This window comes from Rugamonas rubra (assembly GCF_900114705.1).
Classification (GTDB): Bacteria; Pseudomonadota; Gammaproteobacteria; order Burkholderiales; family Burkholderiaceae_D; genus Rugamonas; species Rugamonas rubra.
Window position 1 is genome coordinate 1 of record NZ_FOTW01000013.1, and the last position, 111,995, is coordinate 111,995.

The 111,995-nt window shown below is 67.6% G+C and carries 108 protein-coding genes, 1 tRNA gene, 1 other RNA gene and 1 riboswitch (1 of these 111 running past the window's edge); of the genes, 71 read left to right on the plus strand and 39 right to left on the minus strand.

Going from position 1 to position 111,995, the window contains the following annotated elements:
* The 3 genes from BM252_RS30125 to BM252_RS14190 all read right to left on the minus strand — a co-directional run.
* On the minus strand, window positions 1-1,747 hold a 1,747-nt coding region (locus BM252_RS30125; RefSeq protein WP_174900529.1), incomplete at its 3' end, for a TolB family protein.
* An 8-nt stretch (window positions 1,748-1,755) separates the two neighbouring features.
* Entirely contained in the window at window positions 1,756-3,765 is a 2,010-nt protein-coding gene (locus BM252_RS14185) for a PD40 domain-containing protein (RefSeq protein WP_174900530.1), read from the minus strand.
* Window positions 3,766-4,044: 279 nt separating this feature from the next.
* The gene (locus tag BM252_RS14190) at window positions 4,045-4,683 is read right to left on the minus strand and encodes an NF038129 family PEP-CTERM protein (protein ID WP_093388329.1); all 639 of its coding nucleotides are present in this window, start codon (window positions 4,681-4,683) and stop codon (window positions 4,045-4,047) included.
* Window positions 4,684-5,204: 521 nt separating this feature from the next.
* A riboswitch (ZMP/ZTP riboswitch) is annotated at window positions 5,205-5,331 on the plus strand.
* A 100-nt stretch (window positions 5,332-5,431) separates the two neighbouring features.
* On the opposite strand from BM252_RS14190, the gene glyA reads away from it, so the two are divergent.
* The 14 genes from glyA to nusB all read left to right on the plus strand — a co-directional run bounded on the left by glyA (window position 5,432) and on the right by nusB (window position 17,937).
* Entirely contained in the window at window positions 5,432-6,679 is a 1,248-nt protein-coding gene (gene glyA / locus BM252_RS14195) for a serine hydroxymethyltransferase (RefSeq protein WP_093388330.1), read from the plus strand.
* Window positions 6,680-6,758: 79 nt separating this feature from the next.
* Window positions 6,759-7,229 (plus strand): transcriptional regulator NrdR, encoded by a 471-nt coding sequence (nrdR, locus tag BM252_RS14200; protein WP_093388331.1) that lies wholly within the window; start codon window positions 6,759-6,761, stop codon window positions 7,227-7,229.
* 140 nt (window positions 7,230-7,369) lie between these two features.
* Window positions 7,370-7,936: a type IV pilus modification protein PilV gene (pilV, locus tag BM252_RS14205; RefSeq protein ID WP_093388332.1), complete on the plus strand. Its 567-nt coding sequence runs from the start codon at window positions 7,370-7,372 to the stop codon at window positions 7,934-7,936.
* Window positions 7,933-8,904, plus strand: a complete 972-nt coding sequence (locus tag BM252_RS14210; protein WP_245774255.1) for a PilW family protein — start codon at window positions 7,933-7,935, stop codon at window positions 8,902-8,904. Before pilV ends, BM252_RS14210 begins: the two co-directional genes overlap by 4 nt.
* An 88-nt stretch (window positions 8,905-8,992) precedes the next feature.
* A complete protein-coding gene (locus BM252_RS14215; RefSeq protein ID WP_342742511.1) occupies window positions 8,993-9,556 on the plus strand; it encodes a pilus assembly PilX family protein in 564 nt (187 codons plus the stop codon).
* 9 nt (window positions 9,557-9,565) lie between these two features.
* Window positions 9,566-11,800: a pilus assembly protein gene (locus tag BM252_RS14220; RefSeq protein ID WP_093388334.1), complete on the plus strand. Its 2,235-nt coding sequence runs from the start codon at window positions 9,566-9,568 to the stop codon at window positions 11,798-11,800.
* A 267-nt stretch (window positions 11,801-12,067) separates the two neighbouring features.
* The gene (locus tag BM252_RS14230) at window positions 12,068-12,517 is read left to right on the plus strand and encodes a type IV pilin protein (protein WP_093388336.1); all 450 of its coding nucleotides are present in this window, start codon (window positions 12,068-12,070) and stop codon (window positions 12,515-12,517) included.
* Window positions 12,514-13,074, plus strand: a complete 561-nt coding sequence (locus BM252_RS14235) for a GspH/FimT family protein (protein WP_093388337.1) — start codon at window positions 12,514-12,516, stop codon at window positions 13,072-13,074. Before BM252_RS14230 ends, BM252_RS14235 begins: the two co-directional genes overlap by 4 nt.
* A gap of 144 nt (window positions 13,075-13,218) precedes the next feature.
* Window positions 13,219-14,289 (plus strand): bifunctional diaminohydroxyphosphoribosylaminopyrimidine deaminase/5-amino-6-(5-phosphoribosylamino)uracil reductase RibD, encoded by a 1,071-nt coding sequence (gene ribD, locus BM252_RS14240; RefSeq protein WP_174900541.1) that lies wholly within the window; start codon window positions 13,219-13,221, stop codon window positions 14,287-14,289.
* 12 nt (window positions 14,290-14,301) lie between these two features.
* Entirely contained in the window at window positions 14,302-14,937 is a 636-nt protein-coding gene (locus BM252_RS14245) for a riboflavin synthase (RefSeq protein ID WP_093388339.1), read from the plus strand.
* Between the two features lie 148 nt (window positions 14,938-15,085).
* A complete protein-coding gene (locus BM252_RS31030; RefSeq protein WP_174900531.1) occupies window positions 15,086-15,502 on the plus strand; it encodes a hypothetical protein in 417 nt (138 codons plus the stop codon).
* 255 nt (window positions 15,503-15,757) lie between these two features.
* Window positions 15,758-16,867: a bifunctional 3,4-dihydroxy-2-butanone-4-phosphate synthase/GTP cyclohydrolase II gene (gene ribBA / locus BM252_RS14255; RefSeq protein ID WP_093388341.1), complete on the plus strand. Its 1,110-nt coding sequence runs from the start codon at window positions 15,758-15,760 to the stop codon at window positions 16,865-16,867.
* 36 nt (window positions 16,868-16,903) lie between these two features.
* Window positions 16,904-17,392, plus strand: a complete 489-nt coding sequence (gene ribH / locus BM252_RS14260) for a 6,7-dimethyl-8-ribityllumazine synthase (RefSeq protein ID WP_093388342.1) — start codon at window positions 16,904-16,906, stop codon at window positions 17,390-17,392.
* Window positions 17,393-17,472: 80 nt separating this feature from the next.
* Complete coding sequence (nusB, locus tag BM252_RS14265; protein ID WP_093388343.1) at window positions 17,473-17,937, plus strand: transcription antitermination factor NusB; 465 nt, start codon at window positions 17,473-17,475, stop codon at window positions 17,935-17,937.
* A 216-nt stretch (window positions 17,938-18,153) separates the two neighbouring features.
* On the opposite strand, the gene BM252_RS14270 is transcribed toward nusB, so the two are convergent.
* Window positions 18,154-19,056: a LysR family transcriptional regulator gene (locus BM252_RS14270; RefSeq protein WP_245774256.1), complete on the minus strand. Its 903-nt coding sequence runs from the start codon at window positions 19,054-19,056 to the stop codon at window positions 18,154-18,156.
* A gap of 186 nt (window positions 19,057-19,242) precedes the next feature.
* On the opposite strand from BM252_RS14270, the gene BM252_RS14275 reads away from it, so the two are divergent.
* A complete protein-coding gene (locus BM252_RS14275) occupies window positions 19,243-19,749 on the plus strand; it encodes a nucleoside deaminase (RefSeq protein WP_093388345.1) in 507 nt (168 codons plus the stop codon).
* Window positions 19,750-19,818: 69 nt separating this feature from the next.
* Here BM252_RS14275 and BM252_RS14280 read toward each other — a convergent pair whose 3' ends face one another.
* Window positions 19,819-20,712, minus strand: a complete 894-nt coding sequence (locus BM252_RS14280; RefSeq protein ID WP_093388346.1) for a transglycosylase SLT domain-containing protein — start codon at window positions 20,710-20,712, stop codon at window positions 19,819-19,821.
* A gap of 473 nt (window positions 20,713-21,185) precedes the next feature.
* Between BM252_RS14280 and ubiD the strand changes: the two genes are divergently transcribed.
* Together ubiD and ffs are read left to right on the plus strand one after the other, a co-directional pair.
* Window positions 21,186-22,670, plus strand: a complete 1,485-nt coding sequence (gene ubiD, locus BM252_RS14285; protein WP_093388347.1) for a 4-hydroxy-3-polyprenylbenzoate decarboxylase — start codon at window positions 21,186-21,188, stop codon at window positions 22,668-22,670.
* A 182-nt stretch (window positions 22,671-22,852) separates the two neighbouring features.
* Window positions 22,853-22,951, plus strand: an RNA gene (gene ffs, locus BM252_RS14290) — signal recognition particle sRNA small type.
* A 62-nt stretch (window positions 22,952-23,013) separates the two neighbouring features.
* Here ffs and BM252_RS14295 read toward each other — a convergent pair.
* Complete coding sequence (locus BM252_RS14295; protein ID WP_093388348.1) at window positions 23,014-23,685, minus strand: hypothetical protein; 672 nt, start codon at window positions 23,683-23,685, stop codon at window positions 23,014-23,016.
* Window positions 23,686-23,950: 265 nt separating this feature from the next.
* On the opposite strand from BM252_RS14295, the gene dnaX reads away from it, so the two are divergent.
* The 4 genes from dnaX to BM252_RS14315 all read left to right on the plus strand — a co-directional run bounded on the left by dnaX (window position 23,951) and on the right by BM252_RS14315 (window position 29,030).
* The gene (dnaX, locus tag BM252_RS14300; RefSeq protein WP_093388349.1) at window positions 23,951-26,701 is read left to right on the plus strand and encodes a DNA polymerase III subunit gamma/tau; all 2,751 of its coding nucleotides are present in this window, start codon (window positions 23,951-23,953) and stop codon (window positions 26,699-26,701) included.
* Window positions 26,702-26,742: 41 nt separating this feature from the next.
* Complete coding sequence (locus BM252_RS14305; protein WP_093388350.1) at window positions 26,743-27,069, plus strand: YbaB/EbfC family nucleoid-associated protein; 327 nt, start codon at window positions 26,743-26,745, stop codon at window positions 27,067-27,069.
* Between the two features lie 38 nt (window positions 27,070-27,107).
* Window positions 27,108-27,698 (plus strand): recombination mediator RecR, encoded by a 591-nt coding sequence (gene recR / locus BM252_RS14310; RefSeq protein WP_093388351.1) that lies wholly within the window; start codon window positions 27,108-27,110, stop codon window positions 27,696-27,698.
* 114 nt (window positions 27,699-27,812) lie between these two features.
* Window positions 27,813-29,030 carry a CaiB/BaiF CoA transferase family protein gene (locus tag BM252_RS14315; protein WP_093388352.1) on the plus strand — a complete coding sequence of 406 codons (1,218 nt, stop codon included), beginning with the start codon at window positions 27,813-27,815 and terminating at the stop codon, window positions 29,028-29,030.
* 91 nt (window positions 29,031-29,121) lie between these two features.
* On the opposite strand, the gene BM252_RS14320 is transcribed toward BM252_RS14315, so the two are convergent.
* From BM252_RS14320 to BM252_RS14330, 3 genes are read right to left on the minus strand one after another with little or no spacing between them, the layout of a single operon-like run.
* Window positions 29,122-31,260, minus strand: coding sequence for a putative bifunctional diguanylate cyclase/phosphodiesterase (locus BM252_RS14320; protein WP_093388353.1), 2,139 nt, complete (start codon window positions 31,258-31,260; stop codon window positions 29,122-29,124).
* 1 nt (window position 31,261) lies between these two features.
* A complete protein-coding gene (locus BM252_RS14325) occupies window positions 31,262-34,198 on the minus strand; it encodes a response regulator (protein ID WP_093388354.1) in 2,937 nt (978 codons plus the stop codon).
* A gap of 3 nt (window positions 34,199-34,201) precedes the next feature.
* The gene (locus tag BM252_RS14330) at window positions 34,202-34,909 is read right to left on the minus strand and encodes a YfiR family protein (RefSeq protein ID WP_174900532.1); all 708 of its coding nucleotides are present in this window, start codon (window positions 34,907-34,909) and stop codon (window positions 34,202-34,204) included.
* 285 nt (window positions 34,910-35,194) lie between these two features.
* Between BM252_RS14330 and BM252_RS14335 the strand changes: the two genes are divergently transcribed.
* Entirely contained in the window at window positions 35,195-36,409 is a 1,215-nt protein-coding gene (locus BM252_RS14335; protein WP_245774257.1) for a glycosyltransferase, read from the plus strand.
* 49 nt (window positions 36,410-36,458) lie between these two features.
* On the opposite strand, the gene BM252_RS14340 is transcribed toward BM252_RS14335, so the two are convergent.
* The 4 genes from BM252_RS14340 to BM252_RS14355 all read right to left on the minus strand — a co-directional run bounded on the left by BM252_RS14340 (window position 36,459) and on the right by BM252_RS14355 (window position 41,251).
* Window positions 36,459-37,406, minus strand: a complete 948-nt coding sequence (locus BM252_RS14340) for a PEP-CTERM sorting domain-containing protein (RefSeq protein ID WP_093388356.1) — start codon at window positions 37,404-37,406, stop codon at window positions 36,459-36,461.
* 311 nt (window positions 37,407-37,717) lie between these two features.
* A complete protein-coding gene (locus BM252_RS14345) occupies window positions 37,718-38,824 on the minus strand; it encodes a nitroreductase family protein (RefSeq protein ID WP_093388357.1) in 1,107 nt (368 codons plus the stop codon).
* 166 nt (window positions 38,825-38,990) lie between these two features.
* The gene (locus BM252_RS14350; RefSeq protein ID WP_093388358.1) at window positions 38,991-39,191 is read right to left on the minus strand and encodes a YbdD/YjiX family protein; all 201 of its coding nucleotides are present in this window, start codon (window positions 39,189-39,191) and stop codon (window positions 38,991-38,993) included.
* Entirely contained in the window at window positions 39,191-41,251 is a 2,061-nt protein-coding gene (locus BM252_RS14355) for a carbon starvation CstA family protein (RefSeq protein ID WP_093388359.1), read from the minus strand. Before BM252_RS14355 ends, BM252_RS14350 begins: the two co-directional genes overlap by 1 nt.
* 249 nt (window positions 41,252-41,500) lie before the next feature.
* Between BM252_RS14355 and BM252_RS14360 the strand changes: the two genes are divergently transcribed.
* From BM252_RS14360 to BM252_RS14400, 10 genes are all read left to right on the plus strand, one after another.
* Entirely contained in the window at window positions 41,501-42,868 is a 1,368-nt protein-coding gene (locus BM252_RS14360) for a cache domain-containing protein (protein ID WP_093388360.1), read from the plus strand.
* Window positions 42,865-43,500 carry a response regulator gene (locus tag BM252_RS14365; RefSeq protein ID WP_093388361.1) on the plus strand — a complete coding sequence of 212 codons (636 nt, stop codon included), beginning with the start codon at window positions 42,865-42,867 and terminating at the stop codon, window positions 43,498-43,500. The genes BM252_RS14360 and BM252_RS14365 overlap by 4 nt, the downstream gene beginning before the upstream one ends.
* 351 nt (window positions 43,501-43,851) lie before the next feature.
* Window positions 43,852-44,943 (plus strand): EAL and HDOD domain-containing protein, encoded by a 1,092-nt coding sequence (locus BM252_RS14370; protein WP_342742512.1) that lies wholly within the window; start codon window positions 43,852-43,854, stop codon window positions 44,941-44,943.
* A gap of 2 nt (window positions 44,944-44,945) precedes the next feature.
* Window positions 44,946-47,009 carry a putative bifunctional diguanylate cyclase/phosphodiesterase gene (locus BM252_RS14375; RefSeq protein ID WP_093388363.1) on the plus strand — a complete coding sequence of 688 codons (2,064 nt, stop codon included), beginning with the start codon at window positions 44,946-44,948 and terminating at the stop codon, window positions 47,007-47,009.
* A 97-nt stretch (window positions 47,010-47,106) separates the two neighbouring features.
* Window positions 47,107-47,196: transfer RNA gene (locus tag BM252_RS14380), tRNA-Ser, on the plus strand.
* Between the two features lie 400 nt (window positions 47,197-47,596).
* Window positions 47,597-49,075: an HNH endonuclease gene (locus BM252_RS14385; RefSeq protein WP_093388364.1), complete on the plus strand. Its 1,479-nt coding sequence runs from the start codon at window positions 47,597-47,599 to the stop codon at window positions 49,073-49,075.
* A 75-nt stretch (window positions 49,076-49,150) separates the two neighbouring features.
* On the plus strand, window positions 49,151-50,536 hold the full coding sequence (locus BM252_RS30135; protein ID WP_139236495.1) for an AlbA family DNA-binding domain-containing protein: 1,386 nt from the start codon (window positions 49,151-49,153) through the stop codon (window positions 50,534-50,536).
* Between the two features lie 199 nt (window positions 50,537-50,735).
* Window positions 50,736-51,152, plus strand: coding sequence for a helix-turn-helix domain-containing protein (locus BM252_RS14390; protein WP_245774258.1), 417 nt, complete (start codon window positions 50,736-50,738; stop codon window positions 51,150-51,152).
* A 123-nt stretch (window positions 51,153-51,275) separates the two neighbouring features.
* A complete protein-coding gene (locus BM252_RS31665) occupies window positions 51,276-51,533 on the plus strand; it encodes an AbrB/MazE/SpoVT family DNA-binding domain-containing protein (RefSeq protein WP_093388501.1) in 258 nt (85 codons plus the stop codon).
* A gap of 203 nt (window positions 51,534-51,736) precedes the next feature.
* Window positions 51,737-51,988, plus strand: coding sequence for a helix-turn-helix domain-containing protein (locus BM252_RS14400; protein WP_093388502.1), 252 nt, complete (start codon window positions 51,737-51,739; stop codon window positions 51,986-51,988).
* 132 nt (window positions 51,989-52,120) lie between these two features.
* On the opposite strand, the gene BM252_RS14405 is transcribed toward BM252_RS14400, so the two are convergent.
* Window positions 52,121-52,717, minus strand: a complete 597-nt coding sequence (locus tag BM252_RS14405; protein ID WP_093388365.1) for a DUF6088 family protein — start codon at window positions 52,715-52,717, stop codon at window positions 52,121-52,123.
* 236 nt (window positions 52,718-52,953) lie between these two features.
* Between BM252_RS14405 and BM252_RS14410 the strand changes: the two genes are divergently transcribed.
* The 3 genes from BM252_RS14410 (at window position 52,954) to BM252_RS14420 (ending at window position 54,603) form a co-directional block, all read left to right on the plus strand.
* Window positions 52,954-53,781: an AraC family transcriptional regulator gene (locus tag BM252_RS14410; protein ID WP_093388366.1), complete on the plus strand. Its 828-nt coding sequence runs from the start codon at window positions 52,954-52,956 to the stop codon at window positions 53,779-53,781.
* Between the two features lie 78 nt (window positions 53,782-53,859).
* Window positions 53,860-54,285: a cupin domain-containing protein gene (locus BM252_RS14415; protein WP_093388367.1), complete on the plus strand. Its 426-nt coding sequence runs from the start codon at window positions 53,860-53,862 to the stop codon at window positions 54,283-54,285.
* Between the two features lie 138 nt (window positions 54,286-54,423).
* Window positions 54,424-54,603, plus strand: coding sequence for a hypothetical protein (locus BM252_RS14420; protein ID WP_139236497.1), 180 nt, complete (start codon window positions 54,424-54,426; stop codon window positions 54,601-54,603).
* Window positions 54,604-54,663: 60 nt separating this feature from the next.
* Here the strand turns inward: BM252_RS14420 and BM252_RS14425 are convergent, their stop codons facing one another.
* The 11 genes from BM252_RS14425 to BM252_RS14475 all read right to left on the minus strand — a co-directional run bounded on the left by BM252_RS14425 (window position 54,664) and on the right by BM252_RS14475 (window position 67,223).
* Complete coding sequence (locus tag BM252_RS14425; RefSeq protein ID WP_093388369.1) at window positions 54,664-54,927, minus strand: hypothetical protein; 264 nt, start codon at window positions 54,925-54,927, stop codon at window positions 54,664-54,666.
* 215 nt (window positions 54,928-55,142) lie between these two features.
* The gene (locus BM252_RS14430) at window positions 55,143-55,724 is read right to left on the minus strand and encodes a type 1 glutamine amidotransferase family protein (RefSeq protein WP_093388370.1); all 582 of its coding nucleotides are present in this window, start codon (window positions 55,722-55,724) and stop codon (window positions 55,143-55,145) included.
* A 118-nt stretch (window positions 55,725-55,842) separates the two neighbouring features.
* A complete protein-coding gene (locus BM252_RS14435) occupies window positions 55,843-56,064 on the minus strand; it encodes a hypothetical protein (protein ID WP_093388371.1) in 222 nt (73 codons plus the stop codon).
* A gap of 126 nt (window positions 56,065-56,190) precedes the next feature.
* A complete protein-coding gene (locus BM252_RS14440; RefSeq protein ID WP_093388372.1) occupies window positions 56,191-57,339 on the minus strand; it encodes a VWA domain-containing protein in 1,149 nt (382 codons plus the stop codon).
* Entirely contained in the window at window positions 57,336-59,555 is a 2,220-nt protein-coding gene (locus BM252_RS14445) for a DUF5682 family protein (protein ID WP_093388373.1), read from the minus strand. The genes BM252_RS14440 and BM252_RS14445 overlap by 4 nt, the downstream gene beginning before the upstream one ends.
* A gap of 34 nt (window positions 59,556-59,589) precedes the next feature.
* Window positions 59,590-60,684 carry an ATP-binding protein gene (locus tag BM252_RS14450; RefSeq protein WP_093388374.1) on the minus strand — a complete coding sequence of 365 codons (1,095 nt, stop codon included), beginning with the start codon at window positions 60,682-60,684 and terminating at the stop codon, window positions 59,590-59,592.
* The gene (locus BM252_RS14455; RefSeq protein ID WP_093388375.1) at window positions 60,681-62,351 is read right to left on the minus strand and encodes a DUF5691 domain-containing protein; all 1,671 of its coding nucleotides are present in this window, start codon (window positions 62,349-62,351) and stop codon (window positions 60,681-60,683) included. The genes BM252_RS14450 and BM252_RS14455 overlap by 4 nt, the downstream gene beginning before the upstream one ends.
* A complete protein-coding gene (locus BM252_RS14460) occupies window positions 62,348-63,721 on the minus strand; it encodes an SWIM zinc finger family protein (protein ID WP_174900533.1) in 1,374 nt (457 codons plus the stop codon). Before BM252_RS14460 ends, BM252_RS14455 begins: the two co-directional genes overlap by 4 nt.
* A 131-nt stretch (window positions 63,722-63,852) precedes the next feature.
* Window positions 63,853-64,299, minus strand: a complete 447-nt coding sequence (locus BM252_RS14465; protein ID WP_093388377.1) for an SRPBCC family protein — start codon at window positions 64,297-64,299, stop codon at window positions 63,853-63,855.
* A 117-nt stretch (window positions 64,300-64,416) separates the two neighbouring features.
* A complete protein-coding gene (locus tag BM252_RS14470; RefSeq protein WP_093388378.1) occupies window positions 64,417-66,183 on the minus strand; it encodes a DUF885 domain-containing protein in 1,767 nt (588 codons plus the stop codon).
* Between the two features lie 116 nt (window positions 66,184-66,299).
* On the minus strand, window positions 66,300-67,223 hold the full coding sequence (locus BM252_RS14475; RefSeq protein ID WP_093388503.1) for a Crp/Fnr family transcriptional regulator: 924 nt from the start codon (window positions 67,221-67,223) through the stop codon (window positions 66,300-66,302).
* A 261-nt stretch (window positions 67,224-67,484) separates the two neighbouring features.
* Between BM252_RS14475 and BM252_RS14480 the strand changes: the two genes are divergently transcribed.
* The 3 genes from BM252_RS14480 to BM252_RS14490 all read left to right on the plus strand — a co-directional run bounded on the left by BM252_RS14480 (window position 67,485) and on the right by BM252_RS14490 (window position 70,837).
* Window positions 67,485-68,864 carry a hybrid sensor histidine kinase/response regulator gene (locus BM252_RS14480; protein ID WP_245774259.1) on the plus strand — a complete coding sequence of 460 codons (1,380 nt, stop codon included), beginning with the start codon at window positions 67,485-67,487 and terminating at the stop codon, window positions 68,862-68,864.
* Between the two features lie 111 nt (window positions 68,865-68,975).
* A complete protein-coding gene (locus BM252_RS14485; RefSeq protein WP_139236499.1) occupies window positions 68,976-69,380 on the plus strand; it encodes a hypothetical protein in 405 nt (134 codons plus the stop codon).
* Window positions 69,377-70,837 (plus strand): ATPase domain-containing protein, encoded by a 1,461-nt coding sequence (locus BM252_RS14490; protein WP_093388381.1) that lies wholly within the window; start codon window positions 69,377-69,379, stop codon window positions 70,835-70,837. The genes BM252_RS14485 and BM252_RS14490 overlap by 4 nt, the downstream gene beginning before the upstream one ends.
* Before the next feature lie 15 nt (window positions 70,838-70,852).
* Here the strand turns inward: BM252_RS14490 and BM252_RS30140 are convergent, their stop codons facing one another.
* Window positions 70,853-71,044: a hypothetical protein gene (locus BM252_RS30140; protein ID WP_139236501.1), complete on the minus strand. Its 192-nt coding sequence runs from the start codon at window positions 71,042-71,044 to the stop codon at window positions 70,853-70,855.
* A gap of 306 nt (window positions 71,045-71,350) precedes the next feature.
* Between BM252_RS30140 and BM252_RS14495 the strand changes: the two genes are divergently transcribed.
* Together BM252_RS14495 and BM252_RS14500 are read left to right on the plus strand one after the other, a co-directional pair.
* Window positions 71,351-72,985: a putative bifunctional diguanylate cyclase/phosphodiesterase gene (locus BM252_RS14495; protein ID WP_217429913.1), complete on the plus strand. Its 1,635-nt coding sequence runs from the start codon at window positions 71,351-71,353 to the stop codon at window positions 72,983-72,985.
* Window positions 72,986-73,037: 52 nt separating this feature from the next.
* Window positions 73,038-73,238 (plus strand): hypothetical protein, encoded by a 201-nt coding sequence (locus tag BM252_RS14500; protein WP_093388382.1) that lies wholly within the window; start codon window positions 73,038-73,040, stop codon window positions 73,236-73,238.
* Window positions 73,239-73,253: 15 nt separating this feature from the next.
* Here the strand turns inward: BM252_RS14500 and BM252_RS14505 are convergent, their stop codons facing one another.
* Window positions 73,254-73,934: a LexA family transcriptional regulator gene (locus BM252_RS14505; protein ID WP_245774260.1), complete on the minus strand. Its 681-nt coding sequence runs from the start codon at window positions 73,932-73,934 to the stop codon at window positions 73,254-73,256.
* A 167-nt stretch (window positions 73,935-74,101) separates the two neighbouring features.
* Here BM252_RS14505 and BM252_RS14510 point away from each other — a divergent pair, with 167 nt between their 5' ends.
* The 23 genes from BM252_RS14510 to BM252_RS31045 all read left to right on the plus strand — a co-directional run bounded on the left by BM252_RS14510 (window position 74,102) and on the right by BM252_RS31045 (window position 93,388).
* The gene (locus BM252_RS14510) at window positions 74,102-74,803 is read left to right on the plus strand and encodes a hypothetical protein (protein ID WP_245774261.1); all 702 of its coding nucleotides are present in this window, start codon (window positions 74,102-74,104) and stop codon (window positions 74,801-74,803) included.
* A 249-nt stretch (window positions 74,804-75,052) separates the two neighbouring features.
* On the plus strand, window positions 75,053-75,586 hold the full coding sequence (locus tag BM252_RS14515; protein WP_093388383.1) for a hypothetical protein: 534 nt from the start codon (window positions 75,053-75,055) through the stop codon (window positions 75,584-75,586).
* Window positions 75,587-75,595: 9 nt separating this feature from the next.
* Window positions 75,596-76,192 (plus strand): phage baseplate assembly protein V, encoded by a 597-nt coding sequence (locus BM252_RS14520; RefSeq protein ID WP_093388384.1) that lies wholly within the window; start codon window positions 75,596-75,598, stop codon window positions 76,190-76,192.
* Between the two features lie 185 nt (window positions 76,193-76,377).
* The gene (locus BM252_RS30150) at window positions 76,378-76,572 is read left to right on the plus strand and encodes a hypothetical protein (protein WP_139236503.1); all 195 of its coding nucleotides are present in this window, start codon (window positions 76,378-76,380) and stop codon (window positions 76,570-76,572) included.
* Between the two features lie 17 nt (window positions 76,573-76,589).
* Window positions 76,590-76,907 (plus strand): GPW/gp25 family protein, encoded by a 318-nt coding sequence (locus BM252_RS14525; RefSeq protein WP_425442318.1) that lies wholly within the window; start codon window positions 76,590-76,592, stop codon window positions 76,905-76,907.
* Window positions 76,904-77,734 carry a baseplate J/gp47 family protein gene (locus BM252_RS14530; RefSeq protein WP_093388386.1) on the plus strand — a complete coding sequence of 277 codons (831 nt, stop codon included), beginning with the start codon at window positions 76,904-76,906 and terminating at the stop codon, window positions 77,732-77,734. The genes BM252_RS14525 and BM252_RS14530 overlap by 4 nt, the downstream gene beginning before the upstream one ends.
* A complete protein-coding gene (locus BM252_RS14535; protein ID WP_093388387.1) occupies window positions 77,728-78,861 on the plus strand; it encodes a phage tail protein in 1,134 nt (377 codons plus the stop codon). The genes BM252_RS14530 and BM252_RS14535 overlap by 7 nt, the downstream gene beginning before the upstream one ends.
* A gap of 1 nt (window position 78,862) precedes the next feature.
* Window positions 78,863-79,348, plus strand: coding sequence for a hypothetical protein (locus tag BM252_RS14540; protein ID WP_093388388.1), 486 nt, complete (start codon window positions 78,863-78,865; stop codon window positions 79,346-79,348).
* A 14-nt stretch (window positions 79,349-79,362) separates the two neighbouring features.
* Window positions 79,363-81,336 (plus strand): DUF4815 domain-containing protein, encoded by a 1,974-nt coding sequence (locus BM252_RS14545; RefSeq protein ID WP_093388389.1) that lies wholly within the window; start codon window positions 79,363-79,365, stop codon window positions 81,334-81,336.
* A gap of 13 nt (window positions 81,337-81,349) precedes the next feature.
* On the plus strand, window positions 81,350-82,552 hold the full coding sequence (locus tag BM252_RS14550) for a choice-of-anchor R domain-containing protein (protein WP_093388390.1): 1,203 nt from the start codon (window positions 81,350-81,352) through the stop codon (window positions 82,550-82,552).
* Between the two features lie 8 nt (window positions 82,553-82,560).
* Window positions 82,561-82,878, plus strand: coding sequence for a hypothetical protein (locus BM252_RS14555; protein ID WP_093388391.1), 318 nt, complete (start codon window positions 82,561-82,563; stop codon window positions 82,876-82,878).
* A 6-nt stretch (window positions 82,879-82,884) separates the two neighbouring features.
* Complete coding sequence (locus BM252_RS14560) at window positions 82,885-84,567, plus strand: hypothetical protein (protein WP_093388392.1); 1,683 nt, start codon at window positions 82,885-82,887, stop codon at window positions 84,565-84,567.
* 118 nt (window positions 84,568-84,685) lie between these two features.
* On the plus strand, window positions 84,686-85,852 hold the full coding sequence (locus BM252_RS14565) for a phage tail sheath subtilisin-like domain-containing protein (RefSeq protein ID WP_093388393.1): 1,167 nt from the start codon (window positions 84,686-84,688) through the stop codon (window positions 85,850-85,852).
* Between the two features lie 61 nt (window positions 85,853-85,913).
* A complete protein-coding gene (locus BM252_RS14570) occupies window positions 85,914-86,417 on the plus strand; it encodes a phage major tail tube protein (RefSeq protein WP_093388394.1) in 504 nt (167 codons plus the stop codon).
* Between the two features lie 168 nt (window positions 86,418-86,585).
* The gene (locus BM252_RS14575) at window positions 86,586-86,927 is read left to right on the plus strand and encodes a phage tail assembly protein (RefSeq protein ID WP_093388395.1); all 342 of its coding nucleotides are present in this window, start codon (window positions 86,586-86,588) and stop codon (window positions 86,925-86,927) included.
* Between the two features lie 145 nt (window positions 86,928-87,072).
* Window positions 87,073-89,583, plus strand: coding sequence for a phage tail tape measure protein (locus BM252_RS14580; protein ID WP_093388396.1), 2,511 nt, complete (start codon window positions 87,073-87,075; stop codon window positions 89,581-89,583).
* Between the two features lie 9 nt (window positions 89,584-89,592).
* On the plus strand, window positions 89,593-90,474 hold the full coding sequence (locus tag BM252_RS14585) for a phage tail protein (protein WP_093388397.1): 882 nt from the start codon (window positions 89,593-89,595) through the stop codon (window positions 90,472-90,474).
* Window positions 90,449-90,655 (plus strand): tail protein X, encoded by a 207-nt coding sequence (locus BM252_RS14590; protein WP_093388398.1) that lies wholly within the window; start codon window positions 90,449-90,451, stop codon window positions 90,653-90,655. The genes BM252_RS14585 and BM252_RS14590 overlap by 26 nt, the downstream gene beginning before the upstream one ends.
* A 9-nt stretch (window positions 90,656-90,664) precedes the next feature.
* Window positions 90,665-91,708 carry a phage late control D family protein gene (locus tag BM252_RS14595; protein WP_093388399.1) on the plus strand — a complete coding sequence of 348 codons (1,044 nt, stop codon included), beginning with the start codon at window positions 90,665-90,667 and terminating at the stop codon, window positions 91,706-91,708.
* 87 nt (window positions 91,709-91,795) lie between these two features.
* Entirely contained in the window at window positions 91,796-92,158 is a 363-nt protein-coding gene (locus tag BM252_RS14600; RefSeq protein ID WP_093388400.1) for a hypothetical protein, read from the plus strand.
* Window positions 92,158-92,430: a hypothetical protein gene (locus BM252_RS14605; protein ID WP_093388401.1), complete on the plus strand. Its 273-nt coding sequence runs from the start codon at window positions 92,158-92,160 to the stop codon at window positions 92,428-92,430. The genes BM252_RS14600 and BM252_RS14605 overlap by 1 nt, the downstream gene beginning before the upstream one ends.
* Window positions 92,427-92,900, plus strand: a complete 474-nt coding sequence (locus BM252_RS31040) for a hypothetical protein (RefSeq protein WP_174900534.1) — start codon at window positions 92,427-92,429, stop codon at window positions 92,898-92,900. Before BM252_RS14605 ends, BM252_RS31040 begins: the two co-directional genes overlap by 4 nt.
* Complete coding sequence (locus tag BM252_RS31045; RefSeq protein WP_174900535.1) at window positions 92,897-93,388, plus strand: lysozyme; 492 nt, start codon at window positions 92,897-92,899, stop codon at window positions 93,386-93,388. Before BM252_RS31040 ends, BM252_RS31045 begins: the two co-directional genes overlap by 4 nt.
* Window positions 93,389-93,489: 101 nt before the next feature.
* On the opposite strand, the gene trhP is transcribed toward BM252_RS31045, so the two are convergent.
* The gene (gene trhP, locus BM252_RS14615) at window positions 93,490-94,854 is read right to left on the minus strand and encodes a prephenate-dependent tRNA uridine(34) hydroxylase TrhP (RefSeq protein WP_093388402.1); all 1,365 of its coding nucleotides are present in this window, start codon (window positions 94,852-94,854) and stop codon (window positions 93,490-93,492) included.
* A gap of 211 nt (window positions 94,855-95,065) precedes the next feature.
* Here trhP and alaC point away from each other — a divergent pair, with 211 nt between their 5' ends.
* Both alaC and BM252_RS14625 read left to right on the plus strand, forming a co-directional pair.
* Entirely contained in the window at window positions 95,066-96,298 is a 1,233-nt protein-coding gene (gene alaC, locus BM252_RS14620; protein ID WP_093388403.1) for an alanine transaminase, read from the plus strand.
* A 161-nt stretch (window positions 96,299-96,459) separates the two neighbouring features.
* A complete protein-coding gene (locus BM252_RS14625) occupies window positions 96,460-96,975 on the plus strand; it encodes a hypothetical protein (protein ID WP_093388404.1) in 516 nt (171 codons plus the stop codon).
* Here the strand turns inward: BM252_RS14625 and BM252_RS14630 are convergent.
* Window positions 96,972-97,985 (minus strand): zinc-binding alcohol dehydrogenase family protein, encoded by a 1,014-nt coding sequence (locus BM252_RS14630; RefSeq protein WP_093388405.1) that lies wholly within the window; start codon window positions 97,983-97,985, stop codon window positions 96,972-96,974. The two genes, BM252_RS14625 and BM252_RS14630, sit on opposite strands and share 4 nt — an antisense overlap.
* A 97-nt stretch (window positions 97,986-98,082) precedes the next feature.
* On the opposite strand from BM252_RS14630, the gene BM252_RS14635 reads away from it, so the two are divergent.
* Window positions 98,083-99,003, plus strand: a complete 921-nt coding sequence (locus BM252_RS14635) for a LysR family transcriptional regulator (RefSeq protein ID WP_093388406.1) — start codon at window positions 98,083-98,085, stop codon at window positions 99,001-99,003.
* Between the two features lie 180 nt (window positions 99,004-99,183).
* Here the strand turns inward: BM252_RS14635 and BM252_RS14640 are convergent, their stop codons facing one another.
* Complete coding sequence (locus tag BM252_RS14640) at window positions 99,184-99,408, minus strand: hypothetical protein (RefSeq protein ID WP_093388407.1); 225 nt, start codon at window positions 99,406-99,408, stop codon at window positions 99,184-99,186.
* Window positions 99,409-99,576: 168 nt separating this feature from the next.
* On the opposite strand from BM252_RS14640, the gene BM252_RS14645 reads away from it, so the two are divergent.
* Genes BM252_RS14645 through BM252_RS14655 form a run of 3 tightly spaced genes read left to right on the plus strand, consistent with a single transcriptional unit; the run spans window position 99,577 to window position 102,154 of the window.
* The gene (locus BM252_RS14645) at window positions 99,577-100,275 is read left to right on the plus strand and encodes a phosphatase PAP2 family protein (protein WP_245774262.1); all 699 of its coding nucleotides are present in this window, start codon (window positions 99,577-99,579) and stop codon (window positions 100,273-100,275) included.
* Window positions 100,276-100,300: 25 nt separating this feature from the next.
* Window positions 100,301-101,326 (plus strand): diacylglycerol/lipid kinase family protein, encoded by a 1,026-nt coding sequence (locus tag BM252_RS14650; protein WP_093388409.1) that lies wholly within the window; start codon window positions 100,301-100,303, stop codon window positions 101,324-101,326.
* A 9-nt stretch (window positions 101,327-101,335) separates the two neighbouring features.
* Window positions 101,336-102,154, plus strand: a complete 819-nt coding sequence (locus tag BM252_RS14655; RefSeq protein ID WP_093388410.1) for a metallophosphoesterase family protein — start codon at window positions 101,336-101,338, stop codon at window positions 102,152-102,154.
* 91 nt (window positions 102,155-102,245) lie between these two features.
* On the opposite strand, the gene cls is transcribed toward BM252_RS14655, so the two are convergent.
* The 3 genes from cls to BM252_RS14670 all read right to left on the minus strand — a co-directional run bounded on the left by cls (window position 102,246) and on the right by BM252_RS14670 (window position 107,284).
* The gene (gene cls / locus BM252_RS14660) at window positions 102,246-103,634 is read right to left on the minus strand and encodes a cardiolipin synthase (RefSeq protein WP_093388411.1); all 1,389 of its coding nucleotides are present in this window, start codon (window positions 103,632-103,634) and stop codon (window positions 102,246-102,248) included.
* Window positions 103,631-105,784 (minus strand): site-specific recombinase, encoded by a 2,154-nt coding sequence (locus BM252_RS14665; protein ID WP_093388412.1) that lies wholly within the window; start codon window positions 105,782-105,784, stop codon window positions 103,631-103,633. Before BM252_RS14665 ends, cls begins: the two co-directional genes overlap by 4 nt.
* Window positions 105,785-105,979: 195 nt before the next feature.
* Window positions 105,980-107,284 (minus strand): acetyl-CoA hydrolase/transferase family protein, encoded by a 1,305-nt coding sequence (locus tag BM252_RS14670; RefSeq protein ID WP_093388413.1) that lies wholly within the window; start codon window positions 107,282-107,284, stop codon window positions 105,980-105,982.
* A gap of 208 nt (window positions 107,285-107,492) precedes the next feature.
* On the opposite strand from BM252_RS14670, the gene BM252_RS14675 reads away from it, so the two are divergent.
* Entirely contained in the window at window positions 107,493-108,281 is a 789-nt protein-coding gene (locus tag BM252_RS14675; protein ID WP_174900536.1) for a porin, read from the plus strand.
* Between the two features lie 45 nt (window positions 108,282-108,326).
* On the opposite strand, the gene BM252_RS14680 is transcribed toward BM252_RS14675, so the two are convergent.
* The 4 genes from BM252_RS14680 to BM252_RS14695 form a co-directional block, all read right to left on the minus strand.
* Window positions 108,327-108,869 (minus strand): DUF3617 domain-containing protein, encoded by a 543-nt coding sequence (locus tag BM252_RS14680; RefSeq protein WP_093388415.1) that lies wholly within the window; start codon window positions 108,867-108,869, stop codon window positions 108,327-108,329.
* A 163-nt stretch (window positions 108,870-109,032) separates the two neighbouring features.
* Entirely contained in the window at window positions 109,033-109,179 is a 147-nt protein-coding gene (locus BM252_RS30155) for a lmo0937 family membrane protein (RefSeq protein ID WP_139236505.1), read from the minus strand.
* Window positions 109,180-109,371: 192 nt separating this feature from the next.
* Window positions 109,372-109,590: a hypothetical protein gene (locus BM252_RS14690; protein WP_093388417.1), complete on the minus strand. Its 219-nt coding sequence runs from the start codon at window positions 109,588-109,590 to the stop codon at window positions 109,372-109,374.
* Window positions 109,591-109,788: 198 nt separating this feature from the next.
* Complete coding sequence (locus BM252_RS14695) at window positions 109,789-110,424, minus strand: glycine zipper 2TM domain-containing protein (protein ID WP_093388418.1); 636 nt, start codon at window positions 110,422-110,424, stop codon at window positions 109,789-109,791.
* A gap of 264 nt (window positions 110,425-110,688) precedes the next feature.
* Here BM252_RS14695 and BM252_RS14700 point away from each other — a divergent pair, with 264 nt between their 5' ends.
* A complete protein-coding gene (locus BM252_RS14700) occupies window positions 110,689-111,435 on the plus strand; it encodes a Crp/Fnr family transcriptional regulator (RefSeq protein WP_093388419.1) in 747 nt (248 codons plus the stop codon).
* A gap of 81 nt (window positions 111,436-111,516) precedes the next feature.
* Here BM252_RS14700 and BM252_RS14705 read toward each other — a convergent pair whose 3' ends face one another.
* Window positions 111,517-111,741, minus strand: coding sequence for an osmotically-inducible lipoprotein OsmB (locus BM252_RS14705; RefSeq protein WP_093388420.1), 225 nt, complete (start codon window positions 111,739-111,741; stop codon window positions 111,517-111,519).
* A 161-nt stretch (window positions 111,742-111,902) separates the two neighbouring features.
* Window positions 111,903-111,995, minus strand: the final stretch of a protein-coding gene (locus BM252_RS14710; protein WP_093388421.1) for an AAA family ATPase. 1,986 nt of this gene lie beyond the right edge of the window; only the last 93 of its 2,079 coding nucleotides appear in the window; the start codon falls outside the window, past its right edge; the stop codon is at window positions 111,903-111,905.

Genomic DNA, 111,995 nt, shown 5'->3' on the forward strand with positions numbered 1-111,995 from the left:
CCACCACGCTGACGGCGGTGACGCCGCCGCCGGCCAGGTTGACGGCCGACAGCAGCACGGTGGCGCCGGGCGCGGCGGTGCCGTGCACCGGCAGGTCCGGCTGCGCCCAGGTGGCCGGCGCGGCGATGGTCGGCACCACGGTGTCGGTGATGGCGACGGTGACGCGGGCGGCCGGCACCACGGTGTAGGCGGGGTCGGCGCTGTTGACGGTGTGCAGAACGGTGCCGCTGTGGCGGCCCTCGACGACGCCGTCGGCCACGGCCTGCACGCTGACGGTCTGCGGCGTGGCCCAGTTGGCCGGGGTGAAGGTGAGCTGCGGACGGGCCACGCTGAGCTGGGCGTCGGGCGCCACGCCGACCTGTACGTCGGCGCTCGGCTCCTGGTCGAGCACGGCGGTGTAGGTGGCGGCGGCGCCGCCCTCGGTCAGCGCCAGCGTCTTGCTCGACAGGGTCAGGCCGGAGACGGCGCCGAAGTCGGTGGTGCCGATCAGGTAGGTGTCGGGACGGTTCCCATAGAAAAAGTCGTAGACGACATAGCGGCCGCCGGCGCTGATAATCGGGTAGCGCAATATGGCGCTGTTGTTGTTTGGCAATATTGCGCGGCGGCCAATTTTTGTGGCGCGATCAAATTGGTACAAGCCCGGCGAGGTGCTGGCCTTTCCTTGACCGAAATAAGAGACAAAGCGGCCGTCGGCGCTCACGCTGGGGCCGAAGTTTCCAGAGTTGCCGTAGTTCACAGGGTTGGTGGACAGCCCGCTGATCCGCTCAGTCGTGCCGGCCTTGCGGTCACGCACAAAGACATCCATGTTGGCGGCTAGGTCATTCGGCGACAGGTTTTTGGAGAAGGAGCTGAAAGCGACAACACTGCCGTCACTGTTCATCGAGTGGAATAACGGGCCGTTGGGGATGTTTTCGCGCTCGCCAGCGGTGTTGATGTTTAGCAATTCCGTTGTGCCGGTGGCACGATCATGTAGTAGTAGGTCAAACCGGTTGTCATCTCTCTTCTCCTTGCCGCGGTAGCTGATGTAGCGGCCGTTGTCGCTAACGAACATGCGATCGGAGCTGTTGACGATGAATGTAGTGGTGGCGCTCGCGACCTGCGTGGTTTTGCTGACCATGTCGCGAACATACAATTTGCTGTTCAGGTTACCGTCGACGATCCGATACGCGACATAGTGCCCGTCCGAGCTGATGGCGGCGTAGGTTTGTCCGAATATTTGTGACCCAGTCCCCGTCACGACCGTTTCCGTGGTCTTATTTATCCGGTCATAGACGAAATAGGCGCCGCCGCCTTTGGGCACACCCATGTCTGGCGCGCGCGACGAGTACACGATAAAGCGGCCGTCGGCGCTGATCACAGGCGACTCGGTGCCCCCGGTCGAAGGAGCCCCCGTCGGTGTAAGGTTGATTTGTTGGGTGGTGCCCGCGATGCGGTCATACAAGTTGATATTGGTTTTACTGCCATCGTAGTGCCTATAAGCGATATAGCGACCATCGCCGCTGATTGTCGGCGATGACATTTGCTGGCCCCATGTCATTGGATTGAAGACATCGGTAATGATCTCTGCTGCGGCCTGCACTTGGCCGGCCGACAGGCCCAGCGCTAATAGCATGGCGGTGGCCGTTGCGCGGACATGGCGGCCGACGCGGGTGTCGTGGTGCGCGCGTGGCGCGATGTTCATATTGAGTAAATGCATGCGGAACTCCTGAAGTTGGTATGGCGAGTCGAAGGTCTGCGGCGATGTCATGCGCCTTCTTAGAACTTGCCGGAATAGATCTTGTTGGTGTACGGCAGGCCCAGCTTGGCCGGGTTGAGGTACAGCACGGGGAAGCTGAAGCTGGCGCCGGGCGCCAAGCCGGCGTCGTTGACGCTGACGTAGGGCGAGCCGTCGTGGCTGCCGCTGGCGTTGAGCAGGGTGATGCCGGCCGGCAGGGCGTCGAACTGCACCTGGAACGGCCCCTTCAGCGCGGCGCCGGTGGCGTTGGTGACTGTGAACGTGCCGCTGAACTGCTGGGTGGCGCGGTTGAAGCTCAGGCCGGAGCTGTAGGTGGTCACGCTGGCAGTGATGTCGAGCGCGGGCTTGGCGAAGACCAGCTCGACCGGGCGCACCTGGCTCTTGACGCCGTCGGCCTCGGCCTGCAGCTCGTACTTACCCTCGGCCAGGCCGGGCAGGGTCCAGCTCCAGGCGCCGCGCGCGTCGGCCACCACGCTGACGGCGGTGACGCCGCCGCCGGCCAGGTTGACGGCCGACAGCAGCACGGTGGCGCCGGGCGCGGCGGTGCCGTGCACCGGCAGGGCCGGCTGCCCCCAGGTGGCCGGCGCGTCGATGGTGGGCACGCGGGTGTCGGTGATGGTGACGGCAACATAGGCGGCCGGCACCACCGTGTAGGCTGGGTCGGCGCTGGTGACGGTGTGCAGCACCGATCCGCTATGCTGGCCCTCGACGATGCCGTCGGCGACGGCCTGCACGCTGACGATCTGCGGCGTGGCCCAGTTGGCCGGGCTGAAGGTGAGCTGCGGGCGGGCCACGCTGAGCTGGGAGTCCGGCGCTATGCTGACCTGCACGTCGGCGCTCGGCTCCTGGTCGAGCACGGCGGTGTAGGTGGCGGCGGCGCCGCCCTCGGTCAGCGCCAGCTTCTTGCTCGACAGGGTCAGGCCGGAGACGGCGCCGAAGTCGGTGGTGGCCAGGTAGGTGACGGAGGCCGTGTCTGGGTTCGAATAGTCGAAGACCACATAGCGGCCGTTGGCACTAATGAGGGGGTTGCGAATGAATCCCATCGCCAGGTTCTTCATGGGGGCGCGTTGCGCGCTTTTCGTCGCCCTGTCGTATCGATACAAACCCAAGGCGCCGCCGGGCGTGCCATAGCCGAAGAAGGCGACAAAACGCCCGTCGGCGCTGATGCTCGCCCCGGTCACGCCGGAGTCATTGGCGATGCCGGATCCATTGCTGGAGCCGTAGCTGATCCGCTCGGTGGTGCCCGCCTTGCGATCACGGATGAAGACGTCGGCGTTGACTCCTTTGTCGTTGGGCGCCAGGTTGCTGGATCGACTGGCGAACGCGAAGACACTGGCGTCCGCGTTCATCGAAAAATTGAGCGTACCCTCGGGCATGGCTTCCCGCTCGCCGGAGTTGTTGATGTTGACCTGTTCCGTGGTGCTGTTAAGTCGGTCGTGGACCATCAGATCCTTGGGGCCATTTTGGGTTGCCTTGCTGGTATAGGCGACGTAACGCCCGTCGTCGCTGATCAGGAGTTTGCTGTCCAATAGGCCGGGAAAAGGCGCCACGGCGCGGGTTGCCTGGGTAGTCTTGTTGAGCATGTCGCGCACATAGATGGTCGAGTCGGCGCTTCCGTAGCTGACCGTGGATCGGTAGGCGACAAAGCGTCCATCCGAACTGATGGCTGGGCGCCAACGGTCAAAGCGATGCGCCCCGCCATCGGTGATGATGGTTTCGGTGGATTTGTTTACACGGTCATACACGAACATGCCGTTGCCGCCACTAGGCGCGCCCATGTCGACCGAGGACGACATAAATAGGATGGAGTGGCCGTTGTTGCTGATGAGTGGCCCCCAGGAATTGGTGCCATATTTAGAGGGACTTCCCGTTGGCGTCAGATTGGCCAGTTGCTTGTCGCCCGTTAGCCGGTCATAGACATGCACGTCGACCCGTACGCTTTGTTGCACATCCTGATAGGCGATGTAGCGGCCGTCGCCACTGATCGTCGGGTTCGAAGTGTAGTGGCCGGTCGCGCCGAGAGCGACCATGTCGGTCGTGATCTCTGGCGCGGCTGACGCAATGCCGTGCAGTGACGCGAGTGCCAGCAAGACGACGGCGGCGGAAATGCGTTGAGGCGTTGTGGCGGGCGCGCGGCGGCGCGCCGGTTGGCTGGCCATATGGTTAAGACACGGCATAAGTGTTTTCCTTGAGTGGGACGTCGTGGGCGGCGCGGCCCGACGTGGCATGGAAATGGAGGTGCCATGACACCTCCTTTGCGGGTGAAATTTAAAAAGATGACACCTCAGTGGCGCCGGACCGGACGCGGATCAAGCCAACGGTTTGCTGGTTTTGCGCGCAATGCGGCGCAGGCCGATGAAGCCCGCGCCGGCCAGCAACATGAGCCAGCTGGACGGCTCCGGCACCGGCGAGATGGTCGCCAGATGCGGATCGAACACGCCGGTGTGGACGGTGGCCGGGCCGTGCGGCTGCAGCGGGTTGAGGTCGACCGTCACCAGGGGGCCGCGCGGGTTGCCCAGGTTGGCGTAGTCCAGGCCGAGCAGGCTGGTGCTGAATTGCGTGCCGCTGATGCCGCGCATGGTCAGGAAGTCGCCGCTGAACTGGACGTCGAAGCCGAACTTGCCACCCAGGGTGATGGCGCGCAGGTAGTCGTTGTAGGGGGCTGTGTTGCCGAAGTTGATGCCCTGGGCCAGGCTGCCGCTGACCATGCCGCTGGTTTCGGCGTCGTTGCCGAACAGGCCGCTGAAATGGCTGACGGTGGCGTTGGCGCCGGTCGCCGGCGAGTGGCCCGGGATGAAGCTGAAATCCAGCCAGCCCTGGCCGGCGAAGCCCGCCGTGTTGATTTCGACGTGGTAGGAGGTTTGCGGGGCGGTAGCCGCGCTGGCCACGCCGGCGCCTGAAAGCAAGGCCAGCGCCAGTACTGAGCGGGAGAATAAAGTTTGGATCATAGATCGTTCCTTTTTAAATGCCTGGTGAGGCGGGTTGATGAAACTAGTTGGCTGCGAATATTTACTCCCCTCTTAATTGGATGGTCTCGTGCGGAGTTCACGGTAGGAATATTTGCCATGTGTTTTTGTTAATTTTTCTATTCTTTTTGCATAACATGGCGCTATCCCGCCCGCTCGTCCGGCGCGCCGGCTGGGCGACGATGCAATATGTATATTTCACTAAAATTGGCAGCTTAGCATGAAACAAAATTTCCATGTGGAAATTTATTGATCTGATGCAATTTGTGTATTTTGAATGAATAAATAGTAATATTTCGCGCGGCGCCATTGCGCCGGGAAGAAACTTCGAAGAGGAAAGGCGGCGGGGCGATTTGAATAAGGATGCCCCGCCGGAACACGGCACGGCAGCGGCGGATATTCAAGACGCCGCGCCGGTGCACGGCGATGGGGTGGTGCCACAGGGAAACGGCCGGCAGTTTCCTTGCTCAAAACAAGCACTTACCTTACAATTTGGCTTCCATTACGTCTCACGTAACTGGCGAAAAGCTAGGTGGCTCCCCATTTTGGTGCGGGAGCCGGCACCTGGCGAAAGGTGGGCATCCACCGGGGAACGTGAGATTTCAATAGCCGTTCGCCTGGGCAGCCACCGATGGAATTGCACGAAGAGGCTGCCTTTCCGCTATCGGCTTCCCTCATTCGATCCAACCTGCCAGCAACAAGTTGTACTCATATCGATTGGAGTTTTTTCATGTTCGCAAAAGATCACACCCTCGCCAATGTCGACCCGGAATTGTTCGGCGCCATCCAGAAGGAAAACACCCGCCAGCACGACCACATCGAGCTGATCGCGTCGGAGAACTACACCTCGCCGGCCGTGATGGAAGCGCAGGGTTCGCAGCTGACCAACAAGTACGCCGAAGGCTACCCGGGCAAGCGCTACTACGGCGGCTGCGAGTACGTCGACGTCGTCGAGCAACTGGCGATCGACCGTGTCAAGCAACTGTTCGGCGCCGAGGCGGCCAACGTGCAGCCGAACTCGGGCTCGCAGGCCAACCAGGGCGTGTTCTTCGCCGTGCTCAAGCCGGGCGACACCATCATGGGCATGTCGCTGGCCGAAGGCGGCCACCTGACCCACGGCATGCCGCTGAACATGTCCGGCAAGTGGTTCAACGTCGTCTCCTACGGTCTGACCGAGGCGGAAGACATCGACTACGTCGCCATGGAAGCGCTGGCCAAGGAACACAAGCCCAAGCTGATCATCGCCGGCGCCTCGGCGTTCTCGAAAAAGATCGACTTCGAGCGCTTCGCCGCCGTGGCCAAGGCGGTCGGCGCCTACTTCATGGTCGACATGGCCCACTACGCCGGCCTGATCGCCGCCGGCCTGTACCCGAACCCGGTGCCGCACGCCGACTTCGTCACCTCGACCACGCACAAGTCGCTGCGCGGCCCGCGCGGCGGCATCATCCTGATGAAGGCCGAGCACGAGAAGATCATCAACTCGGCGATCTTCCCCGGCATCCAGGGCGGTCCGCTGATGCACGTGATCGCCGGCAAGGCGGTCGCCTTCAAGGAGGCGCTGCAGCCTGAATTCAAGGCCTACCAGCAACAAGTGGTGATCAACGCCGACGTGCTGGCCAAGACCCTGATCAAGCGCGGCCTGCGCATCGTTTCCGGCGGCACCGAGTCGCACGTGATGCTGGTCGATCTGCGCGCCAAGAACCTGACCGGCAAGGAAGCCGAGGCGATCCTCGGTTCGGCCCACATCACCACCAACAAGAACGGCATCCCGAACGACCCGCAGAAACCCTTCGTCACCTCGGGCATCCGCCTGGGCAGCCCGGCGATGACGACGCGCGGTTTCAAGGAAGCCGAAGCCGAAGAGGTGGGCAACCTGATCGCCGACGTGCTGGACAACCCGCACGACGCCGCCACCATCGAACGCGTCAAAGCGGCCGTCAAGGTGCTGGCCGACAAGTACCCGGTCTACGCCGCCTAAGCTGCGCCGTCCGGTAGTAGGGCGCCGGCCTCGGCCGGCGCCTGTTTCAGATGTTCAATGCACGTAGTAGCCCGCCAAGATGAAATGTCCGTTTTGTCAGCATGAGGAAACCCAGGTCCTCGATACCCGCGTATCGGAGGAGGGCGACGCCATCCGCCGGCGCCGGCGTTGCGGCAAATGCGATAAACGATTTACCACCTACGAGCGGATCGAACTTGTGATGCCGTTCGTGGTCAAAAAGAACGGCAGCCGTACCGAGTACGCTGCGGCTAAGTTGCGCGGCAGTCTGATGCTGGCCTTGCGCAAGCGTCCCGTTGCGGCCGCCTCCGTCGACACCGCGATCCAGTCGATCGAAGAGAAGTTGCTCACCAGCGGCAAGCGCGAGGTCGATTCCGGCTACATCGGCGAGCTGGTGATGCAGGAGCTCAAGCGTCTCGACAACGTCGCCTACATCCGCTTCGCCTCCGTCTACAAGAATTTCGAGGATCTGGCCGAGTTCCAGGACGCCATCGCCGAAGTGGGCCAGGAGCGCAAGCCGCGCAAGCCCTGAGGCGAGCTCGGCCGCAGCCGAGGCCTCACATTTCCCCGCCATCCCGTCGGCGCGCCGCGCGCGCTTGACGCACCGCATACCCCCACCGTCGCACACTGTTAAGGTCGTTCTCATTCCCTGCTGAGATGTGGAGGTGTGCGATGCGCTCCCGTGCCGCCGGTTTCGCCATGCTCGAAGTACTGCTCGCCATCATGTTGCTGGCGCTCGGCGTGCTCGGTGGCGCCGCCATGCAATTGACGGCGCTGCGCACGCGCCACCAGTCGGCCTTGTTGTCGCGGGCGATGCAACTGGCCAGCGGCCTGGCCGAGCAGATGCGCGCCAATCCCGCGCAGATGCGCCTGGCCGACGGCGCCAACCCCTACCTTTCCTTGCGTTACGACGCGCTGGCCGAGCCGAACCCGGCGCCGCCGGCGGCGCTGTGCTTCGGCGCCGGCGCGCGCTGCGACAGCGCCGAGCTGGCCTGGTTCGACCTTTACCAGTTGAAGTCGCTGGTGCGCCAGGGCTTGCCGGGCGGGCGCGCCGTGGTCTGCCGCGACCGCGCCGTCTGGCAGGGCGGCCGGCTGCGCTGGCAGTGCGACGGCGGCGCCGACGCGCCGCTGGTGATCAAGATCGGCTGGCAGCACAAGAACCCCGACGGCAGCGCGCTGCGCGACGAGGACGGCCAGTTCGCGCCTGGTGTGGCGTTGACCGTGGGGGCGGCGCCGTGAGCGCGCCATGGCCATCGCCGCTGCCGTGGCGCCAGCGCGGGCTGACGCTGGTGGAGATCATGGTGTCCTTGGCGATCGGCATGGTCGTGGTGTTGGTGGCCAGCGTCCTGCTGGTGGGCGCCAACGGCAACTACCTGAACCACGGCGAGAGCATGCGCCTGCAGGACGGCGGCCGCTACGCGCTCGACATCGTCGGCCAGGCGGTGCGTCAGGCCGGCTACGTGAACTGGGACGGCGCGACGGCGCCGGTGGCATTGGTCGCTGAGCTCGAGGCCGGCGTGGCCGGTCTGGACGCGCGCGCGCTGAGCCGGGGCGCCGAGGGCATCGAGGCGCCGCTGCCCGGCGCCGTCAACGGCAGCGACGTGCTGGCGCTGCGCTACAGCGGCTCCGGCGCGGGCGGCAACGGCGACGGCTCGGTGCTCAACTGCGCCGGCTTCGGCGTCGCCGCGCCGGCCTCGCCGGCAGGGCGCGGTTGGAGCATCTTCTATGTCGCCGTCGGCAGCGACGGCGAGGCCGAGCTGCGCTGCAAATACCGCGGCGCCAACGGCTGGGGCGCCGACGCCATCGTGCGCGGCGTCGACTCGTTCCAGGTGCTGTACGGCATCGACAGCGACACGCCGGCCGACGGCACGCCGAATGTCTACGTCAACGCGACGGCGCTCGAGGCGGCCGACGACGCGCTGGCGCTGGTCGGCGCCAACGCCGCCGAGCGGGCGCGCGAGCGGCTGCGCAAGACCTGGTGGAAGCGGGTGCGCAGCATCAAGATCGCTTTGCTGTTGCACGGCGAGGTGGGCTCGCGGCCGGAGGCGCCGCCGGCCAGCTACGACCTGTTCGGCCGCGACTACAGCGACGCCCACGGCGGCGACAGCGGCGTGCGCGTGAACGAGGCGGACCTAGCGCCGACGCTGCGCCAGCGGGCGCGCCAGCAGTTCGCCGCCACGCTGTTGCTGCGCAACGGGAGCGGCTAGCATGCGGCGGCGTTTGCCGGGTTTGCCGTGTAGGCCGGTGGCGGCGCGGCGGCGCGGCGCGCGGCCGGCGCCTTGGCGGCAACGCGGCGTGGCCTTGCTGGTCACGGTGCTGATGCTGATCGCGGTGGTGTTGGTGGGCGCGTCGGCGGCGCGGCTGGCCTTGCAGGGGGAGAAGGCGGCGCGCGGGGATCGCGATCGGCAGATCGCATTTGAGGCGGCGGAGGAGGGCTTGATGGATGCGGAGCGAGATATCGAAGGTGGCCTGTTCGCGGCGCGCAGCGTGTTGTTCCTGGCCGGCAGCGCGCTCGGCTTCGACGACGGCTGCGGCGACGGGCGGATCGACAACCTGGGCCTGTGCGGCCGGGCCGAAGACCCGGCGGCGCCGGCTTGGCAGCGTGTCGACCTGGCCGGCGAGGCGGCCGGCGCGCGCTCGGTCGAGTACGGAACCTTCACCGGCGCCAACATGCGCACCGGCGAGGGCGCGCTGCCGTTCAAGCGGCCGCGCTATGTGATCGAGCGCATGCCCTACCACCGGCCGGGCGAGGAGGTGGGGGCGGCGCCGGCCTATGTCTACCGCGTGACGGCGATCGGCTTCGGCGCGCGGCCGGGCACCGAGGTGGTGCTGCAAAGCGTGTATCGCAAACCGGACTGAGGAGCGGACATGGTGGCGTACATATCATTGGCGGCGTTGCTGTGGCTGGCGTTGGCGCCGACCCGTGGCTTGGCCGCGCCGCCATTGCTGGCGATTGCCGCCGAGCCGTTGACGGCCGGCTGCGTGCTCGCCGGCGCCGCCGCGCCAGCGCTGTTGCACGGCGCGGCGGTGGCGCCGCCGTCGGCCGGCGGCGACATCTTCCAGGCCGATTTCCAGCCGACCGACTGGAGCGGGCACGTGTTGCGCTACGGCTTGACGCTCGACGCCGGCGGCGCGGCGGCCGGGCCGCCGAAGTGGGATGCGGGCGAGATCCTCAGCGGCGCGCCGGGCCAGCCGGCACGGCCGGAACCGGCGCGGCGCAACATCCACAGCGCCGTTGCGCGAGCGGACGGCACCCTCGATTCCGTTCCCTTCGAGTGGGCGGACTTGTCTGCCGGCCAGCGCGCGGCGTTGAACCTGGCGCCGTCGCAGAGCCAAGGGACGCCGTGGAACCAAGGAACGTCGCAGAGCCAAACGACGTTGGCGAGCGCCGCCCTTGGCGCCGCGCCGGCCGTGGCGGCGGCCACCGCCGCCACGCGCCGCAGCGACGGCCTCGGCGAGCAACGCCTGGCCTTCCTGCGCGGCGACCGCACGCTGGAGGGCGGCCCCTTCCGGCGGCGCGACAGTGTGCTGGGCGATTCGGTGCACGCCACGCCGGTGTATGTCGGCGCGGCGTCGGCCGGCGGGCGCGGCGCCGGCTACGAGGCGTTCCACCGGCGCAGCCTGGCGCGCCGTGGCGTGCTCTACCTCGGCGCCAACGACGGCATGCTGCACGCCTTCGACGCGGCCGACGGCGTCGAGCTGTACGCCTACGTGCCGCAGGCCGTGTTCGCCGCGCTGGGCCAGCTGAGCAGTCCGCGCTATGTGCACCGCGCCTACGTCGACGGGCCGGCCGGCGCCGGCGAGGCGCTGCTGGACGGGCAGTGGAAGAGCGTGCTGGTGTCCGGCCTGGGCGGCGGCGGCCAAGGCGTGTTCGCGCTCGACGTCAGCGACCCCGAACGGCTGGGGCCGGACACGTTGTTGTGGGAGTTCGGCGACGCCGACGACCCGGCGATGGGCAACGTGGTCGGTGTGCCGCAGATCGCCAGGCTGCGCGTGCGCACGGTGTCGGGCGTGGCCGAGTTGCGCCACTTCGCCGTGGTCGCCAGCGGCCTGAACAACTATGTCGACGACGGCCACCGCACGGCGGCGGGCGAGGGCGCCTTGTTCCTGCTGGCGCTGGACAAGCCGCGCGGCACGCCGTGGCGGCGCAACGTCAACTACTACCGGCTCAGCACGCCGATCGCCGACCCCGCGCTGGCCAACGCGCTGGGGCCGCCGGCGCTGGCGGCCGACGCCGACGGCGTGCTGCGCTACGCCTACGCCGGAGACCTGCAGGGCAATCTGTGGCGCTTCGACTTCTCGGCCGGCGCGCCGTGGAGCGGCGCGGTCGGCCCCGGCGCCGGCCGCACGCCGTTGTTCGTCGCGCGCGCCGCCGGCGGCGAGCGCCAGCCGATCAGCCAGCAGCCCCGGCTGGCGTTCGCCAACGGCGGCGGCTACCTGGTGCTGTTCGGCACCGGCCGGCTGATCGAGCAGGCCGACCGGCTGCCGTCGCGTTACGCCCAGCAGTCCTGGTACGCCATCGTCGACAACCTGGCGCAGCCGGCCGAGCTGGTGGCCGGCCGCCGCGAATTGACCGAGCGCGTCGCCGTCGCGCTCGCCGGCGGCGGCGCATTGGGTGGCGGCAGCGGCGCCGGCGGCGACTATGCCTTCGCCGGCGCGCCGCTGGCGCCGGGCAGCAAGGGTTGGTACATCGACTTCCCCCGCTCGGCCGACACGGGCGAGCGCAGCCTGCAAGGCGCCGTGCTGGCCGGCGGCCAATTGTTCTTCGACACGCTGCTGCCGGCGCGCGACCCCTGCGCCGCCGCGCTGTCGCGCAGCTACGCGCTCGACGTGCTCGACGGCGTGGCCGCGGCCACCGGCCGGCTGCAAGCCGACTACGCGCCCAGCGCGCCGCTGCTGCGGCAGACCGCCGTGGTCAATGGCGCGCGCGCCGCCAGCGGCCAACTCGCGCAGCGCAAGACCGTCGCCATCGTCCGCTTTCGCGCCGAGCAGGCCGCGCCGCTGGCCCAGGCCGGCAGCGTCGGGCTGACCATGCCGGCCGGCCGCCTGAGCTGGCGCGAGGTGGCCAACTGGCGCGAGTTGCACGAGGCGGCGCGGCCGTGAGCGCGTCACCTGCGCAAGCCACAACACAACAACGCGACTACGCAGCGGAGCAACAATTTAGCTACCCAGCAGCGCAGCAGCGCGGCAGCGCAACAATTTAGCAATGCAGCAATGCAGCAATGCAGCAATGCAGCAATGCAGCAATGCAGCAATGCAGCAATGCAGCAATGCAGCAATACAGCAATGCAGCAATGCAGCAATGCAGCAATGCAGCAATGCAGCAATGCAGCAATACAGCAATGCAGCAACGCGGAGAAGGAGCCCGCCATGACCGAGCGTCGCGGTTTCACCCTGATCGAAATGTTGGTGGTGCTGGTCATCCTGTGTGCGCTGGCGGCACAGGCGGCGCCCAGCCTGCACCGCTTCGTCGTGCGGACCAAGCGCACCGAGGCACAGGCCGCGCTGCTGCAACTGATGCAGCAGCAGGAACGCTTCTATTCGCAGCACAACCGCTACATCGCGTTCTCGTCCGGCGCCAGCGACGCGCAGGCGAAACTGTTCAAATGGTGGAGCGGTGGCAGCGCCGCCCGCAGCGCCTACGAGATCGAGGGCAAGGCCTGCGACGGCGAGCTCATCGAACAGTGCGTGCAGTTGATCGCCATGCCCGGCACCGCCAAGGTCGACCAGGTGTTCAAGGACGAGGACTGCGGCCAACTGATCCTGACCAGCAACGGCCAGCGCCTTGCCACCGGCGCCGCGCCGCGCTGCTGGCCATGAGCCGCCGCCGCGCCGCGCCCTGCGGCACCACCCTGGTCGAGTTGTTGTTCGCGCTGGCGCTGCTCGCCATCCTGGCGGGCGCGGCGGCGCCGGCCTACCAGCAACTGATCGCCCGCCAGCAACTGCGCGCCGCCGTCAACGATCTGCACGGCGCCATCGACCTGGCCCGCTCGCAGGCGATCGCGCGCGGCGGCCGCGTGCTGCTGGCGCCGCTGGAGCCGGGCGGCGCCGACTGGCGCCTGGGCTGGGTGGTGTTCGTCGACCGCAACGGCGACCGCCGCCCCAACGCCGGCGACGAGCGGCTCTTCCAGCAGGGCCCGGTGGCCGACGGCATCCGCATCGCCGGCGCGTTCTCGGCCGGCGCCGCGCCGCCCTACCTGGCCTACAACGGCGCCGGCCGCAGCTGCGCGGCGGGCAACAGCCTGGCGGCGCGCTGGGGCACGCTGTCCTTGGTGCAGGGCAAGCAGGTGCGCAACCTGAAGATCAACATGCTGGGCCGGGTGCGGATGTGCGATCCGCAACTGCGCCCGGCCGGCTGTTCCAGCGCGCCGGAGTAGGCGGCGCCAGCCGCGCCGCCCCGGCGGCGTCGCTTTTGCCTATAATGTCGTGCCGGACAGCGCGCCAGCGCGCGCCGCCGGCCCGACCAACACCAGACAGGCACCCGACAGCACACCGTGGACATACGCACCGATCTCGAAGGCATGACGCTGGCCCTGCAATGGGCCGCCAAAGGGCTGTACACCACCTCGCCCAATCCGCACATCGGTTGCGTGATCGTCAAGGACGGCCACGTCGTCGGCGCCGGCGTGACCCAGGCCGCCGGCCACGACCACGCCGAGATCCAGGCGCTGAAGGACGCCGCCGCGCGCGGCCACGACGTGCGCGGCGCCACCGCCTACGTGACCCTGGAACCGTGCAACCATTTCGGCCGCACGCCGCCCTGCTCGGACGCGCTGGTGCGCGCCGGCCTGGGCCGAGTGGTGGCGGCGATGGAGGACCCCAATCCGCTGGTGGCCGGGCAGGGCATGGCCAAGCTGGCGGCGGCCGGCATCGCCGTGTCGAGCGGCCTGCTGGCCGACGCCGCCTACGAGCTCAACATCGGCTTCTTCTCGCGCATGCGCCGCGGCCTGCCGTGGGTGCGCATGAAGAGCGCCGCCAGCCTGGACGGCATGACCGCCCTGCACAACGGCCAGAGCCAATGGATCACCGGGCCCGAGGCGCGCGCCGACGGCCACGCCTGGCGCGCCCGCGCCTGCGCCATCCTGAGCGGCATCGGCACCGTCAAGGCCGACGATCCGCAACTGAACGTGCGCGCCGTCGACACGCCGCGCCAGCCGCGCCGCATCGTCGTCGACAGCCGGCTCGACATCGCCCCGGCGGCCCGTGTGCTGGCCGGCGGCGGCACCTGGATCGCCGCCGCCGTGCCCGACGCCGCCAAGGAGGCCGCCTTGCGCGCCGCCGGCGCCGAAATTATCATGCTGCCCAACGCCGCCGGCAAGGTCGACCTGGCCGAGCTGATGCGCGAGCTGGGCCGGCGCCAGATCAACGAGCTGCACGTCGAGGCCGGCGCCAAGCTGAACGGTTCGCTGATCCGCGAGGGCTGCGTCGACGAGCTGTTGCTGTATGTGGCGCCGACCCTGCTGGGCGAGGCGCAGGGCATGTTCGCGCTGCCGGCCTTGACGTCGCTGGCGCAGCAGCGCCGCCTGAAATTCCACGAGGTGCGGCAGATCGGCGACGATTTGCGTATCCTTGCCAGATTCAACCCACTTTAAGATTGGTATCGCATGTTTACTGGAATCGTCGCCGCCATCGGCAAAATTGAATCGGTCCAACCCCTGGCCGGCGGCCTGGAGGCGGGCGTGCGTCTGAGCATCCACGCCGGCGGCCTGCCGCTGGCCGACGTCGCGCTGGGCGACTCGATCGCCATCAACGGCGCCTGCATGACGGTGGTCGAGAAGTCGGCCAGCGGCTTCGTGGTCGACGTTTCGCGCGAGAGTTTGAACTGCACCGTCGGCCTGGACACCACCACCGAGGTCAACCTGGAAAAGGCGCTGACCCTGGCCGAGCGCCTGGGCGGCCACCTGGTGTCGGGCCATGTCGACGGCCTCGGCGTGGTGCGCAAGTTCGAGGCGGTCGGCGAGTCCTGGGAGCTGGTGGTCGAGGCGCCGCACGAGCTGGCCAAGTACCTGGCCTTCAAGGGATCGATCGTGGTCAACGGCGTGTCGCTGACGGTCAACCGGGTGAGCGACATCGGCAGCGGCAGCGCGCTGGTCTGCCAGTTCTCGATCAACCTGATCCCGCACACCATCGCCATGACCACCCTCAAGCACCTGCGCGTGGGCGGCAAAGTGAACCTGGAGATCGACCTGATCGCCCGCTACGTCGAGCGCATGTTGTCGGTCGCCAAGGCCGGCGCCTGAGTCCGGCTGAAAGCGGCCGCCGGCGATTCGTGCGCCGGCGCAATTTCGCTCTATCGCTCAGGAAAATCCGACCTATATTGTACTGAGGTGCTATTCACAAGCAATGGCGCCACAGGGTATACACGCAATGCAATCATGGAGGATTATCATGAGCAGAATATTGCTAGGAATGATCGTGGGCGCCATCTCTTTGGCCGCCGTGGCGCAGGAGTCGGCGCCGATGGCGCAGGGGCCGGTGATTTCGGTGCCGGCGGCGCTGCACCGTGGCTTGTCGGCGGATTTCGACACCTACATCGGCGCGTACAATCTGTCGAACGGCCAAACGCTGACCTTGACCATGCACTGGACCAGGATGTACGCGAGACTGGACTCGGGCAAGAAGATGGAAATCGTCAGCACCGGGAAGAATTCCTACGTGGCGCTGAACCGGCAACTGAAAATGAAGCTAGACCGGCGCGACGATGGCGAGGTCAAAGGCGAGCTGTGGCTGGTGGTGCCGGCCAACGTGGCCGACGTGAACGACGGCCGCACGGCCTTCATGCACGCCATGCTGGCGCAGCAATAGTTGTCATGGCGGGTGAGCGGGCGGTCCGCCGGGGCCGCCGCCGGCGCCGTGATCGCGGTGCCGGCACCCGCCGGCCATTCCCGCCGCATTCCCTTGCCGTCCCCGCTTGCCGCGATTGTTACGCGGCCCCTCTGAACAGTTGACCATGTTTGCCGGCCGAATGGCGCCAAAAACCCTTAATTGCGGTTGCCGCGCGCTAAATCCTTTAAAATAGCAGGTTAGGGTAAGTTTCTGCTTCGTTCAAAGGATTAAAAAATGTCTATTTCCAGCACCGAAGAAATCGTTGCCGAACTGCGCGCCGGGCGCATGGTCATCCTGGTCGACGAGGAAGACCGGGAAAACGAAGGTGATCTGGTACTCGCGGCCGACTTCGTCACCCCCGAGGCGATCAACTTCATGGTCAAGCACGCCCGCGGCCTGGTCTGCCTGACCTTGACCGAGGAGCGCTGCGACCAGCTGAACCTGTCGATGATGTCGGCCCGCAACGGCACCGCCTTCGGCACCAACTTCACCGTGTCGATCGAGGCGGCCGAGGGCGTGACCACCGGCATTTCCGCCGCCGACCGCGCCAAGACCATCCAGGTGGCGGTGGCCAAGGACACCACGCCGGCCGACATCGTCCAGCCCGGCCACATCTTCCCGCTGAAGGCGCAAAAGGGCGGCGTGCTGATGCGCGCCGGCCATACCGAGGCCGGTTGCGACCTGACCACCATGGCCGGCCTGACGCCGGCCTCGGTGATCTGCGAGATCCTCAAGGACGACGGCACCATGGCGCGCCTGCCCGACCTGCTCGAGTTCGCCAAGGAGCACGGCCTGAAGATCGGCACCATCGCCGACCTGATCCACTACCGCAGCCAGAACGAGTGCCTGGTCGAGCGCATCGCCGAGCGCCCGGTGCACACGGCGCAGGGCAGCTTCCGCCTGGTCGCCTTCCGCGACAAGCCGAGCGGCTCGGCCCACCTGGCCCTGGTGCACGGCGAGCTCGAGCGCGGCAAGGAGGCGCTGGTGCGCGTGCACCAGCCGGTCTCCATCCTCGACCTGCTCGAATCCGAGGCGACCACCCACTCGTGGAACATCTCCTCGTCGCTGGCGGCCATCAAGGCGGCCGAGTGCGGCGTGATGGTGCTGCTCAACTGCGAGGAGACGGCCGACCAGCTGTTCGCCCAGTTCGCCGCGCTGGACGCGCCGGAAAGCAAGCCGAAGGGCCGCGCCGCCAGCATGGACCTGCGCAGCTACGGCATCGGCGCGCAAATCCTGCGCGCCCTGGGCGTGAGCAAGATGCAGTTGCTGGCCAGCCCGCGCAAGATGCCGTCGATGACCGGCTTCGACCTGGAAGTGACCGGCTATCTGGCCAAACCCGAATAATTGATTGATTGACCCAACATTGAGAAGAGGTACCCCATGACTGTAGGCAGCTACGAAAGCAATTTCTCCGGCGAAGGTTTGCGCGTCGGCATCGTCCAAGCCCGTTTCAACGAAGTCGTCTGCGACGGCCTGCGCAACGCCTGCCTGGCCGAGCTGAAGAAGCTGGGCGTGGCCGACGAGGACGTGCTGCACGTGTCCGTGCCTGGCGCGCTGGAAATTCCGCTGATTCTGCAAAAGATGGCCGAATCGCAGCAGTTCGACGCGCTGATCGCGCTCGGCGCCGTCATTCGCGGCGAGACCTACCACTTCGAGCTGGTCTCGAACGAGTCGGGCGCCGGCATCACCCGCATCGGCCTGGACTTCGGCATTCCCATCGCCAACGCCGTGCTGACCACCGAGAACGACGAGCAGGCCGAAGTGCGCATGGCCGTCAAGGGCGCCGAGGCGGCCCGCGTGGCCGTCGAGATGGCCAACCTGGCCATCGCGCTGGAAGAGTTGAACCCGGACGCCGGCGACGAAGAGTAAGAACGGGGCGCGGCCCCGGCCAGCCCGGCGGCCGCGCGCCGGATTTTGTAGAACGAATTGAGAAGAACAGGTAAGAAACCATGATAGAGAAAACTTTGCACGCCAACCCTAGCAAGAACCGTACGCCGCGCCACCGCGCGCGGGAGTTTGCGTTGCAGGGTTTGTACCAGTGGCTGCTCAACAATGAGGACGCCACCAAGGTCGTCAACAACATCCGCGCCGCCCACGGTTTCGACAAGGCCGACAGCGACCACTTCACGGTGTTGCTGTACGGTACTATCAAGGATTCCGTGGCCCTGCGCGAGACCTTCGCGCCGCTGGTCGACCGTGGCATCCACGAGCTGTCGCCGATCGAACACGCGGTGCTGCTGATCGGCGCCTTCGAGTTGAAGAACAACATGGAAATCCCTTACCGCGTCGTCATCAACGAAGCGGTCGAGCTGACCAAGTCCTTCGGCGGTATCGACGGCCACAAATACGTCAACGGCGTGCTCGACAAGCTGGCCGCCAAGCTGCGTCCGGAAGAAGTCGCCAAGGGCCGCTAAGCCGACGCCAGGCGCACGCCGCCGCGCCCTGGCGCGGTAGGTATGGGCCGCAAACGAGCCGGGACGACAGCGTGACTGTCGTCCCGGCTTTTTTTATTGCCCCGCACCCCGATACGCCACGGTCGGGGTCAGACCCCGTACGGGGTCCGACCCCTGGTCTGTGGGGTTGGGGCCGGCGTCCCGCAGGCGCCTGAAAAGTCTTTTTCGTCCGGAGTTTTAGAGCGTGGTGGGGTTGCCGTTGCGGTCCAGCTCGAACACCTTGTGGCGGCGCAGGCGTTCGCGCAGCCACAGGCCGGCCTTGCCCAGCGCCCGCGTGTTGGCCCACAGCAGGTCGACGCCGACCAGCCAGTCGGTGTGCGGGTAGGCGGCCAGTTGCAGCTCGACCAGCTCGCCCTCGGCCAGTTGGCGGGCGACCAGCTGGCGCGGCAGCGTGGTCCAGCCCAGGCCGGCGCGGGTCAGTTCGAGCAGGGCCAGGTAGTCCTCGGCGCGCCAGCAGCGGCTGGCGCCCAGGTATTCGCTGCTGGCCAGCTTGTCGCCGTGGGCGCTGAACAGCAGGCGGCGGTGGCGGTGCAGCTCGCTGAAGCTGATCTGCCGCATGCCGGCCAGCGGATGCGTACGGCCGACCACGTGGCTGAGGATCAATTTACCCATCTGCATGAAGCCGAGGTCGCGTGGATAGTCGGGCTGGGCGAAGCAGACGCCCAGCTGGGCCTGGCCGGCCAGCAGCAGGCCGCCGATGTCGCCCTGGCGCGGCTGGCGCAGGTCCAGGTCGACATGGGGGAATTGCGCGGCGAACTCGTCCAGCGGCGCCATCAGCGCGGCGTAGGGCAGTTCGACCACCAGCGTCAGGCTGGCCTCGATCTGGCCGCCCAGGCTGTGCGCCTGCGCCTCCAGCTCGTAGCAGCGTTCCAGCACGGCCTGCGCCTCAATCAGCAGCTTGCGGCCGGCCTCGGTCGGCAGCGGCAGCTTGCCGCTGCGGTCGAACAGGGGCAGGCCCAGGTCGATCTCCAGGTTGGCGATGGCCATGCTGACGCTCGACTGGGTCTTGCCCAGCTGCCGCGCGGCGGCCGAGAAGGAGCCGGTCTTGGCCACCAGCACCAGCGTTTGTAGTTGTTCCAAGGAATAGCGCAAGGCGGTCTCTCCCGATCAATCAAAAATATTGATGGATACTGATTTGTTCTAATTGGTATGATGCATGGATGATGGCATATCGCGGCGCCGCTGGCCAGTTTTCGGCGGCGCCATCGCGCCAGCGGCCTCGTAAGGGGGCGCCACGGCGTTTTCTCATTCCACCAGGAGCATTCCATGCATCAGCAGAACACGCCGGCGAGCGCCGCCCTGAGCACCGTCGAACTGGCTTTGTTGCGCGAGGCCATAGAATTGTCGGCGCAGGCGCGGCGCGACGGCCGCCATCCCTTCGCCGCGCTGGTGGCCAACGAGCTTGGCGAGGTCGTCGCGCGGGCCGGCAACAACTCGATGCCGCCGCAGGGCGACCCGACCCAGCACGCCGAGCTGGTGGCGGCGGCGCGGGCCGCCAAGCTGTTGACGCCGGAGCAGCTGGCCAAATGCACGCTGTATACCAGTGCCGAGCCTTGCTGCATGTGTTCCGGCGCCATCTATTGGACCAATATCGGCCGCGTGGTGTACGCGCTGTCCGAGCACAGCCTGCTGGGCTTGACCGGCGCCCATCCCGAGAACCCGACTTTTTCGCTGCCTTGCCGCGAGGTGTTCGCGCGCGGCCAGCACCAGGTCGAGGTGCTGGGGCCGATGCTGGAGGCTGAGGCGGCCCAGCCGCATGCGGGCTTCTGGTAGTAGAAATGAAAAAACCACCTCGCGGTGGTTTTTTATTGTCGGCCGTGGCCGTGGCAATGCAAGGCGGGTTTACAGGCCTGCGATCTCGGTTTTCACCTTGTCGGCGCTGGCGACGGTGTTGTTTTCCTTCGGCGCGGCTGGCGCGGCGGCCATCATCGGCGTGATGGTCGGCACTTTTTTGCCGGCCGACACTTGCTTGAGGCGCTGGTACTCGGCCAGCACGCGCGAGCCGTAGCCGTCGTCGTGTTCGAAGGCGGCGGCGCCGACGTAGGTTTTCAGGCCGGCTTCGACCGAACCGCCACGGGTCACGTAATCCTTGAGGATCAGCGAGCCGACGCGGATGTTGGCGACCGGATTCAGGGCCGCTTGCACGCCGCCCATGTCCTGGAACTTGTCGTGGTGCACCTTGGACATGATTTGCATCAGGCCCTGGGCGCCGACCGGGCTTTCGGCGAACGGGTTCAGACCCGATTCGATCGCCATCACGGCCAGGATCAGCAGCGGGTCGAGTTTGATTTCACGCGCCGTCAGATAGGCGGTCGAGACCAGCATGTTGGCGGCGTCGCCGGCCACGCGGTAGCGCTTGGACAGCCAAGAAGTGACCCATTGCTGTTGCTTCTGCGTGCCCAGCAGGGCCTTCTCTTCGGCCGTCAGCGCTGCGGCGGCGGTGGCGGCGGCCGGCTTGGCCGGTGCCTCCATCAAGGCCGACAGCGGCGGGGCGGTGACGACGGCCACTTCGGCCGCCGGCTCCGGTGCCAGGACCTTGGACAATTGCTTGACCAGGTCCGGACGGAGAAACAATACCGCGATCACGACCAGAGCCGAAATACCGAAAATTGTCAGTGTGTGTTGTGCGGTCGTCAGCACACCACGTGCCGATACGCGCGACGTGGCGAACCACGCGGCTGGCTGGCGGGCCAGTTGTTGGGCAAGCTGAGTTGCACCATTAAAACGATTAGTCATGGAAGTCCCCTGAAATGTCCGTAACGAGCGAGTCCCTGCCGCGCTAAACGCAGCGAATGGAGTGCCAATGCCGTGCATCAGAAATATCATCGTCCGTCGCCGCTGGGAGCGCGCGTTGGACGCCGTCATTGCTTGCCTGAGCTGATCTTTCCCTGTGGTATTTGATCAGTCGCAATACAACTTTTTTCGGGGGTAAGGCAGACGCCTTTTGAAAACACTCCTTAAAATGCCATATGGAGCCCCGACTCCGTGAATGAATGAGTGACAGTAAATATGTGGTCGAAAAACCATGTCCTCTTCAAGTAGGGCAAATTGTAGAAGCCGTTTTATATCAAGTCAATACTAACGAAAGCGTTTGTTATTACTTTTAAATCTTACATTTTCGCTTGCATTGCGCGTAAAACCAATAAAATCAATCACTTGACCGGGATTTCTCAGTCACGCCGTTCACTGTCACAAAAATTAAAAAAAACATGAAATATACAGATTTGCGAGATTTTATTTCTCAACTGCAACGAATGGACGAACTTAAGCCCATTTTGTTGCCAATTTCCCCCCATTTAGAGATGACCGAGGTCTGCGACCGCACTTTGCGCGCCGGCGGACCGGCTCTATTGTTCCAAAATCCGACCGGCCACAGCATGCCGGTGCTGGCCAATCTGTTCGGCACGCCGCGCCGGGTGGCGCTGGGCATGGGCGCCGAGGACGTCAGCGAACTGCGCAAGATCGGCCACGTGCTGGCCCGCTTGAAGGAGCCGGAACCGCCCAAGGGCTTCAAGGATCTGCTGGGCCTGGGCTCGCTGGTCAAGGCGGTGTGGGACATGTCGCCGAAGGAATTGCGCGGCGCGCCCTGCCAGGAAATCGTCTGGGAGGGCCAGGACGTCGACCTGTCGCGCCTGCCGATCCAGCACTGCTGGCCGGGCGACGTGGCGCCGCTGATCACCTGGGGCCTGGTGATCACCAAGGGGCCGAATAAGAAGCGGCAAAACCTGGGCATCTACCGCCAGCAGGTGCTCGGTCCTAATAAGGTGATCATGCGCTGGCTGGCGCACCGGGGCGGCGCGCTGGACTTCCGCGAGCACGCCGTGCAGAGCAAGGGCCAGCCGTATCCGATCTGCGTGGCGCTGGGCGCCGACCCGGCCACCATCCTGGGCGCGGTGACGCCGGTGCCGGACAGCCTGTCCGAATACCAGTTCGCCGGCCTGCTGCGCGGCAGCCGCACCGAGCTGGTCAAGGCGATCGGCAGCGAGCTGCGGGTGCCGGCCTCGGCCGAGATCGTGCTGGAGGGCCACATCTATCCCGACGCCAACCATCCGTCCGGCTACGAGCACGCGCTGGAGGGGCCGTACGGCGACCACACCGGCTATTACAACGAGCAGGACTCCTTCCCGGTGTTCACCATCGACCGCATCACCATGCGGCGCGACCCGATCTACCACTCGACCTACACCGGTAAGCCGCCCGACGAGCCGGCCGTGCTGGGCCTGGCGCTGAACGAGGTGTTCATCCCGCTGCTGCAAAAGCAGTTCAGCGAGATCACCGACTTTTATCTGCCGCCCGAGGGCTGCAGCTACCGCATGGCGGTGGTGCAGATCAAGAAACAGTACGCCGGCCACGCCAAGCGGGTGATGTTCGGCGTGTGGAGCTTCCTGCGCCAGTTCATGTATACCAAGTTCATCGTGGTGGTCGACGAGGACGTCAACATCCGCGACTGGAAAGAGGTGATCTGGGCCATCACCACCCGGGTCGACCCGACCCGCGACACCACGCTGGTCGACAACACGCCGATCGACTACCTGGACTTCGCCTCGCCGGTCAGCGGCCTGGGCAGCAAGATGGGCATCGACGCGACCAACAAGTGGCCGGGCGAGACCAACCGCGAGTGGGGCACCACCATCGCCATGACGCCGGCCGTCAAGGCCAAGGTCGACGAGATCTGGCAGCAGCTGGGTTTGTAGGTGGGTGCAGTCAAGTTATGTAAAGACCAGCGGCGAAAATCTAGGGTCAGACCCTAGGGTCTGACCCTGGCTCTCTGCCCTTGGGTGGTATTGGAGCCGCTGGCGTCTTGGTGGCACGGCATTTGGGCTCCGACCGGCACGGCACTTCCCACGAAGTCGCCAGGTCGGGTATAATTGCCCTCGGCGGGCCCCTGCGCATTGTGGCACGGCTAACCTGGTCAGGTCGGGAACGAAGCAGCCACGGCTGTTACCCATAAGTGCCGCAGATCAGGCTCGCCTCCTTCGGGAATTCATACAAAAAAAGCTGCCTCGGCAGCTTTTATTGTTTCCGGACCCAATACGCCTACTTGGTGTCCGTTTCCAGCTCCACCTCGCGCGGCCGCTCCGACGCCACCATCAGCGGATTCTCCTTGAGCAGCGCGTCGTCCGGCTTGAGCCAGATTTCGTTGCGGGCGTCGCTGCTGTACTGCTTGACGCCGTCGTGCGCCTGGATCTTCAACTGGGCCGGCTTGGCGAACTTGAACACCACCGACTTGATCGAGGGCGCGAACAGGCTCAGCGCGCCGGCCACCTGCTTGATCGCCGCGTTGGCTTGCGGCACGCTGCCCATCGCGCTGGCGTAGCCCCACTGCTGGCCCTCGGGCAGCACGGCGTTCATGCCGAAGCCGATGGCCGCCTTCTCGCCCTTGGGCATCTGGGTCCAGATTTTGGCGTCCTCGCCGATCCACTTGGCCACCGGCACCATGCTCAGGCGGCCGTCGGCCGTCACCGGCAGCGCCGTGCGGCCGCCCGAGTGGACCACGGTCAGCGCCATGTCGGCCGGCTTGATCGTCTTGTTGTTGGGCGCGAAGGTGATGTAGACGGCCACCTTGTCGCGCTCGGCGGCGGGCAGGGCGTAGAACTTGTCGAACTTGGTGACCTCCAGCAGTTTCTTATAGGGGATCCATTCGCGCTCCTCGGTGGCCAGGGCGGAGAAGGAGAGGGGCAGCAGGGCCAGCAATGCAAGTTTTTTCATTTTTGTCATGTTGAAATAAAAATAAATTGTAGGCGATCGCGCCGCGCCGCGCTATGCCATATCCGCCACCGGCCTTGGGCAAATCCTCAGCTTGGCCGTGCTAGCTTGGCCGGACGGCGCCGCCCGGCAGAGGCCCAAGTTAGCCAAGCTCGTGCCAGCTTGTTACAATTGCCGTTTTTACGCATCCGGCGAACTTTGCCAAGGCACTTGCGCGCAGCCGCGCAGGATTGACCGCTCCACCCGCTATCTACGGTAAAATCTCAGCATGTCCTATCAAGTCCTCGCCCGTAAATACCGCCCCAAGAATTTCGAAACGCTCGTCGGCCAGGAGCACGTCGTGCGCGCGCTGACGCACGCCTTGCACAGCGGTCGCCTGCACCACGCCTATTTGTTCACCGGAACACGCGGGGTGGGCAAGACCACGCTGTCGCGCATCCTGGCCAAATCGCTCAACTGCATCGGCCCGGACGGCAACGGCGGCATCACCGCCACGCCCTGCGGCGTGTGCGAGGCCTGCACGGCGATCGACGCCGGCCGCTTCGTCGACTATATAGAGATGGACGCGGCGTCCAACCGCGGCGTCGACGAGATGGCGCAGTTGCTGGAACAGGCGGTGTACGCGCCGTCCAACGCCCGCTTCAAGGTCTATATGATCGATGAGGTGCACATGCTGACCAACCACGCCTTCAACTCGATGCTGAAGACGCTGGAGGAACCGCCCGAGCACGTCAAGTTCATCCTGGCGACGACCGACCCGCAAAAGATTCCCGTGACGGTGCTGTCGCGCTGCCTGCAGTTCAACCTGAAGCAGATGCCGCCCGGCCACATCATCAGCCACCTGGACAATATTCTCGGCCAGGAGGGCATCACCTTCGAACAGCCGGCCTTGCGCCTGCTGGCCCAGGGCGCCCACGGCTCGATGCGCGACGCGCTGTCGCTGACCGACCAGGCCATCGCCTACGCCGCCGGCGAGGTGACGCTGGACGCGGTGCAGGGCATGCTGGGCGCGCTCGACCAGTCCTACCTGGTGCGCCTGCTCGACGCCTTGGCGCAGCAGGACGGCGCCGACCTGCTGGCCGTGGCCGACGAGATGGCCGCCCGCAGCCTGTCCTACAACGGCGCGCTGCAGGACCTGGGCACCTTGCTGCACCGCATCGCGCTGGCGCAGACCGTGCCGGCCGCGCTGCCGGCCGACCTGCCGGAATACGCCGACATCGTCCGTCTGGCCGCCGCCTTCGACGCCGAGGAAGTGCAACTGTATTACCAGATCGCCGTGCACGGCCGCAACGAGCTGGGCCTGGCGCCCGACGAGTACGCCGGCTTCACCATGACGCTGCTGCGCATGCTGGCCTTTCGGCCCGGCGTAGGCGGCGCCGAGGGTGTGCCGGCCGCCGCGCCGATGGCGGCCCGTCCGGCCGCCGCCGCCGCGCGCGCCGCCGCCATGCCGGCGGCCCGCGCCGCCAGCCATGTGGCCGCCAGCCACGCCACCGTGGTGCCGCCGGCCGTGGTGGCCGGCGCTGCCGCCGCCATGGCGCGCGCCGACGCGCCGGCATCGCGGCCGGTCACAGCGCCAATTGCCCATACCGCCGCCGCGCCGGCAGCGGCCAGCGCGCCGCAGTACGCCGCGCCGGCCCAGTCGGTCCAGCCATCCCAGCCGGCCGGACCGGTCAGCACGGCCCGCGCCGCCATCAACGCCGCGCTGGAAGCGGCGCGGGCGGCGTCGAAGGTCGGCGGCAGCAGGCCGTCGCCGGCGGCTGGTGCGACTGGCGCGACGAGCGCGCCGCCGGCACCGTCCGCGGCGCAGTCCGTGCCGGCAGCATCGTCCGCAGCGCAGTCGGCGTCGCCGGGATCGCCCGCAGGGGCGGGCGGCACCGGCATGCCTGGCGCCGCGTCGGCTCCGGCCGCGTCCGCCGCCCCCGCCGCGCTGGCGCCGCGCCCGGCCATGCCGTCGGCCCCGGCCGCGCCGCGCGGTCCGGCACCGTGGGAGGACAGCCCGCCGCCGTCGACCGCGCTGGGCGAATCGAACACCGCCGTGCTGGAGGCGCCGGCGCGCCAGACCATGCAGCAGGCCGCGCCGATGGCGCAGCAGCCGCAACTGGCGCAACAGGCGCAGGCCGCCCAGCGGCCGCAGCAGCAGGGCGCGCAGCAGATGCCGCCGCCGGGCGCACACCAGATGCAACAGGGCGCGCAGCAGACCCAGCAAGCCCCGCAGCACGTTCCGCAGCACGTTCCGCAGCACGTTCCGCAGCAGGCGCAGCAGCAGATGCCGCCGCAGCAGGCCGCGCGCACGATGCCGCAGCAGTCGGGCTACCAGCCCGCGCAGCAAGCCCAGCCGGCCCGCCCGCCGGCGCCGGCCGCCGACGAGGATGAGCTACCACCCTGGGTCACCGAATTCTCCGACGACACGGCCATCGCCCAAGCGGCGCCGGCCTCGTCCTCGTTCGCGTCTGCATCGTCTGCAGCGTCGTCCGCGTCCGCGTCGGCAGCGCCGTCGGCCTACGCCGGCGACAACGCGCCGGCCTTCGCGCCGGTGCCGCGCGCCGCGCCCGCGCCGCTGCACGCGCCGCACGCCTACGTCATCACCCCGGTGCCCGAGCTGGACTGGGACGGCAACTGGCCGGCCGTGGCGGCCGCCCTGCCGCTGCGCGGCGTGGCGCAGCAACTGGCGATGCAGGCCGAGCTGCTCAGCTGCACTTTCGACGGCAACACCGTGGTGTTCGCCCTGCGCGTGCCGATCGAAACCTGGCGCACGCCGGGCAACGTCGACAAGCTCACCGCCGCCCTGTGCGAACGCTTCGGCCGCACGGTGCGGGTGGAGACCGAGCTGGGCGCAGTCTGGTACACGGCCAGCGCCGAGGCCCAGGCGCACCGCGCCGCCTGCCAGCGCGCCGCCGAGGACACCATCGCCGGCGACCCCTTTGTCAACAGTATGATCCGCGAGTTCGGCGCCTTCGTGGTGCCCGGCTCCATCGTGCCGCCGCCGGCCGCTTTGGCCGCCTCGGCCACGCTGCATTGAACTAAACTATTTTTACCAATCCACTTACGGAGCAACCCATCATGATGAAGAACCAACTGGCCGGCTTGATGAAACAAGCGCAAGCAATGCAGGACAACATGAAAAAGGCGCAGGACCAACTGGCGCTGATCGACGTCGAAGGCCAGTCCGGCGCCGGCCTGGTCAAGGTGGTGATGAGCTGCAAGAACGACGTCAAGCGTGTCTCGATCGACCCGTCGCTGCTGGCCGACGACAAGGACATGCTGGAAGACCTGGTGGCGGCCGCCTTCAACGACGCCGTGCGCAAGGCCGAGGCGACCTCCGCCGAGAAACTGGGCGGCTTGACCTCCGGCATGAACCTGCCGGCCGGCTTCAAGATGCCGTTCTGAGCGACGCCGTCCACCGCAGCGCGCACCCGGCCTGATCCGTGTCCAAATCGCTCGAGTTCCTCACCGAGGCGCTGCGCCGGCTGCCCGGCGTCGGCCCCAAGTCGGCCCAGCGCATGGCCTTCCACCTGCTGCAGCACGACCGCGAGGGCGCGGCGATGCTGTCGCGCGCGCTGGGCCAGGCGGTCGAGGCGGTGCAGCACTGCGTGCTGTGCAACACCTTCACCGAGGAGGAGGTGTGCGACACCTGCAACGACGAGCGGCGCGACCGCCGCCTGTTGTGCGTGGTGGAGACGCCGGCCGACCAGTTGATGATCGAGCAGACCCTGACCTACAAGGGCCTGTACTTCGTGCTGATGGGGCGGCTGTCGCCGCTCGACGGCATCGGCCCGAAGGACATCCACCTGGAGAAGCTGGTGGCGCGTGCCAACGACGGCGTGGTCGGCGAGGTCGTGCTGGCCACCAACTTCACCAACGAGGGCGAGGCCACCGCGCACTACATCAGCGAGATGCTCAAGGCGCGCGGCCTGCGCGTCAGCCGGCTGGCGCGCGGCGTGCCGGTCGGTGGCGAGCTCGAGTATGTCGACGCCGGCACCATCGCCCGCGCCATGCTCGACCGCCGCGCCACCTGAGGCGGCGCCTTGGATTGCGGCCTTAGGGTCAGACCCTAGGGTCTGACCCTCGATCGGCCCGCTGGTTTGTCGACGCCTCCACCATCCTCGACACCACCTTTTTAGGCTGCTGACATGACGCAATCCGCTTCCCCCGGCCCGCTGGCCGGCATCAAGGTCCTGGAGCTGGGCACACTGATCGCCGGGCCGTTCTGCGCCCGCATGCTGGCCGAGTTCGGCGCCGAGGTGATCAAGATCGAGACCCCCGGCAGCGGCGACCCGATCCGCCAGTGGCGCGTGCTGAAGGACGGCACCTCGCTGTGGTGGTCGGTGCAGGCGCGCAACAAGAAGAGCCTGACGCTGAACCTGAAGGACGCGCGCGGCCGCGCCATCGCCCGCCAGCTGGCGCTGGAGGCCGACATCATCATCGAGAACTACCGCCCCGGCGTGCTGGAGAAGTGGGAGCTGGGCTATGCGCAATTGCAGGCCGTCAAGCCGGCGACCATCATGGTGCGCCTGTCCGGCTTCGGCCAGACCGGGCCGATGAGGGACCTGCCCGGCTTCGGCGCCATCGGCGAGTCGATGGGCGGGCTGCGCTACGTGTCCGGCCACGCCGACCGGCCGCCGGTGCGGGTCGGCGTGTCGATCGGCGACTCGGTGGCGGCGCTGCACGGGGTGATCGGCGCGATGATGGCGCTGCGCCACCGCGACGCCACCGGCGGGCGCGAGCACGGCCAGGGGCAGATGGTCGACGTCGCCCTGTACGAGTCGGTGTTCAACCTGATGGAGTCGCTGGTGCCCGAGTTCGACCACGCCGGCGTGGTGCGCGAGCGCACCGGCGGCGCCTTGCCCGGCATCGTGCCGTCCAACACCTACACCACCGCCGACGGCGAGAACATCGTCATCGCCGGCAACGGCGACGCCATCTTCAAGCGCCTGATGCTGGCCATCGGCCGCATCGACCTGGCCGGCGACCCCGGCCTGGCGCGCAACGACGGCCGCGTGCCGCGCACCGAGGAGATCGACGCCGCCATCCAGGCCTGGTGCGACGGCCGGGACATAGCCGCCGCGCTGACCGTGCTGAAGGCGGCCGACGTGCCGGCCGGCAAAATCTACTCGGTGCGCGACATGATGACGGACCCGCAGTTCCTCGCCCGCGACATGTTCGAGCAGCACCATTTCCCGGACGGCACGCCGGTCAAGCTGCCGGCCATCTCGCCCAAGCTGTCGGCCACGCCGGGCCGTACGCAATGGATGGGGCCGACCCTGGGCCAGCACAACGACGAGGTGCTGGCCGCGCTGGGCTACAGCGCCGCGCAGATCGCCGAGCTGAGGGACGGCGGGGTGGTGTAGCGGGGTGTCGGCGGATTGCACCCCGCACCCCAGGGTCAGACCCTGAGGGTCTGACCCTTCGGCCGCTGCGGCGTCATGCCGGCGGCGTTGTTCAGGCCGAGCCGGCATGCGGCAGCAGCGCGTAGCCGTTCTGGCCGGGCGGGGCGTGCTGGTTGCCGAGCATCTGGGTGATCGCCTCGTGCGGCAGCGGGTGGCCCAGGTAGTAGCCCTGCGCCACGTCGCAGCCGAACTGTTCCAGCATGACCAGCTGCTCCTCCGTTTCCACGCCCTCGGCCACCACCACCATCTTCAGGCCGTGCGCCATGGCGATGATGGCGCGTGTGATGGCGGCGTTCTCCGAGTCCTGCGGCAGGCCGCTGATGAAGCTCTTGTCGATCTTCAGCGCGCGCACGTCGAAGCGCTTCAGGTAGTTCATCGACGAGTAGCCGGTGCCGAAGTCGTCGATCGACAGGTAGACGCCGATGGCGCGCAACTGCTCGAGCGTGACCATGGTGGCGCGGGCGTCGTCCATCAGCGTGCCCTCGGTCAGCTCGAGTTCGAGCAGGGCGGCGGCCAGGCCGGTGTCGTGCAGCGCCGAGACCACGATCTGGGTCAGGTTCTCGTCCTTGAACTGCTTGGCCGACAGGTTGACCGCCATGCGCACCGGGCGGCGGCCGTCGGCCTGCCAGGCGCGCGCCTGGGCGCAGGCGGTGCGCAGCACCCATTCGCCGATCGGCACGATCAGGCCGGTCTCCTCGGCCAGCGGGATGAATTCGGTGGGCGAGATGATGCCGCGCTCCGGGTGGCGCCAGCGCACCAGCGCCTCGACGCCGACGATCTGGCTGCTGGCGACGTCGATCTGCGGCTGGTACAGCAGGTACAGCTCGGCGTTCTGCAGGGCCTTGCGCAGGCCCACCTCGAGCTTGACGTGGCTCATGATCTGCATGGTCAGCGAGGAGCTGTACAGCTTGGCGTTGTTCTTGCCGCAGTTCTTGGCGTGGTACATCGCCGTGTCGGCGTACTTGAGCAGCGAGTTGCAGTCCTCGCCGTCCTCCGGGTACAGCGAGATGCCGATGCTGGCGGTGACGAAGATCTCGTGGGCGTCGATCAGGAAGGGCCGCCGCATCGCCTCCTTGACGCGGTGCGCCACGTTGAGCGCGTGCTCGACCCGCTCCAGGTCGGGGATCAGGATGGTGAACTCGTCGCCGCCCAGGCGCGCCAGGTTGTTGTTGTGGTAGTGCTCGGCGCGGGTCACCAGGTCGCTGGGGCGGATGGTCTCGCGCAGCCGGTCCGAGACCACCTTGAGCAGGTGGTCGCCGACGTTGTGGCCGAGCGTGTCGTTGATGCGCTTGAACGAGTCGAGGTCCATGAACAGCACGGCGAACTTCTTGTTGCCGTTGCGCGAGCGCAGCAGCTCGCCCTCCAGCGTCTCGAGGAAGGCCTGGCGGTTGGGGATGCCGGTCAGGCTGTCGCAGTAGGCCAGGCGGCGGATCTGCTCCTCGGTGCGCTTGCGCTCGCTGATGTCGCGCACCAGGCCGAGCACCTCGTCGCTGCCGGTGGTGACCAGGCGCGCCTCGAAGTGCTGCACGCTGCCGTGGCGCACCAGCTCGTAGTCGACCGAGCGGATGTGCTGGGTGGCCAGCACCGTCTGGGCCTGCTCGAGCAGGCGCTCGGCGATGTCCTTGGGCAGCACCTCGCTGACGTGGCGGCCGACGCAGTGCTCGACCGAGAACACGGCGCCGTGGTCGTGGCCCTGCTCGTAGTCGAGGTAGTAGCCGTCCTGGTTGAGGCGGAAGAAGGTGTCGGGGATGGCCGCCAGCACGGCGCGGTTGTGGGCGTCGGCGATGCGCAGGCGGGCGATGGCGTCGGAGGCGCGCAGCACGTACAGCACGCGGTGGCCGAGGATGGGCCAGTTGATCGGCTTGGAGACGAAGTCGGTGGCGCCGACCTCGTAGGCGTGGGTGACCGACTCGAGCTCGTCGCCGCCGGTGACCATGACGATGGGCACGGTGGCGTTGCTCTCCTGGCGGCGGATCTCGGCGCAGACCTGGAAGCCGTCCAGGCCGGGCATTTCGACGTCGAGCAGCACCAGGTCGGGCGCCATGCTGTGGTAGTAGGCCAGCGCCTGTTTGCCGTCCTCGGCCTCGATGACGTCGAGGCCGACCTGGCCTAGCATTTCCAGCATCAGCATGCGCATCACCGGGTCGTCGTCGGCGACCAGGACCAGGCCGCGTTTGGGGGAGGGTGCCATCTCAAGTTTCCTTTTCTAAAATCGCGCTGAGCGCCTGGCGCACGGCCTGGAATTCCCGTTCCATCTGCTCGAGCAGGGCGGCGCCGCCGTCGGTGCGGTCGTCGCGGCCGAGCTGTTCGAGCTCCTTGCACAGCTGGGCCAGGTGTTCGGCGCCGACGTTGGCGCTGCTCGACTTGAGGCTGTGCGCGGCCTTGCGCAGCGGGCCGGGCTGGCCGCCGTCGACGGCCAGGCGCAGCGCCTGGAAGTGGCTGGGCGTGTCGTCGACGAAGGCGTGCAGGACGCGCTCGAGCAGGGCGTCGCCGTGCGCGGCGCTGAGGGCGCGGATGTTCTTCAGCGCCTGTTGGTTGATGATGTCGCGCGCGGCCGGCTGGACCGGCGGCGGTGGCGCGGGGGGCGGCGCGGCGGCCGCGCCGCCGGCCGATGGCGGGGCCGCATGCCTGGCCGCCGCCGTGGCCGAGGCCGCCGCCGTGGTCTGCGCCGCCGCCACCACGGCGGCCGCCGTCGGCGCCGGCGCCGGCGGCTCCTCGTCGAGCTGCAGCGTGGCGGCGCGCGGCAGGGCGATCCAGCGCGCGATGGTCTGGCCCAGCGCCTGCTGGGTGAAGGGCTTGCTCAAATAGTCGTCCATGCCGGCGGCCAGGCAGGACTCGCGGTCGCCCTGCAGCGCGTTGGCGGTGATGGCGATGATCGGCAGCACGCGGGCGCGGCCGCTCTGCTGCTCGTAGCGGCGGATCTCGGCGGTGGCGGCGAAGCCGTCCATGACCGGCATCTGGCAGTCCATCAGCACCAGGTCGAAGTCGTCGGCGCACACCGAGTGCAGCGCCTCCTCGCCGTTGCAGGCGCGGCTGACCTCCAGCCCCAGGCCCTCGAGCATGGCGCTGGCCACCTCGACGTTGACCGGGTTGTCCTCGGCCAGCAGCACCTTGCGCCGCTTGCGCGCGCGCACCGGCCGGGCCAGGTGCGGCGGCGCGTTGCGCGCGCCCTCGCTGGCGCGCAGCGGGGTGACGATGCAGTCGTACAGGTCGCACTCGCGCGGCGGCTTGATCAGCTGGAAGGCGACGCCGGCCTCGCGCCGCTGCACCGTGTCGGCGGCGTCGCGCTCGCTGCTGAGCAGCAGCAGGCGCACCGCCGCGATGGCGGCGTCGGCCTTGATCGAGGCGGCCAGCGCCAGGCCGCTGGTGCGCGCCAGGTCCATGTCGAGCAGGGCCACGTCGTAGGGGCGGCCGGCGGCGGCGGCGGCCTGCAGCTGGGCCACGGCGTCGTTGCCGCCGGCGCTGTTGGCGCTGATCTGCCAGCGCGCCAGTTGCCGCTCCAGCAGGACGCGGCTGTCCGCATGTTCATCGACGATCAAAGCGCGTAGCCCCTGGGTAGTCTTGCAATTGAACAAAGGATCGTCGGCATCGACGCGACGCTTATCGAAATTTACGACAAACCAAAAGACCGACCCTTGCGGTAGAGCATTGTCGACGCCGATTTTCCCGCCCATCAACTCGACCAGTTGTTTCGAGATCGCCAGGCCCAGGCCGGTGCCGCCGTGCTTGCGGGTGGTCGAGCCGTCGGCCTGCGAGAACGAGTCGAAGATGCGCGCCCGCGCCTCGGCCGAGACGCCGATGCCGGTGTCGTGCACCTCGAAGCGCAGGCCGACGGCCTGGGCGTCCTCGTCGACCACGCCGACCTTGACGACGATGCGGCCGCGGTCGGTGAACTTGATGGCGTTGCCGAGCAGGTTGACGATGATCTGGCGCAGCCGGTTGGGGTCGCCGCAGATGGCCACCGGGATGTCGTTGGCGATGGCGAACTCGAGCTCGATGCCCTTGGCCTGGGCCTGCGGCAGGAAGACGCTGTCGACGTCGTCGAGCAGCTCGCGGAAGTTGAAGTGGATGTACTCGACGGTGAGCTTGCCGGCCTCGATCTTGGAGAAGTCGAGGATGTCGTTGATGATCACCAGCAGGTGCTCGCCGGAGCGCTTGACCATGCCGGTGTAGCGGCGCTGTTGCTCGCTCAGCGGCGTGGCCAGCAGCAGCTCGGTCATGCCCAGCACGCCGTTCATCGGCGTGCGGATCTCGTGGCTCATGGTGGCCAGGAAGGCGCTCTTGGCCTGGCTGGCCGCCTCGGCGGCGTTCTTGGCCTTCTCCAGCTGCTCGGTGCGCACGCCGACCTGGCGCTCGAGCTGGTCGCGGTACTGCGCCAGCTTGAGGTCGCGCCCCTCGATCTGCGCCAGCATGTCGTTGAAGCTGTCGATCAGCGAGCCGAGCTCGTCGCTGCGCTGGTGCGCCACGCGCAGGGTGTAGCTCTGGCTGCTCGAGACCTGCTGGGCGGCGCCGATCAACTTGCTGATCGGCTCGGCGATGCTGCCCTTGAAGCGGGCCGCCATCAGCAGCGCGATGACGAAGGAGACCGCCGTGGCGGCGCCGGCCGCGGCCAGGTTGCGCAGCACGGCCAGCCACATCTGGGTCTGCTCGCCCTCGATCATCACCGCGCCGATCAGTTCGCCGTTGTTGCGGATGGCGCGGTACAGGCGCATGCCGGGCGTCCACAGCGCGCCGCTGCGCTCGGCCAGCTCGGCGCCGCCCAGGTCGGCCAGGCGCAGCGCGCTGAGGTCGCCCACGGCGGCGGCGTCGGCCTCGCGGCCGGGCGCGCTGTAGCGGGCGAACAAGCTGCCGTCGCGGTCGAACAGCGCGGCCTGGACGATGTCGTCCTTGACGCTGAGCGCGGCCAGGGTCTGCTCGGCCTGCTTGCGGTCGGCGAACAGCAGGGCCGTCACGCTGTTGATGCCGATCACCCCGGCCAGCGAGGAGAGCTGCTTGCGCTCGTCGCTGGTGTGGCTGAGCACGGTGGTGGCGGCGAAGGCGAGGAACACCAGCAGCAGCGCGCTGCCGGTCGACAACACCGAGATGATGGTCAGCTTCTTGCTCAGGCCGGAACGGGCGAAGTCGAACACGGCCTACCTCCCCACCACGTTGCGGGCCAGCTTGAGCACCTGCGAGCTGAGCCGCAGGCCGGCCTGGCGCGCCACGCCGGCGTTGATCTCGAACTCCATCTTGCCGTCCGGCGCGGCGGCCGGCAGCAGGCCGACGATGCCGCCGACGTCGGCGAAATCGGCGATGTCGCTGACGGTGAGCGCGGCGCCGGCGTGCGCCGCCGGCAGGATCTCGGCCAGGTGCTTCTCCTCCGAGCGCGAGACGAACAGGATCTGGCAGCCGAGCGGCTCGCCCAGATAGGACATGTGGCGCACGCGCAACTCGCGGCCCTGCATCGGCCGGTTCTCGATGGCGGCCAGGGCCAGCGTCAGGTAGTCGGTGTCGCCCATCATGCACAGGGTGATCGGCCGGCCGGGCGGGCCGAGCGCGGCCGGCGGCCATTCGGTGAACTTGCCCAGGTTGTAGATGTAGGCCATGGTCTGGGCCGGATCGGCGGCCGGCTGGACGGGCTGGGCCGGCGCCGGCGCCGGCAGGAGCAGCGCCAGCAGCGCCGCCAGGCCGAGCCTGAGGGCGGCCGGGGCCCGCCGACCAGCAACAAAGCCGGGCGTGGTCGGCAGCGGCGGCCGGCACCGGCCGCGCGGGAGCGGCGCCGCCGGCCCGGTTCGGCGCGCGCGCGCAGCGGCAGCGCCGGCATGGGGCGCTAGCGACGCGACGGGGCGATGGCGTTGCACACTATTCATTGTTGAGGCCGGCGGTTGATGTCGCGCGCCTTGTGCGCGGCAACGGAGGTAGGACTGCGGAGGACGGTGTCACGAAGAAAAATATAAGCTGCGGGGTGGTGGCGGCATTGATCTGCATCTAATCGCTGCCCGCTAGCGGGAACATTCCGCCCGCGCGAGCAACATCCACGCGCGCCGGCGGGGCGGACACTTTTGCGCGGTATCAAAGGACGCCGCCGCGCCGGCCGCAAGCTGTGCGAATGCGGCCGGCGCGGCCGCGCCATATCCAGCCGGAATATGATGGAACGCAAGAAGATCCTGTTCGTCGCCGAGGCGGTCACCCTGGCCCACCTGGCCAGGCCGCTGGCGCTGGCCGCCGCGCTGGAGCCGGCGCGCTTCATGGCGCAACTGGCCTGCGCCGACGGCTACGAGCAATTCCTGGGGGCCGGCGCGCCGCCGCGCTGGCGCATCCACAGCGTTGCCCCGGCGCAGTTCCTCGCCGCCCTGGCGGCCGGCCGGCCGGTCTACGAGGTCGCCACGCTGCGCCGCTACGTCGAGGACGATCTGCATCTGTTCCAGCAGGCCAAGCCGGACCTGGTGGTCGGCGACTTCCGCCTGTCGCTGTCGATCAGCGCGCGCCGCGCCGGCCTGCCGTATGTGGCGCTGAGCAACGCCTACTGGAGCCCCTACGTGCCCCAGCACTATCCGCTGCCGGACATTCCGCTGGCGCGCCTGCGGCCGCTGGCGCTGGCCAGCGCCCTGTTCCAACTGGCCCGTCCGCTGGCCTTCGCCCTGCACACGCGCCCGCTGAACCGGGTGCGCCGGCAGTACGGCATGGCCTCGCTGGGTTGGGACCTGCGCCGCGTCTACACCGACGCCGACCGCACCCTGTACGCCGACGTGGCCGAACTGTTCCCGCCGCGCGACATGCCGGCCAGCCACTCCTATCTGGGGCCGGTGGCCTGGTCGCCGCCGCTCGCGCCGCCGCCGTGGTGGGCGGAGCTGCCGGCCGACGTGCCGCTGGTCTATGTCACGCTGGGCAGTTCCGGCCAGCAGCGCCTGTTGCCGCTGGTGTTGCAGGCGCTGGCGCCGTTGCCGGTGCTGGTGGCCGCCGCGACGGCGGGCCGCGCCGCGCCGCCACGGCCGCCGGCCAACGCCCGGATCGCCGATTATTTGCCGGGCGGGCTGGCGGCGCGGCGCGCGCGCCTGGTGGTGTGCAACGGCGGCAGCCTGAGCAGCCAACAGGCGCTGGCCGCCGGCGTGCCGGTGCTGGGCATCGCCGGCAACCTGGACCAGTTCTTGAACATGCGGGGGATCGTGGCGGCCGGCGCCGGCGCCGTGCTGCGCGCCGACCGGGCCGGGGTGGCCGAGCTGCGGCGCACCTGCGAGATCTTGTTGCGGGAGGGGACGGCGCGGGCGGCGGCCGGCGTCGTCGCGCAGCTGTTCCGGCGCTACGACGCCGGCGCCAGCTTCAACGCCGTGTTGCGGCAGATGTTGGGCATGCCGGCCTGACGGTGGCGCCAGTGGCGCCGGCGGCCCGGGTCGCCGCCCCGGCCAGGAGCTAGCACTTGGCCTCGACCGTGCCCTTGATTTTGCGCCGCTCGCCCAGCGCCAAGCCGGCCAGGCCCAGGCCGAACAGCGCCAGCGTGGCCGGCTCCGGCACGGCGGCGACGGCGAAGCTTTGCGATGAGTCGACCTTGAAGAAGGGGAATGATCCGTCCGGCGTTGTGCCGTCCCAGGTCCTGACCGGGTTGTAGAAGGACGGCAGGTTGGTGGAACCGGTGAAGTTGTCGCTGATAATGGAGCCGGTGACCACGTCGAGGAAGTCGGAGTTGACGAAGTCGATCATGAAGCTGGTCGAGAACGAGCCGGTGCCGATGTTGGGATTGACGCTGCTACGGGTGAACGTGGCCTCATTGAAGACCAGGTGGCCCGACATGATCAGCATGCCGTCGCCGTTGTCGAGGTCGCCGACGCCGCAGCCGGCCGAGGTGGCGCCGGAGCCGTAGCAGCGCACCGTGTTGGCGCCGTTGCCCGGCATGGCCTTACTGTCGCCAGCGGGCCCGAGGCGGTCGAAGTAGATCGCCACGTTTTGCACGCCGGTATGGAACAGGTCGACATCCATCGCCGCGTCCTGCGTGGAGGGCATCGTGAAGTGGATGGTGTTGCCGTTTTGCGCGCTGACTAGTTGTTGGTAGCGGGCGATCTTGCTGACCTCGAAGCTGCTGTTCAAGCCGGCCGGGGTGACGATGGTGCCGTTATTGCTGTTCGACATGGTGCCGACCACGGTCTGTGTGCGCAGCTGGGTCAGGTAGCCCGGCGCGCCGCCGGGGATGATGCCGGTGGCCAGGCCGCTGTCGGTGACATTGGTCCACAGGTCGGCGTAGACATCGTAAACATGGTTGCCGTTGAGCGACATGCCGATCAAGGGGCCCGCCAGCGTCGTCGTTGGCGCCGCCAGGACCGCCGCCGCCAGCATGGCGCCCAGTGTGGATGTGAAGTGCTTCATGTTTGCCCCCAATTTAGGAAAGACATTTGCTGGAAGAATCCCTTGCGACGGGACCTGCTCTGTTCTGAGCAATAAGCTTGCCAAGTAAATTTTCTTTTGGAAAAACAAGCACTTGCGGCGGGGCGGTCGAGCCGGGGGCGGGGCGCGGCGGCCGACTGTAAAAATTGCCGTCAGCGAACTTGCTGTGGTGCGGGGAAATACCGCGCCACGCGCCGTCGCCGGGTGTAAAAAATTCCGTCATGGCGGACGCGCGCGCACGCGAGGCTAGGGAACGGTATGGAACGGCACCGGGTCGACGGCCCGGTGCGCCGTCACGCCGGGCCGGCGGCCTCCGGCGCCGTCTCGTCCAGCAACAACTGGCGCAGCGGGCGGCGCAGCGAGCGCGCCTTGGCCGGGGGGCCGGCGCCGATGCGGCCCATGAAGACGGCGTGCTCCCAGTCGTGCCGGCCGAACAGGCGCTCGGCGCGCAGCGCCAGCTCGGCCGCGCGGGCCCGCAAGGCCGTGCTGGCGGTGAACGGGCGCCGCTCGCGCAGGTAGCGGGCGAAGATCAGCGGCGTCATCTGCGGTTGCAGTTGCAGGCCGAGCGCCGTGGCGGTCAGCCAGAAGCGCTGCATGGCGCGGCCGGCGGCGACGTAGTCGTCGGTCGAGGTCGGCCGTTGCGGCGCCAGCAGCAGGAAGTGCGCGGCGCAGGCCAGCGCCGGCACCAGGTCCATCTGCACGCGCGGCGCCACCGTGCCGGCCAGCCAGGTGTTGCAGAACTCGACGCGGCGCCAGCTTTGCAGGACCCAGCGCATCATGTGGCGGGTCAGCGGATCGACGCCCAGGGCCTGGTCCGGAATGCGGTCCTCGCTGGTGCGGGCGTTCCATTCGATGACGGCGCGGTGGGTCGGATAGGCTTCCGGCATGCGCAGGCGCAGGCCGGCGTTGTGGTACAGCAGCAGGGCAAGCGCCAGCCGCTGGCCCGGGCGCTCGTGCCAGACCAGGCGGTAGCCGGCCGGCAGCGTCTGCGCCAGCGTGGTCTTCTCGGTCGCCGTCAGCGGCCGCGTGCGCAGCGGGCGGCGCTGCACGCAGCGTTGCACGATGGACTCGGCCAGCGGGTCGGCCGAGGACGCGGGTGCGGGGATGAAGGCGAGGTCGAAGGTGGGGCGGTCGTCGGCGGTGTCGGGGCGGCGCCGCGCGCTCAGCGCCAACTGGTAGGTGCCGGCGGCCAGCGCGATGGTCTCCAGCAGGGCGCCCAGCGACATCTGGCTGGGGTGGCCGTCGAGGTCGTAGACGCAGTGCTCACGCGTGTCGAAGCCATGCACCACCAAGCGGCGCGCGCCGACGATCTCGAAACGCCATGGCTGGCTGTTGTCGCCGCTGGGCGCCCAGCGGGCCAAATCGAGGATGTGGCGCAAGGTGTCGTCGAGCGGCGTCATGGCCGGCCTCGCGGCGGCGGATTCGCACCGACCGCGAGTCGGCAAGGGGGATCGTCGGCCATGCCGTCCTCGCGCCGCGTTGGATTGGCGGCTTGTGCAAGGTTGGAGTTGGACGGGATGAAAAAGTTCCGTGGCTAAAGCTTGAGCTTGCTTGGGCTGGCGGCCGCTAACAGCAGCCGCCGCGCTTGCCGGCGCCGCCGTAGCGGGCCTCCTGGCGTTCGCGGAAGAACTCCTCGTAGCTCATCGACGGCTCGCCCGGATGGGTGGTGTCGCGATGCGCCAGGTAGGTGTCGTACTCGGGCAGGCCGACCATCAGGCGCATGCTCTGCCCGAGGTAGCGGCCGGCCTTGACGATCTCGTCGAACATCAGTGCACCGTCGGCATCGGCACCAGCGGGCTCTCCTGCGTGCTCGGCTTGGCGTTGGCGCGCGCCACCAGCACGGTGCGCACACCGAACACCAGCACGCTGAGCACGACGACCATGAAGAAGGCGGCCAGCGAGGCGTCCAGGTAGTCGTTGAAGATCACCTGCCGCATCTGTGCCACCGACTTGGCCGGCGCCAGCAGCTTGCCGTCGGCGTAGGCGGCCTGGTACTTGGCGGCGTGGGCCAGGAAGCCGACGCGCGGGTTGGCGTCGAACACCTTCTGCCAGCCGGCCGTCAGCGTGCACAGCAGCAGCCAGGCGGTGGGCACCAGGGTGACCCAGGCGTATTGGCCGCGCTTCATCTTGAACAGCACGCAGGTGCCGAGGATCAGCGCGATGGCGGCCAGCATTTGGTTGGCGATGCCGAACAGCGGCCACAGCGTGTTGATGCCGCCCAGCGGGTCGACCACGCCCTGGTAGAGGAAATAGCCCCAGGCGGCCACGCACAGGCCGGTGGCCAGCAGGTTGGCGAAGACGTTCTCGGTCTTCTTGAGCTGGGGCACGAAGCTGCCCAGCAGATCCTGCAGCATGAAGCGGCCGGCGCGGGTGCCGGCGTCGACCGCCGTCAGGATGAACAGGGCCTCGAACAGGATGGCGAAGTGGTACCAGAAGGCCATCATGGTCTTGCCGCCGATCACGCCGGAGAGGATGTTGGCCATGCCCACGGCCAGGGTCGGCGCGCCGCCGGCGCGCGAGATGATGCTGGCCTCGCCGACGTCCTTGGCGGTCTGCGTCAGCATGTCCGGGGTCAGGTGGAAGCCCCAGTTGGAGACCACCTGGGCGACCGCCTCGGGCGTGGTGCCGATCAACGCGGCCGGGCTGTTCATGGCGAAGTAGATGCCCGGCTCGATGGTCGAGGCGGCCACCAGCGCCATGATGGCGACGAAGGACTCCATCAACATCGCGCCGTAGCCGATGAAGCGGGCGTGCTGTTCGTTCTCGATCATCTTCGGCGTGGTGCCGGAGGCGATCAGGGCGTGGAAGCCGGACACGGCGCCGCAGGCGATGGTGATGAACAGGAAGGGGAACATGCTGCCCGACCAGACCGGGCCGGAACCGTCGATGAACCTGGTCATGGCCGGCATCTTCAGGTAGGGCGCGACCAGCACGATGCCCAGCGCCAGGCCGACGATGGTGCCGATCTTGAGGAAGGTCGACAGGTAGTCGCGCGGCGCCAGCAGCAGCCACACCGGCAGCACCGAGGCGACGAAGCCGTAGCCGATCAGCATCCAGGTCAGCTCGGTGCCGGTGTAGGTGAACATGGGCGCCAGGGCCGGGTTCTCCTGCACCAGTTGGCCGCCGAAGATGGCGCCCATCAACAAGAGGAAGCCGATGACGGAGATCTCACCGACCCGGCCGACGCGGATGTAGCGCGAATACACGCCCATGAACAGGGCGATGGGGATGGTGGCCATGACGGTGAAGCTGCCCCACGGCGAGCCGGTCAGCGCCTTGACGACGATCAGCGCCAGCACCGCCAGGATGATGACCATGATCATGAAGGTGCCGAGCAGGGCGATCATGCCGGGGATCTGGCCCAGCTCGGCCTTGATCAGGTCGCCCAGCGAGCGGCCGTCGCGGCGCATCGAGATGAACAGCACGATGAAGTCCTGCACGGCGCCGGCGAAGACCACGCCGGCCAAAATCCACAGCATGCCGGGCAGATAGCCCATCTGCGCGGCCAGCACCGGGCCGACCAGCGGGCCGGCGCCGGCGATGGCGGCGAAGTGGTGGCCGAACAGGACGAACTTGTTGGTCGGCACGTGGTCGAGGCCGTCGTTGTACTTGTAGGCCGGGGTCATGCGCTTGGGGTCGAGGCCGAGCACCTTGTCGGCGATGAACTTGCTGTAGAAGCGGTAGGCGATCAGGTAGACGCAGACGGCGGCGATGACGATCCAGATCGCGCTGACCGATTCGCCGCGCCGCAGGGCGATGACGCCGAGGGCGCCGGCGCCGGCCAGGGCCATGGCGGCCCAGCCGAGCTGGCTTGTTAGTCGTTTCATGTATTTCCTCCAATGGTGAACGGACGCTGCACTGTGTCGAGCGCGGAACAGCGTGCGCTTCCCTTCGTCGGGGAAATCGGACTGTTGCGGGGTGCTTGATGGAATGTCGGCAGCTTATGGCCAGTATTCATGATGGCTATATCTGCCACAAGCGCAGCACTACGCAGTTTCAATGCGTAGAACTACGTAGTCCGGCGCGCCGATAGGGGCGTAAAATCGCGGCCACACACTTATTGCACCGGGCCCCACATGAAGTTGCGGCAAAAAGTCATCTTTCTCGCCATCACACCGCTGATCCTGGCCCTGTTCGCCATCGCGCTGGCGGTGCGCCACCAGGCCGCCACCCTGGCCCAGCTGCAGCGCGACACCATCCAGCAGGCCTACCTGGCCAGCAAGGAGGCCGAGCTGCGGCACTATGTGGCGCTGGCCTCGCACTCGGTGGCGCAACTGGTCGACTCCGGCCGCAAGGACCCGGCCACCCTGGACGAGGCCAAGCGCATCCTGGGCGCGCTGAGCTACGGCGACGACGGCTACTTCTTCGTCTACGACATGCAGGGCAACAACCTGATGCACCCGCGCCAACCCGAGCTGGTCGGCCAGAACCTGTGGGACCTGAAGGACCAGGACGGCAACCCGACCATCCAGCGCCTGCTGCAGCGGGCCAGGACCGGCGGCGGGCTGGAGCGCTACTTCTGGGTCAAGCCATCGACCCACAAGGCGGCGCCCAAGCTGGGCTACGTGGTCGCCATGCCGGAGTGGGGCTGGATGCTGGGCACCGGCATCTACCTCGACGACGTCGACCAGGCGCTGGCCAAGATCGACGCCCAGCAGTCCGGCAACATCGACAACACCATGCTGTGGATCGCCGCCATCGCCATCGCCAGCGCGCTGGCCGTCGGCAGCTCCGGCCTGGCGCTCAACGTCAGCGAGCTGCGCGTGGCCGACGCCAAACTCAAGGCGCTGGCGCAGCGGGTGGTCGAGTCGCAGGAGGAGGAGCGGGCGCGGCTGTCGCGCGACCTGCACGACGGCATCAGCCAGTGGCTGGTCTCGATCAAGCTGCAGATCGAGGCCGGCATCATCCGCCTGGGCGGCGACGCCGGCCAGCGCCAGGCCGCCCAGACCGTCTTCGAGCACACCGCCGAGCAGCTCAACGACGTGCTCGGCGAGGTGCGCCGCATCTCGCACAACCTGCGCCCGGCCATCCTCGACGACCTCGGCCTGGCCGCCGCGCTGGCCCACCTGGCCGAGGAGGCCACCCTGAGCAGCGCCATCCCGGTGCATTTCGCCGCCGAGGGCGCCACCGACCACCTGCCCGACATGGCCAACACCGTGCTGTTCCGCATCGCCCAGGAGGCGCTCACCAACATCGGCCGCCACGCCGGCGCCAGCCGCATCGACATCGCCCTGGCCGGCGACGCCGCCGGCGTCACCCTGACGGTGCGCGACGACGGCGCCGGCTTCGACGCCGCCGGCATCGCCCTGCACCCGCAGCGCGGCATCGGCCTGCGCAACATGATGGAGCGGATCGAGGCGATCGGCGGCCAATTCGACATCAGCTCGTCCGCCGCCGGCACCACCGTGCTGGCGCGCGCCCCCAACCACGGCACACCGACATGACACCCATCATCAACATCCTCCTGGTCGACGACCACCCTCTGGTGCGCGACGGCCTGCGCGCCCGCCTCGAAGCGGTGGCGAGCTTCCGCGTCGTGGCCGAGGCCGGCGGCGCCGCCGAGGCGCTGGAACAGGCCGCCCTGCACGACATCGACCTGGTGCTGATGGACATCAACATGCGCGGCGGCAACGGCATCGAGGCCACCGCCCGCTTCAAGCAGGCCTTCCCGCGCATCGCCGTGCTGATCCTGTCGATGCACGACAAGCTCGAATACGTCTCGCAGGCGATCCAGGCCGGCGCCCGCGGCTACGTGCTGAAGGACGCGCCGGGCAAGGACATCGTGGTGGCGATCGAGACGGTGATGTCGGGCGGCATCTACTACAGCGCCGCGCTGGCGCGCCAGCTGGCCAAGCCGCTCAGCCAGGAAAGCCAGCTGACCTCGCGCGAGCACGAGGTGCTGCGCCACATCGCCAACGGCGAATCGAACAAGCAGATCGCCCGCGCCCTCGACCTGAGCGTGCGCACGGTGGAAACGCACAGGCTCAACATCAAGCGTAAACTGGGCATCGAAGGCCAGGCCGAGTTGATCCGCTTCGCCGTGCAGCACGCCCAGTTCGCCCGCGACGGCGGCTGAGCCGGCGCGGCGCGACTGTGTCAGTTTCGCGTCAGATTCGAGCCGCAGCTCTAATACCAATATGCAAGCCACTGGCTTTCCTTGCCACAGCGACAATTTCTGCTATATTGCTGCTCCCGCTAGCGGGGATTGTGAATTGTTTAAAACAGAATGTTTCACGCGCGGAAAATTGGTCTTGTATTGGTCGCAACATTAAAAGTCGCGCACAGTTGGCGTAATAGGTTGCCATCGGTCAATACATGATCTAAGATTGCGCGCACTACCCACACTGAGATACTGATGTCCGCGTCTGATCCGAGCCCGTTTCCGTTAGTGGGATTGCAAGCAGTGTCGAACGCCCGCAAGGAGTGGGTGGCACTGGCTTTCGAGTTCCCTTCCGACACCGTCGATGCCTTGCAGGCGTCGTTGGTCTTGCTCAACTATCCGGAAGTGTTCGCGGCCCTGGCGCCGCTCGACTGCATCGTCGCCGTGGCCGAGCCGCTACGGCTGGAGGCCGGCCACCTCGAGGGCCTGCCGGCGCACCGCCTGATCCTGCGCGTGCCGGCCGGCGCCGTCGACGAGCCCGCAGCGCAAAAGAAATGCGCCGCGCTGGCCGAGCAGGGCTACCGCATCATGTTCGACGGCGTCGCCGCCAAGGCCACCCAGTCCGGCGCCCGCGCCCTGATGTACGACTGCGCCACGACCCTGCCGCCGGTGCTGGCGCTGGTGGCCCAGCCCGGCCCCCACCTGGCGCGCGGTGTGGACACGGAACAACGTTTCGACGAATGCGCCGACGCCGGCTTCGCCTGGTTCATGGGCGACTTCGCCCGTTGCCCGGCGCAGGCCGCCAGCACCGGCGACGGCACCTCGCGCAAGCGCCTGCTGGCGCTGCTCGGCATGCTGGCGCGCGACGCCGACTCGCGCGAGCTGGAAACCCTGCTCAAGCAAGACCCGGCGCTGTCCTACCAGCTGCTCAAGGTGGTCAACTCGGCCGCCTTCGCGCTCAGCACGCCCATCCACAGCTTCGGCCAGGCCATCAACGTGCTCGGCCGGCGCCAGCTGCAACGCTGGCTGCAACTGCTGCTGTACGCCCGCCAGCAGGACGACGCCAACGCCAACCCGCTGCTGCCGCTGGCCGCCGTGCGCGCCGCGCAGATGGAGGCGCTGTGCAAGGAGCAGGGCGGCGACCGCGACGCCCAGGACCTGGCCTTCGTCACCGGCGTGTTCTCGCTGCTCGACGTGCTGCTGGGCATGCCGATGAGCGAAATCGTCGCCGCCCTCAACCTCGACCTGGACGTGATGGCCGCCCTGCTCGAACGCGGCGGTCCGCTGGGCCAGATGCTGCTGCTGGTCGAACAACCGAGCGGCGCCACCCTGGCCGCCGCCGGCATCGCGCCGGAAAGCTACTGGCAGGGCCAGTTGCAGGCCTACCACTGGGCCATCCAAGTGAGCCGGAACCTCTAGCCATGCTCGCCCATCCCGTCTCCGACTTCCTCAGCAACAGCGCCGCCCTCTGCGACGCGGTCTTGCGTTTGCGTGGTGCGGCGCTGGCGGAGGAACTGGGACGCATCGCCCGCAGCGTGCTCAACAGCCCGGACGGCCGCTACCTGCCGGCCGACCACGCCGCCGGCCCGGCCGACCGCGCCGCCGACCCCGAGCACAGCCTGAGCCAGGACGTCCAGTTCGACGAACAGTGTTTCGGCCGCTTCGTCGTCAGCGGCCGGGCCGGCTACAGCGAGACCGACCGCCAGCACCTGGCCAGCCTGGCCAGCGTCGCCGCCAGCGTGCTGCAGGTGCACTCGCTGGCGCAGCGCTCGACCCACGCCTACGTCCAGGTCGAAGCGCAGCTGCAACACCAGTCGCAGATCCTCGACCAGATCCACGAGTCCGTGCTGACGATGGACCTGAGCGGCTTCATCACCAGCTGGAACAAGGGCGCCGAGCGGCTGTTCGGCTACAGCTCGGTCGAAGCCGTCGGCCGCAACATCCTCTTCCTATACGAGGACGAGGACATGAGCTTCCACGACGCCTTCGTCGAACAGGGCGGCCGGCTGATGGAGGTGCGGCGCAAAAAGAAGTCCGGCGAGATCTTCTGGGCCAGCCTGTCGCTGTCGCCCCTGTGCGACATGCACGACCGCTCGATCGGCCTGATCGCCTACCTGACCGACATCACCGAACGCAAGCTGGCCGAGGAGCGCATCCACCACCTGGCCTACTACGACGCGCTGACCAACCTGCCCAACCGCACCCTGCTGACCAAGCTGGTCGACCAGGCGCTCACCGTGGCCCAGCGCAGCAAGCTGCACGGCTGTGTGCTGTTCATCGACCTGAACCGCTTCAAGATGATCAACGACACGCTGGGCCGGCAGATCGGCGACGAGCTGCTGCGCGACGTCGCCCAGCGCTTCCGCTCCGTGCTGCGCGACCAGGACCTGGTGGCCCGGCTGGGCGGCGACGAGTTCGCCGTCGGCTTGTTCGACATCAGCCAGCACTACGAAGCCAGCATGGTGGCGCACAAGTTGCTGGCCGCGCTCAGCGCCCCCTTCCTGATCGGCGGACATGATTTGCGGGTCGGCGGCAGCATCGGCATCAGCGTCTATCCGCAAGACGGCGCGGACGCCGAAACCCTGCTGCGGCTGGCCGACATCGCCATGTACCGCGCCAAGCAAGGCGGCGGCGACGCCGACGGCGACCACGTCGCCTTCTACAGCCAGGACATGAACCAGGGCATGCAAGAGCGCATGCGCATCGAATCGGGCCTGCGCCACGCCCTCGGCAACGGCCAGCTGCTGCTGCACTACCAGCCCAAATTTTCCATCGCCAGCGGCAAGATCATCGGCGCCGAAGCGCTGGTGCGCTGGCTGCACCCCGAGCGTGGCCTGGTGCCGCCGGCCGAGTTCATCCCCTTGGCCGAAGCCACCGGGCTGGTGGTGCAGGTCGGCGAATGGGTGCTCGAAGCAGCCTGCGCCCAGGCGCAGCAATGGAAGCAAGCCGGCCTGCCGCCGATCCGGCTCGCCGTCAACGTCTCCGCGCGCGAATTCACCTCCGCGCTGCCCGGGCGGGTGCAGGAAACGCTGGTGCGCTACGAGCTCGAGCCGACCTGGCTCGAGCTCGAGATCACCGAAAGCACGCTGATGCACAACATCGACCGCGTGATCGGCATCATGGACCGCATCACCGCGCTCGGCGTCACGCTATCGCTGGACGACTTCGGCACCGGCTACTCCAGCCTGTCGTACTTGAAGCGCTTCCCCATCGACACGCTAAAGATCGACCGCTCCTTCACCACCGGCATCCCCAGCGACGCCAACGACTGCGCCATCGCCAGCACCATCATCAGCATCGCCCAGCAGCTCAAGCACAAAGTCATCGCCGAAGGGGTCGAGACCGTCGAGCAGCTCGCTTTCCTCAAAAGTTCCGGCTGCGACGAAGTGCAAGGCTATTTGTTCGCCCGGCCGCTGACCGCCGAAGCCTTCGAGCAAGCGCTGCGGGAGAATTGGCAGCAGGGGCAGGGCGGCCAGGTTGCCTGAGCCGAGGACGGGCGCCGGGGTGGTGGCGGAGTAAGCGGTGGATGCAGGCTTTTGCTGCAATCGCACAATGAATTCTGTATAATGCGCGCACAACTAAGGAAGCGTGGCCGAGTGGTTGAAGGCAGCAGTCTTGAAAACTGCCGACGGTGTGAGCCGTTCGTGAGTTCGAATCTCACCGCTTCCGCCAAGCAATAAAAGAAACCGCCCCCTGGGCGGTTTTTTTATTGCTTGGCGGAAGCGAGGGGAGCGCCTGCGCGCTCCCCGCGTGAGATTCGAAGCCCCCGCGCCTGCAGGCGCGTGGCGCTCCGAATCGGCCGACTGCTGCCCGCGCAGCGGGCAGCGCCGCGCGCCTATGGCGCGCGTTGTACCTCTGATCTAGCAGCGCATCCGCCGCCCGCAAACTAACAACCCGGCCCGCAGCCGTCCCAATCCACGTTCCGATTTTCAACTTGTCCATAGCCGCCGCCCACCTCAATTGGTTTGAACTAGAGTAGTCAAGATCGTTGCTCTGTGTAAGACTGTTACTCCGCCCCAACGGGCGCGCGGAACATACATCAAATACATAACAATGAAAAGGCGACCTCTCCATGGAAGAGCTAGATCACGCAGGCCGCCAGTTGCTCACCGTGCTTGTACAACACATCTCGAGCGGCAACGTTAGGCCGAGCCGTCCTGAAACCTTCATCACATATCAAGACACCCATCGTCGTCTCGGCCTAACATGCGATGCCAGCGGCAGCCACGACTATGGTCGATGTTTGAAACAGCATGGGCTGGATTCACTAGGTCGCTGGCTAAAGGACACCGGTAAGCCAGCCATCGTTGGCTTAATAGTCAAAAAGCATGGTGCACGAGAACCTGGTGACGGTTTCTTCGATTTGTTTGAGCCCCAAGGTAACCCATACGAATGGTGGGAAAATGAGATCAGTCGATCAATAGAGCCATTTGAACAATGGAGTCCGTATGTTGCCTCGACTGCGTCGCCAAGACTGCCGGCGAGCGTTGAAAAGGTAGTGCCGGCGATGCCCCGCACTGTCAATACCATATATGAGTTGCTAGTTGATGTCGGCATTAACGTCGACGAATGGGATGTAAGCGTTGATGGTGAACCAATTGCCAATCCTCGCAACAATCCGTCCCGCAACACCGCATGGTCGTACGGCGGTGAGAGCGGCGAACCGACGGCGCTCTGTATCTGGCACGATCTCATTTCATGGGATTGCACGCCACCGGAGTTCGCCTACAACGAAATCGAATATCAGATTGAGGTCGCCAACGAACGCACGTTTACGAAGGACTCAAAAAAGAAAGCCAGACTTACAAAGTGGCTCAAGCACTCCAGTGAATTCTTCATGGGTGTGCGACAGGCTTACCTAAATCGATCCCCAATCCGAATTATCCTGCTTGCAGGTACGCGGGTGGGGATTAGGGATTCCAGTGATGAGCAGGGCGGAGTAACCGCACGCGAGCTAGATCCTGTTGCGTGGTATGCGCACGAATGGAATCCGATCACCGGCGCTTACAGACTTGTTCGCGGACTGGCATTGCCTGAACAAGCGACTTCAGATGACTCAGACGACAATGCTGATCCGTTGAATAGTCCAGCGTTATTCGCGCTGGTGGGGACGTTAGATGAGACCGAAGTGTTGGCTATCGTGAAGGCGCGAACTCGTCAAAGTCAGTTCAGAAAAAGTTTGTTGGAACGATGGAGGAAATGCTCAGTTTCCGGCTGTGGTCTAACCGAGGTGCTTATTGCAAGCCATATTAAGCCATGGTCCGTCTGCGAGACTTACGAGGAGCGTGTCGGGGTGGCAAACGGACTACTGCTCACGCCTAACTTGGATAGTTTGTTTGACGAGGGGTTGATTACTTTTCAAGACGATTTTCAAATAAAAATTAGCCCGTTACTGCGCTCAGGATTTCAGCTAGACTTAAAAATAGATCACCACATGCGCCTGTTGCAGAGACACGAAGACATTCGGCCGTTCCTGAAATGGCACCGCGAGAATCGCTACTACGAAACTGAACAGCAGCGGGTGTCGAGGTGCGGAAAATTGGTTGATTAAATCTAACGGGTAATTCGATCTCGTAGCAATTCGGGAAGTTGAATTTTCATTCTTTGAAGAATTTTGAGGAAATCTATGTCACTTGATATTGCTTCTGTTAAAGCCTCGCTAGAGGCTTATAGATTTGATGACTTAGTCGGAGAATTCGAAAATGAATGGTTAGAGTGCAAGGGGCAACCTTATGATCTTTCAAGGGAGGACCAAAAGCTTGAGTTAGTCAAAGATATCACAGGACTGGCGAACGGTGCGGGCGGTCTCCTCATTATTGGATATTCGACAAAGCGCAGCGATACACATGGAGACGATCAAATTCATGAAATGCGTGCTTTTCCAGAGGATCGCTTTCATCAACCAACGTACGAAAATGTGATTGGTAGCTGGATATACCCACCGCTAGATGGTCTGAGTATTCGAAAAATACGAGTGTCTTCTGAGACTGCTTCCATCATTGTTTGTATAGAGGTTCCTAAAGTTGCGGGCACCAATAGGCCTGCATTGGTTACAAAATCGATCCTTGATGAGGGACGCAAGGTTGAAACATTGGTGGGGTATTTTATTCGAAAACAATCGCATGTGGCGCATTATGATGCAAGGCGAATTCAGGCGATATTTCGTGATGGTCTTCGATATGACGATGATATTCGAGATAATTTCTTCGCACTGCACAGTGCTCTAGATTCGTTACGTAGTCAAACAATGACTCCTGAGCCTGCTATTTCGGATGAAGATGTTCGCCTTAACGTAGATGATGCCTTACTGGCGGTGCAACTAAAGGATCGTCCGGCAATCGTGCTAACAGCGACGCCAAGAGGCTTCTTAAACCTTAAAGGCCTCTTTGAGTCAACATCCGCAGACCTCGTAAAGCTTATTGAATATCCACCAGAAGTGCGTCCCAACGGGTTTAATCTCGGAACGGGGGAGCGGTCGAAAATAATCGATGGAAAGCTTCGGCGAGCTGTAGAAGCTGGCTATAGGATGCTTGAAGTACATCGAAATGGGAGCGTAATATTTGTCGCCGATGGGGGGGGTAATGGGTTGTGTTGGGGGCGAGTACATCACCAACAGAATGCTTACTTAATAAATCAAATAGCGTTAATCGAGTTTGTGTATCTTTTTTGTGTTTTTTGCCACCGGATTTATATTTCGCAATCGGACTCAAATCAATCGATACTAATCGAGATGAAACTTTTAAATCTTTCAATGGGTGGTAGGCCACCTAAATTGGAGCCCGGACTTCCCGGTGACTATGTGAAATCCCATTATATTAAGACTGCTTCAGAAGAATCTATGAGCTTCAAGTGCGAAGTGGGCGTATCTACGACGCCGGAACGCGCCGCTTTCCTTATGTTGTCAGAAGTGTATATTTGGTTCGGTTTCGAGACCGATAAAATTCCGTTAATTATGATTGACTTGAATCAAGAGAAAATAGTTGACCGCGAAGAGCTTCGCCTTTTAGGGTAATTTGTAAAATAAAAACATAAAAATAAACATGCTATTGGCGAATGCTGGCAAGCAGGAAGCTAGATCGGAATCCTACTGCCGCCGCTACAGAAACAAGACTGCTACCAACCGCTGCTCGACAAGAGGCCTGCGCAAACTATGGCAGCATGCTAATTAAATTGCTCCGTAAATTAATTGTGCTCGATCAATTTGGCATGGTTTGGCGTTCAACGTGCTCTCCGGTGTGATGTTCGTTAAATCGAGCTTTAACGCCGTAACGGGTGATTTAACGAACATGAAAGTACATCAATCGGCAGTTCTCAGCACGCACCTTGCGCAGGAGGTTGTCCACCTCGGACAACTTCTTGCTCATTTGCGGCATGCGCGCAAGGTCAAGCAGGCCGATGCGGCCCTGCGCGCGGGACTATCTCGCAATACGGCCTACCGCATCGAGAAGGGCGACGCCGGCTTGGCGATTGGACAGGTACTTCGGTACTTGGAGGCCATCGCGCCAGGAACTACACTGGCAGGACTGCTAAATGAGTCCGACCCATCGCTGAGCGCCCTGCAGGCTCGGGAATCGACGAAGCGTGTACGAGACCTGAGCGCTGCGGAACTCGACGATTTGAACTTCTAGCTGCTACTACTGAATGACCGCGTCGGCGTAGCTCCGCGTGGTCGGCCGCGCTTGGCGACGCCGGCTCTGTGACAGCCGAAATCACGGTTTCTGCAATGTATAAACATGATGTGGAGGTTGCAAATGGAACTCTCAATTCAGAAATGGGGCAACAGAGCGGCAGTTCGTCTGCCTACCGAGTTGCTGGGCATACTCAAGGTCACATTGGGTGACAAGCTGAGCGTCAACGTACAGCCTGGGGGCATCTTGCTGAAGGCGGCACGGCCCGCCTACTCTTTGGTCGACTTGGTGGCCCAGTGCGACCCTAACGCCCCGGAGCCGGCCGATATGGCCGCCTGGGCTAGCGTGGCGCCTGTGGGACGTGAAATCGGTTGTCGATGATGCGCTTGCACGTCTTCGCGCAATCACCGACTAGAAGACGCCACACCGATCAGCGGGCCGCCCGTTGTGAGCCTGCTTACGGAACAATTCACTTTTTGCCCGCGACAGGCGTAATTTTCATTTACCTGTATGGCAGGTAATCTGCGGGCATTCATTACACGGCCGATCCGATGGCCAGTACCACGTTTTCCAGTGAGTTCCTCATGAAGCAGATATTGTCCATTTCCCAGCAAATGGGACCGATGTTGCAGGCCGCGCGAAAGTCTGCGGGCCTTTCCCAGGCCGAACTCGCGCGGCGGCTGGGCATCAGCCAGAGTCGTTTGTCGGCCATGGAACTGTGCCCTGGAAGCATCAGCTTAGATCAATTGCTGAAGTTGCTCTCTGCCCTGAATTTTGAGCTCTTAGTGCAGACAAAAGAGGGCAGCAAGGTCGATTCATCTGCCTCGGAGTGGTAAGAACACCAGCAATCGGCCGGCTCGAACGTATGCCGGGCACCGGAGCTATAGATTCTCGTTATAAACAGTCCGGTTTCTCTTGTGGAGTAGTTCAGGGCGTCCTGACGCTCATCGGTGGAAAGTTCGAAAAAATCAGGCATGTGCCATCAAGCCACTAATTTCTTGGGCCATCCAGGTTGGGAGACGCGAGCGCGCCGATGCAGCTTCCTTCAGCTTCGCCAACGGCAACTTGGCGCGAAGTTGGCGGACCGCCTCTGCCGCTTTTTCCTGGCCCAGCCAAGCAAGCGCCCGCACCACCTCGCCGGCAGCCCGACCAGGGAAAATCAGTTGCCAATTGGGAGCGTGTCGGAACTCGACCGTTTGCGCGCCCAATTTCAAGCGGCGGTTGGGGCCGGACGTGAGGTAGATGGCACGCATCGGCACCTGTGTCGTTAGCCCCAGTGCGTTGGTGGCAGCAGCGCCATGCGACACAATCGTTTCCCCACGTTGATTCGCCAAGCCCTCGACCATCTTGACGGCCGATGGCGCGCGGGTGCCAAAGATGCTTTCCACCGGCAGCACATAGATGCCACGGCTGACACGCAGCAGAGTGCCGCGCCGAACAAGACGTGATAGCACTTGATCAACAGCTGCGCGATTACCCAAGTGCAACAATTCTTTTGCAACCAAAGGTGTGCCCTCAGGCAGCTCGGTAGCACGCTGTAAGACTTGTTTGGCAAGGGATTGCATGGTGGTTTCTCCAGAATGGTAGAGGTATGCGCTAGTTTCTGATACTTTTCAAGCAACTGAACGAGAGGCTGAGGCCTCTTCATACGACCGTTGGACGGACATATTGCAGGTCAACGCGGCGACCGAAGCCCATCGTCGCGCGTGGGTTGTTCCATGCGACAATTCGGACAACAGTTGCGCACCGAACCACGCCCGTGCCACCACGCATCGCCCCCGACCATCCAAGGCCCCCCATCATGAACCCACCCGCACCGCACTCGCGCCCCGACTGGCTACGGCGCGCCGACCCGATAGACGGCGTCGAGCGCATCGAGGCGTGGTTCCACGGCAAAGCCTATGGCATGCACCGCCATGACACCTACGCCATCGGCCGCACGCTGACCGGCGTGCAGAGTTTCAGCTACCGGCGCGGCCAGCGCAACAGCCTGCCCGGCAACACGATGGTGCTGCATCCCGACGAGGCCCACGACGGCCAGGCCGGCACCGCCGAGGGCTTCCAGTACCGCATGAGCTATGTCGAGCCCGCGCTCTTGCAGGAGGTGCTCGGTGGACGCGCGCTGCCCTTCATCGAAGGTGGCGTGACCACCGATCCGCGCCTGGCGGCGGCCACCGCGACCCTGTTGCAGCACGTCGTCCACACGCTCGAGCCGCTGGAGCAGAGCGACGCCCTGGCCGAATTGGCGCACGCGCTTGCCGCCGTCGCCGGCCTGCCGGCGCGGCGCCCGACCGGCGACTTCCTCGCCGCGCGGCGCGCGCGCGAGTACTTGCACGCGCACTGCGTCCGCGTCGTCACGCTCGACGAGCTCGAAGTGGCCACCGGCCGCGACCGCTGGAGCTTGTCGCACGACTTCCGCACCTTCTACGGCACCAGCCCCTACCGCTATTTGACGATGCGGCGCCTCGACGCGGTGCGCCGCATGCTGCTCGCCGGCAGCTCGCTGGCCGACGCTGCCGCCTTCGCAGGTTTTGCCGACCAGAGCCACATGACGCGGCACTTCACGAAGACGTTCGGGCTGGCGCCGGGCCGCTGGCTGCAGGTCGCCGGCGCCGTCCGGCGCGGCTGACAACACCCACGATCGTTCAAGACGGCCGCGCGGCGCCTGGGTATCCTCGACGCATTGCCCACTTGAACGGAGAGAACCATGTCACCATCCATCCAGCATACCGCCGCGCCGACCGAGCGCGGCCAGTGCCAGAGCATCGACCTGGCCGGCAAGATCGCCCTGATCGACGACCACTGGCAGCCGCGCGTGGTCGCCGAAATGAATGACTATCAATTCAAGGTCGTGAAGGTCGAAGGCGAGTTCCTGTGGCACAGCCATGCCGACACCGATGAAACCTTCATCGTGCTGGACGGCGAGTTGCGCATCGATGTGCGCGGCGGACCTGCAGGCGACACGGCCATCGTGCTGCGCGCCGGCCAGATGGCGGTGGTGCCGAAGGGCGTCGAGCACAAGCCCTGCGCCAGCGCGGAAGTGAAGCTGCTGCTGATCGAGCCGCGCGGCGTGGCGAACACGGGCGAGGGCCCGGCGGGCGAGCGTACCGTCGAGAACGACCAGTGGATTTAGAGCGGCCGCCGGCATGCCCGCCAAGGGCGCTCGGCCAGTTGGATTTTTAGGCGTTGTATATATCGTGGAGGCAAGTCTTTACACAATTTTTAGACGCCCCGGACTAAGCTTGTTTGTATCGGAACCACGGAGTTGAACATGAACGAGCACCATCTGGAGTGGTCTGCGGCGACCTTGTCCCACCATTGTTCGGACGCGCATCCGCATCCGCCTGCGCTGCGCGGCCGGCAAAAAATCCAGCGCGCCTTTTGCTTGGTCGGCGCGCTGGCGCTGTGCAGCGTGCTGGTGCAGTTGCTGCTGTGGCTGGGCACGCGATAGGCGAAGTTAAGCTGGCGGCGCCGCCGGCCAAGGGCGGCGTCGCGCCAGCGCCCCCGCCGCTTATCTGCGGCGCAGGTAGCTGGGCCAGAACAGCGCCCACCACAGCACCTTGAGGCCGCCGCGCACGTCGATGCGGTGCCGATCCGGCGTCGGGAAGGGGATCCGTTTGACTTGCATGACGCCCAGGCCGATGTTGAGCCAGACGACGGTCATCACTTCGGTGTTGGTGTCGAACGCATAGTCGACGAAGAGGGGCAGCAGCAGCACGGCGCCGTAGGCCAGGGCCATGGCCAGCGCGTATTGCAGATAGTGGCGAACATTCATGAGTCGATTCCAAACCGGCCTGGACAAATCCATTGGCGAAAGAGTCCCCAGCTTAGTGGAATGGATCTAAAAGCGGCGTAAAAACACGGCGTCCAGGTATAAACGCGGTGTAAAACCTGGGGCTGGCAGCGCGGCCCCTTTGCGTGCGGCAAACGGCGCGGAGCTCGGTCCGGCGCATGGCGAGCGGCAGCGCGTGTGCCTTCCGGCCGCCGTGTCTAGGCAGGCTTGCCGTGCTCGGCGGCGTGCATCGCCAGATAGGCTTTCAGGTTGTCGTCGTCTATCCCCATGACGCGCAAAATTTCCGCCATGAAGCTGACCGGCGCGCTGCCGGGCGCCGTGACGACGCGCTGGTCGGCCACCGCGTAGGGCACGTCCTGGTAATGGGCGGCGCCGGCATAGTTGAGTTGCGCCAGGTTCTCGGCTGAGTTGGAGGTGTGGCGAACGTGGTCGAGCACGCCCGCCTGCGCCAACACGCGGGTGCCGTCGCAAATGCCGGCGACGACGATGTTTCTTTCGTGCGCGGCGGCGACCAGGGCGGTGATGTCGGGCGCGCGGTCGCTCTGCCAGGTACTGCCGCCACAGACGATCAGCAGGTCGAGTTCATCGAGCCGAATGGCCTCGATCGCCAAGTGCGGCGTGACGAGCATGCCGCCCATCGAGGTGACCGGGGCGCCGCCGGGGCTGGCGAAGCGCGTCTCGAAGCCGTAATAGGCGCGCGCGGTCGAGTTGATCAGCGCGGTTTCCCAATCGGCGAAATTTTCCGTGAGAATAGTGATGGAACGTGTCGAATGTGTCATTTGGTGCTCCCTCCGAGGTCGACAAATGCAGGAGGAATTATCTCCTGCGCAAGCCCAAAGTGTAATCGACGCGCCTGTCAATTTCCGTCAGTAGTGAGCACCGACTTGCGACGCTGGGCTAGCGGTTCTTGCCGCCCACGCCCAGCAGCACCACGCCGCCGACGATGGCGGCGATGCCGGCCCACAGGGGAATGTTGACGGTTTCCTTTTCCTGCACCGACAACTCGAGCGGGCCGAGCTTCAGCGCGGTGGTGTCTTTGGTGTAGCTGAAGCCGCCGTACACCAGGCCCAGCGTGCCGGCCGCGATGAGCAGGGCGCCAATAATTTTGATCGGGTTCATTTGTCTGTTCCTAGAGGTGGGGGACTTGGTTGCCGCTTGACGGGGCAAAAGTAATTTCCCATTGGAACATAAAATGCCGTTTTGGGGCCGCGCGATTGGCGTGGCGCGCCGGGCGGGTGCGTCTGGTCATGCGGCGACGGCGATGTCGTTCTGCGCCGCCCACGCCGCCATGTCCTGCTTCTTGATCGCCGCCGCCATCAAATCCGGAAACTTGTCCGGCGTGCAGGCGAAGCAGGGGATGCCCATGGCGGCGAACTGGGCGGCGTGGCGGTGGTCGTAGCTGGGTGCACCGTGGTCGTCGAGCGCCAGCAGGGCGATCATCTGCACGCCGCTGTCGACCATGGCGCGGGCGCGCGCCAGCATCTGCTTGGCGTTGCCGCCCTCGTAGAGGTCGCTGATGAGCACGAAGATGGTCTCCTGCGGCCGCTTGACCAGGCCCTGGCAGTAGGCCAGCGCCTGGTCTATGTCGGTGCCGCCGCCCAACTGGGTGCCGAACAAGACCTCGACCGGATCGGCCAGCAGCGGCGTGAGGTCGACCACGGCGGTGTCGAACACCACCACTTGCGTGCTGACCGACTTGATCGACGCCAGCACGGCGGCGAACACGCTGGCGTACACCACCGACGGCGCCATCGAGCCGCTCTGGTCGACGCACAGCACGATGTCGCGCAGGCTTTGGCTCTTGCGCGCGAAGCCGACGCGCCGCTCGGCGATGATGGTCTGGTAGTCGGCCTGGTAGTGGCGCAGGTTGGCGCGGATGGTGCGCAGCCAGTCGATTTCGTTGTGGCGCGGCCGGTGGTTCCTGGCGGCGCGGTTCAGGCTGCCGCTGACGGCCTGGCGCAGCGGGCTGCCCAGCTTGCGTTCGAGTTGTTCGACGACGCCGCGCACCACCTGGCGCGCGGTGTCCTTGGTCTTGCTCGGCATCAGGCGGTTGAGCGAGAGCAGGGTGGCGACCAGGTGCACGTCGGCCTGCACGCTGCGCAGCATCTCCGGTTCGAGCAGCATCTGTTGCAAGCCCAGCCGTTCCATCGCGTCCTGCTGCATCACCTGCACCACGCTGGCGGGGAAGTACTCGCGGATGTCGCCCAGCCAGCGCGCCACGTTGGGCGCCGAGCCGTGCAGGCTGCCGCGGCCGTCCTGCCGGTCGTACAGCGCGCCCAGCGTGCGTTCGAGCGGGACGTCGGCCGGCGCCAGCGGCAGGTTGTCCGCCTCGCTGCCCAGCATCAGGCGCCAGCGCCGTCGCAGCGCGGCCTGGTCGGTTTCTTGCGTGCTCATGCCAGTTCCTCTTTCGGTTGCATATCGCCCAGCAGGCGGCTCAGGATGGGCAGCAGCAGGACGGCGCGCGCCTCGTCGGTGTGCTGGGCGGGGGCCGGCGCCGCCAGCGCCAGCGCCGCGCCGCCGTGCTCGACGCGCTGGCCGAGCTGGCGCCGCTCGGCCGGCTCGAAGGTGGCGAAGGTGCGCCGCAGCAGCGGCAGCAATTCGGTGAAGGTCTCCTCGCGCAGGCCGGCGACCCACTCGTCGAGGATGTGCCACAGCGCGTCGTTGACCAGCAGCAGCGTGCCGCTGCCGTGCAGGAAGCCCTCCAGCCACTCTGCGCTGGCGAGCGGATTGACCGGGTTGGTGCAGGCCAGCGACAGCGCCCGCGCGCTTTGCTCGACGCTCCAGTGCTCCTGTTCGAACAGGATGCGCACGGCGCGTCCGGCGATCAGGGCGTGCGCCTGCAGCTGCACGCATTGCTCAAGGGCGGCCAGCCAGGCCTCCCGGTGGGCGGCCCGCTGCAACAGGGCGATGGCCTGGTCGGCCTGGATCATATGGCCCAGCAGGAGGCGGGCGGCCTCCTCGTTGATGCCGCGCGCCGCCGTCGGCAGGGCGATGCAGGCGCGCTGCACCAGCCCGTCCAGGACGGCGCCGACGCTGGCGGTGTCGGTGCCGCGCACGTTGCCGTAGCGCAGGACGTTGGCCAGCGGCGCCAGCGCCTCGAGCAGCACGCCGGCGTCCTGGGTGCCGGCGGCCAGCGCCTGCATGCGCGCCATCAGCACCGGCACGGCGTCGCGCGCGTCGGCTAGCAGCATCCTGTCGACCAGCCGGGTCAGCTCCGGCAGCTGCCCGGTCTGCTGGGACTGGTGGCACAGATGGGCGTTGCAGGCGATCTCCAGCGTGGCGCCCCAGACGTTCGCTTCGATGAGCCTGAGTTCGAACTCGGGTTCCCAGGCCAGTTGCCACGACTCGTGGAAGGTGCCGCTCTTGCCGCGCACGGTGAGCGTCTTGCCCCAGCCGATGCCGAGCAGGGCGAGGCGGTGCAGGAAGGTGCTCTTCTCAAGTTGCTTGGGCTGGCGCAGGTCCAGATTCAGTTCGACCTGGTCGGCGAGCGGCACCATCCGGTGGCGCTTTTGCAGCTCCTTCACGTTCTGCGACAGGGGCAGGGTGGGTGTGTCGGCCGGCACGCCGCCGAGGCGGTCGTTGACCAGCAGCTCGCGCTCGATCAGGCGCAGCGGCGCGTCGCTGTCGCCGAACAACACGCTTTGCAGCGCGTCGAGCAGCTCGCCCAGGCCGGCGCGCGAACGCTCGCGCAGGCTCGCCAGGGTGTCGGCCAGGCGCAGCGCCTCGATCACCTGGGCCGACGAGGCGTCCAGGCCGTGCTTGCGCAACAGGCGCACCGCGTCGGTCAGCCAGTGCGCCGCCGCCTTGTGCGGCGTGTGCCACAAATGGTGGTACCAGCCGGGCGCCTGCACGCCGGCGCCGTAGCCGCTGCCGGCGCTGAGGCGGCCGTAGGTCCACGGCGTCCAGGTGGCGGCGACCTTGGCCTTGGGCAGCTCGCTGAGCAGGTCCTTGTCGTGCTTGGCGGTCGGCATGGCGCGCAGCGCCGGCACGTGCCAGGCGCCGCACACCACGGCGATCCTCTGGTGGCCCTGCTTGACGCCTAGGCGAATCATTTGGCGCATGTGGGCCTCGCGCAGGGCCTCCTCCGGCGCCAGCGGCTGGGCCAGTTCCTCGCGCGCCACCGTCATCATTTCCTCGATGGCGGTGAACAGTTCGAGGCCGTCCTGGCGTTGCTCGACCAGGTGGTCCCACCAGGTTTCCGTGTCGGCGAAGCCGGCCGCCTGCGCCAGGCCGGCCAGCATGTCGCCGGCTTGCGCCACCTGCGCCTGCGCCTGCTCCGCGTAGGTCATCTCGCGCGCCAGCACGTGGGCTTGCGGCAGGTCGATGAAGCGGGTCGGCACGCCGTGCTGCTGGCCGTGCATGATGGCCAGCCACTCCGGCGAATAATCGGCGAACGGGTAGTAGACGGCGTGCTGCGGCATGGCCGGCGCGTAGACCAGCAGCGCCACGGGCGGCCGCATGTCGCCGTGCGCGGCGAGCGGCAGCAGCTCGTTGGCCTCGGGCGGGCCTTCGATCAGGATCAGGTCCGGTTGCAGCTGCGACAGGGCCTGCGCCAGGCTGCGGGCGGAACCGGGGCCGTGGTGGCGAATGCCGAAGAGGTGGACGGTCATGGCAGCGCAGCGGGGAGGGGACGGCAGCGCCGCATCACAGCACGGCGTGGCAGGCGCGGTACAAGTCCTTCCAGCCGTCGCGTTCCTTGACCACCGTTTCCAGGTACTCGAGCATGACCAGGCGGTCCTGCACCGGGTCCTTGAGGATGGCGCCGATCATCGACGAGGCCATGTCGGCGCCGCGCAAGGTGCCGTCGCCGAAGTGGGCGGCCAGCGACATGCCGTTGGTGACGACGGAGATCGCCTCCGCCGTGCTCATGCTGGCCGACGGCGACTTGAGCTTGATCTTGCCGTCGGCCGTCTGGCCGGCGCGCAGCTCGCGGAAGATCGTCACGATGCGGCGGATCTCCTGCAGGGCCGGCTTTTCGATCGGCAGCTCGAGCGCGCGGCCCAGGCTGGCGACGCGGGTCTCGACGATGCTCACCTCCTCGTCGGCGCTGTCGGGCAGCGGCAGCACCACGGTGTTGAAGCGGCGCTTGAGCGCGCTCGACAGCTCGTTGACGCCACGGTCGCGGTCGTTGGCCGTGGCGATGATGTTGAAGCCCTTGGCCGCCTGCACGTAGTCGTCCAACTCGGGAATCGGCAGCATCTTCTCTGACAGCAGGCTGATGAAGCTGTCCTGCACCTCGGCCGGAATGCGCGTCAACTCCTCGATGCGCGCCAGTTTGCCGCTGCGCATGGCGCGCATCACCGGGCTGGGCACCACCGCCTCCATGCTCGGCCCCTTGGCCAGCAACTGGGCGTAGTTCCAGCCGTAGCGGATGGTTTCCTCGGCGGTGCCGGCGGTGCCCTGCACCACCAGCGTGGAGTTGCCGCTGATGGCGGCGGCCAGGTGCTCCGACACCCAGGACTTGGCGGTGCCGGGCACGCCCAGCAGCAGCAGGGCGCGGTCGGTGGCCAGGGTGGCCACGGCGATCTCGACGAGGCGCCGCTTGCCGATGTACTTGGGGCTGATCTCGACGCCGTTGTCGAGCGTGCCGCCGAGCAGGTAGGTGGCCACCGCCCACGGCGACAGCTCCCAGTTCGGCGGCCGCTGGCGCTGGTCCACCTCCTTGAGCGCGTTCAGTTCGTGGGCGTACTGTTGCTCGGCGTGCTGCCGCATTACCTTGCTGCTGTTTGCATTGCTCATGCGTCGTTCTCCAAAAAACTGGCGTGCATTGTGTGGCGGAAGTGCAGCGTATCCATCAGATGGTCGACCAGGGGGCGCCATTGCGGCCAGTGCGGCCAGTCGTCGCCCGGCCAGTTGCTGCGCGCGTAGGCCAGATCGGCGCAGTCGAGCACCTTGGCCAGGATGGCGAAATCGCCGCGCGAGCTGTAGTCGGGCTGCTCGTCGGCCGCCATCTGGCGCTGGCCGTGGCGCAGCAGCGCGCGCGAGATCTCGGGCGACAGCACCTTGGCGCACTGGTCGGCGCCTTGCTCGGCCCAGGCCAGGGCGTGGACATAGGCCAGCGGCTGGCTGGCCGCCTGCTCCAGCCAGCGCCGCACCACGCGCTCCTGCGCCGCCGCGGGCAGGCAGGGCAGCTCCGGCAGCAGCAGCGCGGGGATTTGCAGCTTGCTCCAGGCCAGGCCGTTGCCGCTGACGAGGGTGACGAACCAGTCGATGGCGGTCGCGTCCGGCGTGGTCTGGACGGCGCGGCCGGCCGCGTGCACCAGGCCGGTGAGCAGGGCCATGTTGAACTCCTGCGCCACCAGCACGTCGACGACCTGGTCGGGCGTCAGCTGCCAAGTGTCGCTCCAATGCGCGGGCGGCACGCAAGCCATCAGGTCGAGCAGCCAGCCGGCTTTTTCGCCCATGCCGGCGCGGCCCAGGACACCGATGCCGTCGCGCTGCATGTCCTTGTCGCAGGCGGCGGGCAGTTGCACCAGCAGTTGCGGCAAGGGCTCGCCGGTGTTGCCGCTCAACATGGCGCCGAGCCGCGCCCGCAGCCCGCTGCGGCGTTCGAGCGTGAACAGGGCGGCCAGGCGCGACTTGCAGCGCTCGCTCAATTGCGAGCCGGGCAGCGTCGCCAGCAAATGTTGCGCGGTGCCGCGCACATCCTTGCGTTTGTCGTCGAGCGCGCGCTCGAGGAAGGCTTCGTCGCGCAAGTTCAGCCCGGCAGCGAGGCAGGGCAGCAGGGCCATGCGGTGCTCGGCGGGTTCCTGCGCCCAGTCCTGCTCCAGCGCCAGCCGGGCGGCCTCGGGATCGGCCAGCCGCATCGTCCGCAGGGCGTCGCAGCGCTGGGCCAGGTTGCCCAGTTGCCAATGCCGGGCCACCGTGTCGTTGGCCTGGCCCCCAGCCGGGCCGCTGCCGCTGCCGCCGGCGCTATCGGTATCCTCATCGACGTCGACGCCGACCACCTCGGCCCAGCGCGGCTGTTGGGCCGCCAGCCAACGGCCACGCCGGCCGAGCAGCGCCGCCACGGCGGCGCGCAGGGGCGGTTTTTGCGACGCCAGGTCGAGCAAGGGCACCAGGCAGCTGTGGGGCAGCTGGCGGTTCAAGGTCTGCGCCTGGGCCAGCCAACTGCCGAGCAACTCGGGATGGATGCCGTGCAGGATGGAGAGCAGCACTTGCTCCGCCGCCCGCGAGCAGGTCGGCTCGCTCGGGCAGGCGGGCTGGGCGGACGGGGCCGGCGCGGGCGGCAGGTAGCCGGCGCGCTGCCACAGGTCGCTGGCGGCGACGGTATGCCACAGCCGCAGCTCGTCCGGCACGGCGGCCAGCAGCCCGGTCAGCGCCGTGGGCGCGCCCGCGCCGGGCGCCAGCGGCGCGCGCGACAGACCGGCCAGCAGTGTTTTGTGTAGCGTCGGCGCGAGCATCATGGGACTTGCCCGCCGTCTAGTCCGTGCAGGCGGCCGTCGACGCCGACCGCCAGCGGCAGCAGGGCGTAGCCGTTCCACAGGCCGAACACGCTCACCGGCGCGGCGCCGGCCAGCGCGTGCAGCTGCCAGGCGTGGCGGAATTGGCTGTCGACCGGCAGTTGCGTGCCATCGCTCGCGCGCAACACGAAATGCGTCGCCGGCCCGGCGGCGCGCTGCGGCACGACGTGTTCGAGCAGCATCGGGTAGGTCTCGATGAAGGGATTGACGGCCAAGGCCCGGGCATACTCGGCAAGCAGGGCGGCCATGCTCGACGGTGCCGCCGACGGGGCCGCCGGCAGCGTTGACACGAGCTGGACGTCGGCGCCGAACGCGACACGCATGGGCAGGGCGCCCGGATAAAAATGCAGCGTGCCCCTGTGGCCGGTGCCGAGCAGCAGGGGCGGCGGCAGCGCCTGGGCGCCGGCCGAAAACTGTTGCAGCACGGCCCAGCGCGCGCTGTCCCGGCCGCGCAAATAGCAGCTGCGGCGGCTGACCCTTTGCTCGTCCTGCGTATGGGTGCCGCACACCTGCCACAGGTCGTCGAGGCCGGGCTCGGCCAGCACCTCGTCCTGGTTGAGCACCCAGCCTATGCCGGTCTTGATGTCGTGTTGCAGCGCCGGCGGCAGCGTGGCCAGGCGGCGGTAGCTGTGGCTCAGCAGCGCGATCTGTGCCAGTTCGCGCGCGACCTCCAGCTCCCAACCGGCCGCGCTGGAAGCATAGACCAGCATGCCGGTGCGCCGCAGCCGGGCGGCCAAGCCGGGCGCCTGGGTGTCGACCAGGCGCGCGGCCATCGCGTCCCAGTCCTTGGCCGGTTTGGCGCGCAGACCGGCCAGGCCTTCGCGGGCCAGGTCGGCCAGCCAGGTGTCGAGCACGGCCAGGCCGGCGTCGACATTGCCCTGGCGTTTTTCCTGCCGCTTCAGTTGCTGCTGGGCCTTGGCGGCGATGTCCTCGTCCGTTTGCGCCGTGTCGGCGTTGGCCAGTTTCGCCGCCTTCTTCTCGCTGCGTTGTTCGCGGCTCTGCAGCCAGTCGCTCACCCAGGCGGGGGCGGCGCTATCGGCGAAGGCGGCGCCGTCGCGCGCGTACAGCAGATACAGTCCAAGGCCATGCTTGCAGGGGAATTTGCGGCTGGGGCAGGTGCACTTGAACGAGGGGCCGGCCAGTTCGATCTGCGCCTTGTACGGTTCCTTGCCGCTGCCTTGGCACAGCCCCCACAAGGCTTGCGCGTGGCCGCCCAAACCCGACCATTTTGCCAGGCTCGACTGGGCACTCCCCGCCTTGGCCGATGCCGGGTCGGGTGCGAGCGCAAGTATTTGATCTGCTGTCAGGGACATCGGAAGGCGGATGAATAGCGATGGCGGATTTTAGCATTTCACGGAGGAAAAAATACTCTTTAAGTATTATTGCCATTATGAAAATCATGCCACTGCCCCGGTCCGCCATCCAGTCGCCAGGATGGGGAAGCCTAGTCGGAAACCGCCGCCTCGACCAGTTGCGCCAGCAGTAGCAGCGATTCCTGCCAGCCCAGGTAGCAGGCCTCGGGCGGGATCACCTCGGGGATGCCCTCCTGCACGATGCTCAGCTCGGTGCCGCAAAAGATTTCGCGCAGGGTCAAGGTGGTCCGCATCTCCCCCGGTAGATTGGGGTCGTCGAACTGGTCGGTGTGGACGATGCGCTGGTTCGGCACCAGCTCCAGGTAGGCGCCGCCGAAGGAGTGGCTGTTGCCGCTGGTGAAGTTGGTGAACGACATCTTATAAGTGCCGCCGACCTTGGCCTCCAGGTGGTGGACCTTGCAGGTGAAGCCGTGCGGCGGCAGCCACTTGGCCAGGGCGTCGGCGTCGAGCAGGGCGCGGTAGACGCGCTCCGGTGGCGCGCGCAGCACGCGGTGGAGTCGAATGGTGTTGCTGGACATGTTGAATCTCCTTTCGCACAAGGTCGATGACGGTCACGGCTTGGTTCGTTGCGACTCTAGCATAGATCCGGCGACGGAAATCCGCCGCGCCGCGGTCGTGCCGGCGCGGCGGCCGGCCTACTTCAGCCGCGCCGGCACGAACTCCTCCATCACCGCCTTGTACAGCAGCTTGGGCGGCACCAGGCCCTGCGCCAGCACGAAGTCGTTGAAGGCCTGGCGGTCGAACTTGCCGCGCAGCGCCACCTGGGCCGCCTGGCGCGTCTCCATCAAGCGCTGGTAGCCGTAGAAGTAGGAGGTCGCCTGGCCCGGCGCGCGGAAGGTGTAGCGCTGCACCTCCTGCGTCGCCATGCCCTCGGACAGGCCGACCTCGTCCATCAGGAAGGACTTGACGTCGGCCGCCGGGATGCGGCCCAGGTTGACCATCGGGTCGAGGAAGGCGCGGGCGGCGCGCAGCATGCGGTGCTGCAGGGCGAAGAACTGGCCGTCGAGCGGCTCGTAGGGTTGCATCTCGGCCTCGGCGTACAGCGCCCAGCCCTCGACGTTGACGCTGTTGAAGGCGAACACCGCGCGCGCCGTCGAGACGCCGGCCTCGATCATCTTGGCGAACTGCAGCTCGTGGCCGGGGCGGCCCTCGTGGGCGGTCAGCGTCCAGCTGCCGGCCTGGTGGGTGAAGTCGTCGAAGCGCAGCGCCTTGCCGCTCGCGTCGGGCGGCATGCCGGTGGTCAGCACGAACTCGCCGTACTCGCCGGTGTTGCCGACCAGCCGTGGCGGGCTCATGTGCGGCGCCGGCTGGCGCGCGTTCTCCGCCTCGCTGGCCAGGCGGATCACCGCCTTGCGCTCGGGCAGGGTGACGATGCGCTGGGCGCGGATCACCTCCTCGATCTGGCCCAGGCGGTCGGCGTAGAGCGGCATCACCGCCTCCTTGGCGATCTGCTTGCTCTTCAGTTCGCGCAGCACGGCGCGGTAGTCGGCCGATGCCAGGCCCTGTTCCTTGGCGATCAGGCCGCCGGTGATGTTCATCTGGTTGCGGATCTCGGCGAAGGACACCAGCGCCTTGGAGATCAGCTGCTCCGGGTCGACGTCGGTGCCGACCTGGCGCAGGCGGTCGGCGTAGACCTCGGCCGGCAGGCGCGAGTCGGCGCGGGCGCGCGGCAGCACCTCGGCCTTGAGCGTGGCGTTGTAGGCGGTCAACTGTTGTTCCAGCGCGGAGAAACTCTTCTCCCAGCCCTTCAGCTGGCTCTTCTCCAGCAGCGACTTGATGCCGGCGACCAGGGTCGGGCCGTCGTTGATGACCTGCTCCACCTCGCCCTTGAACGGGCCGAGCAGCTTGGGGTTGGCCTTCAGGCGCTCGTGCAGGCGCTCGCGGGCCAGTTCCGTGTAGGGGCGGTAGCCTTTGCTCAGGCCGGCATATTTGTCCAGCCGCAGCAGCAGCGCCTTCTGCCGCTCCAGCGGGATGCGCGGGTCCAGCATGTCGTGCACCACGCCGTAGATGCTGCCGGTGGCGTCGATGAAGGGCAGGAAGTATTTGCGCTCCAGCGCGCTGCTGCGCAGGCCGTCCTCGGCCGAGGTGATCAAAATCTCCAGGTCCTGGCGGATCTTCGCGTCCGGTTCGGCCTTCAGGCGTTTTTTCAGTTCGGCGACCACCGTTTGCGTGCCGCGCTTCTCGTCCTCGAAGCTGTCGCGCGACAGGTCGCTGATCTTCTCGTCGTAGCCGTCGACGCCCAGGCTGCTGGCTTGTTCCGGCGCCAGCCTGGCTTTTTCCTCGAGCAGCAGCTTGGCGTTGAGGTTGCTCTTGAGCACCCAGGGCTGCTCGGCGGCGGCGGCCGGCAGGGTGAAGGCGAGGGCGACGGCGCTGCTCAGCAGCGTTTTGATCAACAGTTTCATGGGCGGCGGCTTTCAGTGGTTCCGTGAGCGGGCTGTCACGAATTGCTGAGTAGTATCGTCGTCCGGCATGCCATGGTCAAGCGCGGCGCGGCGCGGCCGCCCGGCGGCCGGCCCGCTCAGTTGCGGGCGGCGCGCCGCCGGCCTGCGCCGTCGAGCGCGTCGAGCGCGTCGAGCGCGTCGGCGTCGGCGGCCCCGGCCGGATCGGCGCCCGGCCCCGGCGCGACGCGCAGCAGCGGGATCGCCGCGCGGCTCGGCCGGGCGGCGCGGCGGTCGGGGCTGTCGGCGCGGCGGTTGGCGGCGCCGATGCGCGGCCGCCACTCGGCCGCCGCCGCCTCGTCGCGCGCCAGCAGGCGGGCGTCGTCGCGCAGCGCGCTGTAGCATTCGCAGGCGTGGCGCGCCAGCACGGCGCGGTCGAGCACGATCAGACGGCCACGGCTGAGCTCGATCGCGCCCAGTACCTGCAGCCTGCCGGCGATGTCGGTGACGCCTTCGCGGCGCACGCCGAGCGCGGCGCCGAGCGCCTCCTGGGTCACCCGCAGCTCGTTGCACGGGCCGTGGTCGAGCCGCTGCAGCAGCCAGCGGCAGAGCCGCTGCTCGGTCGAGTGGTGGCGGTTGCAGACGGCCATCTGCGCCAGCTGGCTCATCAGGTACTGCGTGTAGCGCAGCAGCAAGCGCATGACCTCGGGCCGGCGGTGGAACTCCAGCCGCAGCAGGGCGGCCGGCAGGCGGTAGGCGTCGCCGCCGGCCTGCACCACGGCGCGGCTGTGCGGGTGGGCGCCGCCCATCACGCTGGCGATGCCGAGCAGACCCTCGGTGCCGATGCTGGCCAGCTCGGAGGTGTTGCCGTTCTCCAGGATGTGCTGCACCGAGATGATCAGGCCGCTGGGAAAGTAGACATGGTTGAGCCGCGCGCCGGACTGGCACAGCACCTCGCCCTGGCGCAGCTGCACCGCCTCGAGCTGGGGGCCGAGCCGCTCGGCGGCGCCGGCCAGGATGGCGGCCAACAAGGTGTTGCGGCCGGGTGGGGGAATGGTGTTCATGCTGGCGATCTCCTTCTGCACCGCCAGCTTGGGCTGTGCCGCCAGGGCCGGTCTGTGCGGCAGCGATCATTGCGCTTCGGAATCCTATGTGCGCCAGCACACAGACCAGTGCGCCTGCCGACGGCGATGATGAAAAAACATCGCGATTTCCCCTTGTCGCGGGCGCTTTCCTGCTCTGGTGATGAGGTAAGCCGCGTTATTCCTCCTGCCCGCAGGCCGCATGCAAGACCGCTAGCATCTACTAAGTGATGGTCCAGTCCGATGAGTGAGATTTCCCCGGCCCTACCCGACGCCCCAGCCCCCGGCGCCGTCGCAACGCCGCCGTTTGAGCAGGCGGCCATGGCCGCGCTACAGGCGGCGCACGCCGGCGAGGTCGAGCAGCTGCGCGTGCTGATCGGCCAGCTGCTGGTGCAGGTCGAGTCCCTGCAGGCCGAGAAGGACAGCCGCAGCGCCCTCGAGGGCCACGTCGACCAACTGCGCGAGGCCAACCAGCACCTGGTCTGGGCCACCTTCGGCGCGCAGGACCTGCAGGCGGCGGCCGAGGGCGCCAGCCTGCGCCAGACCGAGTTCCTGTCGATGCTGGCGCACGAGCTGCGCAACCCGCTGCAGCCGATGGCCATGGCCAACGAGCTGCTCGGCCGCCTGACCGGCGCCCACGCCGAGCTGCCCCGCCTGCACGCGGTGCTGGCGCGCCAGCTCAAGCACATGGTGCGCCTGGTCGACGACCTGCTCGACGCCTCGCGCATCCAAAGCGGCAAGGTGACGCTGCAGCGCGGCCCGGTCAGCCTGGCCGACGTGCTCGACAGCGCCGTCGAGACCTGCCAGCCGATGCTGGCGCAGCGCCAGCAAGTGCTGCGGCGCGCCGGCGCGCCGGCCGACGCCTGGCTCGACGGCGACGCCGTCCGGCTGGCCCAGGTGTTCTCCAACCTGATTTTGAACGCCTCCAAGTTCTCGCCCGAGGGTAGCGCCATCGAGCTGCAGGCCGGCCGCCTGGGCGGCCGGCTCGAGGTGGCGGTCAAGGACAACGGGGTCGGCATCAGCGCCGCGCTGCAACCGTTCGTCTTCGACCTGTTCACCCAGGGTTTCCGCTCGCTCGAGCGGGCCCAGGGCGGGCTGGGCATCGGCCTGGCGCTGGTGCGCACCCTGGTCGAGATGCACGGCGGCGCGGTGCGCGTGCGCAGCGAGGGCATCGGCCTGGGCAGCGAGTTCATCGTCGAGCTGCCGCTGGCGCCGGCGCCGGCCGCTGTCGCCGCGCCCGTCGTGGCGGCGGCGCCGCCGGTGGCGCCGCTGAGCATCCTGCTGGTCGAGGACAACGTCGACGCCAGCGACACGCTGAGCCTGCTGCTGACCCAGGCCGGCCATGCCGTCACCCAGCGCTTCGACGGCGCCAGCGGCCTGGCCGCGCTGCAGGAGCGGCGCTACGACCTGGTGCTGTGCGACATCGGCCTGCCCGGCCTGGACGGCTTCGAGGTGGCGCGCCGCGCCATCGCCGCCGGCGCCGCGCCGCACTTCGTCGCCACCACCGGCTACAGCCAGCCGCAGGACCGGGCGCGCGCGCTGGCCGCCGGCTACGAGCACTATCTGATCAAGCCGGTCGACTTCGCCATGCTGGCGGAGCTGATCGCGGGGTACGCGCGGTGAGCCGGCGCGGTTTTTCCGGCGGCGGGTTGGCGCCAGGCCCGGGTTTTCCTGTACGATGCCGCCAATCCGGGCGCGCCGCGGCGACGTCGTACTGCACACACAAGTAAATCTATGGCTACTAACGAGGAACAGCGGCACCGCATGATCGAACGCCTGGTCGGCCGCCCGGCCGCCGCGCCGCTCGACGCCTGCGTGGCGCTGTGGCAGGGCCTGGCGGCGCAGCTCAGCGCCATCATCGGCCAGGGCGGCTTCGACTCGCTCTACAACCGCAGCGCCCACCTGGCGCGGCAGACCCGGCCGTGGCTGGCGCCGAGCGCCGGGCGCGACTTTTCCGCCCTGCGCGACAGCCTGGCGCAGCAGGACGCGCAGCAAGCCGGCGAGGCCTGTAGCGCCCTGCTGATTTTTTTTACCGACACACTGATCTTGTTGATCGGCGAGCTCTTGATGACCAGCATTCTTCGTGCGGCCTGGGGTGACGACGCTGTGAATACTGCTGGCAAGGAACCGCAACCATGAGTAGCAAAGTAAACATCCAACGCCTGCCCACCGGGGTGCCGGGACTCGACGACCTGCTCGGCGGCGGCATCCCCGAGTTCTCCTTCAACCTGCTGGCCGGCACGCCGGGCAGCGGCAAGACGACGATGGCGCACCAGATCATGTTCGCCCTGGCCAACCCGCAGCGGCGCGCGCTGTTCTTCACCGTGCTGGGCGAGCCGCCGCTGAAGATGCTGCGCTACCAGCAGCAGTTCCCCTTCTTCGACATCGACAAGCTGAACCAGTCGATCAAGTTCGTCAACCTGGCCGCCGACCTGCTCGAAGGCGACTTCGACCGCGTACTCGAGCGCATCGCCGACGAGGTGGCCGCCTTCGCCCCCAGCCTGGTGTTCGTCGACTCGTTCCGCTCGGTGGTGCAGTCGGCCCGCGACCACGAGGACGGCGCCCAGGGCCTGCAGCGCTTCGTCCAACACCTGGGCATGCAGATGACCAGCTGGCTGGCCACCACCTTCCTGATCGGCGAGTACCTGGCGCCGGAGGCCGAGTCCAGCCCCGTCTTCACGGTGGCCGACGGCATCATCTGGATGTCGCAACTGGTCCACCGCGACGCCCTGGTGCGCAAGATCCAGGTGGTCAAGATGCGCGGCCAGTCGCAGAGGCTGGGCGTGCACACCTTCCGCATCAACGACGACGGCGTCGAGGTGTTCCCGCGCGCGGTGGTGCGGCAGAGCGCGACGGGCGGCGTCGTCATCGACGGCGGCCAGCGCCTGTCGATGGGCGTGGCCGAGCTCGACGCGATGATGGGCGGCGGCCTGCCGGCCGGCTACTCGCTGTTGGTGGTGGGCCCGTCCGGCTCGGGCAAGACGGTGCTGGCCACCCAGTTCCTGGCCGAGGGCGTGCGGGCCGGCGAGGCCGGCGTCATCGCCGCCTTCGAGAAGAGCCCGAACCAGATGCTCAGCTACCAGCTCAAGGGCATGGTGGCCAGCGGCAAGGTCGGCGTCATCGACACGCGCACGCTCGACCTGTCGCTCGACGAGATTTTGCACGACCTGGTGGCGATGATCGAGCGGATGGGCGCCAAGCGGGTGGTGATCGACTCGCTGTCGGGCTTCGAGCTGGCGCTGGCGGCGGTGTTCCGCGAGGATTTCCGCGAGTCCTTGTACCGGATGATCGCCGTGCTCACCGGCATGGGCGTGACGGTGCTGATGACGGCCGAGCTGGAGGACCGCTACGACATGCTGCGCTTCAGCTCCTACGGCAACGCCTTCCTGGCCGACGGCATCGTCATGCAGCGCTACGTCGAGCTCGACGGCCAGTTCCGCCGCGTGCTGTCGGTGGTCAAGATGCGCGGCAGCGCGCACAGCAAGGACATCCGTTTCTTCGACATCGGCGCCGACCGGATCAACATCGGCGCCGCGCTGAGCGAGTACCAGGGCGTGTTGTCGGGCCACCCGGTGCGCGACGACAAGGCGTGCTGAGCGGCGGCCAGGCCGTCAAGCGCCGCGGCGGCGCGGCGCCGGCGCCGGCGGCGTAACGCTGGCCGGCGCGGCCGCGACGACGGTGAAGCGGGCCGTGGCGTAGGAAGGCCGCCCGGGCCCGCAGTCGCCCAGCTCGAGCACGAGGACGTGGGTGGTGCCGGCGGCGCCGGGCGGCGGGGCCGGCGGCAAGTGGATTGTCGGTTTCATGGTGGCTTCCTCATGGCGGGTTCCGGTGGTGGCGCGGGTGGCGGGGGGGCGGACGGCCGCAGGGCGCCGTCGAACCATGCTACGCGGCCGCCGCCGCGCTCACCGTGTGGCAGCGCACAGAGGCCGGCGCCATGTGGCGGCGCCGCCGCGCGGCGCAGGGCTGCGTCTGCTGGCCCACAGAAGGAAGCGGCAAACTGCCGCATTGTGTAGCGATGGCCGACTTCGGCTCCACCCAGGGAGAACCATGATGCGCACACCAACACAGCACAGCGGCAGCGCCGCGCAGCACCGAGCGGCGGTCCGGGCGTGACGCATCGACGCCGCAGCCGCCGGCCGCCGGCCGCGCCGGCGCAGGCGCAGGCGCAGGCGCAGACGGCCGAGTCGGCGCCGGCCGACGCCACGCCGCCCTGGCGCGGCCGCGAGCTGCTGCTGCTGGCGCGCGAGCGCCAGGTGCTTGAGCGCGAGCGCGCCGCCGACGCGCACGCGCGCGGCTCCCGTCCGGCGCGCCGCCACTCCGCCCTGTCCGCCGCGCAGATCGCCATGCTGCAGCAGGCCAACGCCAACCTGGTGATCGCCTCGATGGAGGCGGTCACCCTGACCGAGCAGGTGCAGCAGGCGCGCAACGCGCTGCTGCACCAGACCCACCACGACGCCCTGACCGGCCTGCCCAACCGGGTGCTGCTGCGCGACCGCCTGCGCCAGGCCATCGAGCTGGCCGGCCGCGGCCGGCGCCGGCTGGCCGTGATGTTCCTCGACCTGGACCGCTTCAAGACCATCAACGACTCGCTCGGCCACGGTGTCGGCGACCTGCTGCTGCAACTGGTGGCGCGCCGCTTGGTCGGCTTTGTGCGGCGCTCCGACACCGTCAGCAGGCAGGGCGGCGACGAGTTTGTGCTGATGTTCCCCGAGATCGAACAGGCCGACGACGCCGGCCTGTTCGCCCAGAAGATCCTGCTGGCGATGGCCGCCCCCCACTTGGTCGAGCACCACGCGCTGCATGTCGGCGTGAGCATCGGCATCGGCATCTATCCCGACGACGGCGCCGACGCCGACAGCCTGATCCGCCACGCCGACACCGCCATGTACCACGCCAAGGAAAACGGCCGCAACACCTACTGCTTCTTCGAGCCGGCGATGAACACGCGCGCCGTGCTGCGCCAGTCGACCGAGGCCAGCCTGCGCCTGGCGCTGGCGCGCCAGGAGTTCGTGTTGCACTACCAGCCGAAGATCGACCTGGCCAGCGGCACGGTGGTGGGCGTCGAGGCGCTGGTGCGCTGGCAGCACCCGCAGCGCGGCCTGCTGGCGCCGGCCGAGTTCGTCCCGATCGCCGAGGAGTGCGGCCTGATCCTGCCGCTCGGCCGCTGGGTGCTGCGCCAGGCCTGCTGGCAGGCGCAGGACTGGCACCTGGCCGGCTGGCCGCCGATGACGATGGCGGTCAACGCATCGCCGCTCGAGTTCGGCGCCAGCGACTTCGTCGAGCATCTGCGCAGCACCCTGGCCGAGACAGGGCTGGCGCCGGGTCGCCTGGAGATCGAGCTCACCGAGGGGGTGCTGATGCGGGACGCCAGCGTTTCCGGCGGCGTGCTGCAGGCCGTCGCCGAGCTCGGCGTCAAGCTGGCGATCGACGACTTCGGCACCGGCTATTCCAGCCTGAGCTACCTGAGCCAGTTCCCCATCCACACGCTGAAGATCGACCAGTCCTTCGTCAGCCAGATCGGCGCCAGCGCGGCCGACGCCACCATCGTCAGCGCCGTCATCGGCATGGGCAAGAGCCTGCGCAAGCGGGTCATCGCCGAGGGCGTGGAGACGGCCGCGCAGTGCGCCTTCCTGCGCCACCACGACTGCGACGAGGGGCAGGGCTTCCTGTTCGGCCGGCCGATGACGGCCGACGCCATCGCGCTGTTGTTGCGGGCCGGCCCAAGACCGTGCGAATTGTTGTAACCCACACATTTTTGACGTACAGTGAAAAGACACACCGACAGGAGGCGGCGCAATGACAGACACCACGACGGCGCCGGTTTGGCTGGGCGTTTTCCTGTTCCGCCTGCCCACCGCCGCACGCCGCGCCCAGGCCCAGGCCTGGATCGAGACCCATCCGGTCGACGTCGGCCACTTCAAGGCCTGTTTTCCGGAGGCCGAGTCGCTCACCGTGCTCGACGCGCTCGGCGCCGGCGCCAGGGGCGACGCCGGGTAGGCGGCGCCGGCCGCCCTAGATGCGGTCGCTTTCCTTGCGCACGATGCGGCCGATGATGATGCAGTCGTTGCCACGGCAGACCTTGCGGTGGTATTTGCGCTGGTCCGGGTTGTCCGAGGTCAGCCACCATTCGCCGGCGTCGCGCGACAGGCGCTTGACCACCGGCTCGCCCTCGTAGTTGACGGCGAACACGGCGCCGTCGACCGGCTTGGCGTCGGCGGTGTTGATGATCACCAGGTCGTCCTCGTACAGCGACGGTTCCATGCTCTCGCCGCGCACCTTGATGCCGATCAGGCGTTCGGGAATGAAGCCGTTGCGGTCGGCCCAGTTGCGCGGCACGCTGAACATGCTGCCGTCGTGCGTCTCCGGCTCGACGCTGAAGCCGCTGATGCCGGCCGACAGGCGCAGCTTGACCTTCTGGATCTGGTAGAAGCGGGCGTCGTCCTCCTGCGCCACCACCACCGGCAGGAAGGCGGACGGCGCCGTGGCGGGCTGGCCGGACGTGGCGCGCGCGCGCGGTGCTATGCCCTCGTGCAGCCAGTCGAAGGCGACGTTGCAGGCGGCCGCCAACTGCACCAGCGTGTGGGCCTCCGGACCGCGCTTGCCGACCCCCTTGAGTATGCGGTTGATGGTCGGCTGCGGCACGCCGGAGGCGCGCGACAACGCGCTCTGCGATTCGAAGCCGGCCTGTTTCATGGCCGCGTCCAGTCTGCTTGAAATATCCATAATGAATTATACATCCGCGTATAGTTTGCAGTGAATTTCTATCCATTTGCGTATTGATCCTGTATTCATTCTCGTATATATTGTGTGAAATGGCAAGTTTTACAGTGGCAGGAACACAGCGAAAGGCGGGTAGGGACATGGGAAACATGAAAACGATGGCGATGGCGGCAACGGCGGCGGGAATCATCAAAGAACAGGAGTATCGGGACGCGATCTTCAGCAGCGCCGGGCAGGCGGTGCACGTGGCCTACATGATCATGGCGCAGGACGCGCAGCAGGACGCGCCGCTGCGCAAGGCGCTGATGCGCATCATGGAGGCGGCCGGCAGCCTGGCCGAGCCGCAGCGCGAGTGGCTCGAGCAGCTGCGCGGCAGCGCGTCGAAGCGGGTCAACTTCGCCGGGCTCAGCCCGTTGGAGGTGCGCGCCCAGTGCGCGCTGATCGTCCACGCCGTGGCGCACAAGCTGCCGCGCACCGAGATGTGGGCCTTGCAGGCGAAGTACGGCCACACCGACGTGGAGGACGCCGCCGGCGTGCGCCGCTACGCCTTCTCGGCCGAGCGCATCGCCGCGATCAAGGGCTTGTCGGACTGGATGGCGCCGTCCTTCCCGGCCATCCAGCCGTTCGCGCTGGACTGCATGGTCGGCAAGCTGTACGCCAACCACAAGAGGATCGAGATCAGCTTCCGCGAGCTGGCCAAGTCCTTCGGCGGCAACCATATGACGTATGCGCGCGGCTTCGAGAAGATCAAGCAGCGCCTGCACGAGCTGGAGCTGGTGGCGCTGGACCGGCTGGAGCCGTATTTGCGCGAGCAGGGCGTGGTCGGGGAAATTTTTTTATAGTTTGTCGAAAATAGTGGTTGACAAGGTGTTACAGAGGGTATAAAGTTTAGTCATTCTCGCAGTAATAGCAACCGAAGCCCGCCCAAGCGGGCTTTGTCGTTTCTGCGGAAAACAGACGATTTCCCCACAACCCGCCCGGCCGCGCAGCCCGGCGGGTTTTTTTTCACCCCAAAGCAAAGGCCGGGGTCGGACCCGCAGGGTCCGACCCCGATCGACGCCGTTGGGTTTCATCGTGATAGAGGACGCAAGATGAGCGACAAGCTTGAATCGATAGAACAACTGCACGAGGCGATCCGCAGCGGCCTGGCGGCGCGCCTGGCCGGCGTGCCGACGGTGCTGCACTACCCGCCGTCCGAGGCGGCGCTGGCGCTGCCGGCGCTGCTGGTCGAGCTGGCCGAACTGCGCCCGGGGCGCGATCCTGGCACCGGCGAGACCGGCATGGTCGGCCGCTTCGTCGCCCGCCTGATCGTCGACGCGGCCGGCGCCAAGGCGGCGCTGGCGCTGCGCGAACTGGCGGCGCGGCTGGTGCTGGTGCTCAAGCACCAGAACTGGGGCCTGCCGGTCGGCATGGCGCAATGGCTGCAGGCCGGCGCCGGCGCCACGGCCGCCGCCGGCCGCCTCGAATGGCAGCTGGAGTGGAGCCACGAGTTCGAACTGGGCGCGCCGATCTGGCCCTACCCGGACAGCACGAACACCCAGCTGATGCTGGGCCTGGACCCGGAAACGGGCATCGGCAAGAAGGCCCGCTACTGGCCGGCCGGCGACGTCCCCCCCAACCTGTAGGAGGCGGCGATGGACTATCCGATAGTCGAGTTGGACCGCCGCCTGGCGGCGCTGATCCAGGCCGGCAGCATCGCCGAGGTCGACCACGCGGCGGCGCGCTGCCGCATCCGCGTCGGCCAGTGGACCTCGGCGCTGCTGCCCTGGCACTCGTTGGCGGCGGGGCAGGTGCGCCACTGGCGCGCGCCGTCGGTGGGCGAGCAGGCGCTGCTCATCGCGCCGTCCGGCGAGCCGGCGGCCGGTTTCATCCTGCCCGGCTTCTACTCCGAGCCGCACGGCCAGGCCGGCGAGCGGCGCGCCAGGGTGCTCAGCTGGCGCATGCCCGACGGCTGCCTGATCGAGTACGACTGGGAGGCCGGCGCGCTGCAGGTCAGCGGCAGCAAGAAGGTCAGCGTCGACAACGCCGAGACGGTCAGCATCGTCTCCGGCGGCCAGGTCACGCTGCAATGCCCGGCCTTGGTGGTGGACTGCGCCTCGACCACCTTCAAGGGCAGGGTGAGCGTGGAGGGCGGCGTCAGCGTCAAGGGCAACCTGGGCGTGGACGGCAACGTCGACGCCGCCGGCGCGGTGATGGACTCGGGTGGCAACAGTAACCACCACAAGCATTGATTGAGCCGAATCGTGTCGGCGGCCCGAGCAGCCGACCACGGGCGAAGTCCCGGCGGCGGAGCCCAGGGTCAGACCCTAGGGTCTGACCCTAAATTGCGCCGGCGGGTAATCCGCCGACACGCGCGACCAGTATTCCCCCCCCCAACATGCCCGCCGACGCGGGCATTTTTTTTAAGGAGTCAACCATGGCAAGAGCCAGCAACAAGATCCCCGTCGTGTTCCGCGACATCGCCTTCCAGAGCCGCAGCATCTTCCTGCCGGACGGCACCCAGCACCGCGTCCACAACGGCCACCTGACGGCGGCCAGCGCCGGCCTGATCGCCCACCTCGACCAGCACGCCGAGTTCGAGCGGGTGCCGGTCGTGCGCGCGGCGGCATAGCCATGGCGCTCGTCGGCATGGATCGGCACACCGGCCAGCCGATCACTGGGAGCGCGCACCTGCTGCAAAGCGTGCGCGATATTTTGACCACGCCGCTGGGCAGCCGGCGCGAGCGGCCGGACTACGGCTCGACCCTGCCGCGCATGGTCGACTTGCCCGTCACGCCGGGCTGGAAGTCCTCGCTGCAGGCCGAGGTGGCGCGCGCCCTGGGGCGCTGGGAACCGCGCCTGAAGCTGCGGGCGGTGGCGGTCGAGTCGGTGCTCGACGGCAGCGTGGCGCTGCGCCTGAGCGGCGACTACCTGGGCGAGGCGATGATATTGGAGGTGAAGACATGAGCACCATAGACCTGAGCCAGCTGGCGCCGCCGGACATGGTGGAGCCGCTCGACTTCGAGCAGATCTACCAGGACATGCTGGCGGCCTTTCGCGGCCAGATGGGCGATGGCTGGAACGCCGCGCTCGAATCGGACCCGGTGGTCAAGCTGCTGCAGCTGGCGGCCTACCGCGAGCTGCAGATCCGCGCCCGCATCAACGACGCGGCGCGCGCCAGCCTGCTGGCCTTCGCCGAGGGCGCCGACCTGGACCACGCCGCCGCCTTCTACAACGTGCGCCGCCTGGCTGAGGAGAGCGACGAGCGGCTGCGCCTGCGCACCCAGCTGCGCACCGCCGCGCTGGCCGGCAACGGCACGCCGGAGCAGTACCGCCTGGCGGCGCTGTCGGCCAGCCCGCTGGTGCACGACGCCGGCATGATGGCGGCGCCGCCGGGCAGCGTGGCGCTGGCGCTGTGGCCGCAGGACGGCGCCGACGGCGCGGCGGTGCTGGCGGCGGTGCAGGCGGCCTTCGCGGCGGACGACGCCAAGCCGCTCGGCATCCCGCTGTCGATCGCGCTGGCCCAGGCCCGCCCGCTCGACGTGGCCGCCACCGTCTACCGCGAGGCCAGCGCGCCGCTGGATCTGGCGGCGCAGCTGCAGGCTGCGCTGCCGGCGCAGATCGCCGACTACGCCCGCCTGGGGCGCGACGTGTCCGGCTCCTGGCTGGCCGGACGCCTGCACGTGGCCGGCGTCTCGCGTATCGAGCTGCACGGCGCCGGCATCACGGTGGCGCCGCACGAGTACGCGGTGGCCGGCAGCATCCGCATCGACGACGGCGGTGTCGCATGGTAGCGCTGGCCGATAGCGCCCGGCTGTTGCCGCCCAACGCCACCACGCTGGAACGGGCGCTGGCGCGGGCGGCGCCGCGCGCCGCGCTCGACGCGCTGGCCGACGTGCCGGCCGGGCTGCGCCGGCCGCAGGCAAGTTCCGGCGCGCTGGCGCCGTGGCTGGCGGCCGAGTGGCAGCTGGCCGAGTTCGCGCCCTATTTCGACAGCACGGCGGCGCTGATCGAGGCCGGCCTGCCGTGGCTGCGCCAGCGCGGCACGGCCGCCTCGGTCAAGCGGGCCTTGTCCTGGCTGGGCTACCGGGCCACGCTGGAGGAGGAGGGGCCGTGGCTGCAGATCGACCCCGGCGACGCCTACGCCCAGCTGCGCGTCGACGCGGTGGCGCAGCTGGTGCGCGCCTCGCTGCCGGCCCACGCCCGCTTGTACCGCATGTACCACGGCTACGACCTGCGCCCGCTGCGGCTGGACGGCGGCCGCCTCGACGACGCCCTGCTCGACGACGACTCCGGCGTGCTGGTCGACGGCGTCAAGCTGTCGTTCGCGGCGCGCCGCGCCGGCCTGGCCGAGCCGCCGGGCGGGGTGCCCGGCCACGCCCGCACCGACACGCTGTCGGCCATCGTGCCCTACGACGACCGCATGATGCTCGACACCTGGCTGCTCGACAGCGAGTTGATCGCCGACGGCCGCTTCATCATGGGCCAGCTGGTCACCGGCACCACGGCCGACACGGCGGCCACGCCGGCCACGCTGACGGCGCACCGCACGCTGGCGCTGTCGCAGCTTCTGCTGGACGGCGACGAGAGCGCGCTGGACGACATCAACGGCCAGCTCGGCGGCGGCATGACGGTGGTGGAGCGCAGCTTCGTGCTCGACGGCGAACGGCTCGACAGCCACGACCTGGGCCTGCGCCGCATCGTCATCGACCGCTTCGACATCGACGCGCGGGCGGCCCTGGCGCCGGCATTGCAACTGCCGCTGGCCGGTTTCGACCGGCTGGCGCGCCACGCCCTCTTCAGCGGCACGGCCGGCGTTTATGAGACGCCGACCAGGGCCGCCGGCTGGAGCGGCAACTGGAGTGCGCGCCGCTGGCGCGTCACGATTCCTTCGACCATCACTTTTCACAATGGAGCTTGATATGGCAGTTTTACAAGACGACGGCCGCGCGGCGCTGGCCGAGGCGGTGAAGTCCCGCCCGATCCACCTGGCCTGGGGTTCGGGCGACCCGGCCTGGGACAACGGCGGCACGGCGCCCGAGCCGAAGAACGCCGCCGCGCTGGTGGCCGAGGTGGGCCGCCGCGTCGCCACCGAGGCGCGCTTCGTCGCGCCGGACCCGGCCGGCGAGGTGTCGGTGGTCAGCGGCCGCTACACCTTCAGCGAGACGCCGACCAAGTGGCTGCTGGTGCGCTTCGTGTTCGACTTCCTCGACGCCCCGGCGGCCCAGCTGCGCGAGGTCGGCATCTTCCTCGGCACGGTGGTCAAGCCGGAGCTGCCGCCAGGCCAGCGCTACTTCGTCGCGGCCGACCTGCTCAGCCCCGGCAAGCTGTACGCGCTGGAGCGCTTCGACAAGACCACGCGCAGCCCCTCCATCCGCCAGACCTTCGAATACGTACTGCCTTTCTGAACGGGACCCTTATCATGATCGAACAGTATTACAACCGCTTCAACGCCGCCGACAACCACGAGCAGATTCTGTTCCGCGCCGACCGCGTGTTGCAGTCGGCCGAACTCAACGAGATCCAGTCGGCCGCCACGGCCCGTCTGCAGGGCGTCAGCGACGCCCTGTTCAAGGACGGCGACGTGATCCGCGACGCCCGCGTGCGCATCGACCCGGACAGCGGCGCGTCGAGCTGCGAGGCCGGCGCCATCTACATCCGCGGCGCCGTGCGCGGCCTGGCCGCGCGCGAGCTGAAGGTTGCCACGGTCGGCAGCGCCACCATCGGCGTCTACCTGAAGGACAGCGTGGTCACCGAGCTGGAGGCGCCCGGGCTGCGCAACCCGGCGGCCGGCACGCGCGGCCACCAGGAGCCCGGCGCGGCGCGCCAGAAGACGGTGGCCGTGTGGGGCGCGGCCGGCGACGGCCAGTCCGGCGAGTTCTACCCGGTCTACCTGATCGACGACGGCGTGCTGCGCGCCAAGGAGGCGCCGCCCAACCTGGACGGCGTGACCCAGGCCCTGGCCCGCTACGACCGCGACAGCTCGGGCGGCTCCTACGTGGTCGGCGGCCTGAAGGTGGCCGCCGCCGCCGACGTCAACGGCGCCCAGGTCTACACCGTCTCCGAGGGGCGCGCCCGCGTCAACGGCTTCGGCGTCAACCTGGCCACCGGCCGCCGCCTGGTCTACCCGGCCAAGCCGGACCTGCGCAACATCGAGCAGGAGCCGCACGTCTCGAGCGGGCCGGCGGCGCAGCGCGTCACCCTCGACCGCGCGCCGCTTGGCTCGCTGACCTCGGTCTACCTGACCCAGCAGAAGAGCGCGACGATGACGCGCGGCGGCTACACCGGCGGCGCCGACACCCTGCCCGACACGGCCATCGTGCAGATCGTCGCCGTCAACCAGGGCGGCACCATCAACGCCAACGGCGACGGCTTCGTCGGCGGCACCACCTATGTCGCCGGCAGCGGCGGCGGCGCCAGCTACAAGCTCAGCGCCGGCGCCGTCGACTGGGGCGGCAGCGGCGTCGAGCCGGCCACCAACAGCACCTACCAGGTGATCTACCAGTGCAACGTGGCGGTCACGCCGAGCGCCGTCGACGACACCGGCTTCAGCGTCACCGGCGCCGTGGCCGGCACCCAGGTGCTGGTCAGCTACACGCAGAAGCTGCCGCGCATCGACCGCCTGTGCCTGGACGCCGACGGCGCCCTGGTGTGGATCAAGGGCGTGGCGGCCGACGCCAACCCGCGCGCGCCGGCCGTGCCGGAGGCGCTGCTGGCGCTGGCCAGCGTGCAGCAGGGCTGGCGCGCCTCGCGGGTGGTGCTCAACGACGGCGTGCGCGTGGTGCCGATGCAGGACCTGGCCAACATCAACACGCGGATGGACTTCCTCGCCACCTTGATCGCCCAGCAGACGCTGAAGAGCGACGCGGCCAACCGCGACACGGCGCTGAAGAAGGGCATCTTCGTCGACCCATTCCTTAACGACGACGTGCGCGACCAGGGCGTCAAGCAAAGCGCCGCCATCGTCGGCGGCAAGCTGACGCTGCCGGTGGCGGCGACGCCGAACGCGCCGGGCGGCGACGTGGCGGCGCCGGCCTCGCTGAAGTTCACCTTGGCGACCGTGTTGTCGCAGCCGATGCGCACCACCACCATGAAGGTCAACCCCTACGCCGCCTTCGACGGTCTGCCGGCGACGGTGGCGCTGACCCCGGCCATCGACCGCTGGACCGACGTCGACACCACCTGGAGCAGCCCGCTGACCACCCGCATCGTCACCGGCAGCGGCGTGCTGACGCAGACCAGCAGCAGCACCATCAACAACCTGCTGTCGACCTCGTCGCAGGTGCAGGAGAAGCTGCGGCAGATCCCGGTGCTGTTCTCGATCTCCGGCTTCGGCCCCAACGAGGCGCTCGACAGCGTCAGCTTCGACGGCATCGTCGTCACCCCAACCGCTTAACAGGAGCCACAACATGACTATTCAAGCCAACGCCCAGGGCGTGCTCTCCGGGCGCTTCCAGATTCCCGCCAACGTGCCGGCCGGCGCCAAGAACGTCGAGTTCATCGGCGCCGGCGGCACGCGCGGCGCCGCCACCTTCAGCGGCCAGGGCCTGCGCGTGACCGAGGTGCGCCAGATGGTCACGCGCATCACCACCAACTTCTACGATCCGCTGGCACAGACCTTCACGCTGCCGCAGGCCACGGCGCTGGGCGGCGTCAAGCTGTGGTTCACCGTCAAGGGCGCCGCGCCGGTGCTGCTGCAGATCCGTGGCGTCGCCGCCGGCGTGCCGAACCGCACCATCTACGCCGAGGCGCGGCTCGATGCCGCCGCCATCAAGACCGTCGGCCCGACCCAGTTCGTGTTCGCCGCGCCGGCCTGGCTCGACGCCAACACCGAGTACGCGCTGGTGGTGATGACCAACGACGACAAGACCCAGCTGGCCGTCGCCGAGGTCGGCATGTGGGACGACAACGCGCAGCGCCGCGTCACCGCCCAGCCCTACCAGGTGGGCGTGCTGCTGTCCTCGTCGAACGCCTCGACCTGGACGCCGCACCAGGACCGCGACATGAGCTTCGAGCTGCAAAAGGCGGTGTTCTCCGAGACCAGCAGCACGGTCAACCTGGGCAACGTCAGCGTCAGCAACGCCACCGACCTGCTGCTGTTGGCGCTGGCCGAGGCGCCGACCTTCGAGTCGCGCGTCGAGTACACGCTGGCGCTGCCGGGCGGCGCCAAGATCAACGTCGCCGAGGGCCAGCCGGTGCGGCTGGGCGTGCCGGTGACGGGCGAGATCAACGTCAGCGCCAAGTTGAGCGGCACGGCGGCGGTGTCGCCGGTGCTGCACCCGGGCACCCAACTGGTGGCCGGCACGGTGCAGGCCAGCGCCGACTACGTGTCGGTGGCCTTCCCGGCCGGCGCCAACAGCCGCGTGCGCGTCATCGTCGACGCGGCGCTGCCATCCGGCGCCAAGCTGGTGGTGATCCTGCCGGGCGCGGCGGCCGACGGCAAGGACGTCGAGGTGCCGTTCCTGTCGTCGCGCCCGCTGACGCTGGACAAGCAGGAGCTGACCTACGAGCTGGCCGGCGTCAACAAGGACAGCGTCAAGGTCAAGCTGGTGTTGTCGGGCACCTCGGCGGCGCGGCCAGAGGTGGAGAACCTGCGCGCCATGGCGCTGTAGGGCGGGCCATGATCAACCAGAGCACCCCCCACCTGCAGCTGCCGCTGCCGCACCCGGACAACCAGCTCGACGACGACGTGGCCCGGCTGCGCGCCGCGCTGACGGCGCTCGACGGCGCCGTCTACACGCTGCGCGGCCTGGTCGCCAGCGACGACGTCAACCTCGACACGGTGCAGGAGATCGTCACCGTGCTGAAGAGCGCCCAGGGCGACATCGGCAACGTGACGAAGCTGCTGGCGACCAAGGTCGGCAAAGACGAGTTCGCCACTACCCGGGCGCAATTATCCACACTCACCGCGTTGATCTACGCGGGCCTATTGGGATGAGCATTTATGCCAAATAACACACTGACCGAATTCAGGAACAACTTCCTGAGGCAGGCCGAACAAAAAATGAAGGAGGCCGATTTGAGCTCGGCCGACAACACGAGTCTGATCACCTTGGCCGCGCTGCTGAAAAGCTACGACGTGGTCAACCGCTTCGACTCCATCGTGCCGGACGCGGTGGCGCCGCTGGAGCTGATGAACGGCGCCATGCTGGACGTCTACCTGTCCGACATCAGCAACGGCCAGAGCTTCAACCTGGTGCTCAATTCGGCCGAGGCCATGGCGGCGATCGTGCGCAGCCCGGCGGCGATGGCGGCCATCGCCGGCAGTGCACGGGCGATGAGCGCGGTGGTCGGCTATCCCGTCGCCTACAACGCGATTGTTGCCAGCGCGGTGGCGATGATGGCGGTTGCCGCCAGTCAAATCGCAATCACGGCCATGGCGGCAAGTCAAGCGGTGATGTCCGCGACAGCTGGCAGCCAAACTGCGATGACTGCAATCGCGGCGAGTCAAATCGCTGCCACAACGGTGCTATCTGGTCCGCCGGCACTTGCGATCATGTTGGCGAGCCAAATCGCGATGGTGGCTATCGCATCAAACCAAACTGCAGTCAGCTCGTTGTTGGCGAGTCAACCGGCGGTGACTGCATTGGTATCCGTCCAGAGTGCGATGACGGTAATGGCGGCCAGCCAAACCGCGATGACGGCGGTGGCGGCCAGCCAAACCGCGATGACGGCGGTGGTGGCCAGCCAAACCGCGATGACGGCGGTGACGGCCAACCAAACCGCGATGACGGCGGTGGCGGCCAACCAAACCGCGATGACGGCAGTGGCGGCCAGCCCAACCGCGATGACGGCGATTGCTGTTAGCATGACCGCGATGACGGCGGTGGCGGCCAGCCAAATAGCGATGACGGTGGTGCTGGCCAGCCAAACCGCGATGACGGTGGTGTTGGCCAGCCAAATCGCGATGACGGCGGTGGCGGTCAGCCGAATCGCGATGACGGCGATGGCGGCCAGCCAAACCGCGATGACGGCGGTGGCGGCCAGCCAAACCGCGATGACGGCGGTGGTGGCCAGTCAAACCGCGATGACGGCGATGGCGGCCAGCCAAATCGCGATGACGGCGGTGGCGGCCAGTCAAACCGCGATGACGGCGGTGGCGGCCAGCCAAATCGCGATGACGGCGGTGTTGGCCAGCCAAGCCGCGATGACGGCAGTGTTGGCCAGCCAAACCGCGATGACGGCACTGGCGGCCAGCCAAGCCGCGATGACGGCGATTGCTGCTAGCCTGACCGCGTTGACGGCATGCGCGGCAAGCTCGATTGCGATGACGGCCATCAATGCATCCGACGTTGCAATGGCCGCGCTATACGCGGCGCCTTCAATCAAGAAAACGACGTGGGCGTATGGTGCGATTTGGTCGAATGTGATTAGCGTGCAGGCGGGGCCGTGTCTCTTCGTCCGCTTGACGACCACGGGTATTAGTCCCTGGGGCGAGAACACCTCAGGAAACGAATATGTGGTATTCGACGGCACCAACGTCAACTTCGCCGGTCGTGGGGCCAACCCGTACAACCACACGTCCGTGGCATCGCCGATGCGCGTTCCGATGCGTAAGACGCTGACCAACTTGCAGGTCAGGCTGCACGCCCCATCCGAGGTCGCCTTCATTCCTCTGGCTTCTTAAACGGAGGCTGCGTCGGACGCCTGCCGTCGGCAGATCGTCAGGCGGGTCTTCACCACACCACCTTGTTGCACCCCCCAACCCGCCCCGTGCGGGTTTTTCTTTTTCTAGGAGATTCACCATGGCAGCATCCTTTTTCCACGGCGTCACCGTCACCCTGGTCGATTCCGGCCCCCGCTCGATCGCCACGCCGTCCAGCTCGGTGATCGGCCTGGTCGACACCTATACCCCGGGCGCCGGCCTGGCCGCGCCCAACACGCCGGTCAAGATCACCTCGCTGCGCGAGGCCGCCGCCGCCTTCGGCGTGACCAGCAACATCTACAAGTCGCTGCGCGCCGTCTACGCCCGCACCAGCGCCGTGGTGGCGGCGGTTGGCGTGGCCCAGGTGGCCGACGCCGCCGCGCAGACCTCGGCCGTGATCGGCGGCGTCAGCGCCCAGGGCGCCCGCACCGGCCTGCAGGCCCTGCTCGACGCCAAGTCGGTGCTCGGCCTGCAACCGCGCCTGCTGGTGGCGCCCGGCGCCTCGGCCACCCAGGCGGTGGCCACCGCCATCGACGGCATCGCCGGCAAGCTGCGCGCCATCGGCATCATCGACGGCCCCAACACCACCGACGACGCCGCGCTGGCCTACGCCCTCAACTTCGGCAGCAAGCGCCTGTACATGGTCGACCCGGGCATCAAGGTGTGGGACACGGTGGCCAACGCCGCCGTCGACGCGCCGGCCTCGGCCGCCGCCGCCGGCCTGTTCGCCTGGACCGACAACGAGTACGGCTTCTGGGTCTCGCCGTCGAACAAGGAGTTCGTCGGCCTGGTCGGCACCAAGCGTCCGGTCGAGTTCCTCGACGGCGACGCCACCTGCCGCGCCAACCTGCTCAACGTGGCCAACGTCGCCACCATCATCCGCGACGGCGGCTTCCGCCTGTGGGGCAACCGCACCCTGTCGGCCGATCCGAAATGGGCCTTCGTCACCCGCGTGCGCACCACCGACATGGTGATGGACGCCATTCTGTACGCGCACAAGTGGGCGGTCGACCGTGGCATCACCAAGACCTATGTGAAGGACGTCACCGAGGGCCTGAACGCCTTCATGCGCGACCTGCGCAACGCCGGCTGCATCATCAACTTCGAGGTCTATCCGGACCCGGACCTGAACACCGGCAGCCAGCTCGAACAGGGCAAGGTGTACTGGAACATCCGCTTCACCGACGTGCCGCCGGCCGAGAACCCGAACTTCCGCGTCGAGGTCACCAACCAGTGGGTCGGCGAGGTGCTCTCGATCGGCAACTAAGCGGGGCGGCCGCGCCGCCAGCACTCAACACATCAATCTCACCACAATGGAGCTTTACCACATGATTCCTCAAACCCTCTACAACTTCAACCTGTTCGTCGGTGCCGACAGCTACGCCGGCGTGGCCTCCCAACTCACCCTGCCCAAGCTGAAGGTCAAGACCGAGGACTACCGTGCCGGCGGCATGGACGCGCCGGTCAAGATGGACATGGGCCTGGAGGCGCTCGACGCCGCCTTCTCGATGACCGGCGTGGCGCCGGACGTGCTGGCCTACTTCGGCCTGGCCGACCAGTCCTCCTTCCACGGCGTGTTCCGTGGCGCCTTCAAGGACCAGAAGGGCGCCGTGGTCGCCGCCGTGGCCACCTTCCAGGGCATGCTGCAGGAGGTCGACATGGGCGACTGGAAGGCCGGCGACAAGGCCGAGACCAAGTACAACGTCAACTGCAGCTACTACAAGCTGGAAGTGGACGGCAAGGCCGTCATCGAGATCGATCCGGTGGCCGGCATCCGCGTCATCAACGGCCAGGACCAGCTGACCAAGGTGCGCGCCGCGCTGGGCGTGTAAGCGCCGGCGTCGCGTCGTAAGGCAAAGGCGCCGGGAGCGGCCTAGCAACCCCCAACGGCGAGGAGCCGGGGTCTGACCCCGTACGGGGTCAGACCCCTGGTTTGCGCCGCTGGGGTTTGCCCGCCCGCCGGCGCCTCACGCAGAACCCATTTTCAATTCGAGGACCACATGGAACACACCAACAACCCGTCCTGGCTGCGCCAGGGCGTCGACATCGTCACCGTCACGCTGTCGCGGCCGGAGAGCTTCAACGGCGTCAAGACCAACCAGCTGCAGCTGCGCGCGCCGACCGTGCGCGACATGCGCGGCGCGCAGAAGCTGCACCCGTCCGACGTCGAGGAGCGCGAGCTGGCGCTGTTCGCCAGCCTGGCGCAGGTGGCGCCGGCCGACCTGGAGCAGCTCAAGTTGAGCGACTACAACCGCGTGCAGGACGGCTATTTTCGCCTCCTTTCCGATCCTGCAGCTGAGCCTGGAGCAGCTGCGGACCTTGGCGCGGCGGCTGGCGCTTGAGTGCCGCTTCCAGCCCGCCGAGATAGAGCGGATGACGCTGGACGACATGTTGTGGTGGCTGGAGGAGCCGGCCTGATCCCGCAGGGGACGGGCGGCCCGCCACGGCCGCCTGGATGACACACACAAGAGGAACAGGCGAACGCATATGGCGAACAATACGGAACAAGCGGCCGCGCTGGTCGCGGACGGGCTGAAGCTCGGCCTGGGCCGCGTCTTCGGCGACGCCGAGGCGCGCGGCGCCAAGGCCAAGAAGGCGGCCGAGCAGCTGGCCAAGACGGCCGGCGAGGCGGACCGCCAGGTGAAGGGCCTGCGCTTGCAGGCGCAGGGCTACGAGCGCATCGGCGCGAGTATGAAGGAGGGCAAGGAGGCGCTGGGCGAGCTGTCCACCCTGGGCAAGGCGGTGATGGGGGCGGTGAACGCCTCGGCCGAGTACCAGGTGTCGGTGCGGGCGATCGCCAACGAGGCCGGCGCCAGCGGCGCGGCCGGCGAGGCGCGCGTGGCGGCGCGGCTGGCGCTGGAGGCGCGCCAGGCCGGCGTCAACAGCAACGAGCTGGCCGGCGCGGTCGGCAAGATGATCAACCCCCACCTCGATGGCAAGCAGGCACTGGACATGGCGCCGCTGTTGACGCGCTTCGCGGTGGGCCAGGGCGTGTCGATGGACGACAGCGCCAAGTTGATGGGCGCGCTGGCGCAGCAGGCCAACATCAACTCGCCGGCCGAGATGCGCCAGGCGCTCAACGGCATCGTCGACATGGGCCAGCGCAACAAGGTCGACCTGGGCGCGCTGGCCAAGACCATGCCGGCCCTGCTGGCCGAGATGAACAAGCTGGGCGTGCACGGCCAGGCGGCGCCGCAGCGGCTGGCGTCCATGCTGGAGCGCAGCCTGAAGACGGCCGACTCGCCCGAGGCGGCGGCCAGGGAGGTCAAGGAACAACTGGTGAAGCTGCGCGAGCAGGCGCGCGGCAAGGACAAGAAGACCGGCCAGGCCGTGTCGGTCGACACGGCGGCCTCGCTGGCGCGCGCCCGGGCGCAGCTGGACAAGGTGGCGCCGGCCGCCGCGGCACAGCCGGTCGAGGAGCATCTCGACAAGGACTTTGGCGACGCGCGCAGCAGCTCCAAGAACAAGTGGGGCGCCTTGGACGCCGCCTCGGGCCAGCTGCTCATCAACGTCGGCGACGCGCTGCGGCCCTACAGCGACAAGGTGGCCGTGGTGCTGACCGACCTGAGCAACGGCGCCGCCGAGCTGGCCAAGGCCTGGCCCAACGTGACGGCGGGACTGGTGGGCGTGGTGGGCGCGCTCGCCGCCTACAAGCTGGCAAAAAGCGGCGTCGACATGGCGCGCGGCACCGGCGAGGTTCTGCTCGGCGGCATCTTCGGCCGGAAGAAGAAGGCGGCCGGCGCGGCCGGCGCCGGCGAAGACGAGGCGGCAAAGAGCGGCGGCGTGCAGCGCGTCTACGTGACCAACTGGCCGGTCGGGAAGTGCTGTGGCGGCGGTGATGGCGACGGCGGCGATGGCGGCGATGGCGCCGACGCGTCCGGCCCGGAGGACGGCGACGGCGAGCGCCAGGGCAATAAGAAGAAGCGGCGTACGGGCGGCTTGCGCCGCATGCGCCGGCGCGCCGCCGTCCGGCTCGGCCGCATGGGGCGCGGCGTGGCGGCGCTGGGCCGGCGCGCGCTCGGTTTGGGCGGTCGGGTGTTTGGCGGCATCGGCCGCAGCGCCATGAGGGCGGCCCGTGCCACGGCCGGCGGCCTTGGCCGCCTCGGTCGCGGCGCCGCCGGCTTGGGACGGGGCGCGCTCAGCCTGGGTCGCAGCGCGGCCGGCAGCATCGGGCGCAATGCGGCCAGCCTGGGACGGGGCGCGCTGCGTCTGGGCCGGGGCGCCGCCGGCGTGGGCGGACGCTTGTTGGGCCGCGTCGGCGGTGCCGCCGCGTTGTCGCTGCGCTCGGCGGCCGGTGCGGCGGGCGGCTTGGCGGGGCGCCTCGCGCCGTACGCGGGCCGGCTGGGCGGCGCGGCGGCAATGGCCGGCGGCGCGCTGCAGGCCTATCAAACCTACCGCGACGCCAAGACCAAGGGCCAGAAGGCGGAGGGCTACGGCGGCGCCGCCGGCGCACTGGCCGGTGGCATGCTCGGCGCGAAGGTTGGCGCGGCGATCGGCACGGTCGCCGGCCCGTTCGGCATACTGGCTGGCGCCGCCGTGGTGGGTGCGCTGGGTGCTTGGGGTGGCGAGAAATGGGTGGGGGCTGCGGCCAAGGCGCTGTTTGGCGACAAGAAGCCCGAGCCGAAAGCCAGTACCGCCACAGGCGCCGCAGCCGGCTTGACGGCGCCGTGGCAGCTTGGCCAAGCCGGCCCGGCGAACGGTCCTCTGCCTGGCGGCGCGCCGGAGGCGCTGGCCGCCGCCGCCCGCGCGGCGGCGGTGCAGAGCGCCTTGCAGGGCGTGCTGCAGAATCCGCCGGCGGCACTGCTGCGTGGTCCTCCGGCGCCGCCGGCCGCCGCGCCCGCCATCCACTTCGCGCCGGCCATCACGGTCACGGTGCAGGGCGACGTCAAGGAACCGGCATCGATCGCGCGCGAGCTGATGCCGCATCTGCAGCGCTTGATGGACGAGCTGCGCGCCGGCCAGGCGCGCACCGCGCTGTTCGACGGCGTACACGTTTAAGGAGCAATCATGGATGTCAAAGAGTTGGTCAATCGGGCCACCAGCGAGATCGGCCGCGCCACCGAAAGGGCGCGCCGGGTCGAGCAGCTGGTGGATGGAAAAATCGCCCAGGCGGGCAAGCTGGCGGCGCTGGCCGTCGGCCACATCGAGCACGCCACGGCGCTGGTCAAGAGCGCCACGGCGACGATGAACCGCGTGCTGCCGCTGCTCGACGGCGCCGTGGTCGAGCGCGGCCTGGCCATGTTGGGCAGCGCCGCCGGCAAGCTCATCAACAGCAAGGTGGCGCTGGTCAAGGCGGCAGCCGCCAAGCTGGCCGGCGCGGTGGGTGGCCTGCGCAAGGCCTTAACCGCGCTGACGGGCTTGGGCGGCAAGGCGCCGGCGCCGGTGGCGGCGGCGCTGTCCTCGCTGGGCCTGAAGAGCAAGGGGGAGGGCGCGGCCGGCGAGGCGGCCGGCGCGGCGGCGGACGCCACGGCTGCCACGCCGCACATGCTGGTGCTGAGCGCGGAGGACGGTTCGAGCTACAGCTTCGGCCTGTCCAACGCCAGCTTCCAGGGCCTCAAGCGGCAGACCAACTACACGGTCGCCGCGCAGGAGCGGCTGAACCGGCAGGACGCGCTGCAGGCGGTGGGCAAGGGCGGCGAGTCGCTGTCGCTGAACGGCGTGATCTTCACCACGCTCAACACCGGCCGCAAGGAGCTCGACAAGCTGCGCGCCATCGGCGGCGCCACCCGGCCGCTGCTGCTGACCACCGGCTACGGCGAGGTGCTGGGCCGCTGGTACATGGTGTCGCTGTCGGAGGAGCAGGACGGTCTGCTGGCCAACGGCGCGGCGCGCAAACAAACCTTCTCGATGGAGTTCAAACGCTATGGCGACGATTATCAGAACCTGTGACGGCGACGTGCTCGACACGATCTGCCAGGACCACTACGGCTTCGTGGCCGGCAGCGTGGAGGCGGTGTACGCCGCCAATCCCGGCCTGGCGGCGCAGCCGCAGCCGTTCGCCGCCGGCCTGACGATGCTGCTGCCGGCGCTGCCGGCGCGGCGCAGCGACGTGATCCAGCTGTGGAATTGAGGAGGGCGCATGCGAGCCGAATTTGACATCGTCGCCAACGGGCAGAACATCACCGACCTGCTGCGCGACCGCCTGCTGGAGCTGCACCTGAGCGACAAGACCGGCCTGGAGGCGGACACCTGCGAGATCCGCCTCGACGACCGGGGCGGCAAGCTGGCCCTGCCGGCCAAGGGTGCCACCCTGGCCATCTCGCTGGGCTGGGCCGGCCAGGGCTTGAACCTGCTGGGCAGCTTCAAGATCGACGAGGTGGTGATGGAGGGGCCGCCGGCCTGCGTGATCATCCGTGGCAAGGGCGCCGACCTGCGGCAGAGCGCCAAGAGCCAGCGCCACGCCGGTTACGAGAAGACTACGCTGGCGGCCGTTGTCGCCACGGTGGCGGCGCGCCACGGCTGGCGCGCGGTGTGCGAGGTAAAGGCGGCGGTGGCGCGGCTCGACCAGGTTGGCGAGAGCGATCTGCACTTCCTCACGCGGCTGGCGCGGCTGCACGGCGCCACCGCCACCGTCAAGAACGGCGCCTTGCTGGTGCTGCCGCGCGGCGCCGGCAAGACGGCCAGCGGAGCGCTGCCGCCCAAGCTGGTGTTGCGCGCCGAGCAGCTGACGCGCTACAGCTTCACCTTCGCCGACCGCAGCGGTTTCGACTCGGTCAAGACCGGCTCGCACGACGCCGGCCAGGCCAAGCTGGTCGAGCAGGAGGTGGCCAATCCGGCGCCGGGGCCGGACGGCGGCGCCGTGCACAGCGACCGCCATCCCTACGCCGACGCGGCCACCGCCAAGGCGGCCGCACAGTCGCGCATGACGGCGCTGAACCGCGCCACCGCCAGCGGCACGCTGAACCTGATGGGGCGGGCCGACATCGGCGCCGAACGCATCATCGGCATCGCCGGGCTGAAGCCGGAGGTGGACGGCGACTACCTGGTCGAGTCGGTCAGCCACAGCTACGCGCACGACTCCTGGCGCATGCAGGTCGTGCTCAACGCCGGCAACCTGGGCAAGGCCAAGGCGGGGCAGGGGCCGCGCGCGGCGGGAAACAAGGAGTTGGTGGCCGCCGGATAGCGTCGGCGCCCGCCCGTGCCGCCCGCCCGTGCCTGTCCGACGCTGGCCCGCAGTTGGGCTCCTACCCACTCATTGAAAGGAAAACTCATGGCTGAACCCGCAAGTTCGACGGCCTCCATCGCCATCGCCGCCGGCACCATCACCCTCAGCGGCTCGGTGTTCGGCGTGCAGTACGACGCGCTGCTGGCCGGTTTTTTTGGCGGCCTGGTGTCGCTTTCCTACCTGCCGCCGATGTCGGCGCCGAAGATCGTCGGCACCGTGGCCGGCTCGGCGCTGCTGGCCGGTTTCTTCGCGCCGGTCATCGCGGTGGCGGCGCTGCATTACCTGCCCTGGCTGCAAGGCGTGGGCGACTTCACCCGCATCGCCGGCGGCGCCGCGCTCGGCATCGCCGCCCAGGTGCTGATCCCGGCCGGCTTGAAGCGGCTGCGCTCCTTCATTGGAGGTCAGTGATGCTGCTGGCTATTTACCTGGGCGCGGCCACGCTGATCCTCTGCAAGGGCCTGTTCTTCACCATCAACCACATGGGACGCCACACCACGCTGCGCAGCCGGCTGGCCTGGCTGCTGCTGACCACGGCCGCGCTGGACGTGGTGATTAGCCCGGCCTTTGAGCGCACGCCATCGCCATCATTGGGCGGCGTCGCGCTGGTGGTGGCGCTGGCCTGCTATGTGCTGCCGCAGCGCCGTCCCATGTCATTCAACGATCGAAAGGATGCACCATGATTTTGTCTTTGTTGTCCATGCTGGGCGGCGGGCTGCTGCGCCTGCTTCCCGAGCTGTTCGGCTTCCTGCACAAGAAGACCGACAACGCCCACGAGCTGGCCATGTTGGAGCGCCAGTTCCAGTTGGAGCAGAGCCGCGCCGCCAGCCAGCAGGCGCTGGTGGAGTATCGCGGCGGCGTCGAGGAGACGCTGGCCCTGCTCGACGCGCAGAAGGACGCGCTGGCCGGCCAGATGCAGCCACTCGGCATCTGGTGGGCCGATGCGCTGAACTTCCTCGTGCGGCCGTTGGCCACCTACTACGTGCTGCTGTTGTACGGCCTGGCCAAGCTGGCCATGTTCATGGTGGCGCAGCGCGCCGGCATCGGCGGCTGGGAGGCGATCTTGAAAATTTACGACGCCGAGGACCGCGCCATCCTGTCCGGCGTCCTGGCGTTCTGGTTCGTCGGACGCGTGTTCGACAAGCGCAAATGAGCGCCGCGCTCATCGGGGACGGCGCCGCGCTGCCGATGGCGCTGCGGCTGATCCGCGCCTTCGAGGGCTGCCGCCTGCACGCCTACCGCGACATGGTCGGCGTGTGGACCATCGGCTGGGGCGAAACGCTGGACGTGAGGGAGGGCATGGTGTGGAGCCAGGAGCGGGCCGACGAGGTGCTGCGGCGGCGCGTGGCGCAGTTTCAGTTGGCGGTGCTGCGGCGCTGTCCGGCGCTGCATTTGGAGCCGCCGGCTCGGTTGGCCGCCTGCACTTCGCTGGCCTACAACGTGGGCCTGGGCGCGTTTGGCGCCAGCTCGGTGTGCCGCCACATCGCGCGCCAGGAGTTCGACGCGGCGGCCGATAGCTTCTTGTTGTGGAACAAGGCCGGCGGCGCGGTGGTGGCGGGCTTGACGCGGCGGCGCCAGGCCGAGCGGGCGCTGTTTGTGCAGGCGGGGGCGCCGGCCTTGCGCGGTGGCGTGGTGGCTTGATTGAGCGTTGACCCCGCACCCCGGACGCCGGGGTCAGACCCCGTACGGGGTCTGACCCCTTTCAGCCGCCTTGCGGGTTAAGGCGCGGCTTTGTCGATGAGCTACAGCATGCGCGCCAGCAGCGCCTTGTCGTAGCGCTGGTCGAGGGCAATGCGGACGCGGTGGCCGCTGCCCGGCGCCACCTCGATGGCGCTGCCGTCGAGCGCGCGCATCTGCTCGATGCGCACCATCTGGTTGCCGCTCGGGTGGATCACCTCCAGCTGGTCGCCGACGGCGAAGCGGTTCTTGACGTCGATCTCGGCCCAGCCGTCCTGCACGCCCTGCACGTCGCCGACGTACTGGCTGCGGTGCAGCTCGGAGGCGCCGGCCATGTAGTTCTGGTGGTCCTGGGTGTGGTGGCGCTCGTAGAAGCCGTCGGTGTAGCCACGGTTGGCCAGGCCTTGCAGCTGGCCCAGCAGGTCCATATTGAAGGGCCGGCCGGCGACGGCGTCGTCGATGGCGTGGCGGTAGACCTGGGCGGTGCGCGCGGCGTAATACAGCGACTTGGTGCGGCCTTCGATCTTCAGCGAGTCGACGCCGATCTTGACCAGGCGCTCGATGTGCTCGACGGCGCGCAAGTCCTTCGAGTTCATGATGTAGGTGCCGTGCTCGTCCTCCATGATCGGCATCAGCTGGCCGGGCCGCTCGGCCTCCTCGATCAGGTAGGCGCGGTCGGCCAGCGGGTGGCGCTTGATGTCGCCCATCGCCGAGAACGACTCGTCGGCCTCGTTGAGCGCCTGGCGGTAGTTGAAGCCGATGGTCTCGGGGGCGATGCGGGCCAGGTCGCCGCTGGCGTCCTCGTCGGCGTTCATCACCTTGTAGTCCCAGCGACAGGAATTGGTGCAACTGCCTTGGTTGGGGTCGCGGTGGTTGAAGTAGCCCGACAGCAGGCAGCGGCCGGAGTAGGCGATGCACAGGGCGCCGTGGACGAACACCTCCAGCTCCATCTCGGGGCAGGTCTGGCGGATTTCCTCGATCTCGTCGAGCGACAGCTCGCGCGACAGGATCACCCGGGTCAGGCCCATGCGGTGCCAGAACTTGACGTCGGCCCAGTTGACGGCGTTGGCCTGCACCGACAGGTGGACCGGCATGTCCGGCCACTTGTCGCGCACCATCATGATCAGGCCGGGATCGGCCATGATCAGCGCGTCCGGCTTCATGGCCAGGACCGGTTCCATGTCGCGCAGATAGGTCTTGAGCTTGGAGTTGTGGGCGAAGATGTTGCTTGCGACGAAGAACTGCTTGCCGCGCGCGTGGGCCTGGGCGATGCCCTGCTCCAGCACTTCGGCGCGGGAGAATTCATTGTTGCGCACGCGCAGGCTGTAGCGCGGCTGGCCGGCGTAGACGGCGTCGGCGCCGAAGTCGAAGGCGGCGTGCATTTTTGCCAGGGAACCGGCCGGCAAGAGTAATTCTGGAGCGCGAAGCATAAGTGGCTTTCAATAAAACGCGAAAAATCGAGTATTTTAGGCGGCGTAGCGGGTGGATAGCCATGCTTTGTGGCTTTGCGGATTAACATAGATCAAGTTGCTGTAAAAAATAATTGCCAAGACTTTGATCGTTCGGCTAGTATTAATTAAGGCGCAACACATGCGCCTGCGTCGCTCGGACGGTTCCGGGCGCTTACGTGAAGACCATTCCATGACTCAATCCCAAGCTCCGCGCAGCTTTTCGCGCATCAATCGCCTGCCCCCCTACGTTTTCAACATCACCGCCGAACTGAAGATGGCCGCCCGCCGCCGTGGCGAGGACATCATCGACATGTCGATGGGCAACCCCGACGGCGCCACCCCGGCCCACATCGTCGACAAGCTGGTGGAAACGGCCAAGCGGCCGGACACCCACGGCTACTCCGCCTCGAAGGGCATACCCCGGCTGCGCCGCGCCATCACCAAGTGGTACAAGACGCGCTACGACGTCGAGTTCGATCCGGAATCGGAGGCCATCGTCACCATCGGCTCGAAGGAGGGCCTGGCCCACCTGATGCTTGCCACGCTGGACCGCGGCGACACCGTGCTGGTGCCCAACCCGAGCTACCCGATCCACATCTGGGGCGCGGTGATCGCCGGCGCCGACATCCGCTCGGTGCGCATGACGCCCGGCGTCGACTTTTTCGCCGAGCTGGAGCGGGCGATCCGGGAGAGCTATCCGAAGCCGAAGATGATGGTGCTCGGCTTCCCCTCGAACCCGACGGCGCAGTGCGTCGAGCTGGAGTTCTTCGAGCGCGTGGTGGCGCTGGCCAAGCTGCACAATATTTTGGTGGTACACGACCTGGCCTACGCCGACATCACCTTCGACGGCTACAAGGCGCCGTCGATCATGCAGGTGCCCGGCGCGCGCGAGGTGGCGGTGGAGTTCTTCACCATGTCGAAGAGCTACAACATGGCGGGCTGGCGCATCGGCTTCATGGTCGGCAACAAGGAGCTGGTGTCGGCGCTGGCGCGCATCAAGAGCTACCACGACTACGGCAGCTTCACGCCGGTGCAGGTGGCGGCCATCGCCGCGCTGGAGGGCGACCAGAGTTGCGTCAGCGACATCGTGGCGCAATACCAGAGCCGGCGTGACGTGCTGGTCAAGGGGCTGCTCGAGGCCGGCTGGCCGGTGGAAAAACCCAAGGCTTCGATGTACATCTGGGCGCTGATTCCCGAGGCCTACCGCCACCTCGGCTCGTTGGAATTCGCCAAGCGCCTGCTGGCCGAGGCCAAGGTTTGCGTCTCGCCCGGCATCGGCTTCGGCGAGTACGGCGACGAGTATGTGCGCTTCGCGCTGATCGAGAACGAGGCGCGCATCCGCCAGGGCCTGCGCGGCATCAAGGCGATGCTGCGCAACCCGGAGTCGGCCAAGGCGGTCGCGGCCATCGACGCTGTCGAGTAGGAAATCTAGTTGCCCCGGCGCCACGCCGGGGCAGGCAGATTCGGCGCTTTCTTAAGCCGCCTCAAAGGCCGTGCGTGACACGGCCATTCCCCCGCCCCATCCTTTGCTACTGTAGCTGCTGATCCCCGCTCGTCTTTTTCGCCGCGTCTTGGAGTGTCATCATGCGTCCCTCGTCGATCAGCGTCAGCATCGTGCAGTTGCTTCGCACCGTCAAAAAAATAGAACTGGGCATGCGTTCCATCGGCCTGCCGAGCTTTCTGGCGCGGCTGCCGGTGGGGTGTTTGTGTTGGTACTACTGCAAATTGCTCGACGAGAAAATCGCCCGCATCGGCCGCATCGGCGAAAAGATCCGCCGCTGGCGCGGCACCTTGCAGGAGATGGGGCGCGAGGGGCCGGCGCAAACCGAGTTGATCGATATCGACAAGGGCCTGCACGCCGATCTGGAGTCGACCCGCAAGGTGTTGTGGGAGTTGCGCGAGGTGTGTCTGGACGTGGCGCGGATGTTCGAGCGGCTCGGCTTCAGCTCGGCCGGGTTGCTGCGCCGCCAGCACGCCTTCCTGCGCGTGCTGGAGGACTCCTACTCCTCGGCCGGCGTGATGCAGGAGTTGCTGGCCACGCACGACCAGGTGGCCATCGCCTTGTTGCGCCAGCAGCAGAGCGCCGGCGCCGGCGCCTAGAAACCTTCCAGCACGATCTTGCCCTTCATGCGGCCGCCCTCGAGCAGAGCGTGGGCGCGCTTGAGGTTGGCCGCGTTGATCGTGCCGAGCCGCTCGGCCAGCGTGGTTTTGATCACGCCGCTGTCCACCAGTTGCGCCAGGTCGTTGAGCAGATCGTGCTGCTTTTGCATGTCGGCCGTTTCGAACATCGAGCGGGTGAACATCGATTCCCAGTGCAGCGACACGCTCTTGGGCTTGAGCGGCATCACGTTCAGCGCGAGCGGGTCGTCGATCAGTGCGATCTTCCCCTGCGGCGCCACCAGCTTGACGATGGCCGGCCAATGCTGCTCGGTCTGGTTCAAGCTGATCACGTAGTCGGGCTGCGGCAGGTCCAGGCGCTGCATTTCCTCGTCCAATGGCCGGCTGTGGTCGATCACGTGGTGGGCGCCCTGTTGCTTGACCCACTCCGTGGTTTCCGGCCGCGAGGCGGTGGCGACGATATTCAGGCCGGTCAACTGGCGCGCCAGTTGCACCAGGATGGAGCCGACGCCGCCGGCCGCGCCGACCACCAGCAGCGTTTGGCCGCGCCGGCCCTTGTCGCGGCTCACCTGCAGTCGCTCGAACAACAATTCCCAGGCGGTGATGCCGGTCAGTGGCAGCGCGGCGGCGCGGCCGAAGTCCAAGGTGGCCGGCTTGTGGCCGACGATGCGCTCGTCGACCAGCTGGAACTCGCTGTTGCTGCCCTGGCGGGTGCGCGAGCCGGCGTACCAGACCTGGTCGCCCGGTTTGAACAGCGTCACGTCGGGGCCGACCGCCTTGACGATGCCGGCGGCGTCGAAGCCGAGCACGCGGCTTTCGCCCTCGGCCGGCGCGGCGGCGAGGCGCACCTTGATGTCGACCGGGTTGACCGAGACGGCCTTGACCTCGACCAGCAGGTCGCGGCCCAGCGCCTGCGGCTCGGGCAGCTCGACGTCGAGTAGCGCCTGCGGGTGGTCGATGGGGTGGGAATGGCGGTAGGCGACGGCTTTCATGTTTGCTCCTGGGTGGGTGGTTTGGCGTATCATCATTTATTTGTCTGGAAAGAAAAAGATGCCAAACAACGAAACACTTTCAAAGGAATGAAGAAAATTGCTGCGGCTTGATGATTTGACCGTGTTTGTCCGCACCGCCGAGCGCGGTAGCTTGTCGGCCGCCGCGCGCGAGCTGGAGATTTCGCCGGCGCTGGCCAGCGCCGCGCTGAAGCGGCTGGAGGGCGCGCTGGGCTTGCATCTGGTGGCGCGCACCACGCGCTCGCTGCGGCTGACGGAGGAGGGCGAGCACTACCTGTTGCATGCGCGCGAGGCGCTGCGCCTGCTCAGCGAGGGCCATCAGGCGCTGATCCAGGGCAAGGAATCGTTCGGCGGCACCTTGAAGATTTCGATGCCGTCGGACATGGGGAGGAATATCCTGCTCGGCTGGCTGGACGCCTTCCAGGCGCGCTATCCGCAGATCAACTACCAGCTCAGCGTCAGCGACCGCCTGTCCGACCTGTACCGGCAGCCGGTCGACATCGCCCTGCGCTATGGCGCGCAGGCGGACTCCAGCCTGATCGCCTTTCCGCTGGCGGCGGACAACCGGCGCGTGTTGGTGGCGTCGCCGGCCTATGTCGCCGCGCACGGCGCGCCGGCCACCTTGGACGACTTGCGCGGCCACAATTGCCTGCGCTTCGCCATCGACGACACCATCCACGAACGTTGGACCTTTTACGGTGGCAACGGCGCGGCGCCGCGCACGGTGAGTGTGAGCGGCAACCGCAGCGCCGATGACGCCGACGTGGTGCGGCGCTGGGCCATGGCCGGCCACGGCATCGCCTACAAGTCGCGGCTGGACGTGGTTGGCGATCTGTGCGGTGGACGCTTGCAGATCTTGCTGCCGGAACTGCCGGGCGAGCCGGCGCCCTTGCACATGTTGTGCATGCACCGCTCGCAGGTCACGCCGGCGGTGCTGCACCTGCGCGATTTTCTGCGCGCGCAGTGTGAGCGGGAGGCGGCGCTGATGCCCTTACCTTAGGATTCGAGGCGCCGGGGATGCCGGCAAACCCCACGGGCGCAGAGCCAGGGTCAGACCCTCAGGGTCTGACCCTCGGTTTTGCCGGTGGGTCTTGCCGGCGTCCCGCGAGTCTGGACGGAAGCAAATAAAACCGGCCGCCGAGCTTGCAACGGTGCGCTTTGCCCTTACCATGAGTGCAACTTAGTGGGCTTTGGACAGGATCAGCAGCCAGCGGCGCATCAGCAGCACCTCGACGTGGCCTGGCTCGATGCCGGTGTCGCACTCGATGAGCGGGTTGACGGCGTAGTAGCGTTTGCGGAAGTCACGGCAAACCAGCATTTCGCGCTTGCCCATGCGGACCAGGAAGGAAGTAGGGGCATATTCCAGACCGAACCGGGAGCCGAAACCGCTATTCAATGTTGTCATGACGTTTCCTTTGAGGGAGATGCGTTGAACGAGAGAGTCCAGAATAGCATAACTACTGTACGTATGAACAGGTACTGTATAAATAAACAGTTGCTCGGCGTTTGTGTGGTTTTTTTTGCCTACACCAGCGAAGAATGGAATTAAATGAAGTTTTTGTCAACAAATAGAATGATGCGTTTTATCGAGGCGCGGTTCACGCCGGGCGGTGAACTGGGACTGCATTTGACGGCCGGCGTGCTGTTGATGGTGTTGGCCACGGCGCTGTTCGGCATGCTCGCCGGCGCGGTGATGGGCCAGACGGGCATCGCCTTGCTCGACCTGCGCGTGTCGCAGTGGTTCAACGCGCATGCCGCCGAGCCGCTGGCCGGCGCGGTGGCGCTGTTCAGCCAGATACACAGCGTGGCCAGCGTGGCGCTGCTGTCGGCGTTGCTGGGCTGGTATTTCTGGCGCAGGCGTGAGCGCTACTGGTTGTTGGCGCTGGTCTTCACCATCCCGGGCGGCATGCTGCTGAATGTGCTGCTAAAGTACGTCTACCAGCGCAGCCGTCCGGTGTTCGACGCGCCGATGGTGGACTTGGCCAGCTACAGTTTTCCCAGCGGCCACGCGGCGGCCAGCACGGCGCTGTATGGCTTTCTGGCCTGTTATGTGGTGATGACGGCGCGGCGCCATGGCACGCGCGTGTTGGCGGTGCTGCTGGCGGTGCTGATGGTGGCGCTGGTGGCCACCAGCCGCGTGTATCTGGGCGCGCATTATCTGAGCGATGTGCTGGCCGGCATCGTCGAAAGCTGCGGCTGGCTGGCCTTGTGCATCACCGGCTGCTCGACTTGGCGGCGGCGCCGCGCCGCCGCGCCGCCGAACCGGTCATAACCATATGTTGGAGCAACGGGAGAATATGCTGGGTCCGATTACCGTCATCATCAACGCCAGCGCCGGGCTGGGCTACCAGTCCGACTGGACCGAGCAGTTGCGCGGCAAGCTGGAGGCGCCCGGTTTCGCGGTCACGCTCAAGCTGGCGCACAGCGGCGCCGAGATGATCGCCGCCGCCGAGCAGGCGCTGGACGAGGGCGCGACGATGGTGGTGGCGGGCGGCGGCGACGGCACCATCAACGCCGTCGCCTCGGTGCTGGTCGGGAGTGGCGTGCGCTTTGGCGTGCTGCCGCTGGGCACCTTGAACCATTTCGCCAAGGATATGAAAATCCCGCTGGCGCTCGACGAGGCCATCGCCAACCTGGTCCACGGCCAGCCCTGCCAGGTCGACGTGGGCGAGGTCAACGGCAGCATCTTTCTCAACAATTCCAGCCTCGGCCTGTATCCCGACATCGTGCGCCAGCGCGAGCAGTTGCAGCGCAAGCTGGGGCAGGGCAAGTGGCCGGCCTTCGGCCGCGCCCTGGTGGCTTCGCTGCGGCGCTATCCCTTTCTCAACGTCAAGCTCAAGGTCAACGGCGACGCGCACGTGCGGCGCACGCCGTTCGTCTTCATCGGCAACAACGAGTACCGGATGCAGGGATTGAACCCGGGTGTGCGCGCGCGGCTCGACGGCGGCATGCTGAGCCTGTACGTGGCGCAGCGGCCGACCCGGCTGGGCCTGCTGCGGCTAGCCTTCCACGCGCTGCGCGGCCGCTTGTCCGAGGCCAAGGACTTCGACGTGTTGCTGGCGCGCGAGCTGGTGATCGAGACCCACCACAAGCGCCTGCGCGTGGCCACCGACGGCGAGGTCAACATCATGCATCCGCCGCTGTGCTACCGCTCGCTGCCGGCCGCGCTGGCGGTGATGGTGCCGCCTAGCGTGGCCGCCGAGGCCGGCGCCATCAAGGCTGCGGGCATCGACGCCTATGGCGCCGACGCCAACGCCAGCGCCGGCGTTGCCGCCACCGCGCGGACGCCAGCGGCCTCCAGCCGTTCAGCGGCCCCGGCCTAGGAGGGCGCCATGCGGACACTGGTGCATCTATCGGATTTGCATTTCGGCCGCGTCGACCAGGCCCTGCTGGCGCCGCTGCAAACGCTGGTGACGCGGCTGGCGCCGGACGTGCTGGTGGTCTCCGGCGACCTGACGCAGCGCGCCCGCAGCGCCGAGTTCATCGCCGCGCGGGCCTTTCTGGACACCCTGCCGGGGCCGCAGATCGTGGTGCCGGGCAACCACGACATTCCGCTCTACAACGTCGCCGGCCGCTTCTTCGCGCCGCTGCGCAAGTACCAGCGCCACGTCACGCTGGACCTGGCGCCCGAATACGTCGACGACGAGATCGCCCTGCTGGGGGTGAACACGGCGCGCTCGCTGACCTTCAAGGACGGCCGCATCAACCACCAGCAGATCGGCCAGATCCAGCGCCGCTTCGCCCAGTTGCCGCCGCAGGTGGTGCGCATCGTGGTCAGCCACCATCCCTTCGACCTGCCGGCCGGCGCCGACGAGAACGGCCTGGTGCTGCGCGCGCCGCAGGCCATGCAGGCCTTCGCCGAGTCCGGCGTCGACCTGCTGCTGGCCGGCCACATGCACGCCAGCCACAGCGGCGACAGCTCGCAGCGCTATTCGCTGGGCGGCTACGCGGCGCTGGTGGTGCAGGCCGGCACGGCGACCTCGACCCGGGGGCGTGGCGAGTCGAACTCCTTCAACGTGATCCGCGTCGACGCCCGCCACATCCAGGTCGAGCGCTACGCCTGGGTGGCCGCGACGGCGAGCTTCGAGTCGGCCGGCCACGCCGCCTTCCGCCGCAGCGGCGCGCTGTGGGCGCCGGTGGCCGACGTGTGAGCGGTAACCGGCTATGGCTAGGCAAACCAGCGGCGACAATTTGGGGTCGGACCCTAGGGTCTGACCCTGGCTGGCTGAGCGAACCGGCCGGTCACAGCCAGTAGTTCATGAAGCGCGCCGCCCACTCCTTGACGCGGTTGCCCAGCGGACGGTCGCGCCATTGCTCCAGGGTGATGCGCTCGGAGTCGCGCAGGTCCTCCTGGAAGGCCCGCTCCATCTCGCTGCCGAAGGCCTCGCCCAGCACGATCACGTTCAGCTCGCTGTTGTGCAGGAAGCTGCGGGTGTCGATGTTGGTCGAGCCGACGGTGGCCCAGACGCCGTCGATGACGGCGGTCTTGGCGTGCAACACGGCCAGTTTCAATTGGAAGATCTTGACGCCGGCGGCCAGCAGCTCGTCGTAGAAGGCGTGGCCGGCGTGGAACACCAGGCCGCTGTCGGACACCCCCGGCAGCACGATGCTGACCTCGACGCCGCGCCGGGCAGCGGCCTTCAGCGCCTCCACCGTCTGGCGGTCCGGCACGAAGTAGGCCGAGGTCAGGTGGATGGTCTTCTTGGCCTGCTGGATGGCCAGGTTGTAGGCCTTGAAGATCTCGAACTGGCCGCCCGGATCGCTGGCCAGCACGCGCATCAGCTTGTCGCCGGCGATCACCGGCTGGGGGAAGTAGTCGGCTTCGGGCAGGTCGTCCTGGTCCTGGCCGGCCCAGTGGCGCACGAAGCTCCACTGGAAGGCGGCCACCGCCGGCCCCTCGACCTTGATGTGGGTGTCGCGCCAGCCCACCTGCGACGCCTCGGTGGGCTTGGACTTGGAGCGGAACAGCGAGCTCTTGGCGTAGGTGCCGCTGATGTTGATGCCGCCGGTGAAGGCCACCCTGCCGTCGACGATCAGCAGCTTGCGGTGGTCGCGGCTGTTGACCTTCCAGGCCTCGCCGCGCAGCTTGGCCGGGTTGACCGGGTTGAAGGCGAGCAGGTGGATGCCGGCCGCGCGCATGCGCTCGAAGAACTCCTGCGGCACGCCGAGCGTGCCGACGCTGTCGTAGATGATGTTGACGGTGACGCCGGCGCGCTGCTTGGCGATCAACAGGTCGGCGAACTGCAGGCCGAGCGGGTCCTGGTCGAAGATGTAGGTTTCCAGGTTGATGTTGTTGCGCGCGGCGGCGATCGCCTTTTGCATCTCGGCCATGGTCTGCGGGCCGTCGAACAGCAGGGTCGCCTTGTTGCCGGCGATCAGGGGCACGCCGGTGACTGCCTCCTCCAGCGCGGCCTGGGCCTTCTGGTCCAGGGTCGCCTTGGGCCAGCGCCGCGCCAGCAGGGCGCGGGCGCGTTCCTCGCTGAGCACGCCGTGCACGCCGCTGACGCTGGGCATGGCGCCGGCCGTCGGCGTGGCCGGCACGGCGCTCACGTCCGGCAGGGAAGCGCAGGCGCACAGCGCCCAGCACATCAGTGTGATCGGGAGCCAGTGCGCGACGCTCGTGGTGTTCATCTGTGAACCTTGTGCTTGGATTGAACCTCGTCCGCCGGCAGGGCCGGCGGGGTTTCCTTGGCGCCGATGAAGAACTCCAGCGGCGCCTTGAGGAATTTGCGTCCCAGCACCTTGAGCAGGGCGATGCCGTGCTCGAAGCGCACCTGGCGCGAGCGCAGCGCCACCCACAGCGCCAGGCCGAAACTGACCACCAGGTTGACCGAGCCGATGGCCAGGAAGCCGACGATGGACTTGGTGGCGAGTTGCCAATTCATATTATGGTCGAGTGCGACCAGGGCTGTCGCAAAGTTGGCCGAGGAGAAGGTGACGTGGCGGATGTCGAGCGGCAGGCCGAGCAGATAGCCCAGGGTGCCGATGGTGCCGAGCAGGATGCCGAAGAAGCAATTGCCCATCAGGCCGCCCAGGTTGTTCTCCAGGTACAGGCCGAGGCGGTCCAGGCGCTGCTGGCCTATCAAGCGTCCCAGGCCGCGCAGCTGGCCGATGCGCTGCGCCCAGCGGGTGTACAACGCCTGGTTGTCGTAGTAGCCGGAGATCAGGCCGGCGACGAACAGGCAGACGCCGGCGATGGCGGCGTAGAACAGCGCCGGGCTGCCGATCGGGTCGATGTCGTGCAGCAGGTGCATGGCCTTGTCCGGCGTCACCAGGTGGTTGCCGGTGATGGCCTTGTAGCCGAGCGCGATCAGCCAGGCGGTGGGGATGGCGGTGGCCAGGTTGCCCAGCACCGCCATGTACTGCGTGCGGAAGACCTTGTTAATCAGCTCGGCCATGCTGTCGAGGTCGATGTGGCGGCCGTCCTTGCTGTGCAGGCCGGCGGCGATGCGCGAGGCCGTCATGGCCGGCTGCTTGGTGGCCACGGTGAAGTGCAGCAGGTGGATGAACATGAAGCCGACCGAGTAGTTCAAGCTGTACAGGAAGGCCTCGACCAGCGGCGCGGCGCGCAGGTAGGACATGAGGATCTTGAACAGGGCCATGAAGCCGATCACCACGCCGGCGCCGGCCGAGGAGAGGAACATGGCGCCCATCTGGCTGCGGTTGTCGGCCACGTAGTGCTCGCCGGTGCGGCTGGCGTTCTCGGTGATGTTGCGCGCCAGCAGGTCGATATTGTCGGCGAACAGGTCGCGCACGGCGTACTTGTTGTTGTGCGCCTCGATCAGCTCCAGGGTCAGGGCGACGCCGGCGGCGCGGCGTTGCTGCGCCGGCGTGGCGGCCTGGGCGGCGTCGGCGGCGCTGCTGCTGGCGGCGGCGAAGGCGGTGGCGGGAATCGCCTCGGCGCAGGCGGCGGCCAGGTCCAGGGTCGGCGCGCTGGGCAGCTCGCCGGACACGTCGACCAGGAACAACAGCTTGCGCAGCCGGTCGATGCTCTGGCTCAGCGACACCAGCAGGTAGGTCAGGGCGATGCTGGTGCCCTGGCTGAGCGCCTTCTTGCGGATCTTGGCGACTACCAGGTCGCACTGGTCGAGCATCACCAGCAGGTGCTTGGCGTCCTCGATGGCGTCGGCGTCGCCGGCCAGCAGGCGGCTGTAGCCGTCCAGGTAGGCGTTGACCTCGACGTTCTGCTCCATGAAGGGCGAGTCGTAGGTCTCCATCTCGGTGTGGAAATTGGTCAGCTTGGGTTCCAGGCCGATGGCGCAGACGCGGTAGGACAGCGTGCGGATCGCCTCGAGCAGGCCGGGCAGCATCAGGTTGCCGGTGGCGGCGGTCTGGGCGGGTTGGACGGCGGCGGCCGGCGCGCCGGCCACGTCGAGCAGGGCCAGCCAGTCGGCGGCGGGGACGGCGGCGATCCAGATGTGGTCGGTCTTCTTGTGGATGATTTGGTCGAGCGCGTCGCTCAGGTATTCGTCGCCCAGCGCCGGCGGCAACATGCGGAAGGAGATGCGGCGCTTGAGCTCGGTGAAGAAGCCGTCGTTCGACAGCACGCCGATCTCGGTGTACAGGCTGGCGTGGCGGCGCGCGCGCAGCACGCTGCGGGTGTAGCCGCGCAGCGCGGCGGCGTGTTCTGGATTGCCTTTGAGCAGTTGGCAGAGGGTGCGGACGTTGGCCGTGGCGCGTTCGGCGTCGGCCGCGCGCTTGGGGCGCAGGGTGTTGAACAGCTCGACCATCAGGTCGATGTTGCTGCTGTTGGGATCGATACGTTCGAGGAGTGCGAGCATGCGGGAAGACGGACGGGCCGCATTAGTCAAAACGCCAGTATATCGTTTTGTGCGGCGCCGGTATGTACGGCGGCGTACATTGCACTGGGGAAATGGATTGATGCACCCCTACCCCGAGCTACGCCACGCTCGGGGTCTGACCCCGCCGGGGGCAGACCCCTGGCTGCGGGGTTGGCGCCGCCGGTCCGCTGCCGCTCAGCAGAGCAGGATCTTGCGCGCCGCCAGGCGCAGCTCGGCGCGGAAGTTGGGGTGGGCGATGGCGATCAGGGCCTCGGCGCGCTGGTGCGCCGACTTGCCGCGCAGCTGGGCCACGCCGTACTCGGTGACCACGTAGTTGACGTCGTTCTTGCTGGTGGTGACGTGGGTGCCCGGCGTCAAGGTCGGCACGATGCGCGAAATGGTGTCGTCCTTGGCCGTTGAGGGCAGCACGATGAAGGCCTTGCCGCCGCGCGAGCGGTTGGCGGCGCGCACGAAGTCGACCTGGCCGCCGGTGCCGGAATAGGGCAGGTGGGCGATGCTCTCGGAGCCGCACTGGCCCAGCAGGTCGACCTGCAGGCTGGCGTTGATGGCCACCAGCTTGTCGTTCTGGCCGGCGATGTAGGGATCGTTGGTGAAGTCGACCGGGTGCATCTCCAGCATCGGGTTGTGGTGCATGAAGTCGTACAGCTTCTTCGAGCCGAGCGCGAAGGTGGCCACCATCTTGCCCGGCAGGTGGGTCTTGCGGCGGTTGGTGACGACGCCGGCCTCGACCAGGCTGAGGATGCCGTCGCCGATCATCTCGGTGTGGATACCGAGGTCGACCTTGTTGGTCAGCTGCATGACGACGGCGTCGGGGATGCCGCCGTAGCCGATCTGCAGGGTCGAGCCGTCCTCGATCATGTCGGCGACGTACTTGCCGATGGCCTGCTGCACCGGGCCGATGGCCGGCAGCGGCACCTCGAACAAGGGCGCGTCGTCCTCGACCAGGGCGCTGACCTGGGAGATGTGGACGTGGCACTGGCCGTGGGCGAAGGGGACGTTGGGGTTGACCTCGAGCACCAGCGCGCGCGCCTTCTTGACGGCGGCCATGGTGTAGTCGGCGCCCAGGCTGAGCGAGAAATAGCCGTGCTCGTCCATCGGCGAGGCCAGCGTGAAGACCACGTCGGCGGGAATGTCGCCGCGCTCGATGAGCACCGGCAGCTCGGAGAAGTAGGCCGGGATGAAGTCGTTCCAGCCGGCCTGGCCGCCGGGGCGCGAGGCGCCGCCGAAGAACAGCGCCAGGTGGCGCACGTGCTCGACCGTCTCGCAGTCGAAGTAGCCGTATTTGCGCAGCGCCAGGATCTGCGCCACCTTGACGTCGTGGAAGCGGCGGCGCTGTTCCGACAGGGCCGTCAGCAGGGTCGGTGGTTCGCCGACGCCGGTGGGGACGACGATGCAGTCGCCATCCTTGACGTGGCTCAGGGCGTCGTTGGCGGAACAGCGTTTGCTGTCATACAGGGCGTGTACGGATACTTGAGACATGAAGCGGCAGCCTTTCACTATCAATGAACGTGTGGCTGAACTATACGCCGCCGCGGTAGCGAAAATACATCAAGCGTTGCGTAATATCTTTATATTGTGTTTGCCTGCGCACAGAGGCCGCGCGTCAGGAAGAAGTAAGCTAGATCGACATTGTTGTAGACGGGCGCAGGCGGGGCCCGCCCTGCTGTGCTTGATCCGGGAGACGGTCATGAAGAGCCACTACCTCGCCTGCGGCCTGCTGGCGCCGGCCTTCGCCTGCGCGCAGAACAGCGCGGCGCCGCCCCTGTACGGCCTGCTCGACGCCAACTGGGCCGACTACACCGTGCCGCGCCACGACAACGCCATCGCTTGGCAGACGGCGCGCCTGCGCGGCATCAGCGCCAGCGCCATCTACAGCCTCGGCGAGGCGCCCGGCAACGACGCGCGCAACCGCATCCACACCGCCACGCTCGGCTATGCGCGCGGCTGGTTCAACGTCAGCCTGTCGCACCAGCGACGCAGCGGCCCGGTCGACGCCGTGGCGACGCTGCCGGCGGCCGACCTGTCGGCGCAGAGCAGCCTGCTGGCGGCCAACCTGAGGCTGGGCCGCGCCACCATGTACGCGGCCTACGGCCACAACCACGGCGACGGCCACCAGCCTTGGGACAGCGGCAACCCCTACGGTGCGCTGGCCTTCTCCACGCCGGCCAGCAACAGCCGCGACCTGTTGTTCGGCCTTGCCGTGCCGTTCGGCCGGACCACGTTGTTGGCCTCCGTGATCCACCGCGCCGACCACACGCTGCTCAACCAGGACGCGCGCCAGTTGGCGCTGGGCATGAGCTATTCGCTGTCGCGGCGCACGGATTTCTACGCCTCGGTGGCGCGCGTGCGCTACCAGAACAGCGGCTACGGCGTGCTCGGCAATGGTCTGGGCCTTGGCGTCGCTCCCGGCCCCGGCCCCGGCGCGATGCCGCGCGCCGACCGCGCCCTCAACATCGGCCTGCGCTACGGCTTCTGAGCGGGCGAAGCGAGCTGCGCCAGGTTCGCCCGATGGGCGCGGCGCTCAGCGCGGTTTGGCGGCGCAGGTTGGTCCCAGCCATTTGCCGCTGGTCTCCACCGTCACTTGTTCCGGCTTGCCGCTGGCGCTGCTGTTCACCAGCATGGTCATGGCGAAGCCGCTGTCGCCGAGGTAGCGCAGCTGGCCACGGCCGCTGGCCGGCGGACTGGTGCAGCTGAAGGCGATGTTCACGCCGCCGGCGACCGGCTGGTTGTTGGACGTGCATTTGCCCTGCTGGCCGGTGGGCACCTCGCCGCGCGCCGCCATCTCCGGCGTGATGCAGGCCTGCACGCTGAGGCCGCCGTCGGCGCCCACCTTCGGCATGCCGGCGCCGTGCTGGGACAGCATCGCCTCCATCTGCTGGCGCTGCTCGGGCGGCAGCTTGGCCAGATGCTGCAGCGCGGCGCTCATCGCCTGATCGGTGTCCGCGTTGCCGCTCTTTAACTTGTTGCTCATTTCCCAGAGCCCGGGCTTCATGTTTTGCGCGCCGGCGGCGCCGGCGGCGAGCAGCGTCAGCGTGGCGAGGAGGTGTTGGGTGGCGCGTTTCATGGTGGCTCCGTGGCTGGGTGGGTGGCGGTGGCGATGGCACAGCTTAGCGCAAACAGGCCGCACCGGCCGGCGCGCGTTGCGCGGCGGCGGCGCCAACGGCGAACGGCGCGCCACGCCAAGCGTGCCGCGCCGTTCGCCGGCCCTTGCGGGCACGGGGGCGGAGCTAGACGCCGCGTCCGCTAATCAGGCGCAGCAGTACCATGATGACGGCGATCACCAGCAGCACGTGGATGAAACCGCCGATGGTGTAGGACGTGACCAAGCCAAGCAGCCACAGGATGAGCAGAACTACTGCGATGGTATAGAGCATGATGGTCCCCTTGCGTAGAGTGTGAAATGCGACGGCCGGCTGCCGGCGTGCTGGCGGGAGGGCGTCGATCGCGATGTCGTGCTGGCATGGATACTGGCCAGCGCGAATCATGTAGCCATTATCGCGAGAGGCGCGCCGCGCTTCCGTTCGCTGGCGTACATAGCCGGGGGCTGGTTCAACACTCGGCAACCCTCAGCGGCGGTGGCGGCGTTCGACCGGGGCGTGGGCGAAGCAGTCCAGCATGCCGAGCAGTCCGGTGGCGCCGACCAGGCCGACCAGCATGCCGCCGGTGATGAGCAGGGTGACGGTCAGTTCCGGCATGGCCGGGTCGGCCAGGTTGAGGGCGGCGAAACCCAGGCGCGCGATCAGCAGGCCCAGCAGGACGATCGCGCTCCAGATGTATTTACGCATGTTTCTGTTCCTTGTTTGACAACGGGCCGAGGGTGACGGCTGGTTGCCATTGTCGCGCCGGCATGCGGATTGATCTGTTCGCCATTTCACTTACCCGCACGAAACGCAACAAACCGGCGCCAAACGCAACAACCCCGCGACGGGCGCGGGGTTGTGTGGTGCCAGCGGCAAGGCGGCGCTGCCGCCCGCTGGCCCGGCCTAGCCGTTGGCGCGCAACTGGCCGTTGACGAGCTTGACGGCGTCGCCGTTGCTCCAGCCCGGTTTGCTGCCCTGGCGCAGGGTGCGGCTGCTGCCGTCGTCCATGCGCACCACGATTTCATAGCTGTGGCTGGCGTTGACGTTGCCCTCGATCTGGTTGCCGGCGACGGCGCCGCCGACGGCGCCGACCACGGTGGCCAGCTGGCGGCCGTGGCCGCCGCCGACCTGGTTGCCGAGCAGGCCGCCGAGCACGGCGCCGCCGGCCGCGCCGACGCCGCTACCCTGGGCCCGGGTGGTAATCTCGCGCACCGATTCGACCACGCCGCACTGGCGGCAGACCGCGGCCTGCTGGTTCTGCTGGCGCGCCGGGACGGCGTCGCGCCGTTCGCCCTGGGCGCGGTGCTCGTCGAGCGCGGCGAGGCGGCGCTGCTCGGTCTGGCGGCGCGCGGCCGCGTCGCCGGACTGCTCGTCCGGCGCATTGAGCGGCGCGGCGGCCGACTGGGCGCTGCCGTTGGAGCTGGGCAGCCAGCCCATGACGGCGGCCGTGCCGACGCCGCAGAACAGCACGACGGCGACGGCGGCGGTGATCATCAGCGGATGCGGGGCGGTCTTGGTGGGCGTGGTCGGGGTGGTCATGATGCTTCCTTGGCGTGAACAATTGATGGATGTCATTTTGCCGTCTTGCACCTTGCCGTTCCGTGCGTCAGCGTACATACGCGACATTTTTTCGCCGCTACGCTCGAAGCCAGCTCCCCATTCGCCTCATTCACCAACAACACGGCGCGCCGCGCCGGGAAGGTCGCCACCCATGTTCGCGCTCGCCTGCCTGCTGCTACTGTCCCCCATGCCCTGCCTGTTCCACCTGCTGCGGCGGCGCCCGGTCGCCTTGACGAGGCGGCAATGAATTTGTCCGCCGACCCCGGCCCGCCCGCCCGCGTGCCGGCGCGCGCCGGCGGCAACCGCCTGCTGGCCAGCCTGCCCGAGGCCGACCGGCGCCACCTGGCCGCGCTGGCCGAGCTGGTGCGGGTCGAGGTGGGCGAGGTGCTGTGCGAACCGGGCCAGCCGATGCGCCACATCTACTTCCCCGACGACTGCCTGGTCTCGCTGTTGGCCGTCGCCGAGGGGCGCATGACGCTGGAGGTCGGCTCGGTCGGCGGCGAGGGCATGATCGGCGCCTCGGTGGCGCTGGGCCACGCCGAGGCCCAGGTGCGCGCCGTGGTGCAGCGCGCCGGCCGCGCGGTGCGCGTCGACAGCCGCGACTTCTGCGCCGAGTTCGGCCGCATGGCCTCGCTGCAGCGCCTGCTCTACCGCTACACCGACACGCTGCTGGCGCAGGCCATCCAGATCGCCGTGTGCAGCCGCTTCCACGTGTTGGAGGCGCGCCTGGCTCGCTCGCTGCTGATCACCCGCGACCGGCTGCAGTCGGAGCGCTTCCACCTGACCCACGAGTTCCTCGCCCACGCGCTGGGCGTGCGGCGGGTCGGCGTGACCAAGGCGGCCAGTTCGCTGCAACAGCAGAAGTTGATTTCCTATAGCCGGGGCAATATCGAGATCCTCGACTCGGCCGGCCTGGAGGCGGTGTCCTGCCGCTGCTACGAGCTGGTCAAGGACGCCGGCGCGGGCGGCATGGCGAATGTGTTTGTTTGAGAGGGGACGGCGGGGGGGGCTGCGGGGGATTGGGGCGGGCGCGGCCGAGTGGCGGCCGCGCCTTGCCGCTCGGGGCCGTGCTTAACGGCGCGGCTTGTCGACCTGGTTGCCGATGACGCCGCCGACGGCGGCGCCGCCGACCGTGCCGACGGCGCTGCCGCCGGTCAGCACCGAGCCGGCCACGGCGCCGACGCCGGCGCCGATGGCGGTGCTCTTATCCTGCGAGGACATGCCGGCGCAGGCGCTCAGGCCCATGGCGAGGGTCAGCACGAGGGCCGGTGCGGCGAGTTTTTTGATGATGGTCATGAGGATCTCCTAGTCGGGCGGCTGCTGGCGGAATCGTCGCGTTGCCACCGATAGGACGAGGGTAGTGGAGCGGCGGCAACGGCTCCGTTCGCCAACACACATAGCTCTGTAAAACTTGTTACGGGGCTGACTGGAACAAACCCGCCTTCCTGGACGTTGTATCAGGCCGCCTCGAATCTGCGGATTTCGAGTATCGCCTCACTCAGGTTCATCTCGCCAGCTGCCAGGAGCTTGCCAACAAGATGCTCGGTCAG

Coding starts and splice junctions, on each gene's coding strand:
- BM252_RS14185 (WP_174900530.1), bottom strand. CDS start 3,765: ATGGTCGCTCTCGGCGCGACCGGCCACTACACTTCGAACCCGACGATC.
- BM252_RS14190 (WP_093388329.1), bottom strand. CDS start 4,683: ATGATCCAAACTTTATTCTCCCGCTCAGTACTGGCGCTGGCCTTGCTT.
- glyA (WP_093388330.1), top strand. CDS start 5,432: ATGTTCGCAAAAGATCACACCCTCGCCAATGTCGACCCGGAATTGTTC.
- nrdR (WP_093388331.1), top strand. CDS start 6,759: ATGAAATGTCCGTTTTGTCAGCATGAGGAAACCCAGGTCCTCGATACC.
- pilV (WP_093388332.1), top strand. CDS start 7,370: ATGCGCTCCCGTGCCGCCGGTTTCGCCATGCTCGAAGTACTGCTCGCC.
- BM252_RS14220 (WP_093388334.1), top strand. CDS start 9,566: ATGGTGGCGTACATATCATTGGCGGCGTTGCTGTGGCTGGCGTTGGCG.
- BM252_RS14230 (WP_093388336.1), top strand. CDS start 12,068: ATGACCGAGCGTCGCGGTTTCACCCTGATCGAAATGTTGGTGGTGCTG.
- BM252_RS14235 (WP_093388337.1), top strand. CDS start 12,514: ATGAGCCGCCGCCGCGCCGCGCCCTGCGGCACCACCCTGGTCGAGTTG.
- ribD (WP_174900541.1), top strand. CDS start 13,219: ATGACGCTGGCCCTGCAATGGGCCGCCAAAGGGCTGTACACCACCTCG.
- BM252_RS14245 (WP_093388339.1), top strand. CDS start 14,302: ATGTTTACTGGAATCGTCGCCGCCATCGGCAAAATTGAATCGGTCCAA.
- BM252_RS31030 (WP_174900531.1), top strand. CDS start 15,086: ATGAGCAGAATATTGCTAGGAATGATCGTGGGCGCCATCTCTTTGGCC.
- ribBA (WP_093388341.1), top strand. CDS start 15,758: ATGTCTATTTCCAGCACCGAAGAAATCGTTGCCGAACTGCGCGCCGGG.
- ribH (WP_093388342.1), top strand. CDS start 16,904: ATGACTGTAGGCAGCTACGAAAGCAATTTCTCCGGCGAAGGTTTGCGC.
- nusB (WP_093388343.1), top strand. CDS start 17,473: ATGATAGAGAAAACTTTGCACGCCAACCCTAGCAAGAACCGTACGCCG.
- BM252_RS14275 (WP_093388345.1), top strand. CDS start 19,243: ATGCATCAGCAGAACACGCCGGCGAGCGCCGCCCTGAGCACCGTCGAA.
- BM252_RS14280 (WP_093388346.1), bottom strand. CDS start 20,712: ATGACTAATCGTTTTAATGGTGCAACTCAGCTTGCCCAACAACTGGCC.
- ubiD (WP_093388347.1), top strand. CDS start 21,186: ATGAAATATACAGATTTGCGAGATTTTATTTCTCAACTGCAACGAATG.
- BM252_RS14295 (WP_093388348.1), bottom strand. CDS start 23,685: ATGAAAAAACTTGCATTGCTGGCCCTGCTGCCCCTCTCCTTCTCCGCC.
- dnaX (WP_093388349.1), top strand. CDS start 23,951: ATGTCCTATCAAGTCCTCGCCCGTAAATACCGCCCCAAGAATTTCGAA.
- BM252_RS14305 (WP_093388350.1), top strand. CDS start 26,743: ATGATGAAGAACCAACTGGCCGGCTTGATGAAACAAGCGCAAGCAATG.
- BM252_RS14315 (WP_093388352.1), top strand. CDS start 27,813: ATGACGCAATCCGCTTCCCCCGGCCCGCTGGCCGGCATCAAGGTCCTG.
- BM252_RS14320 (WP_093388353.1), bottom strand. CDS start 31,260: ATGGCACCCTCCCCCAAACGCGGCCTGGTCCTGGTCGCCGACGACGAC.
- BM252_RS14335 (WP_245774257.1), top strand. CDS start 35,195: ATGATGGAACGCAAGAAGATCCTGTTCGTCGCCGAGGCGGTCACCCTG.
- BM252_RS14340 (WP_093388356.1), bottom strand. CDS start 37,406: ATGAAGCACTTCACATCCACACTGGGCGCCATGCTGGCGGCGGCGGTC.
- BM252_RS14345 (WP_093388357.1), bottom strand. CDS start 38,824: ATGACGCCGCTCGACGACACCTTGCGCCACATCCTCGATTTGGCCCGC.
- BM252_RS14350 (WP_093388358.1), bottom strand. CDS start 39,191: ATGTTCGACGAGATCGTCAAGGCCGGCCGCTACCTCGGGCAGAGCATG.
- BM252_RS14355 (WP_093388359.1), bottom strand. CDS start 41,251: ATGAAACGACTAACAAGCCAGCTCGGCTGGGCCGCCATGGCCCTGGCC.
- BM252_RS14360 (WP_093388360.1), top strand. CDS start 41,501: ATGAAGTTGCGGCAAAAAGTCATCTTTCTCGCCATCACACCGCTGATC.
- BM252_RS14365 (WP_093388361.1), top strand. CDS start 42,865: ATGACACCCATCATCAACATCCTCCTGGTCGACGACCACCCTCTGGTG.
- BM252_RS14375 (WP_093388363.1), top strand. CDS start 44,946: ATGCTCGCCCATCCCGTCTCCGACTTCCTCAGCAACAGCGCCGCCCTC.
- BM252_RS14385 (WP_093388364.1), top strand. CDS start 47,597: ATGGAAGAGCTAGATCACGCAGGCCGCCAGTTGCTCACCGTGCTTGTA.
- BM252_RS30135 (WP_139236495.1), top strand. CDS start 49,151: ATGTCACTTGATATTGCTTCTGTTAAAGCCTCGCTAGAGGCTTATAGA.
- BM252_RS31665 (WP_093388501.1), top strand. CDS start 51,276: ATGGAACTCTCAATTCAGAAATGGGGCAACAGAGCGGCAGTTCGTCTG.
- BM252_RS14400 (WP_093388502.1), top strand. CDS start 51,737: ATGAAGCAGATATTGTCCATTTCCCAGCAAATGGGACCGATGTTGCAG.
- BM252_RS14405 (WP_093388365.1), bottom strand. CDS start 52,717: ATGCAATCCCTTGCCAAACAAGTCTTACAGCGTGCTACCGAGCTGCCT.
- BM252_RS14410 (WP_093388366.1), top strand. CDS start 52,954: ATGAACCCACCCGCACCGCACTCGCGCCCCGACTGGCTACGGCGCGCC.
- BM252_RS14415 (WP_093388367.1), top strand. CDS start 53,860: ATGTCACCATCCATCCAGCATACCGCCGCGCCGACCGAGCGCGGCCAG.
- BM252_RS14420 (WP_139236497.1), top strand. CDS start 54,424: ATGAACGAGCACCATCTGGAGTGGTCTGCGGCGACCTTGTCCCACCAT.
- BM252_RS14425 (WP_093388369.1), bottom strand. CDS start 54,927: ATGAATGTTCGCCACTATCTGCAATACGCGCTGGCCATGGCCCTGGCC.
- BM252_RS14430 (WP_093388370.1), bottom strand. CDS start 55,724: ATGACACATTCGACACGTTCCATCACTATTCTCACGGAAAATTTCGCC.
- BM252_RS14435 (WP_093388371.1), bottom strand. CDS start 56,064: ATGAACCCGATCAAAATTATTGGCGCCCTGCTCATCGCGGCCGGCACG.
- BM252_RS14440 (WP_093388372.1), bottom strand. CDS start 57,339: ATGAGCACGCAAGAAACCGACCAGGCCGCGCTGCGACGGCGCTGGCGC.
- BM252_RS14445 (WP_093388373.1), bottom strand. CDS start 59,555: ATGACCGTCCACCTCTTCGGCATTCGCCACCACGGCCCCGGTTCCGCC.
- BM252_RS14450 (WP_093388374.1), bottom strand. CDS start 60,684: ATGAGCAATGCAAACAGCAGCAAGGTAATGCGGCAGCACGCCGAGCAA.
- BM252_RS14455 (WP_093388375.1), bottom strand. CDS start 62,351: ATGATGCTCGCGCCGACGCTACACAAAACACTGCTGGCCGGTCTGTCG.
- BM252_RS14460 (WP_174900533.1), bottom strand. CDS start 63,721: ATGTCCCTGACAGCAGATCAAATACTTGCGCTCGCACCCGACCCGGCA.
- BM252_RS14465 (WP_093388377.1), bottom strand. CDS start 64,299: ATGTCCAGCAACACCATTCGACTCCACCGCGTGCTGCGCGCGCCACCG.
- BM252_RS14470 (WP_093388378.1), bottom strand. CDS start 66,183: ATGAAACTGTTGATCAAAACGCTGCTGAGCAGCGCCGTCGCCCTCGCC.
- BM252_RS14475 (WP_093388503.1), bottom strand. CDS start 67,223: ATGAACACCATTCCCCCACCCGGCCGCAACACCTTGTTGGCCGCCATC.
- BM252_RS14480 (WP_245774259.1), top strand. CDS start 67,485: ATGAGTGAGATTTCCCCGGCCCTACCCGACGCCCCAGCCCCCGGCGCC.
- BM252_RS14485 (WP_139236499.1), top strand. CDS start 68,976: ATGGCTACTAACGAGGAACAGCGGCACCGCATGATCGAACGCCTGGTC.
- BM252_RS14490 (WP_093388381.1), top strand. CDS start 69,377: ATGAGTAGCAAAGTAAACATCCAACGCCTGCCCACCGGGGTGCCGGGA.
- BM252_RS30140 (WP_139236501.1), bottom strand. CDS start 71,044: ATGAAACCGACAATCCACTTGCCGCCGGCCCCGCCGCCCGGCGCCGCC.
- BM252_RS14500 (WP_093388382.1), top strand. CDS start 73,038: ATGACAGACACCACGACGGCGCCGGTTTGGCTGGGCGTTTTCCTGTTC.
- BM252_RS14505 (WP_245774260.1), bottom strand. CDS start 73,934: ATGAAACAGGCCGGCTTCGAATCGCAGAGCGCGTTGTCGCGCGCCTCC.
- BM252_RS14510 (WP_245774261.1), top strand. CDS start 74,102: ATGGGAAACATGAAAACGATGGCGATGGCGGCAACGGCGGCGGGAATC.
- BM252_RS14515 (WP_093388383.1), top strand. CDS start 75,053: ATGAGCGACAAGCTTGAATCGATAGAACAACTGCACGAGGCGATCCGC.
- BM252_RS14520 (WP_093388384.1), top strand. CDS start 75,596: ATGGACTATCCGATAGTCGAGTTGGACCGCCGCCTGGCGGCGCTGATC.
- BM252_RS30150 (WP_139236503.1), top strand. CDS start 76,378: ATGGCAAGAGCCAGCAACAAGATCCCCGTCGTGTTCCGCGACATCGCC.
- BM252_RS14525 (WP_425442318.1), top strand. CDS start 76,590: ATGGATCGGCACACCGGCCAGCCGATCACTGGGAGCGCGCACCTGCTG.
- BM252_RS14530 (WP_093388386.1), top strand. CDS start 76,904: ATGAGCACCATAGACCTGAGCCAGCTGGCGCCGCCGGACATGGTGGAG.
- BM252_RS14535 (WP_093388387.1), top strand. CDS start 77,728: ATGGTAGCGCTGGCCGATAGCGCCCGGCTGTTGCCGCCCAACGCCACC.
- BM252_RS14540 (WP_093388388.1), top strand. CDS start 78,863: ATGGCAGTTTTACAAGACGACGGCCGCGCGGCGCTGGCCGAGGCGGTG.
- BM252_RS14545 (WP_093388389.1), top strand. CDS start 79,363: ATGATCGAACAGTATTACAACCGCTTCAACGCCGCCGACAACCACGAG.
- BM252_RS14550 (WP_093388390.1), top strand. CDS start 81,350: ATGACTATTCAAGCCAACGCCCAGGGCGTGCTCTCCGGGCGCTTCCAG.
- BM252_RS14555 (WP_093388391.1), top strand. CDS start 82,561: ATGATCAACCAGAGCACCCCCCACCTGCAGCTGCCGCTGCCGCACCCG.
- BM252_RS14560 (WP_093388392.1), top strand. CDS start 82,885: ATGCCAAATAACACACTGACCGAATTCAGGAACAACTTCCTGAGGCAG.
- BM252_RS14565 (WP_093388393.1), top strand. CDS start 84,686: ATGGCAGCATCCTTTTTCCACGGCGTCACCGTCACCCTGGTCGATTCC.
- BM252_RS14570 (WP_093388394.1), top strand. CDS start 85,914: ATGATTCCTCAAACCCTCTACAACTTCAACCTGTTCGTCGGTGCCGAC.
- BM252_RS14575 (WP_093388395.1), top strand. CDS start 86,586: ATGGAACACACCAACAACCCGTCCTGGCTGCGCCAGGGCGTCGACATC.
- BM252_RS14580 (WP_093388396.1), top strand. CDS start 87,073: ATGGCGAACAATACGGAACAAGCGGCCGCGCTGGTCGCGGACGGGCTG.
- BM252_RS14585 (WP_093388397.1), top strand. CDS start 89,593: ATGGATGTCAAAGAGTTGGTCAATCGGGCCACCAGCGAGATCGGCCGC.
- BM252_RS14590 (WP_093388398.1), top strand. CDS start 90,449: ATGGCGACGATTATCAGAACCTGTGACGGCGACGTGCTCGACACGATC.
- BM252_RS14595 (WP_093388399.1), top strand. CDS start 90,665: ATGCGAGCCGAATTTGACATCGTCGCCAACGGGCAGAACATCACCGAC.
- BM252_RS14600 (WP_093388400.1), top strand. CDS start 91,796: ATGGCTGAACCCGCAAGTTCGACGGCCTCCATCGCCATCGCCGCCGGC.
- BM252_RS14605 (WP_093388401.1), top strand. CDS start 92,158: ATGCTGCTGGCTATTTACCTGGGCGCGGCCACGCTGATCCTCTGCAAG.
- BM252_RS31040 (WP_174900534.1), top strand. CDS start 92,427: ATGATTTTGTCTTTGTTGTCCATGCTGGGCGGCGGGCTGCTGCGCCTG.
- BM252_RS31045 (WP_174900535.1), top strand. CDS start 92,897: ATGAGCGCCGCGCTCATCGGGGACGGCGCCGCGCTGCCGATGGCGCTG.
- trhP (WP_093388402.1), bottom strand. CDS start 94,854: ATGCTTCGCGCTCCAGAATTACTCTTGCCGGCCGGTTCCCTGGCAAAA.
- alaC (WP_093388403.1), top strand. CDS start 95,066: ATGACTCAATCCCAAGCTCCGCGCAGCTTTTCGCGCATCAATCGCCTG.
- BM252_RS14625 (WP_093388404.1), top strand. CDS start 96,460: ATGCGTCCCTCGTCGATCAGCGTCAGCATCGTGCAGTTGCTTCGCACC.
- BM252_RS14630 (WP_093388405.1), bottom strand. CDS start 97,985: ATGAAAGCCGTCGCCTACCGCCATTCCCACCCCATCGACCACCCGCAG.
- BM252_RS14640 (WP_093388407.1), bottom strand. CDS start 99,408: ATGACAACATTGAATAGCGGTTTCGGCTCCCGGTTCGGTCTGGAATAT.
- BM252_RS14645 (WP_245774262.1), top strand. CDS start 99,577: ATGATGCGTTTTATCGAGGCGCGGTTCACGCCGGGCGGTGAACTGGGA.
- BM252_RS14650 (WP_093388409.1), top strand. CDS start 100,301: ATGCTGGGTCCGATTACCGTCATCATCAACGCCAGCGCCGGGCTGGGC.
- BM252_RS14655 (WP_093388410.1), top strand. CDS start 101,336: ATGCGGACACTGGTGCATCTATCGGATTTGCATTTCGGCCGCGTCGAC.
- cls (WP_093388411.1), bottom strand. CDS start 103,634: ATGAACACCACGAGCGTCGCGCACTGGCTCCCGATCACACTGATGTGC.
- BM252_RS14665 (WP_093388412.1), bottom strand. CDS start 105,784: ATGCTCGCACTCCTCGAACGTATCGATCCCAACAGCAGCAACATCGAC.
- BM252_RS14670 (WP_093388413.1), bottom strand. CDS start 107,284: ATGTCTCAAGTATCCGTACACGCCCTGTATGACAGCAAACGCTGTTCC.
- BM252_RS14675 (WP_174900536.1), top strand. CDS start 107,493: ATGAAGAGCCACTACCTCGCCTGCGGCCTGCTGGCGCCGGCCTTCGCC.
- BM252_RS14680 (WP_093388415.1), bottom strand. CDS start 108,869: ATGAAACGCGCCACCCAACACCTCCTCGCCACGCTGACGCTGCTCGCC.
- BM252_RS30155 (WP_139236505.1), bottom strand. CDS start 109,179: ATGCTCTATACCATCGCAGTAGTTCTGCTCATCCTGTGGCTGCTTGGC.
- BM252_RS14690 (WP_093388417.1), bottom strand. CDS start 109,590: ATGCGTAAATACATCTGGAGCGCGATCGTCCTGCTGGGCCTGCTGATC.
- BM252_RS14695 (WP_093388418.1), bottom strand. CDS start 110,424: ATGACCACCCCGACCACGCCCACCAAGACCGCCCCGCATCCGCTGATG.
- BM252_RS14700 (WP_093388419.1), top strand. CDS start 110,689: ATGAATTTGTCCGCCGACCCCGGCCCGCCCGCCCGCGTGCCGGCGCGC.
- BM252_RS14705 (WP_093388420.1), bottom strand. CDS start 111,741: ATGACCATCATCAAAAAACTCGCCGCACCGGCCCTCGTGCTGACCCTC.